Origin of the sequence: Sporolactobacillus sp. STSJ-5 (assembly GCF_024385605.1) — a bacterium.
In the GTDB taxonomy this organism is placed as follows: domain Bacteria; phylum Bacillota; class Bacilli; order Bacillales; family Sporolactobacillaceae; genus Sporolactobacillus.
The window spans coordinates 1-97,485 of record NZ_JANFOJ010000012.1; the positions used below are offsets into that span (position 1 = coordinate 1).

Here is a 97,485-nt window from a genome sequence, read left to right on the forward strand (position 1 = left end):
TCGTTGCATCGTTCCTAACAGCAACTTTTAAATAATAACACGTTTCTATCAGGAAGTCAACATCTTTTTTTAATTCATTTTCATCGCGTTTCAGCGACAAGAAATATCTTAACATAGATTCAATATCTCGTCAACAACTTTTTTTGTCCTCCGAAACACGGCAAGAAACATCATATCATTCGATGTATAGTAAGTCAATACCCCTTTATCAAAAACAATAAACATTAAAAAAATAACTTCTCCTCTGGCAAAGTCTCTGTCGTGACGGCAATGAACAGCTACATGAGCGTGCATATACATTAGAAGAAACTTTTTTAGAATCGTTTATAACCAACTTGCTACAATCTATAGATTATAAATAAAAAGCCCCCGCTTATCCGCCCAGCGAGAACTTAATAATAACTAATGCAGCGATACCAGGTAGCCCAAGGAGTCCGCTGACTGCCGACGTCGCTAAATTAATTGGAATATGCATGCTGAATGATTCGCCGATAACATTCAGCAGAAAGAGCAGCAATGCACCGACCACAAGACGAACTGCCAACTTGCCTATCCATTTTACAGGATGGAACGAAGCACCTGCGGCCATGACCACAAGAAACAAAATAATAATGCCGACAATTATATAGATATAATTGGTCAAAAGACACGCCTCCTCACCTAATATAATAGAAAAGCCATAGGTTGTCCCCAATGATTCCCGTTTATAAAAGGTATGAACGCATGTCCCTTTTAGAACCTTATTTATTTATGAAGTGTTTTTGCGCGCGAATTTCCTTTAGTAAGTAGAAATATTTAGCTTCCGCGAGTTTCAGCTGATGCATGACCTCATCGGATGGATCAATACTGGCATCAATCACTCTTTTCTTTGTCATCCACTCGGTTTTGCATTGTTCGAGCAGTCCAAGGAGTGATTCATTCATTTCCTTACGCAATACACCTTTTTTTCGGCCAAACATCGCTAACATCTCCAATAATTCCGTTTAACCTTCCTGATAAACATCAAAGCCGCGAACGATACCCTTAATCAGAGTTCTCTTCGCCCTTCTAATGCTTTAGAAAGTGTCACTTCATCCGCGTATTCCAAATCACCGCCTACCGGCAGTCCATGAGCAATACGTGACGTTTTGACGCCGATCGGCTTTACAAGACGCGAGATATACATCGCCGTCGCTTCGCCTTCAACCGTTGGATTGGTTGCAAGGATAATTTCTTTCACTTTTTCATCTTCAAGTCGGCGAATCAGTTCGGCGACCTTAATATCTTCCGGACCAATGCCGTCCATTGGTGAGATAACACCATGCAGCACATGATATAAGCCATGGTAATCACGCATCTTCTCAAGGGCTACCACGTCCTTTGGATCCTGTACAACACAAATGGTAGAATGGTCTCGCGAAGAATCATCGCAGATCGGGCACGGGTCATGATCACTAATGTTCTGACATACCGAACAATAGACTAATTTTCGTTTCACATCGACAAGCGCGCGCGCAAAGCCCATGACATCCTCTTCGTTCATATCAACTGTATAGAACGCAAGGCGCACCGCTGTTTTTGGGCCGATTCCCGGAAGCTTCATAAAGCTGTCGATCAATTTCGCAATCGGTTCAGGATACTGCATCACCGATCTCCTTCCGCTTGTTGTCAAGAAAGCTCATAATGAACGGACAGCGAACTCCGTTTTATCTAGTCACGGAATTCGCCGCCCGATCGATTGACTCAATTACATTCCAGGAAGATTCAACCCCTGAGTAAACTTGCCAAGCCGCTTTTGCGCCAGTTCATCCGCATGCGCAAGTGCATCGTTTACTGCAGCCACAATGAGATCTTGCAACATTTCCACGTCGTCCGGATCTACAGCCTCCGGATTGATTGCCACGTCAACAATCTGCTTTTGTCCGCTTGCCTTGACCGTAACAACGCCGCCTCCGGCTGTTCCTTCTACAATCTCTTCTTTTAATTTATCCTGAGCCTCAGCCATTTGTTTTTGCATTTTCTGTACCTGACGCATCATGTTGTTCATATTTCCTCGCATCATGTCAATCGCCTCCACTATTGATTAATCTTTAATATCGAGCAAATCGGGACCGACCAGCTTTTTTGCTTCTGCAATAAGAGGATCCTCCTCCTCTTTCTTGCCGTCATTGTCCGGATTTGATTTCGAACGTTCAATAAAATCTTTCTTCAGGGTTTTCCATGTATCCTCAGGAATAGGATACATGGTTTTCTGTTTCTTTGTCACGTCCTGAACAATGGATTGGACTAACCCCATGATATTACTTTTGTTTTCCATGACCATCTGACAATGAAAATCATATTTAAAAGCTTGCACAAAACCTTCCGCGGAGCTTGCTACGGGCTGACTCTCCAGCATCCAAGCATGTGCCGCCACATTTTCCGAACGAATCTTCGCCATCACCTTTGCCCATACCGATCGCAGCTCAATTAAATCCTCTTTTGTCGCATCCTCAAGGACACGATTGATATGCGCGGTCGGAATGCGCAGACTGCTGTTTCTGCGCGGCGCGCGCGCATGATTTGATTCCGGTTGAGGATCTTGACGAGACGCAGCAGGAGATGCAACGGACAATTGATGAACCTGTTGTTCCAGCGCGTTGAGCCGTTTCTGCAGGGCAGAAGAGTCGGAAGAACCCGCTGCCGCCCCACTCATTGTCTCTGAATGCTCGCACAATCGAACAACAGCCATCTCAAGCAAAATTCTCGGATGGTTGGTCCTTTTCATGTCAAGAAGTGCACTGTTCAACTGATTGATGACTTGAAAAAGCCTGTCGGACGGAACATTTTCCGCTTGCTTGCGGAAATCATCGTCAACTCGTGGACGACTCAACAAGTCTTCAAGCTGTGGAGACGTTTTATAAAGCAGAAGATCTCGATAATAGAAGATCATTTGCTCCATCAACCGCAGCGGATCCTTGCCCTGTTCCAAAAGTTCGCCGATTTTCCCAATCGCTCCTGCTGCATTGCTATCCTCAAGGAATTCAATTAATTCACGAACCATCTGGTCGGCAACCATGCCCGTCACATCAAGAACATCTTGAACGGTAACCGTTGCTTCGCTGTAAGCGGCAGTTTGGTCCAATACACTTAGTGCGTCACGCATTCCGCCTTCACTTGCCTTAGCAATCAGTTGAAGTGCTTCGTCTTCCGCATCAATTTTCTGATCTTGGACGACAAAACGCAGCCGCTCAAAAATTTCAGATGAAGGGATGCGGCGGAAATCAAATTGCTGGCAGCGAGAAATGATCGTGAGCGGTATTTTCTGAGGCTCAGTTGTCGCAAGGATAAAAACAGCATGTTCCGGCGGTTCTTCCAGCGTTTTAAGCAGCGCGTTAAAGGCACCTGTTGACAGCATATGCACTTCGTCAATGATATAAACTTTGTAACGGACTTCACTCGGCGCATATTTTACCTTGTCGCGAATATCACGTATCTCATCCACGCCATTGTTCGACGCGGCATCAATTTCAATGACATCGGCAATGCTCCCGCTCGTGATGCCCCGGCAGGCCGCGCACTCATTGCACGGTTCGGCAGCCGGCGCATGTTCGCAGTTAATCGCCTTCGCAAAAATCTTAGCGGCGCTTGTCTTCCCTGTCCCGCGCGGTCCGGTGAATAGATAAGCGTGAGAAAATTGCTGTTTTGTCAGCGCGTTCTGGAGAGTCTGGGCAATGTGCTGCTGCCCGGCCAAATCATGAAAAGTTTGAGGCCGGTAGACTCTGTAAAGCGCCTGATAAGCCATCTTCTTCCCCCTTTTACCGAATACGCTCGGCGTTAATGATATACGTTCATTATAACGGTTACTGTGATTGAAAGAAACTGCGGCACAAATCTTTCTGCACGAAAAAGCAAGAGCCGCCGAAGATCAGCTTCGACAGCTCTTGCAAAATTATTTTTAACGCCGTGCACCTTTCGTCGATCAAGACATCATGAGCGCTTCTCAAGCCGCCGGCTCAGCCCAGGCAGCCCCGCGGCACACGAAAGGTCTCACTTACTGCTGCTTCCTTCCGGACCTGACAGGGTTCATGAGTTTCCGTTGCGCGGGACCCAAGCGTCAACACCACGTACTTGAGGCTGCCCCACAATGCCGAGACCTCGTGAAAGGAATTCAACCTCGCTACAGCGGATTGCGAGTTACAGGGCACCGCTACCTCCCCATCTAGCACGGCTAATTTTCTAACAAATTAATGGCGGAGGCGAGAGGATTTGAACCCCCGCGGCGCCGAACGACGCCCTAACTGATTTCGAGTCAGTCCCCTTCAGCCACTTGGGTACGCCTCCACAGCCAAATACCGTAACTGCTTCAATTCAGATTCATGCTTGCTTCATAAATCGTTACGACGATGGTTAGTTTAACATAAAAATTAAGAGAGAGCAAGAAGGCACAACAACTGTATATCCCCATTATAAAATCACTTTTACAACACAATCCGTCTCTTTTATTAAAAGATTTGCCACCCAAGAAATTGATGATGCCTGATTTCGCGAAGATTCATTTAAATAATTCGTTAAATTGCTGTTTTCCCCGTTTCGTTAAGGCCACAGCTCGAGTTTGATTAGGGCGATAGAGCCATTCTTGATCAAACATGGCTTCTAACAAACGCCTGCCCATTAAGCCTTTTAAATGAAATTTACGTTCGCTCCAATCGATGCATGGCAGAATTAAATCATTTTGCCGGCATTCATGATCAGTAAAAACAATCTCAAAGTGTTTTTCTAGCAAAGCAAAGCCCTTAGAGGTTATGGTTAGTCCAGCTCGCTCTTGAGTAATCCAGTTCTTTTCCACTAGTTGCTGCATGAGCACGACACCCAGTTTTCCAGCAAGGTGGCTGTAACACGTTCGAGCATTCTGCAAAGCGGCTTGCTGTTGGTTTTCCCTAAAAGAATGTACGTTTTTTTGTGGGGAAACCACTAAAATCTGCTCAATTAAATCTGCAATTTGTCGATCGGCTAGTCGAAAATAATGCCAGCGTCCTTGAACATAACTTTCTAACCAATTTTGAGCTGTTAATTTAGCCAAATGGAAGGAAATAGTATTTGCCTTTAAGGTTGTTGCTCTAGTAATTTCATTGACCGTATGAAAACGGTTATCCATCAAAAAAACCAAAATTTTTGTACGATGGGTATTTCCTAATAGATTGGTAACTACTGAACTATCTGGTGTCTGCATTGATCATTTCCTCATCTCGAACGCATTCGATATGTTTCCTTTATAAAATAAAGCATACCATGTTAAATGAAGAGGAGCATACCGATGGCGCATATCAAAACACAATTAAATAGTCTTTACTATGGATTTCCTGTAGCTTTATTGACGAGTTGGGACCAGAAAACAGGCACGACCAACATCACACCCGTTTCTTCCGTTTGGTCATTAAGTGATCAAGTCGTTTTGGGAATCAGCCAAAACAGTAAATGTTTTGATAATCTGCAAAATACACCGGAACTGGTCTTAAATGTACCTGACCGACAATTGTGGACCCAGGTCGAAGCTATTGCGAAAACGACTGGTAAAAAAAGTCTTCCCGAGTATAAGAAAAAACGCGGCTATCACTACTGCTCGAATAAATTTGAATTGGGCGGTTTCACGGCAGACCACAGTTTGTTCGTCAAGCCAGAAAAAATTAAAGAATGCGGCATTCAAGTTGAATTGGCAGTCAATAAAATTAATTCAAGAACAGACTTTGCCATTATTGAAGCACAAGTTTTAACCAGCTATGTCGATTCCTGCTTGCTGGATGGTCAGCACATCGCTCATGCAAAATGGAATCCCATCTTTTACAAATTTAGAGAGTATTGTACGGATAATCAATCGTTAGGATTCAATTTCAGGTTCAATGAACATTAAAGACGCCGATCGTCAAAAAACGTAGCACATCAAGCTTGGTTCTACCAAAAAACCTCTCTATTTTTTTCTAGAGGGGTTTCAATCAACACATATATTATTTTTCCGTCCATCATTAAGAGGAGCTACCGTTTTGGGACTCACTACTTGTTTTCTTCCTTTTCTCTCTCAGCTTTCGAAAGAAATCTGTGAGCATCCGGCCACACCGATCACTAAGCACTCCGGCGACGACTTCGGTACGATGGTTGAAGCGGGGCTCCTGGACCAGATTCATCAGAGTGCCTGCGCATCCCGCCTTGGGATCTGCCGCGCCAAAGACCAAGCGGTCGATGCGTGATAAGACAATGGCGCCGGCACACATCGGGCACGGTTCCAGAGTGACATAGAGTGTGCATCCTGATAGGCGCCATGTTCCGAGTTCTCGGCTTGCTTCTTCAATTGCCATCAGTTCGGCATGTGCTGTCGGCTCCTGCAGCGTCTCGCGTTTGTTATAGCACCGTGCAATCACTTCACCGTTCTGAATAATTACCGCGCCGATCGGTACTTCGCCGATCGCTTCCGCCTTACCGGCTTCATTAATTGCGAGCTCCATAAAACGTTCGTCATCCGTGCACACAGATATCCCTCCTGTCTGAACAGCAGTATACCCAATGATGCGGCATAATTCAAATATGGAAAAAGAGACGCCTCATTAAAGAGCACGCCTCTTCATTAAAAATCGGAAACCAATTATTCTTCTTCATTAGAAAGATGCAACTTGTTAATCAGTGCAAAGAACAAGCTGAGCAGCACGCCGACGATCGTCGCAAGACCCATGCCGTTCAGAGGAACCTTGCCAACATTGATCGTCACACCACTAAGCCCGGTCGCAAAGATTACCGTTGCGAGAATGATGTTTTGCGCTTTGGCAAAATCAACCTTCGATTCGACAAAAATACGGAAGCCGTTGGATGCAATGACACCGTAAAGGATCAGCGAAATGCCGCCGATAACAGCCGAAGGAATGGATGAAATCAGTGCCGAAAGCTTACCGACAAAGGAAAGAACAACGGCAATAACCGCCGCTCCGCCAATGATCCATGTGGAATAAACGCGCGTAATTGCGAGTACACCAATGTTTTCGCCGTAAGTCGTATTCGGGGTCGCCCCGACAAATCCGGAAATGACCGTTGAAATACCGTTACCGAACATCGAACGATCAAGTCCCGGATCCTTAATCAGATCCTTGCCGACAATATTACCGGTAACAATCAAGTGGCCGATGTGTTCGGCAATGACGACTAGTGCTGCCGGAAGAATAATGGAAATGCTTGCCATATCCCAAGTCGGTGTATAGAAGTGAGGCAGAGAAAGCCAGCTTGCCGACGCAACCGGTTTAAAATCCAGAATACCGACACCCCAAGCAATAAAATATCCGGCAACAATACCGATCAGAATCGGAATAATTTTCATGAATCCGCGGAACAGTACCCATCCGAGAATGGTAATTAAAATCGTCAGGAGCGAGACAAGAACCGTTTTCGGATCCATTGCCCACTTGGCGACTCCTGCCGGGGCAATTAATCCGGCACTCGTTGCTGCTGTCGGAATCAGTTGCAGTCCGATGATCGCAACAATTGATCCCATCGTGACCGGAGGAAAAACAATATCAATCCACTTTGTACCAACGAGATGAATAATAAATGAAACAATAATGAAGACCAAGCCGACGGCGATAAATCCGCCGAGCGCAGCTTGATAGCCGCTCGTTCCGATTACCGCAAGCACCGGCGAGATAAACGCGAAGCTTGAGCCTAGATAAGCCGGAATTTTCCCACGACAGATTGCCAAATAAAGCAGCGTGCCAATTCCGTTCATCAGTAAAATGGTTGCCGGGTCAACCTTGAAAATAAGCGGTACAAGAACCGTAGACCCGAACATCGCAAATAAGTGCTGAAAACTTAAAGGAATACTTTCAATTAATGGAAGCTTCTCGTCTGTTTGAACGATGCGTCCTGCCACGTGCAACTCCTCCAACTATGTATAATTTGTCCAACTTGTTAAGTATAACGGATGTTCCATGACATGCAAAAGAATAAAATGAGCAAATATCCGAAAATTTTTTCCAAAAAAAGAAGACGCCGCAACGTCTTCTTTATATACTCACATTTAGTTTTTGGATCCGATACCGATGAATTGCAGAATATAAAGGAACAAGTTGATAAAGTCGAGATAGATCGACACAACAATCATCGGGATATCTTCATCCGTAAATCCATGCACGGTCAATCGGCTGAAATCAAACAATGTATACCCGACGAAAATAAGAATGCCAAGTCCTGAATAAATCTGCGCCGTCATCGTAGACACAGGGATAAAAACACTGAAAAGTGATAAAACAATCAGCGCAATTAGGCCAATGAATAAGAATCCGCCGAGAAAGGAAAAATCGCGTTTACTTACCATGGCATAAATCGCAATAGCGGCAAACGAAACCGTTGTTACCGTGAATGCCTGCATCACGAGCGACGCGCCGAGCAAGCTTACGTAGTGATTAATTGCCGTATATAAGGTCACACCGGAGATAAACATGAACCCATACATCAATGAGTAGCCGACCGCTTTACGCTTTCTTACACCCATCATCATAAAGAGCATCACAAATTCTACAATAAACAGCGGCAAGCGCAGTGCATCAGAGACGTATTGTCCCAAATAGAGTCCGACTGTTGTCACCAGCAACCCGGAAAAAAACGCTGCGAACAATTTCGAGTACGGTTTGCGAACCGCGTTCGATGCAAATTCAACCATAAGCTGTCATCCTCCTTAAAGCTTGTAATATACATACGTCTGATTTTCATCAAAAGTTTCCGTTGTCCACTACATATCTTTATGCTTTTATTAACCATTTTAAAAGGCTTACATCCATTATACAAAGAAAATTTGAAAAATCAAAAATAAGGAAAAGGCGGTTTCCTTTTCGGAGAACCGCCTTCCTCACCTTTTGACCCGGTTTTACTTTTGGTGTCGCCTTGCATTGACTTCAAGAATTTTTCCTGATTGTGTCTGCTGCGTTTCGCCGTTCACTTGATTGGGCGAATGCTTGGCATGTGACATGCCAAAACGTTTGATCAATTCATCGGTACTGCCCGGCTCTTTCACCTGTCATCCCTCCGTATGATCGCTATTCCGCTGCTTTTCATGTGCAGAAAACATCCGCTGCCCGGGGCGGGTATTTATGCTCCCGTCCGTACGCTTCGATACGTGCGAAGGATCCGCCGCCGGCCAAAGTTCCTCTTCATTCTGCACGCTGTATCGTGTTCCCGGCTTATCCACCAAGGTCAAAACCTCCTTTTCAAAAGGTGGTTTTATTATGTGCGGCATCACTTTTTCTATTCACTAAAAAAGGATTATTTTTTGCTCTGCTCCTCTATGTACTGTTTTTCCTCTGACGCAGATAATAATCCTGTTGCCTTGCCAATCGTCCCGCCTTGAAGCTTCCAAATTGTATTATGATCTTGGACTGCCTTGGAAAAATCGCCGTTTTTCCAGCGGGTCAAAATGGTGCGGTACGTCTTTTCATGGGTAAATTTATTCTTATCCAGTGCACGGTTCAGCCAATCAATACGATTTTTCGAAATTAAAATAAAGCCCCATTTTTGATCTGCCTTGACCTTCTGATGTGCCATTTCATGTATGAACAGCTGCATGTCATCATCGGTTAAGTCATTTATCTTTTTATCCTTGCCAAAGGGATTTTTCTTGTCACTAGGATCCGCTTGGTTGATTTTTTCAATCATTTTCTCTGCTGTCTGCTGACGTACTTCGTTATGCTGCTGTTTCTGATAATAAAGGTAACCCGCTCCGCCAATTACAGCAAAGATAATCAAACAGCCTAAGATCGTAAAAAGAACCTTTTTCATTGTCGCGCCTCCCCCATGTTTAGGGTACTGGAGATCGGCACAATGCACAAGAACAAAACAGAAAATACTGGTAAATAAAAAGCCTGGCGCTAAAATGTGCCAGGCTGAATCATTTACTTATAATTTTTCGATGATTTTATCGACAAAGCCATATTCCTTCGCTTGTTCAGCAGTTAAGAAGTTGTCACGATCCGTGTCCTTCAAAATCTGTTCATAGCTCCGGTTCGATGTCTCCGATAGAATCTTATTCAGCTTTTCTTTCGTCTTCAAAATATGACGTGCGCTAATTTCGATATCACTTGCCTGACCTTGCGCACCACCAAGCGGCTGATGAATCATCACTTCGCCGTTTGGAAGCGAAAGACGTTTGCCTTTGGTTCCCGATGTCAGGATGATTGAAGCCATTGATGCAGCCATGCCGACACAAATCGTCTGAATGTCTGGCTTAATAAAATTCATCGTATCCAGAATTGCAAAGCCGGCAGACACAGAGCCGCCTGGGCTGTTGACATAAATGGAGATATCCTTCTCCGAATCCTCCGAGGCTAAGAAAAGCAGCTGAGCAACAATGCTGTTTGCAACCTCATCGTTGATCTCCGAACCAAGGAAAATAACGCGATCCTTCAGCAAACGTGAGTAAATGTCATAGGAGCGCTCCCCACGGCTTGATTGTTCAATGACATATGGAATAAAAAATGATGACACAGTAATTCCTCCCTGTAATTCGATTCAATTATTTTATTATTAAGCAGCCAGTCGGCAGGTAATGCCAGAGCCGCCGAAACCGGATTTACGCGCATGGTGCAGGCGTGTTTCCTCATGATAGAGGGCAAGCAGCCGATCAGGATCGCCGCTTTGAAATGCATTGATATAGCGGACCAAACGCCGTTCATCAGGATGCGCATCCGGTCCAGGCTGATTAGATGCAACGCGCCTTTTCGCTCGATGATAAATCACACGCACATTGCCTTCGGTTTCTCCCAATCGCTTGGCGACCACAGGTGCAGTCAGTCCCAAACCTGCCTGCATTAAGTATACCAGTCTTTGCCTTGCATTTAACTTCTCAAGCACGATTTTCATCGCTGAAGCGAAATGTTCACTTGTGTTCTTTTCTTCACTGCGCGCAGCGATATCATCAAAGGATTCTTGACTATGTTCCGTCACACGTACTTTCCGATGCTCATCAATCCATGTGTTTGAAATGATGCGATAGAGATATGCCTTTGTGATCGAACGAGTCGCTCGTTCCTGCCATGCTTTGAAACATTTCATCATCGAACGCTGAAAAAGATCATCGCCGTCCCACACATTTCCCGCCAGTCTCACGCATTGCCTGTGCATCATCGTCATATATGGGCGGATGCGCTGCGCAAATGCATCATCCCGAGCCTGATTTTCCAATTGGCTGTTCATCGTCTGCCTCCTCCTTTGCCCTTATATCTATACAAACGAAATAATATCTCGAATTGTTACACGTTGATTCATTTAATGGACAACCGTCCATTATTCTTTAATAATGTATTTCGTGAAGCCTTCAGAGAATTCCTCCAGCCAATCGCCTGCTGCACCCCAATCCCAGGAGGTAAATAACGAACCTGATCCTCCTGTGACAACAGCCGTTACCTTTGTCGTCCCTAAAAGGTTATCAATGACCGCAGTTAATGCAGCATAATTGCTATTGCGAAAGAAATACTTTTGGTAAACAAGGATGCATTGCTCAACGCCATTTTCGTTTGAATGCGATTCAAACACTTGATCGGCATTCTCCTGCTTTTTTTTAACCAGTCGCTGCCTCTTGAGCCGATAAAGAAACAAAAAATGTACGATCAGCCATTTTCACGCCCCCTCGTTGAAACAAACCAGTAAATTACTTTTGACTTTATCAAAGTTACAATCGACATTCAAGAAAAGCGCAGACAGCTTTATAATAAAGAAAGACTTAATCTGCTGCGAACGGAGGGATTATAATGTTTCTCGTCATTGTCGAAGCTGCAATTTATCAAGGAGGGCGCTGGCTGATTATTAAGCGCAGCGAGAAGGAAGAACACGCTGCCGGACTGCTTGCGCTCGTCGGCGGAAAAGTTGACCTGAGCGATCAGCCGAATGATGTTTTGGAGCACGCGCTGCGCCGCGAAATTAAAGAAGAAATTGCGATTGAAGTAAGCGAGCTCACATACGTAAAAAGTGCATCCTTTGTTCTGCACGATGGACGATGCGCACTTGAAACAATCTTCTTGTGCATCCCAAAATCCGGCACCCCGCACGCAGTCAGTGCCGATGAAGTCGCCGAATTCTATTGGATGACAACTGAAGAAATACTGGCTCATCCGCAAACACCGTCCTATCTAAAAGATCAAATCGTACAAGCAGAGCGCGTGCTTCGAAGCATTCAGGCTTTAAAATAATAGTTAATTTTATCATCACAAATAACTCATGAAAAAAACTTATAAGTATCATCAATAAAATTGTGTACATTTTGTGTAGATTTTTTGTCATTTCTGTGATAATGTTTGTGACATTGAAATCCATCAGAGTGAGGCATTCATCGAACATGAAAAGTACATTTTTTAGCAAGCGTATAGGTATTGCACTATTAGTGGCAGCTGCTTTTGTCATCGCGATTTTGGCTGTTTACGGAGAAGTGATCGACTATAAAGCAGCGCAGAGTATTAAATCGGAGCAGGCGGTTGATTCATACTCCTTTCGAAGCAATCGAACAGTTTTGGTGCACTTGAAAAATAGTTATGTTATTCGATTAGATCTCACATCTACGCCGCTTAATGTTACTGTCGGAACGAAAAATGCATTCCGTCGTATTCCAGGCAGCATCTCTAGATACAGCTCCTCTGGGAAAACTTCAGGATATATACTTACATTGACACCAAGTGAATATCAACGTTTTAATAAAGACATGATGAATTATTATGGTTCAATAAACACCTTCCAGCAAAAAAATAATCATTCTGAGTTAGTTTCTGTATCCATCTAACATGAATAGCAGTATGTTTTTTTGCCCACTTGTCCAATCGTATTAAAAAAGTGATCCAGTCTATACCGGATCACTTTTTTAATAGAAAATCTGTAATTTACTCAATTAAAATTTGCGCACGGTCTTAATAACACGACCAATGTTTTCACTGGTTCTGGTAACCGCTTCAGACCCAGATTTTAGTGCTTCTTCTAAACACATGCTACCGGAAACAATGCCGAAAATCGCGGTAAATCCTTTCTCGTACAGTGTGTCAATTTTTTCACCTACATGACCGGCAAGTGCAATGACCGGTTTGTCATGTCTGACTGCCACCTGTGCAACACCAAACGGCGTTTTGCCATATTGCGTTTGATCATCAATACTTCCCTCACCAGTAAACACATAATCAGCATCTGATACATAGTGTTCCAGATGCGTATACTTTATAACCAATTCAATACCCGAAGCGATCGATGCACTGGTAAATGCCAGCATTCCCGCACCTAGCCCACCTGCTGCGCCGCTGCCTGGAACATCAACGATATCTCGATGCACATCACGCTTAATGATCGTCGAATAATGAGCGAGGTTGGCATCGAGCTTTTTTAAGACATCCGGCGTTCCGCCTTTTTGTTTGCCGAAAACATGGGAGGCACCTTGCGGCCCGCAAAGTGGATTCTTCACATCGGATGCAATATCAATTTTCAAATGCTCTATGCGCGGGTCAACTCCTGATTGATCTATTCGAGCCAATCGTGCCAGTGCTCCTCCTCCATAAGGCAATTCTCTTCCTTTATCATCAAGCAACTTCACCCCAAGTGCCTGAGCCATACCCGCACCGCCGTCATTGGTGGCGCTGCCGCCAAGTCCGATAATAATATGACGGATGCCTCTATCCAAGCATGCAAGAATCAGTTCTCCTGTTCCATACGTTGTCGTTACTTCAGGATCCCTTTCTTCCTGCTGAACAAGTTGAATACCGCTTGCGCTCGACATTTCAATGACTGCCGTATCCGGCTGATCTCCTAAAATGCCGATCGAAGCCGTTACAGGCCTGCCCAAGGGACCTGTAACTACCTGATGAATGATTTGCCCACCCGTCGCATCAACAAGCGATTGTGTTGTTCCTTCTCCGCCATCAGCCATCGGAACATGTATATAGCGGGCATTCGGATAAACCTTGCGTAATCCTTTTTCCATAGCCTTGCAAACTTCTTTTGCCGTCATACTTTCTTTGAATGAATCTGGTGCTAGCACAAATGTTGATTTCATCGTTTCCACCTCTTTACAGAATGACACCGTATATAATCGTTGATACAACAACCATCGTTAACCCGACGAGCGCTTCATAAGGAACAAGTGTCAGTCTTTCTTTAATGCTCATCCCCATCGAAGCACGTGTTACGTGGAAATAATTACCTTGAGGAAGCTGATCAATTGTCACAGCTCCGGTCTGCATCATCACAGCGGCTCCCACTGGCGATACACCGAAACTCAGAATTGAGTGTGCAAACGATTGCGTTGCAATAATGACACCTGTAGATGTCGAGGCAACAGCGGCTCCCATCATAATCCCTGAAATGGGGGAAAGCAGAATGCCGGGAATTCCGAAATAGTTCACGCCATTCACAATAACCGTGCTGAGATCCGAAGAGGCGATCAGTCCGGCCAGTGCTCCGGCACCAATTAAGATCATGACTACACCCGTCATTTTCTCGACACCCGAAGAAATATAAGTCATCATGCGGCCTGTTTTTCTCATAGCAATTAAACCGATAATACCCGCAATCGGAAGAATATACATTGCATCAATCTGAAAGCTCTTTAATAGAGCAATGTGAAAAATATCACCAATTGGATTCAGCATTAAAACAATGATGGCCACTGCCGGAGCTACAATGGCTTGTCCAAAACTTGGCAGATGATCATTCGAATCATCTGATTTTTTCTGGGCAGGAGCAACTGCTTTTACACCGCGATGCTTAATGATTGAGGCGATCATGACGGTTGCAATCAAGCCAAAAATGGCAGGAATCAAGCCATGAAGCATGACTTGCGATAAATCAACATGAAATCCTTTAGCGGCCATAATCGTGTTTGCATTAGGAGAAATAATATTGCCCGCCTTGCCCCCGCCGCTGAGCGCCAAAAGCAGACTCAATCTGGTAAAACCTAATTTTTCGCCAACCGCAAGTGCAATCGGAGCAACGATAATTACTGCGACAGGAATAAACACACCGACCGCCGTAATAATCATTGTCGCTAGAGCGAGTGAAAATAAAGCCATACGGTCACTAAAACGATCAACAATCGTCCGTGCGATCCGTTCGGCAGCGCCTGTATCCATCATCACACCGGCTAAAACACCGGCAGCGAGAACACGCACAATCGTACCGGTCACACTAGCCGTACCATTGACAACAAGATTAACCGTTTCTGTAAAATTCGCACCGCCAATCAGGGCACCAATAATGGCCCCTGTAAATAAAGCATAAACCGGATTCAAATGCTTTAATATTAGTAGAATAGCCAAAATTAATCCGATAATAGCTCCTAACCAACTAACTGTCATGAATAAACCCAGCTCTCCAATATAAAATAAAAACAAACATCAATACTATATCACAGATAAGCTCTGTATTATAACAGAAAATTAAATATTACTATTTTCTTAAAACCTTACTATTTTTCGGTGCACGGTTTAGGCAGAGAATTCTTGCCAGCTTTTATCTATGCCTTTCGCTGTGATGAATAAACCTTCAACTGACATTTTTAAGTTTTTTAATTTCTATCTATAAATTCTTTGAGTTCCACTAAAGCTAACTTACCTTTTCTGAAATGTTCCAAAATAATCCCCAATCCTGACATCTAAAATGCCCATGCCCGAATGCACTATACGTTCTTATTGCACAAAAAAAGAACCCTTCATTATCAAGGGTTCTCACGATTTTCTATAATGGCCCTGGCAGGAATCGAACCTGCGACGCACGGTTTAGGAAACCGACGCTCTATCCACTGAGCTACAGAGCCGCAGCTCGCTATTTTTGCGACATAGACTATTATATGAAGAAAACGGATCGATGGCAAGCCCTAAGGCAGGGTAGGAGAGGTTAGCTGCTACACATCAAGACTGTCTCGTGTTCAAATTAATTGCAGATATGACGTTTTTCTAGATTGCTCATACTTATTTAAAGAGACTTGAATCGAGCGCAGCCTTTGGGGCACAAATAAAAGCAGCCCTTTTTTAGAGAGGACTGCTTCCGCATCATCGGTTATGGCCGAAGATCACAGTTTTGTAACGTTTGCTGCCTGAGGTCCGCGGTTGCCTTCAACAATGTCGAAGCTAACTTCTTGACCTTCTTCAAGCGTTTTGAAACCGTCGCCTTCGATTGCAGAATAGTGTACGAATACATCATTTCCGCCATCAACTTCAATGAAACCGTAGCCTTTTTCTGCGTTGAACCATTTTACCTTACCGTTTTGCATGTGTAACTGCCTCCCTAAAACGTTGCGCTGCCCGCGCGTGAACTAAAACCATCCACCAGTTAACAAAAAGCTTGCATATAAAAACAGACCTTTCCAGAAGTAAAAACTACTACACTTCGAGGAAGGGTCTTCATTCTTACATCCAGATCTTATATTAAGTAGTAAAATGGTTTATTACAATATAGCACAATCACCATTATGTGTCAATGAAATCACATTTTTGTAAGCGGATACTACCTTGATGTATCAACATTTTGCTGTCAAGTGCTTCGATCATTAATTTGGTTCTTGCGCTATTCTCATAATCGACCAAATTCGCATTTTTTATACATCGTCAATCGACATTATTCAACTTTTTTCACTTTTTTTTGCACTTTTTAGGTGATACACTTAATAAATCGTATAAGAGAGGACGTCATGAATGATCAACTCCGAAACATCATCGAATAAATTAATATCGGTCGCCGGGATGGTCGGGATCGGTAAAACAACTTTCGCCACTGCTATAGCAAGTCGTTTGGGATATCGTACCTCTTTTGAGAAAGTTGACGGAAACCCCTATCTTGACCTATTTTATAAGGATTTCAAACGTTGGGCATTTCATCTGCAAATCTTCTTTCTCGGGGAACGCTTCAAGGAAACGCAGAAGATCATGACGAGCGCCGACAATTATATTCAAGATCGCTCTATTTATGAAGACACCGGTATTTTTGCGAAAATGCATCATGATAAAGGAACAATGTCTGAAGCAGATTATCAGACTTATACCAGCCTTTTTCAAGCCATGGTGATGACGCCTTATTTCCGCCATCCAGATTTATTAATCTATCTCCACGGTTCATTGGACGCGACCATCGATCGAATTGGCCGACGCGGACGCGGAATGGAAAAAGAAACGCCGCGCAGTTACTGGAAGGAAATGTTTCATCGCTATGAGCAATGGATCAGCCATTTTTCAATCTGCCCGGTACTGAAAATTGATATCGAAGACTACGACATCGTCAATGATCCTAAATCTGCGGATGCAATTGCAGCACATATCCAGGATTTGTTGAAAGATAAAGCAGAGTGCAATGTTTAAAGAAAAACCAAGGTTCGGACGTCTCGTCCAACCCTTAGTTTTTCTTTCCTAGATATCGCTAATTTCTGTTTGTAAAAAAAAAATGAAACGCGCAAGTACGGGTTAAAACCGTATTTGCACGTTTTTTATTTTGTATCTTCGTCTGTGGTATTCTTTTTTTCATCCTGGCTTTTCTTATCTTTGGAAGCCTTTGGTTCGTTGGGATTAAGGGTAATACCAAGATCATCAATCATCTTCGTTAATCTGGCGTCCGTGTTCACTTTCTGATGAAGAGCCATGGCGCACCTCCTGCGATTTTGAGCAAATTAAAATTAGTCTTTTGGCGTGATTTTCTCCACATTTCTCATGTATGGGCGCAACGCTTCCGGTATAATAACACTGCCGTCCTCTTGCTGGTAATTCTCCAGAATTGCAGCAACCGTACGTCCAACTGCCAGACCAGAGCCGTTCAGTGTGTGTACGAATTCAGGCTTTGCTTTCGGCGTACGTCTAAAGCGAATATTCGCACGGCGTGCCTGGAAATCTTCGAAGTTGCTGCAAGAAGAAATTTCACGATATGTGTTCTGACTCGGAATCCATACTTCAAGATCGTATTTCTTCGCCGCCGTGAAACCAAGGTCTCCGGTACAAATTGCGACAACGCGGTAAGGGAGATTGAGCAGACGCAGAACTTCTTCCGCGTGACCTGTCAGCTTCTCCAGTTCATTGTAAGAATCCTCAGGCTTTACAAACCGAACGAGCTCAACCTTGTTAAATTGGTGCTGGCGGATGATTCCGCGTGTATCGCGTCCCGCCGATCCTGCCTCAGAACGGAAGCAGGCGCTGTAGGCAGCAAAGGCAGCCGGAAGCTGATCACCGTTTAAGATCTCATCACGATAATAATTCGTTACAGGTACCTCGGCTGTCGGGATCAAGAAGTAGTCTCGATCATCCGCGATCTTGAACGCATCTTCTTCAAATTTCGGCAGTTGACCGGTACCGGTCATGCTCGTGCGATTGACCATATAAGGCGGCATGATTACTTCATAGCCATGCTGATCCTCGTGCAGATCAAGCATGAAGCTGATCAGTGCGCGTTCCAATCGAACGCCGAGTCCCTTATAAAAGACGAAACGGCTGCCCGTTACTTTTGCGGCACGCTCAAAATCGAGAATACCTAAATTAGTCGCCAGATCCCAGTGCGCCTTTGGTTCATAAGCAAATTTTACAGGATCTCCCCAAAAACGAATGGGTTTGTTGTCATTCTCATCCTCACCTACTGGCACTGTTTCATGTGGAACATTCGGAATCGACAGCATCACTTGTTTCAAATCTTCTTCAACCTGGCTTAGCTTTCCGTCTAGTTCCTTGATGCTGGCACTGACTTCGCGCATCGATACAATCAGTTCCTGTGCGTCTTCCTTCGCCCTTTTTTTTGCAGCAACCTGCGCAGATACTTCATTGCGCTTTGCTTTCAAAACTTCCGTTTGACTGATTAGTTCACGGCGCTTGTCGTCCAATTCAGGAAAACGCTGAAAGTCGGAGAGATCTTCACCCCGCTTATTTAATTTTTCCTTGATTTCATCATAATGATCTCGCAATCGTTTCATATCGAGCATCGTTTTCTGCCTCCTAAAGAAAACCTTGGACCTTGCCAGCCCTTAGTTTTTCTTTTCCTAGATAAAAATAGAAAATCTCGTCCCTTGTAATAAAAGGGACGAGACTTAACCCGCGTTGCCACCCAAATTGCCGACATGCCACATTGCGGTTTGTCGGCCGCTTTAGTCATTGATAACGGTAATGATCCGTGTGATCGGTGCCTTCTCCGATCCAACTCTCAGGGATGGATTCGCATCTGCTCCTTCACCGCTTTCCACCGACTGCGGCTCTCTATTCAAGGAGACAAATGTTACTTTTTCCCGTCATCAAGCGAATAAATTCGACTTACATAAAATCTACACTACTGTTAAAAAAAAAGCAAGCGGTTAATGGTATTCCTCCACCATTCGAACGAAGTAACGATGCATTGCGGGATCATCAGTCAATTCAGGATGAAAGGCACAGGCAAGAAATCTGCCTTGTCGGCATGCCACAATATGGCCTTCACACGTAGCGAGCACGTCCACATTTTCAGCGGCACTTTTGATATAAGGTGCTCGAATAAACACGCCGATATACGTTTCACTAATCCCCTTTATTTCTAAATCCGCTTCAAAGCTGTCGACTTGGCGGCCAAAAGCATTTCGCTTAACATCAATATCCAGTAAAGCCAAATGGGGACCGCGTCTGCCCTCAATTTGCTTCGCCATTAAGATCAAGCCTGCACATGTGCCGAATACAGGTTTCTGTTCAGCAAAATTTTTGACTGCTTCAAATAGATCATAGCGGTCCATGATTCTGCGCATCATTGTACTTTCGCCGCCGGGAAGCACAAGTCCATCCAGGCCGTCCAGGTCGCGGGCATTTTTAACTAGAGCTGTTTCTGCACCTGATACCTCAAGCGAGTGAACATGCTCGCTGACGGCGCCTTGAAGCGCAAGCACGCCAATTTTAACAGACATTGTTCCTCACCTCTCAGATTCCGCGATCCTGCATGCGTTCCGCAGGTTCAAGCTTGCTCATGTCAATGCCCTTCATCGGCGTTCCGAGTCCCTTGGACAGTTCAACAATTCGTTCATAATCCTGGTAGTATGTGGTTGCCTCTACAATTGAACGTGCAAATTTAGCCGGATTTTCCGATTTGAATATACCTGAGCCGACAAACACTCCGTCCGCGCCGAGCTCCATCATCAATGCAGCATCGGCAGGAGTTGCAACACCGCCGGCAGCAAAATTAACAACCGGCAGCCGTCCTGCCTCACGAATTTGCAGAAGTATTTCATAAGGAGCGCCAAGTTCTTTTGCAAACACCATCAATTCGTCCGGAGCCATCGCTACAACTTTACGTACTTGACTGTTCACGAGACGCATATGGCGCACGGCTTCAACAATGTTTCCGGTTCCTGGTTCGCCCTTTGTCCGCAACATAGCCGCACCTTCACCAATTCTGCGTGCTGCTTCGCCCAAATCGCGGCATCCGCAAACAAACGGGACGGTAAATGCCTTTTTATCTATATGAAAAACATCATCTGCCGGAGTAAGCACTTCACTTTCATCGATATAATCGACTTTCATTGCTTCAAGAACACGTGCTTCCACGATATGACCGATTCTTGCTTTCGCCATAACCGGAATGGAAACTGCATTCTGAACCTGTTCTACAATTGTGGGATCAGCCATCCGGGCAACGCCACCCGCCTTGCGGATATCAGAAGGAACCCGCTCCAATGCCATTACCGCTGTTGCACCGGCTTCCTCCGCAATTTTCGCTTGCTCAGCATTGACCACGTCCATGATCACGCCGCCTTTTTGCATTTCAGCCATTCCGCGCTTTACGCGCTCCGTACCTTTCTGTACCACCATAATCCCTCCAGTTGTTTCTTTGTAAAAGTTATGTTTCTTCAATTATTTATAGTGTACAATAAAACCCAGTAAATAAATATGTATAAAAGGTAATTGGTTCATTTTTCTTTTTTTATTATATACATGTGCGAGGAAAGAGAGTAATTTTTTTCGCTGTATCAACCAAATTATATCGCGACTCACTAGTCGTTTCTTAGAAAATTTTCATTTATGATTAGCAAAAAAAAGCCGGGACTTTCTCCCGACTTTTTTACGACTACCTATAATTCTATTTTAATTTAATCAGCTCTCTCAAAAGAGTCCTGCAATCCATGAAAAAATGGATGAAAAGAAGCTGCCAATTCCTTTTAACATACGAACAAACCAGTTGTTTCGATCAACTTGTTCCGCCGCAATGACCGGAACCTTGCTGTTTGTATTGTAGAGATAACCATAGTGTGTATCTCCTTTATGAGAAAGTGTTACATAACCGACTTTCTCGCCTTTCTTCACCGGAGCCTCCAAGGAACCGTCCTTGTTCAGCTTTGATTTATCCAATACGACTTTGAAGTTAGTGGCAACCTTTTCGCCACTTGCAACAGCTGTTTTATAGGAATCACCAAACGCAACATTCACTTCGCCTTTTTTACCGTTGTGAACAGGCACTGTCTTACTGCCTTTAATGAGTTGGCCCTTCTTAGCAATTGTTTTATCAGTAAATTGCTGGTAGCCGTAGTCAAAGAGTGCACGCGTCTGTTCAAAACGCTGAGCATCTGAATTCGTACCCATCACAACACTGATCAGGCGATGGCCGTTGCGGTTAACTGTTCCGGTGAAACAATAGCCGGCAAGATCGGTATGCCCCGTCTTCAGGCCGTCAACACCGTCATATTTAAATTTACTCATATTCGCGCCGAATCCCGGAAGCATATAATTCCAGTTCACCATTTGAATTGGAGCATCCACTCCGGCAGTAAAATTCTTTAGTGGAATCTTGGATATTTCAAGCGCATCAGGATAATCTTTAATCACATGATAGGCCAGTTTGGCAAGATCCAAAGCAGAGAGTTGATTGCTTGCTTTGCTGTCGCCATACGGAGCAAACTTGCCTAAATCCTCATTTTCAAGACCAGAACTATTAATATAGTGGGCACTGGTCATGCCGAATTTCTTCGCCGTTTTATTCATGAGATCTACGAAATTTTTTTCTGTTCCGCCGACTTTTTCCGCAAGAGCAATTGTCGCTCCGTTTGCTGAATAGATTGCCATCGCTTCGTATAATTCTCTAACCGTATACTCATAGTCTTTTTTAAGCGGCACATTGGAGTAAGCACGGTTCTGAGAAATCTGGTAGACATAATCGCTGATCGATACTTTCGTATTCCAGGTCAGTTTCTTCGAATGAAGTGCCTGCATGACCAAGTATTCGGTCATCATTTTCGTCATACTGGCTGGTGGATAAACTTTGCTTGCATCCTTCTCATAAAGAATCTGACCGCTGTTATAATCCACGAGAATCGCTGACTTGGCTTTTAACCCAAGCGGATCTGATGCCGCCTCGGCCTTTGAAGCAAACTGCCCTTGAAAGGTCAGCGTCAAAGCAAGTACAAATGCTAGGCTTGCCGCCGCAAAGCGACCTAGCTTTTTTCTGAAATTCAACCCCTACACCCCCGAAAGTATTCATGCGAAATCAATCAGCGCAAGCATAGAAAACCGAGGCGATACATGCCGTCTCGACTTTTCTTTACTACGTATCTCTTTTTCTAAATAATTGATAATAGACGGTTATGCAGTCCGCCCGTCTGCAAAGCAATGGTCGTTAACATATCAGTACGGAAGCACAATCTATAATTATTTAATAGAATAGTTCGGTGCTTCTTTGGTTATCTGAACGTCATGCGGATGACTTTCAAGTAATCCTGCATTAGTAATTCTTGTAAAACGCGCATTTTCTCTCAATGCTTGTAAATTCGCTGCGCCACAATACCCCATTCCTGAACGCAAACCGCCGATCAACTGATAAATCGAGTCGGCCAGCCGGCCTTTGTAAGGAACACGTCCTTCAATACCTTCCGGAACTAATTTCTTTGCATTCTCCTGGAAATAGCGATCCTTGCTGCCGTGTTCCATCGCACTTACCGAACCCATGCCGCGATAAACCTTGAACTGTCTTCCTTGATAAATTTCTTTTTCTCCCGGAGTTTCGTCTACACCGGCAAGAAGTCCGCCAAGCATAACGGCACTGCCGCCCGCTGCCAAGGCTTTAACAATATCTCCTGAATATTTAATTCCACCGTCAGCGATAATCGCCACACCGTGTTTATCTGCTTCGTTTGCACAGTCATAAACTGCTGTGATTTGCGGAACACCAACGCCTGCTACGACACGGGTCGTACAAATGGATCCCGGTCCAATCCCCACTTTAACAACATCTACACCAGCATCAATCAATGCTTTTGTGCCTTCTGCCGTTGCCACGTTTCCTGCGATCAGGCTGACCTTTGGAAATTTAGTACGAATGCCGGCAACCTTTTGCAGTACGCCTTTAGAATGCCCGTGCGCCGTGTCAATCACGATGGCATCAGCACCGGCATCAACGAGTTTTTCAACGCGCAGCAATGCATCAGCCGTCACTCCGACTGCGGCAGCCACAAGTAACCTTCCGTGTTCGTCTTTTGCCGAACTTGGAAATTCAACAACTTTTTCAATATCCTTCGTTGTGATTAATCCTTTAAGCACGCCGTTATTATCCACAAGCGGTAATTTTTCAATCCTGTTCTTGTTCAGAATTTCTTCGGCTTCTTTTAAGCTCGTGCCGACCGGCGCCGTAACCAAGTTGTCCTTAGTCATCATATCGCCGATCTTCGCTGAGTAGTCCTTGACAAAGCGCATATCACGGTTCGTCAAAATACCTACAAGATGCTGATCTGCTGTATTGTCAACAATCGGAACACCGGAGATCCGGTATTTATTCATCAAATGCTCCGCATCAAAAATCTGGTTTTCCGGAGTTAAGAAAAACGGATTGGTAATGACGCCACTTTCAGAGCGTTTCACCTTGTCGACTTGTTCTGCTTGTTCTTCAATCGACATATTTTTATGAATAACACCCATGCCGCCTTGCCTAGCCATTGCAATAGCCATTGCTGCTTCAGTGACTGTGTCCATACCTGCGCTGATAATCGGTATGTTCAGATTCAGTGTACGAGTCAGTGCCGTTTGAACGGAAACATCTCTTGGCAAAACCTCAGAAGCTGCCGGAACAAGCAATACATCATCAAAGGTCAATGACTCTTTTACAAACTTATCTTCTCTCATCAATGTTAGATTACCCCCATAGTATGGTTGTCTTACTATCCGAAAAATTTATTGATAGCGTATCAAGTGCGCCTGCACCTGTCAAGAATACGAGATAAAGTTGAATTTTTCTAATAACAATCTTATAAAATAATGGTTTTAATTCTATTTATTGCCACTCATAGCAACTCACGTTCACACAAAATCCCGCAAAAATTTTTAATTAATGGAATGTACCCATTCATTATAAACCGAATGAGAGCCATGCGCAGGTAGTTTCTTTTTCCAATCATTTTTCGACGAACGGCATCTCTAGTGGTTAAAAAGAATCGTCACCATAATCACAGAAAGCGATCAATGGTGACGTTGTTGAATTCAGTCAAAGCATACACACGATTATCAGCGAGATGAATCATCGGCCGTGTTGGTTCTTTCGCTGGTATAAAAGTTATCTCTCCGGTCTGACCGTCCGAGAGCTGGACATTCATGCCAACAAACAAGGTCATTAATTCATAACAAAATTTATCCAAAAGATAGCGAGACAATTTTCCATAAGATGAGATTCTTAAATGGTCAAGAACAGTAAGCAGGCTGCCGGTGCGTTCAGTTGTCATTTGAGTTAATAAACTGTCGCAAATGGCCAGAATCTTTCCATTCATACTCAGCTGAGAGCCGTCGATATTGAGCGGAAAACCGCTCTTATCTTCACGTTCATGGTGCTGAATGACGGCAACCAATGTCTCATCCTTAAGTGTCGGAATCCCTTTAAGCATCTTGTAACTGTCGATTACATGCCTTTCAAAAGCACTTTTTTCACTGCCGATGCGTTCTTTTTTCACAAGCAGCGATGGAGAAAGTTTGGCAAGCCCGCAATCGGCAAGCATGCCTGCAAGTCCAAGCTGAATACTTTCGCCGGAACCAAAATTTGATTTTTTGGCAAAAAAAGCAGCCAATAATCCAAAAAGAACACTGCGTTCAGCAATATTGCGAATTCGCCTATGCTTAATAAAATGGGAAGCGAGCCACATCGGATCATCAAACACGCCAGTGATCAATGGCATCATGGCAGCTCTAAAATCACCGATGGACACTCCTGCACCTGACTGCCACTGATGAAAGAAATGCTGATAGTCGCTAACCGACTGCTGATATTTCTTGTCCAATGGGCTGAGCGCAGCTTCAGGCTCTGGAACAGTCAAAGGACTGGTCTCAGGGTCATGATTTGACTCTTTCTCGATCGAACGCTTTACGGAAGACCGCACAAAATGATCAACATCAACATGTGTAATTAAAAAGGCTCTTAGAAACGCAATATGTGTTTCGTTAAGCACCGTTCCTGCTTTCATCAGCGGTTTAACCGATTTGGAATAGACATCCTTCCTCAGGATGCACCCAGCTTTAAGTTCATCGGTATTTACTATCATGCCGGCTCACCTCGCCATTCAGGTCTGTGTGTCGTTACTCTTCACTATCCTCGGGTGCTTCCGATTCTTCATCATCATTATTTTGAATGCGGGCGATTGTTGCAATGCTGTCTCCTTCATCAACTCGGATCAAGGTTACACCCATCGTATTTCTTCCGAGCTTGGAAATCCCGGATACAGGCATACGAATGATGACACCGTTCGCCGTAATAATCATGAGATCTTCCGTTTCCTCAACAGTACGCAGGGCAACCAATTCACCGTTTTTCTCCGTAATATTGCATGTCTTAAGCCCTTTGCCGCCGCGCGTCTGCAGCCGGTATTCGTCACTTGCCGTGCGTTTGCCGAATCCATTTTCCGTAACAATTAATACGTCCATACCGACATCGGCAATACCCATGCCGACAACTTCATCGCCTGCGTCTAAGGTAATTGCTTTGACACCTGCCGCTGTGCGTCCCATTGCGCGCACATCGGTTTCATGATAGCGGATGGCCATTCCTTTCTTCGTTCCGACAATTAGGTCATGACTTCCGTCTGTAAGGCGAACGGCGATGAGTTCATCCTCATCACGAACTGTAATCGCGAACAAGCCGGTCTTTCGGATATTTGAGAAATCGGAAAGAGGTGAGCGCTTTGTGATACCATTCTTTGTCAGGAAAACAAGGTAATGTTCCTCATCAAATCCTTCGACTGGGAAGAAGGCTGTAATTTTTTCGCCTTTTTCGATTTGAATTAAATTAATAATTGGAATACCCTTTGCCGTTCTGCCTAGTTCAGGGATTTGATACCCCTTCAGTTGGTAGACGCGCCCTTTATTCGTAAAGAACAGGATATGATGATGCGTGTTGGTCTGGAACAGATGCTCCACAAAGTCGTTCTCATTCGTTCCCATCGCCTGAATCCCGCGTCCGCCTCTATTCTGACTCTTGTACGTATTTACCGGCATACGTTTTACGTATCCATTATGCGAGACGGTAATGACAATGTCTTCACGCTCGATCAGATCTTCATCCTCAATTAAATCATCGCCGACTGTGATTTCTGTTCGGCGCTCGTCATTGTATTTTTCTTTGATTTCACGTAATTCTTTGCGGATGATATGCAGTACTTTTTGCTCGTCAGCAAGAATTTCCTTAAGCTCGGCAATTTTCTTGACAAGCTCTGCATATTCCTGCTCGATTTTCTCGCGTTCCAGTCCGGTCAAACGCTGCAGGCGCATATCCAAAATTGCTTGAGCCTGAATCTCGCTGAGTGAGAAGTTCTCCATTAATCCCTGACGCGCAATGTCTGCCGTTTTCGAACCGCGGATCAAGGCAATGACTTCATCCAAATGATCCAAAGCAATACGCAATCCTTCAAGTATATGCGCACGTGCCTCAGCCTTTTTCAGTTCGAATGCTGTGCGGCGGCGGATAACCGTTTCCTGATGCTCAAGGTAGTAGTGCAAGCATTCCTTCAATGTCAGAACACGCGGTCTGCCGTCTACAAGCGCCAGCATGTTAATTCCGAAGCTTGTTTGCAACCCAGTATGCTTGTACAAATTGTTAAGAAGTACATTCGCGTTCGTATCGCGGCGAACTTCAATCACCATACGCATGCCTTGGCGATCCGATTCGTCGCGCAGATCGGTAATACCTTCAATTTTCTTATCGCGAACCATTTCGGCAATTCGTTCGATCAGTTTCGCTTTATTTACCTGATATGGAAGTTCAGTCACAATAATGCTCTGTTTTCCATTCGCGTTTTCTTCAATTTCAACCTTCGCACGAACGATAATTGATCCCCGACCAGTACGGTACGCGCGGCGAATACCTTCGCGTCCTAAGATCAATCCTCCGGTCGGAAAATCAGGTCCCGGTATACATTGCATTAATTCTTCAACCGGAATTTCCGAATTCTTGCTGAGTGCCAGAACGGCATCAATGACCTCACCCAACTGGTGAGGAGGAATATTGGTCGCCATACCGACGGCAATTCCTGAAGCGCCATTGACCAGCAAGTTAGGGAAACGTGAAGGAAGCACAACCGGTTCTTCTTCGTTCTCGTCATAGTTCGGAACAAAATCAATGGTATCTTTGCGAATATCGCGTACCATTTCCATGGATATTTTCGACATGCGTGCTTCCGTATAACGCATCGCAGCTGCCGGATCACCATCGACTGAACCGAAGTTACCATGACCGTCTACTAATTCATAGCGATAGCTGAAATCCTGAGCCATACGCACCATCGTATCATAAACAGCCGAATCACCGTGCGGATGATACTTACCGATGACTTCGCCGACAATTCTCGCTGATTTCTTATAGCCCTTATCCGACGTAATGCCGAGTTCATTCATGGCGAAAAGAATTCGCCTGTGCACCGGCTTCAGGCCATCGCGCACATCAGGCAATGCGCGGCTGACGATAACGCTCATCGCGTAACTCAAGAACGAATCACGCATCTGTTTGCCTATATTGACCGGCTTGACTCGCCGTTCATCTTGCTCTGCCATTTTGTTTCCTCCTTGCTTTACTCAAAAAATTAACTCTGCAGATACTGCTGCTGATCAAACATCCAGATTTTCTGCATAACGGGCATTTTGCTGGATAAAATCACGACGCGGTTCAACCCGATCGCCCATCAGCATTTCAAACGTCTGATCCGCTTCAATCGCATCCTCAAGATTTACCTGCAGGACAAGACGATTTTCCGGATCCATGGTCGTTTCCCACAGCTGTTCCGGGTTCATTTCACCGAGACCTTTGTAGCGCTGCAATGCCGGCTTTACAGTTGGCGGCAGCTCGCTCTGAATCCTTTTTAATTCCAGATCATCATATGCATACAGAAGTGTTTTCCCGTATTGGACGCGGAAGAGAGGTGGCTGAGCAATATAAACATAGCCATTCTCAAGCAGCGGCCGCATAAAGCGATAGAAGAACGTTAACAACAGTGTACGGATATGCGCACCATCGACGTCCGCATCGGTCATAATAATAATTTTATGATATCTTGCCTTTTCCAAATTGAATTCATCGCCAATGCCGGTACCGAGCGCTGTGATCATGGCTCGGATTTCCGCATTGGACAAGATTTTGTCAAGACGGGCCTTCTCAACATTAAGAATTTTACCGCGCAGCGGGAGAATCGCTTGAAACAGGCGGTCTCTGCCTTGCTTTGCCGAACCTCCGGCTGAATCTCCTTCGACAATATATAATTCCGAGATGCTTGCGTCTTTCGATGAGCAGTCCGCAAGCTTGCCCGGAAGCGAAGATACTTCCAGGCTGCTCTTTCGCCGTGTCAACTCACGCGCTTTTTTTGCCGCCGATCTTGCTCGTGAAGCTACAATACCTTTTTCAACGATGATTCGTGCAACATCGGGATTTTCAAGTAAAAACCGCGAAAATGCTTCTGAGAAAAGTGTATCCGTGATCGTTCGTACTTCAGAGTTGCCAAGCTTGGTTTTGGTCTGTCCCTCGAATTGCGGATCCGGGTGCTTGACCGACACAATCGCGGTCAGGCCTTCGCGCACGTCGTCCCCGGTCAAATTGGAATCGCTGCCCTTTATAAATTGATTTTTGCGTCCATAATCATTAATGACACGGGTCAGGGCGACCTTAAAGCCGTATTCATGTGTGCCGCCTTCATGTGTATGGATGTTGTTGGCAAAGGAATAGAGCTGGCTTGAAAAACCGCTGTTGTATTGCATCGCGATTTCAACCTTAATGCCGTCTTTCTCACCTTCCAGATCAATCGGCTGGTGAATGACTTCCTTCGAACGATTCAAAAATTCCACGTAAGAACGGATACCGCCTTCATAGTGGAATGTTTCTTTTTTGTCCTCCGCACGCCTGTCTTCAATCGAGATCCGTATGTTCTTGTTCAGGAAGGCGAGTTCGCGTACACGTACACGAAGTGTGTCATAATCAAAAGTCGTTGTGTCCGTAAAAATTTCCGGATCCGGTTCAAAATGAGTCGTCGTTCCGGTTTTGTCAGAATCACCGATGATTTTCAGATCAGCTGCCGGCTTCCCGCGATGATATTCTTGATAATAGACATGTCCGTTCCGATAAACCTTGACCCACATTGTCGTTGAAAGGGCATTAACTACTGATGCCCCCACGCCGTGCAGTCCCCCAGAAACCTTATATCCGCCACCGCCGAATTTTCCTCCGGCATGAAGAACGGTCATAATAACTTCAACTGCGGGACGGCCCACTTTCTTTTGAATGTCAACCGGAATACCGCGGCCGTCATCCATAACGGTGATGCCGCCTTCTTTTTCAATGATTACTTGAATATGGCTGCAATAACCTGCAAGTGCTTCATCAATCGAGTTGTCCACAATTTCCCAAACCAAATGATGGAGGCCCTTTTCACTGGTCGTTCCTATGTACATGCCCGGACGTTTTCGAACAGCTTCAAGTCCCTCGAGTACTTGAATCTCACTGGCATTATAAGATTGTTTTTGTTCCTGATTCTCGCTCATCTTAACCCACCTAACTTGGTGTTATCTGAGAAACTCATAGTCTCATGGCACAGAGCCTTGATTTTGAGTTCTTTCAAACAGCCGCTTCTGCTGCCTGCGTCATTCAGATACATTCCGCCGAAGAGGGCGGAAATCCAATTACTGTTTTGTACATTCTACGTTTCCTTGATGTATTTCAAAAAGCGTTGCCCGATCAAGCAAACTATGATCCAATCCGTCGACCGATGTAGTCGTGACAAAGGTTTGAACCTTTTCCTGAAATACGCCGAGCAAATGCGTCTTTCTAATATCGTCCAGTTCACTCAATACATCATCAAGCAGGAGGATCGGATATTCACCTACTTCATGTTTGATCAATTCAATTTCCGCTAGCTTTACAGACAAGGCTGCCGTTCTCTGCTGCCCCTGAGATCCAAATGCCTGCACATCCTTCTCATTCACTAAAAAGCACAGATCATCACGATGCGGTCCGATTAAGGTTGTTCCCCTGTCCATTTCCCTTTTCTTCAAGCGCTGATAGCTGCTCTGATAGGCTTCTTCTATTTTTGACGAATCACCGCTATCTAATACCTCAGGGACTGAAGATTGATAGACAATAGATAAGTGTTCCCTGCCGTTACTGATCTCCTGCTGGATCGGTGCCGCCCACTCATTAAGCTGTCGGACAAAAACCAGTCTGCGATTAATGATTTCCGCTGCAAGCGAGATCAACCGGTCAGTCAAAATATCGAGAAAACTGCTGTCGCCTTGGGAATTGCCGAACGCCTTGCGGAGCAGTGCATTCCTCTGCTGAAGCACTTTTTGGTACTCAGCTAAATGATGCATGTAAACAGGAGCAATCTGTCCGATTTCCATGTCCATAAACCGTCTGCGCACAGCAGGGCTCCCCTTGACCAGGTTTAAATCCTCCGGAGCAAACATCACCACATTGCACAGACCGACATAATCGCTTAATCTGCGCTTCTCAAGATGATTAGCTTTTGCCTTTTTCCCTTTACCGGAAATAATTAGTTCGAGCGGTACTGATTGACCATGTTTGCCTATTCTACCCTTTATTTTACCATAATCCTGGTCCCATTGGATTAAATCTTTATCATGAGAGGTCCTCGGCGATTTTGCGATCGCCAGGACATAGATCGCTTCAAGCAAATTCGTTTTCCCCTGTGCATTCTCACCTAGAAAAACATTCACAGAGCTAGAAAAAGACAGCTGTAAGCTGTCATAATTTCGATAATGTGCCAGTTCAATCGATTCAAGATTCACAGTGGGGCGTCTCCCCTCTAATCGCGGCTGATGATGAATTCGGCCGAATCCGCAATTTTAATCCGGTCTCCCTCATGTAATTTCTTTCCCCGCCTGTTTTCGTGTTCATCATTGACAAAAATTTCTGTTTCAGCTAAAAAATGTTTGGCTTCTCCGCCTGTTTGGATTAATCCTTCAAATTTCAGCAATTGTCCGAGTGTAATGAACGTTTCTCCAGCATTTAATTTAACGTTCTTCAACGTTTTGCCTCTTTTCTTATTCAAATCAGAAATATCTAAGGCTAAACAACAAAGATTTTGCTTTGCCAACCTAGTCTTTAATTCTGTCCACGCATAAGCATCGTTTTTTTTTATTGAACATAGAATGCAGACATGGCATGAAACTGACCGCCATCCGATGTTCTCATTCACTTTAGAAGGTTCGGATCGGCAAAATCAGCATCAATATATTTTCATCACCGATTGGACGGATAATAATCGGTCTCATTGGTCCGGCAAAATGAATGCGAACGGTTTGAGCGTCGACCTTGCTCAGCGCGTCCATCATGAATTTGGCACTGAAAGAAATACGCAGCGGATCACCTTCAAATTTTTCTGTAACGAGTGTTTCATAGACACGCCCCAGTTCAAGAGATTGGGATGAAATTTCTACCTGATTACCTTCTGCACGCAGTTTAACCACATTGTTCCGCTCTTCTTTTGCGAGAAGAGATGCACGTTCGATTGCGTGATACAGTGCCTTGGTTCCCAAATCAATGGTCGTCTTGCTGTCATTCGGAATCAATCTGCTTGTATCCGGATAATTTCCATCAAGCAGACGCGAATAGAATTGTACGTTATGGCTTTTAAATAGAATTTGATTGTTCGTCATGACAATGTCCACCATTTGTTCATCGTCATCATCAAGGATTTTAGAAAGCTCATTCAAGCTTGGACCCGGAATGACAAGGGTATGAGTACCGGATTCTTCAGCATCTTCGATCGTTACCGAGCGCTGAGCGAGCCGATGACTGTCGGTTGCGACACAGCTCAATCGACCGTCCTGAATGATCCATTTCACTCCGGTTAGGACAGGACGTGTTTCTGTAACTGCTACGGCATAAACGGTTTGCTTGACCAAATCTTTCAGCAGATCTTTTCGAATTCTGAACACATCGTTTTCGTTAATAATCGGCAGATTCGGATATTCTTCCGGATCAAGTCCGTTCAGGCTGAATTCCGTTGCTCCTGAAATAATTTTCGTGATCAGTCTGCTGTCTACTTCAATATGAACTTCGTCATCAGGAAGCTTACGTACAAGTTCGGAAAAAAGTCGAGATGGCAAGACAATTTGTCCCGGAGTATTGATCGTCGCATTTTCATTACCATCTTCTTCAAGAGGAATGAATGATTTAATTGATATATCCGAGTTGCTGCCAGTCAAGGTAATGCCGTCTGATCCGGATGTAATTTTTACACCGGTAAGTATTGGCATTGTTGTTTTCGACGATATAGCTTTCATGACGCGATTTACTGCATCGACAAGTTTTTCCTTCTGTACGGTACATTCCATAGCGAGCGCTGCATTTGGATTTGTGTCTTGCATTTCTTGCATCCTTGTTGCCTCCAAATCTTATATTAAGAAATTAAAAAATAGTAATCATAATAGTAGGGCTTGTGAATATGTTAGTAAGTCCGATAAACTGTGATGATTCTTTTTATCCACATGTTGATAAGCTGTGGATAAAATTGGGGGTGTGCCGGATAATTATACACACCCCTGTCAGTAAAAAAATGCATTTCATTGTTTAAATTTTAAATCAGTTATGCCTTAATCGGAGCTTTTAACTGATCGATGAGCGCGTTCACTTTTTTCTGAAGGTCACGATCAACCGAGAGCTGTTTTGTAATTTTTTCATGAGCATGGATAACGGTCGTATGATCGCGGCCGCCAAATTCTTCGCCGATTTTGGGCAGTGAACAGTCGGTCAGCTCCCGTGACAAATACATAGCGATCTGCCGTGGAAAAGCAATCGATTTCGTCCGTTTTTTCGCAGCAAAATCCTCTAATTTCAAATGATACTCCTCGCCTACAGCAACCTGGATATCTTGAATGGTTATTGTTTTGGGACGAGCAGACGGAATGATATCTTTTAGAGCTTCCGCTGCTAAATCGACATTTATATCCTGGTTGTTCAAAGAAGAGAATGCGATCACACGGATCAGCGCGCCTTCAAGTTCACGAATGTTCGTATCAATTTGGTTAGCAATGTAGATCATGACTTCATTCGGAATATCAAGGCCTTCCGCTTTCGCCTTTTTGCGCAGAATCGCAATTCGAGTCTCTAAATCAGGCGGCGTAATATCTGTAATCAGACCCCACTCAAATCGGGAACGAAGCCGATCTTCAAGCGTTGGAATCTCTTTTGGCGGCCGATCGCTGGAAATGACAATTTGCTTGTATTCTTCGTGAAGCGCATTAAACGTATGAAAAAATTCTTCCTGAGTTTGTTCTTTTCCCGCAAGAAATTGAATATCATCAATCAGGAGCACGTCAACACTTCGATATTTATTGCGAAATTCGACGGTTTTATTGTCACGAATCGAGTTAATAAATTCATTCGTGAATTTCTCGGAAGAAAGATAGACAACGCGTGCCGATGGGTTGTGCTCGATCACGTAGTGACCGATCGCATGCATCAAATGCGTTTTTCCAAGACCAACGCCTCCATAAATAAACAGAGGGTTATAAGCTTTGGCTGGAGCCTCGGCCACGGCTAAAGAAGCGGCATGGGCGAATCGGTTACCTGAGCCGATGACAAAGGTTTCGAACGTATTCTTTGAATTGAGCATACTATTGCCCAAATCTTCCATACGATGCTGATTCCTTTGACTCATACCCCCGAAAGGATTGCCATGGCCATTTGGGCTGAAATTCATTTCATCACTCTTTCCTTTATTCTGTGTGGCAGGCGAGGCGTCACTGTTGTTGTGCCGACTTGGGATGACAAATTGGACATTGTAGCGTGAGCCTGTGATCTCATAAAGAATGTCGGAAATGAGTTTGGCATAATGCTCTTCAAGCCAATCGCGTGAAAATTCATTTGGAACGCTGACAATCATGATCTGCCCCTTAATTGATTGTGCGCGCGTTTCCTTAAGCCAAGTTTCAAAACTGGGCTTGCTCAGCTTCTTTTTAATGATATCCAGTGTTTGAACCCATAGTTCTTGAAGGTTGTTCAAGGTATAGCTGCCCTCCCTAAAATTGCATCAACACATTGAAAATCCAACCTGCTTGAGAGCAGCCCAGCCGAAGTCTTGCGGCAAGTTACGGCTCTGCAACCGAAAAAAAGGAATAAAAAATTTGCCGAGCAGCCCAGTTGGCGTCTTGCGGCTAGTTCACTATTCGGGCAGAAAACATACAGGGATTTCCATGCAGGCAATCGTATCATAAAAATTTTCTCATTCATTTAGTTCCCAATTTATCCACAAGCGCCCAAGTGGGAAGAAAGTTCGAAGCAACTTGAAAGTTTGAAAGTTATCAACATGGTGCATATGCTGTGGATAACTGTGAATCACAGGTGTTAGCATCTGTCCACAAAATTATCCACAGCTGGTGGAAAACTTTATTTGAATTCCTTGTTTTGCCTAAATAAATGCACTATGATCATATCAAAAATTTGCTTTTAAAGCAATGATCGACAAATGTTATCCACAGTGGATATCTTTACGCACAATAAGGTTATGCACAGGGGGCTGATATGTGAAAAAAATGTCGATAAATGGTGTGGAAAAAATAATTTGTCAAAAAATAATCCACAGATTGCGATGGATAAATCAGAAACGGCTATTTATTGACTTTTTGGCATGAACTATTTATAATGAGTCAGACTGGTTTTACAAATAAGCCGATGAACGATTGAGGCTGAAGAATGAGAGAAAAGAGACATGGCGAATCCAGTCGAAGATGCATGGGCGGCGGAAAAACCACAACCTACTGGATCTCATTCTCGTCATGGTGACTTTTGACAGGTCGGCTGAATGGATAAAATGAGCGAGTGATTAATTCGCGATCAAACATTTGATTTGTCGGCAATCTAAAATTAATACAGGAGGTGTATCCATTGAAACGTACTTTTCAACCGAATAACCGTAAGAGGAAAAAAGTTCACGGCTTCCGTGCGCGTATGGCAACAGCTAACGGCCGCAAGGTTTTAGCAGCTCGCCGCCGCAAGGGAAGAAAAGTTCTGTCTGCATAAAGCCACTGTGTGAAGAGCAGTGGTTTTTTTACACGAAGAAAGGGAAAAGATGGACTGATCTCGTGTATAGGACAGAGGGCATTATGCTTGTTAAAAAAAGCTTGCTATTTAATAGATGATTAAACGTCGGCAGAATTGAGTATCATGGGTCGGGTGGGGGATTAAAGAGGATTGTGTTCGCGCTGTGATTCGATCAATCAATTTGCGTCTGCATTTTCCTTTAAACAGCCTTGTCATTCCGATCTTTCTTTATACTGAAGGTAGTATAAAAGGATAAGAACGGTTTTTGAATAGACCAAATGCAATGTTCATGGCCGCTCTCATAACATTTGCGATTAACTCATAAGTTGAGGCGTCCCACATGGAGGGACAACATGAAAACATTAAAACGATTAAAAAAGAATCAAGATTTTCAAGTGGTATTTAAAGAGGGCAAATCTTTTGCAAACCGGCAGTTTGTCGTCTATGTGCTTAAACATAACGGCAAGCCTTATTCAAGACTGGGTCTGTCGGTGAGTAAAAAGATGGGCAATGCCGTTATGAGAAACCATATTAAACGCTATATAAAAGCAATTTTTCGCGAATTTGCGGACAGGCTTGAGGTAGAAAATGATTATATTATTATCTCACGAAAACCTGTCAGTACCATGTCTCACGATGAAATGCAGAAAAGCTTGGAACATGTGCTGAAGAAAGCACGTGTCCTTTCAAATTCTGGCAAGGTGTCGCAAGTATGAAACACGTATTTATTTTTATTATTCGTTTGTATCAACGGTTTATTTCTCCTTATACACCGCCAACCTGTCGTTTTTACCCCACCTGCTCAAACTATGCAGTTGAGGCATTAACGAGGTTTGGAGTATTTAAAGGGGGATGGCTGTCGATCAAACGTTTATTAAAATGTCAGCCTTTTCATCCGGGAGGGATTGATCCTGTCCCCGAAAAGTGCTCCCATAAACAGACGGGCATGTTGAGACATCGTTCGGATCGATCGAGGAGGTAGTGTTTTGAAAAAAAAGGTTTTTGCTGTCAGTTCATTGATTTTTATGGCATTACTGCTTGCAGGATGTACCGATCTTAACAAACCAATTAATGATGAAAGTACAGGTTTTTGGAGTCAGTGGTTTGTTTTGCCGCTTTCAAAATTTATCATTGAAGTTGCACACCTTTTATGGAACAGTTACGGACTTGCCATTATTGTAACAACGCTTATCGTCCGTCTGGTTTTGATGCCGTTGATGGCCAAGCAGGTTAAAAGTTCGCGTGCGATGCAAGAATTGCAACCTAAAATTAAAGAATTGCAGAAAAAGTATAGTTCGAAAGACCAGAATACACAGAAGAAGCTTCAAGAAGAGCAGATGAAGCTTTTCCAACAAAATCATGTGAATCCACTTGCAGGCTGTTTGCCAATCTTGATTCAGATGCCGATTTTGTTTGCTTTTTACCAGGCAATCATGAGAACGTCGGAAATCAAGACACAATCGTTCCTGTGGTTCCAGCTCGGTTCTGCAGATCCGTTCTACATTTTGCCGGTCATTGCTGCGGCGACGACATTCCTGCAGCAGAAGATTATGATGGGCAGAATGGGGAATACGAATCCTCAGATGGCGATGATGATGTATGTGTTCCCAATTATGATTGCCGTTCCGGCGTTCTATTTTCCATCGGCACTGGCACTTTACTGGGTTGTCGGTAATATTTTCATGATTTTCCAGACTTACATTATCTATGAAAAGAAAGACGATGACCAAAAGGATCAAAAGCCTGCAGGAGGCGCCAAGCAGAAGTGAGGGAAGTAACCAAGTATGGAAAGACGGTTGCAGAAGCGGTTTCCAGCGCCCTTAATGAATTAAACGCGACTTCAGATCAAACAGATGTTCAAATTCTTGAGAAACCGAGACCTGGTTTTTTCGGAATTGGTGCGCGGAAAGCGCTTGTCAAGGTTACTATGACTAAGACACCTTTTGATTACGGTATTGACTATTTAAACGAGATCATTAAGAAAAGCGGTTTGACAGTTCATGTTCAGGTTGAGGAACGCAGCAGACGTGTTTGCCGTTGTACACTTTCTGGGAAAGATGCGGCTCAATTCATTGGTAAGCACGGTAAGACATTGAACGCACTCCAATTTTTAGTTGATCGTGTTGTGAACAGCGATGCTGAGCACCGAATGAACATTATACTTGATGCTGAAAATTATCGAGACACGCGCAAAAAAGCACTCATTACGCTTGCCAAGCGTATTGCGGAAAAGACAGTGAAAACAGGTCTTCCACATCGTTTGGAACCGATGCCTGCGTTTGAACGAAAGATCGTGCACAATGCTTTGGCTAAGTGCAACAAGGTACGGACCTTTTCAAACGGTGAGGAACCAAGACGTTACTTAACAGTTGCTCCGCGTTCATAAATGACAAATCAATTGAAAAAGCGCGCAAATTGTGCGCTTTTTTTGCAAGCAAAGAAAGTATATGATTTTCGCCAAAGCCAAAGGTTGTGAGCCAAACGCGCAGGTGCGAGACTCCTGCGGAGCGGCTCTGTTGATCGCAGGCCAGGGGAGACCCCGCAGGTATTAGTTTGCTTGAGGAGGCTCCCGGACTGCCCGCGGTCGCGCTCAGTTGATGCGAGCAACCGGAGCGTAATCAAAATCCGGCATGATTTAAGGACCGGGCGCTTTTTGCCCGGTTTTTCTTATACAAGAGGAAGTAACTAATAGATAAGAGATTAGTGGTGCTTCGTATTAAGGAGTTTTAGTTGAAAATAAACAAGAATTCTCTAAGATTTTTCATTTATTGGGTAAATAATGTATGATAGTCTTTGAAAAAGTTTCCCTTGTAATAAATCGTTCCTCGACTCGGATCAGGGGAACGTTAATAATATAAAAATGGTTTGTTTCATGATTCACGGATGAATTATAGGAAGCGATTAATGAAAGACGGAATGAGAAAGGAGTGATAAAATTGGATTATGATACGATTGCCGCTATTTCGACTCCGACTGGCGAGGGAGCGATTAGCATTGTGAGACTGAGCGGTTCTGAAGCCGTTGCCGCAGCCGATCGGCTTTTTCAAGGTGGGAAAGCGTTACGCGATGTAGGCAGTCACACAATTCATTATGGCAAGATTGTGGATCCGGAGACGAAGAAGACGGTTGAGGAAGTTATGGTTTCAGTGATGAGAAAACCGAAAACCTTTACTCGTGAAGACGTGGTCGAAATTAATTGCCATGGAGGTCTGACAAGTGTCAACCGTGTTCTTGAACTCGTGTTGGACCAGAACGTCCGTCTTGCGGAGCCGGGAGAGTTTACAAAACGCGCATTTTTAAATGGGCGTATTGATCTGTCACAGGCTGAGGCAGTTATGGATCTGATTCGTGCAAAGACCGATCAAGCCATGAATGTTGCGTTGAATCAGATGGAAGGAAAGCTGTCGATCTTGATTCGAAAGCTTAGGCAGCAATTGCTTGATATATTAGCTGCTGTAGAAGTGAATATTGACTATCCGGAATATGATGATGCAGAAGTGATGACGAATAATATTCTTTTTGAAAAAGCATCTGCAGTTCGCCATCAGCTTGATCGTGTGCTTTCAACAGCAAGACAGGGCAAGATTTTACGCGAAGGATTATCTACGGTAATCATCGGAAGACCGAATGTCGGCAAGTCTTCTTTGCTGAATCAGTTGGTCCATGAGTCTAAAGCCATTGTCACTAATGTGCCGGGGACAACACGTGATGTGATTGAGGAGTATGTCAATGTCCGCGGTGTTCCGTTAAAGCTGGTGGATACTGCGGGAATCCGCGATACCGAAGATTTGGTTGAGAAAATCGGTGTGTCACGTTCAAAGGAACTATTGAAAACCGCAGAACTTGTTCTGTTATTGATTAATAGTCATGAAGCACTTACAGATGAGGACCGCATGCTGTTTCAACTGATCGGGACAACGCCTGCAATTATTTTGTTAAATAAGGCTGACTTGACAATGAATGTTTCCATTGATGAGGTCAGGGAACTCGCCGGGAGCAACCCGGTACTCCGAACGTCAATGATCGATGATAAAGGACTGGAAGAGTTGGAACAAGCGATCGCTTCCTTGTTCTTCAGTAATAGTGTAACGTCAAACGGTGAGGCATATGTTTCGAATACACGTCATATTGCATTATTGAAACAAGCACGTTCAGCGATTACGGACGCGATTGATGCGGCCCAACAAGGTATACCAGTTGATATGACTCAAATTGATATTAAGCGGACATGGGATCTGCTTGGCGAAATTGTTGGCGACACGGTGTCGGACAGTCTGATCAATGAGTTGTTCTCGAAATTTTGCTTAGGGAAATAAACTGCTCTGCAGTTTTAAATAGAACGATACTATTGTGTATGAAAGAGAATGGAGGATCAGAAATGAAATCATATGAGGCCGGTACTTATGATGTGATTGTTGTCGGTGCCGGACATGCCGGAGTTGAAGCTGGACTTGCGTCGGCACGAATCGGTGCGAAAACGCTGATGTTGACGATCAGTTTGGAAGGTGTGGCTTTTATGCCATGCAATCCGTCAGTCGGAGGCCCGGCAAAGGGTGTTGTTGTTCGCGAGATTGATGCGCTCGGCGGTGAGATGGGGCACAATATTGATAAGACCTATATTCAGATGAGAATGCTGAATACAAGAAAGGGCCCTGCAGTTCGTGCACTCAGAGCACAGGCAGATAAACAACTTTATCAACGCGCCATGAAAGAAACGATCGAAGAAACAGAGAATCTTACCTTGAGGCAAGGTATGGTCGATCATCTGCTTGTTGAAGACGGCGTCTGCAAAGGTGTGGTTGTTGCAACGGGAGCAGCCTATCGCGCGAAGGCTGTTGTCCTAACAACAGGCGTCTATCTAAAAGGAAAAATTATAATCGGCGAGCTGCAGTATGAGAGCGGACCGAATAATATGCAGGCTTCCGTTAAATTGTCCGATCACCTAAAGGAGCTTGGTTTTGATCTTGTACGCTTTAAAACTGGGACGCCGCCTCGGGTGAATGGGCGTACAGTAGATTATTCCAAGACGGAAATTCAGCCGGGTGACGAAGCACCGCTCGCTTTTTCCTTTGACACGAAGGAATTTATTAAAGAACAAATTCCTTGCTGGCTGACGTACACGAATTTGGAGACACATAGAATTATACAAGAGAACCTAGATCGTTCACCGATTTTCTCCGGAGCAATTGTTGGAACGGGTCCCCGGTACTGCCCGTCAATCGAAACCAAAATTGTTCGATTTAATGATAAAAACCGGCATCAGCTGTTTCTTGAACCAGAAGGAAAAGCAACAAAAGAGGTTTATGTGGACGGCTTATCGACAAGCATGCCGGAAGAAATTCAGCGAAAAATGCTTGCAACCATTCCAGGACTTGAAAAAGCCGAAATGATGCGGCCAGGCTATGCAATTGAATATGATGCAATTGTGCCGACCCAGCTTTGGCCATCGCTGGAAACGAAGAAAATCAGCGGTCTGTTTACTGCCGGACAGATTAACGGTACTTCCGGATATGAGGAAGCGGCCGGACAAGGCCTGATGGGCGGAATTAATGCAGCAAGAAAAGCACTCGGCAAAGAGCCTTTGATTCTTGATCGCTCTGAGGCTTATATTGGTGTACTGATTGATGACTTGGTAACAAAGGGAACAAAAGAACCTTATCGTTTGCTCACTTCACGTGCTGAATATCGTTTACTGCTCCGACATGATAATGCAGATCTGCGTTTGACGGAAATTGGACATGATATTGGCTTAATCCCTGAAGAACGCTATGAACGTTTTACTGTCAAGAGGAAGTTGATCGAGCAGGAGCGGCATTATTTTTCTGCAACAACCATTAAGCCATCAGAGCAAGTGGACGAACTGCTTAAGGATAAGGGAGCTGCTTCACTAAGAGAACCGATGAAAGCCGATCGATTGCTGAAACGGCCTGAGTTATCTTATCAAGATGTGGCTTCACTCCTTCCCGAACATGGTGAAATTCCTGCAGATGTTGGCGAACAGGTTGAAATTCAAGTGAAGTATGAAGGGTACATCAGTAAGCAATTGCAGCAGGTTGAAAAGATGAAACGAATGGAAAAGAAGAAAATTCCTCAGAATCTGGATTACGAGAAGATTGACGGTATTGCTACAGAAGCTCGGCAGAAATTAGCGAAAGTGCGGCCGATATCTGTGGGACAGGCATCACGTGTGTCCGGTGTCAATCCGAGTGATGTTGCCATTTTGCTTGTTTATCTGGAAGAGGGCAAATTAGCGAGAAGAACAGGCTGATCGTTTGCAGGAGGATGCTATGGACGGTTTAGAAAAACTGTTGAGTGAAAAAAACATTCAATTATCTGAGTTGCAAATTGATCAATTTCAACTCTATTATGAAATGCTGATTGAATGGAATAAGAAAATGAATTTAACAGCAATAACGGATCCGAATGAAGTTATGATTAAACATTTTTTCGACTCACTGACCCCTTGTTTTTACTTTTCGATTCAAGAGGTGCAAACGCTCTGCGATGTTGGATCCGGTGCCGGTTTTCCCGGAATTCCTATGAAAATCCTGTTTCCTAGGCTTAAGCTGACCATTGTTGATTCGCTGCAAAAAAGATTAACCTTTCTGCAGGCAGTAGTTGACAAACTTGGATTGGACTATGTAACACTTTGCCATGATCGCGCTGAGGATTTTGCGCGGAAGCCGGGCATACGTGAAAGTTTTGACCTCGTGACTGCGCGGGCGGTTGCTAAATTGTCCGTACTTTCAGAGTACTGCTTGCCGCTGGTTTGCCTTGGCGGGAGTTTTATTGCGCTTAAAGGAAGCAGTGCGGAGGATGAGGTTCAACAGGCGGAGAATGCAATGAAGCAACTAGGTGGAAAATTAATTCGTGTCGTAACACTTGATCTTCCAGAAAATAATGGAAAAAGATCACTGGTGCGCATTGATAAAATTTCACCAACTGCAAAAAAATACCCTAGAAAACCGGGTATTCCAATGAAAAGTCCACTTTAATTGTTCCACGTGGAACATTCACAGCAGGAATTGTTGTTTGCGAGAAGAATAGTAAAGTCAGAGAGCTAAGGTGGTGGTGCGAGCATGAAAAATCATTTTTCAAAGATTTTCAATCATAACGAACAGGAAGAAACAGCAGCTGCTTTAGATGCGGAGCAGGAACTTGAGCAAGCAAGGGTCCAGGAGATCAAGGTTGCATTAATAACACCGAATCAGTATCAGCCGCGCTCTGTCTTTGATCCAGAAAAAATTCATGAACTAGCGGCTACAATTGAAGAACATGGAGTGATTCAACCGATTGTGCTTCGACCAACCGGAGATAAATATGAAATTATTGCCGGCGAGCGTCGTTGGAGGGCTGTTTCATCTCTCGGTTGGGAAACAATACCCGCAATTATTAAACCTTTAAATGATGATCAATCGGCTTCAATTGCGTTAATTGAAAACTTGCAGAGAGAAGAATTAACGGCGATTGAAGAGGCAATGGCTTATGCACGGCTCATTGATATACACGGACTGACTCAAGAAAGCCTAGCGACTAAACTGGGCAGGGGACAGTCAACAATTGCAAACAAACTGCGATTGTTGAAATTACCATCATCTGTTCAAAGTGCCATACTCGAAAAGAAGATTTCTGAACGTCATGCACGTGCGTTAATTATTCTTAAGGATCCAGGTATGCAGGAAAAAATGCTTAATGAGATCATATCAAAGCAGCTAAACGTGAAGCAGACCGAAGCGAAAGTGAAGCACTACCTGGAGAAAAGTGCTGTTAATAAAGCGGACGATGAAAAAAAGAATAGACGATTTTCACTGAGCAGAGACTCGAGAATTGCAGTCAATACAATTAGACAATCCGTTCATATGGTCACTGACTCCGGACTGGATATTGACACACAAGAACAAGATATGGGCGATTATTATCAATTTACCATACGTATTCCAAAGAAAAAATAAAGATGATTTAAGGAGGGCCATCAATGATGATGGTTCTTTTTTTACAAATTAAGAAAGTATAAGATTTTGCCCCATATTTAAACGAATAAACCAGTGTCTTGACCGAGAATCAAAGCGGAGGTGCGAGACGCCTGCGGGATCAGGTGCCAGCGAAACCTCGCTAATTTCTGCTTGTCTGAGGAGGCTCGTGGTGCGCCCGCGGTCGCGCTCAGTTGATGCGAGCAACCGAAGTGATGATTCAGCACCATAAAGACACAAATCAATGCTAAAAAAAGGGAACTTTCGCAAGTGTAAAGGAGCTTTCGCTAACTACGCATACGTCCTGTATGCAACGCGAAAGCCATCACGTCCTGTGAAAGTAAGGACCGAGCGTTTTTTGCCCGGTTTTTCTTACAAGTAAAGAAAGTATAAGATTTTACCCCATATTTAAACGAATAAACCAGTGTCTTGACCGAGAATCAAAGCGGAGGTGCGAGACGCCTGCGGGATCAGCGTGCCAGCGAGACCCCGCAGATTTCTGCTTGTCTGAGGAGGCTCGCGGTGCGCCCGCGGTCGTGCTCAGTTGATGCGAGCAACCGAAGCGATGATTCAACACTGTAAAGACACAAACCAATCACACATGGCTGGAGATTAAAGACCGGGCGTTTTTTGCCCGGTTTTTCTTAGTAAGTGTAAATGATTTAAAATTATTCATTGTTAGGTGCTGAAAATTCAAGTATAGATGACTAAATATGCACTGAGCTTTAGCACAATTTAGCACTGTTTTTAGAAAAAACGCCGCTGCTGCATAAATTTCCCCCTTTCTTTCGTCAAAATCTTGCTCAAACCGAGGTTTCTTATGGTTAAATTCGTGTAACACTGCCCTGATTGAATCAATTCATGATAAAATGAAGTGTAGCGATTGAAGATTGAGAGTAGGTGGAAGTGTGAGTAAAACATTGGCAATTGCCAACCAAAAAGGCGGTGTCGGCAAAACAACGACAGCGGTTAATCTCAGTGCCTGCATGGCTACATTAGGCTGCAAGGTATTAATGATTGATATTGATCCTCAAGGAAATGCAACAAGCGGCTCAGGTGTAGACAAAGGCGATGTCGATGAATGTATATACGATGTTCTCGTAGATGAGGTTGAAATTTCAAAAGTGATCCATAGTTCCGCAATTGAAAATCTTGACGTTGTTCCTTCGGCTATTCAACTGGCAGGTGCGGAGATTGAATTGGTATCAACAATATCAAGAGAGATTCGCCTAAAGCATGCCATAGAAAAGGTGAAGGACTCATATGACTACATAGTCATTGATTGTCCGCCGTCGCTTGGACTGCTAACCATTAATGCATTGACAGCTGCTGATGCCGTAATTATTCCGGTACAATGCGAGTATTATGCACTGGAGGGACTGAGTCAGCTATTGAACACGGTCCGCCTTGTCCAGAAGCATTTGAATCATCATCTTGCGATTGAAGGCGTTTTGCTGACAATGCTTGATGCGCGAACAAATCTTGGACTGCAAGTCATTCAAGAAGTAAAAAAATACTTCCAAGATCGAGTGTTTAAAACAATTATTCCACGTAATGTACGATTGAGTGAAGCGCCAAGCCACGGACAGCCAATTATTATGTATGACTCCAGGTCAAAAGGGGCCGAAGTGTATTTAGACTTCGCTAAGGAAGTGATCACGAATGCCTAAAGCATTAGGAAAAGGCTTAGATGCTTTCTTTCCCACGGCGTTTAATGAAGAATTAGATAATGCGGTGGAGCATGTTAAGCTAAACGAACTGCGTCCGAATCCATATCAGCCACGGAAAAAGTTTGATCAACAGGCATTGGATGAACTTGCAAGCTCGATCAAAGAACATGGGATTATTCAGCCTCTCGTTGTTCGAAAAAGTATAAAAGGCTATGATATTGTCGTCGGCGAACGGCGCTTTCGAGCTGCAAAACAAGCCCAAATGACGACTGTACCCGTTGTGGTCAAGGAACTGTCCGATGAAGCAATGATGCAGATCGCGTTGATTGAAAATCTGCAGCGTGAGAATCTTAATCCGATTGAGGAAGCAGAGGCCTACAGAAAATTGATGGATGGTCTGCACTTGACTCAAGACGAATTGGCAAAAAAACTTGGGAAAAGCAGACCTCATATTACGAACCATTTACGACTGTTGCAACTGGATTCGGCAGTTGCAGCATTGATTGAACAGGGAAAACTTTCAATGGGTCATGGCCGTGCGCTTGCTGGTTTGAAGGATAAAAAACAAATGGCGCCGGTTGTTGACAAAGTCATCAAGGAGCAGATGAATGTCCGTCAGCTCGAAGCACTTATCCAGCAGCTCAACCATCATGTTCCACGTGAAACATCGAAAAAGAAACAATGGGCAATGCCCGCTGAGTTAAAGGATCGGGTCTATGGATTAAGAGAAAAATACGGTACTGCAGTAAAAGTAAAACCTAGTTTGAAAAAGGGAAAGGGTAAAATTGAACTGGATTACTATTCTGCAGAGGATTTATATCGTTTAATTGATATTATGGAAGGACGACTCTGAGCAGTCGCTTCTTCTTTTTTTATTTATCGTGGACTTCCATTCTCATTTCAGTAAGCGGTGCATCTTTAGTAAGCTAAAAGTACGGAGGTACGGGATTTTTACAAATAAGCCCATTATAAGGAATGACATGAGCTGCCTATAACTGTAACAAAACACTATTTTAAATATGGTAATCTGTAAAATTGAGATGGTCCCCAGTTATCTACTATAATCTGATGACATTATGTTCCCACAACCGATTTGCAAGTATACGTATTCTTCAACGTTCTCATCGTTTTAATCCATTAAAAGTAGCTTTGATAATAGTCGTCCCTTCCTATTTGAAAGGAGAGCGACACTAAGGCATTGTCCGATTACTTGAGATAAACTCATAACGATATGAAGACGTGTATTTTGAAGAACTGAGTATTCCATGAAGCCGCTGATGTTGACAACACCGGTGATGTTCATGTCACCGACAGGCACAAGCTCTTTTTTAACCCCCGCGCCAGGAAGAACCGGGCCCTCTGCTATGTTAATTTTACCAATGTTCTTTTGCTTTCCAAGACAAGCGTCAATACCAATAATAAATGGATTTTTATGGGTGGCTGTGATCAGGGCAAGTGTTTCCTGCAGATTCATAGCGTGTACCGGTTTTTCCAAGGTTCCGTAAATAGAGGCATCTGGCAGATGACGTCGTTCAAGATAAGAGCCGACAAGAGGACCGAGCGCATCGCCTGTTGAACGGTCCGTGCCGATGCAAACAATAACGATTGACGACGTTCCGATTGCCGGCAACAAATGACGTATGGCTTGGATAAGCGCATGGTGATTGCCTAGATCCTGATAATGAACTTGCGCTGTGAGCTTTTGCCCTGATCCTTGATCGAATTTCAGATTCATAGATTCGCCTCCCAAGTATCAACAGTATATGAAAAAGGGAAGACATTTATACATCTGAAAACAGGATGAAAAGGCAGATAGTTTTTACGTTAAGTTGCATTTCAATTCCATTCGCCTGATCAGTTGTTCGGAAATGCAAAATACTCAGAAAAAAAGTGATATGCTGGACCACATAATAAGATAAATTTTACTGTTGAGTATGCTAAAAATCTGTCTTTTTCATAAGAAATAGGATATACTATGTATCAGAAAAGCAAGCTTTACAATGTAATAAGAAGGCGATGAAGGAAAGAAGTACTCATTGCAGCCGTATTAAGCGATTCAGGAAAAGTGCAAGCCTGATTGCGGCAGATGAGGAAGGCGTTCTTGAGCCATTGCATGATCGAGCGGGTGCGAAGTATTCGCACCAATTAGGGTGGAACCGCGTGAGCAAACAAAAGCTTTCGTCCCTAGGCAGGAGCCTAGTGGATGGAAGCTTATTTTATTTTGTCAAAGGAGCAAAAGACATGAGTAAAACAATGGAACAGGTTGTGAACTTGGCTAAGCAAAGGGGCATTATCTTCCCAGGATCGGAAATATACGGCGGATTGGCTAATACGTGGGATTATGGTCCAATCGGTGTTGAATTGAAAAACAATGTCAAAAAAGCATGGTGGAAAAAATTTGTGCAGGAATCGCCTTATAATGTAGGACTCGATGCTGCCATCCTGATGAATCCGAAAACATGGGAAGCATCCGGACATATCACGAATTTCAACGATCCAATGATCGACTGCAAAAAGTGCAAATCACGTTTCCGTGCAGATAAGCTTATTGAAAGCAATATTCCACAGGCAGAGCTTCCTGGACCGGTAGATGGTCTGACTTTCGAAACGATGCAACAGCTTATCGAGGAGCATCATATTCCTTGCCCGGAATGTGGCGAGCATGATTTCACGTCAATTCGCCAGTTCAATCTCATGTTCAAAACGTATCAGGGCGTGACAGAAACAGCGAAAGATGAAATTTTTCTTCGTCCCGAAACAGCACAGGGGATTTTCGTCAATTTCAAAAATGTGCAGCGGACGATGCGTAAAAAAATACCATTCGGTATCGGCCAGGTAGGAAAATCATTTAGAAATGAAATAACGCCAGGAAACTTTACATTCAGAACAAGAGAATTCGAACAGCTTGAACTAGAATTCTTCTGCAAACCGGGAGAAGATGGAAAATGGTTTCAATACTGGCGAACTTTTGGCTATGAATGGTTGAAATCATTAAATGTAAAGGCAGAAAATCTGCGTCTGCGTGATCACGAAAAAGAAGAATTACCGCACTACAGCAACGCGACAACGGATATTGAATACTTGTTCCCATTCGGATGGGGCGAATTATCCAGTCTTTCCTCACGTACTGATTATGATCTTCGCCGTCATATGGAGGTTTCGGGTCAGGATCTCCAGTATATTGATCAAAACAATAATGAACGGTACATTCCTTATGTCATTGAGCCGTCACTCGGCGCCGACCGCGTGACACTAGCATTTCTGGCCGAAGCTTATGAAGAAGAGAAGATTAGTGAAAAGGATACGCGAACTGTGCTTCACTTCCATCCGGCTTTGGCACCATATAAAGCAGCAATTTTGCCGCTTTCTAAGAAACTAGGCGAAGAAGCGATGGCTGTTTATCAGGAACTGGCAAAAGATTATATGGTTGATTATGATGAAACCGGCTCGATCGGCAAACGTTACCGTCGCCAGGACGAAATCGGTACGCCGTTCTGTATCACTTATGACTTTGATTCAAAAGAAGACGGCAAGGTAACCGTACGTGACCGCGATACGATGGAGCAAGTTCGGTTGCCAATCGACGAATTATCAGCCTTTCTTAAAGAAAAGATTGCATTTTAACGACACAGATCGTGCTCTTTGATTTATGGTAAACCAGTAACCTTTTTTATAGCATTGAAGAAATTTCCCAATATTGGAGGAAGGACTATGCCGAATCCTCGTATCAGTTTCGATCTGAATGATGTTGTAGAGATGAAAAAGTCTCATCCATGCGGTGAAAATCAATGGAAAGTTATACGCATGGGTGCGGATATTCGTATCAAGTGTCTCGGCTGCGGACACAGCGTCATGATGCCGAGAAGTGAATTTCAACGTAAGGTTAAGAAGATTCTTGAGCATGGTTCCGAAGCCTAAAGGGCGCCTATAAAGGGATAAGGCTGCGGTAAGCGGCATCTTTGTTGAAGTGGTAAGAAAAACCCAGGGGGTTGAAGGTAAATGAGCTTGACTACAGGTATTGTCGGTTTGCCGAATGTCGGCAAATCAACGTTGTTTAACGCAATTACACAGGCTGGAGCAGAAATGGCTAACTATCCATTCTGCACGATTGAGCCCAATGTCGGGATCGTTAGTGTACCCGATGAACGACTTGATCAATTAACTGAGATGTACCATCCGAAGAAAACCATCTCGACGACATTTGAATTCACTGATATCGCCGGATTGGTTAAAGGTGCAAGTAAAGGAGAAGGACTTGGTAATCAATTTTTGGCAAATATTCGCCAAGTTGATGCGATTTCTCATGTTGTACGCTGCTTCGAAGACAAGAACATCACTCATGTATCCGGAAAAATTGATCCAATCGATGATATTGAAACGATTAATCTCGAACTGGTTCTATCAGATATGGAACAGGTGAATAAACGGATTGACCGTGTAGAAAAATTGGCAAAGCAGAAAGATAAGGCATCAATCGTTGAGTATGCTGCCTTGAAAAAGTTAAAAGATGCGTTTGAAGCGGGCATACCGGCAAGGCATGTCGCACTAACCGAGGATGAGGAAGCAGCAATCAAGGCTTTTAACTTTCTGACGAAGAAGCCTGTCCTTTATGTGGCCAATACTTCAGAAGACGATGTATCTGCCCCTGATGAAAACCCATATGTACAGGCGGTTAAAGCATTTGCTGAAAAAGATGGGGCAGAGGTTGTCGTCATTTCAGCCCGCATTGAATCTGAAATTGCCGAACTTGATGGAGAAGAAAAGAAAGTATTTCTTGAGGAATTAGGTTTGGATTCCTCCGGTCTTGATCGCTTAATTGCCAAAGCCTATGATCTGCTTGGCCTCGCAACGTACTTTACAGCAGGAGAAAAGGAAGTACGGGCTTGGACGTTCCGAAAAGGAACGAAGGCACCGCAGGCAGCGGGTATTATTCATTCAGATTTCGAACGCGGTTTTATCCGTGCTGAAATTGTTTCTTATGAAGATCTTATTGCGGCCGGTTCGGAATCTGCAGCAAAAGAAATGGGACGTCTGCGTCTTGAAGGAAAAGATTATGTGATGCAGGATGGGGACATCGTTAACTTCCGTTTCAACGTATAACGAAATTTTGAAAATAACTTGAATCGACGGGCGAACTATGCTATCATATTGATCTATGAGTGAGTAAACTTGCTCTCTGCTCCTTTAATGGAGCCGCTTAGTCCAAGGGGAGGTGAATGATTGTGCGCAAATACGAAATTATGTACATTCTCCGTCCGGATCTGGAAGAAGAACAGGAAAAAGCCGTTAAGGAAAAACTGGCTTCCATTCTGACGGATAACGGCGCCGAAATCAACGAAGTTAAGGAAATGGGCAAACGACGTTTAGCCTATGAAATTAATGACGTGAATACCGGTGCCTATGTTGTTCTGTATGTAACCGCCGGCAGCGAAGCCATCAATGAATTTGATCGTCTGGTCAAAATCAATGAAGATGTACTCCGCTTCATGACGATTAAAGACGAACGCAAACCTGAAGAAGCGAAATAATTGATTTAAAAAAGAAAGGGGTTAGATCCTGATGATCAATCGTGTTGTTCTGGTTGGCCGGCTGACGAAAAATCCGGAACTGCGGTATACGCCGAATGGTGTTGCTGTGACTAGCTTCACGATCGCTGTGAATCGCCCGTTCTCGAATCAGCAAGGAGAACGAGAGGCTGATTTTATACCGGTCGTTGTCTGGAGAAGACAAGCTGAGAACGCAGCCAATTTCCTGCAAAAAGGAAGTTTGGCAGGCGTAGACGGTCGCATTCAGACACGCAGTTATGAGAATAACGAAGGTCGACGGGTTTATGTGACGGAAGTGGTAGCTGATAGTGTGCAGTTCCTTGAACCGAAAAGCACTAGACATGCAGACGGCGGCAATTATGCCCCGAGCGGTGCATCGGCAGCATCTTCAAGTCAGCAGCGAGGCGGCTATGCGCCTTCACCGTCCAGTAACCAAAATAACAGCTCAGGTCAGAACCAGGGCGCTCCTTCTTTTGAAGATCCTTTCGCAGGCGACAGTAAGCCGATTGATATATCGGATGACGATCTGCCGTTCTAATTGCTGAATTCAATTGAAAACTAAGGAGGTGCCGAATATGGCAGAACGCCGCTCACGTGGTAAGCGCCGTAAGGTATGTTTCTTTACCGTTAATCACATTACTTACATTGATTATAAGGATGTTGATTTGCTCAGACGATTCATTTCTGAACGAGGAAAAATTTTGCCTCGTCGTGTAACCGGAACAAGCGCGAAATACCAACGTCAACTGACAAGAGCGATCAAACGCGCACGTCAAATGGCTTTACTTCCGTACACTACGGAATGATGATATAAACTAAAGAGGCTGTCTCAAGAGCTTGATGAAGTTCTGAGACGGCCTCTTTTTTGCGTTCCGCAATTTGTACCTATGAATATGAAGAGGGAAAGCTGGAAAGTCGCCTATCTGTTCATTATTTATAGGCATGTTTGTAGAAAATGAGTAATTAGTGGATGCGGTTGCTCTTTGCTTGTATTCATTGCAGGTTGAAATAATGTTAAGAAATAAAAATCATGATCAGGCAGCTCAAGAATTCTGGCTTCTCCATCCTCATTGACACCCGCGACAATGAATCCACTATCGTTTAGAATTTTTTGATAGTTAAGGTTCAATCCATAATTACAATTGTAGGTCTCAGTAATTTTATTCTTTTGAAAGAGTTTATAAGCCTCGGTGCCTTCATTTATAAATACAGATTGTCTAATATTTCCATGGAGTGAACAGGATAATTGAGACACAACTTTATTTTCTGCGTGGGCATCAACTTCTTCAGTGTTTACATCGATTAATCCTATTACATTTTTCATGAATTCAATAATCCCATATTGAAAACCACTGCAATTTCCGAGGAAGGGCACGTTTTTTGATTCCCTAATCCATTTCAGAGCAGCTAACACATTTCCATCTGATTGATAAGGTCCGCCGGGTGCTAACCAAAGCCCATTATATAGACTTAGTTCACTGTTATGTAGATTTTTAGTGGATAACCATTCAAACTCCAAATTTGGATATAGTTCTTGTCTACTGGCCGTCAGAGCTTCATTAATTGCAGTGTGATTTTTTAAGTTTTCATTGAAATCTCCAATGATTCCAATTCTTTCAGACATATAAAATCCCCCCTCGTTAATATAAAAAGTTATTATAAACAAACGTATCCCTGTTGTATAGCAATTTTTCACTACCTTATAGCTAAGATGCGTGATATTCGTTGACCTTTGCCCCCTTTTTTTAATAAAAAAAGAGGATGTCTCAAAAGTCCGGTTTTGACTTTGAGACATCCTCATCTTGATGATTAATAGTATGGTGCCATCATCACATAGACAATGACTCCTGTTAAGCTTACATAAAGCCAGATTGGCATCGTCCAACGGACAATTCGCTTATGCTTCCCGATCTGCATGGTCCAACCCCACACGAGTGAGAGCAAGGCGAGCGGTACAACAAATGCAGCCAGCGCGCTATGTGTAATCAGTATGAAAAAATAGATGGGACGAATGATACCCGAAGCGCCGTAGTGAGGAGGCGGCGCAAGATAGTGAAAAGATAAATAGGATACTAAGAAGAGCAATGTTGAAGTAAAGGCCGCGAGAATGAACCCACGATGCACGTTGATCTTCTTATTCTTAATTGCTACAAGTGCAGCGATGAGAAAAATAAAAGTAAAACTGTTAAAAATCGCGTTAAATCGTGGAAGCAGATAGACATCAAATCCGATGTGCCCCTTGTATCCGATAAACGGTGCAAAGAAAAGCAAGAGGATTAATACGTCAGCGACCACGGAAAAAGCAAGAATTGATACGACATAGCGTCTGTTGCTCTTCGCCTTGTCTTTGCTATTCTGCGATTCCATTGATTTCTGCATAGCTAGGCAACTCCTTTTGTCATAAAACAGACACATTTACTTAATCATAGGAGAGAAGCAAAGAGGAATCAAGGAAAAAGTTCAGATGAAGCAAAACCTTAATCTTCCGATGGTGATGCATTTTTGTCAGCACGTAGCAAATGTTCTGTGATTGATTTAATTCGCGTGTGCGAGGTGATTTCTTCTTCAATCATTTCTTTAAGAATTACATGGATGAAATAACGAACCGATGCCATATCGCTGAACTGAATGATTGAAGTGAGTGCTTCTTTGTAAATTTGGAAAAATAAGGGCTCAGGATTTCCTTTTTGAATTTCTCCATAAGCTTCATACAGCAAATCTATTTTATCTGCTACTGCAAGGATTCGTCCTTCCAAAGACCGGTCCTTGCCTTCCTTAAATCGTGCCTCGTAAACTTGGCGGAATTGCTTGGGAAATTCTTTATCCAGATATTCCTGTGTCATGGACCCTTCAACTTGAGAGAAGAGCTCTCGAAGTTTGGGCAATGCATACTTTACCGGTGTTTTAATATCGCCAGTAAACAATTCAGAATAATCATGGTTGATTGCCTTTTCATAGACCGTTTTCCAATCCACATCTTGTCCGTCCTCGGCTTCAACTGTTGCTAGGAACTGCACAATGGTGGCTACTTTAAATGAGTGACTGGCAACGGAGTGTTCTTGGTATTTAAAAACGCCTGGACAGCGGTAAATGCCTTCCAGGTCAGATAAGCTTTGAAAGTATTTATGAATGCCCATAAATGTCTCCTCCCGCTTAGTAACTATTTGATTTGTAAGCTCTGGTTAACTGCTTAGTATCCGACAACTTCCCGTTCTTTTGCATTCAAACCGGTGGTAAACCGTATCAATTCCTTGATGCTGAGCAGCGGCATTTCTTTATCCTGAAATGCAACAGTCTTCGTGATCAGACCGTAGGGATTTGTCGCATCTTTTGTCGCATCGGCCAATTGTCCGGGTTCGAAAGTAAACGTATCGCCGACCGCATCGATGCTCAGCGCTGCGGTCTCCGATCCTGAAACGCAGACAACGTATTTTTTATCTTTATTCGAGAACGGATTCTCTGATGCATGAAAAGCGAGGTTTAATGAAAGAACGGGAATAATTGATCCTCGCACGGAAATGAGTCCTGCAAAAAAAGAATGGGTAACCGGGACGGGCAGGATCTGGACTGGCTCAAGGATTTCCTGAATGTCTTTAATTAAAACACCAATTTCTTGAGCGCCAACAAATAATGAAATACCTATACAGTCTTCTGAACTCATCACCATATTGATCACCTCACTAAATTATTCTGTCTAGGCAAGGTCAATGATTATAACCTTCTAGTATCTATTTCGAACAGGATCAGAAATTACTTAATACTATAAACGAAAAGTTCGTGCGCGTCATTTTTTTCCTAAATGAGGCACGGAATCCGGTTCGACTAATATTTGATCCTTATACCAGGGATTGATGTGGATCAGGACTTCTTCCACATCGGGATAAGTACGAATCATTTTTGAACGAATAGCTTCGGTAAGGTCGTCGCCTTCTTGAATGGTATAAGAACCTGGGATTCGAATTTGTGCATCAATGAGCACTGCATTTCCATGTTCGCGTGCGCGTAAAATATCAATGACTTTGACCTCTGGAAATGAAAGGAAAACTTGACGATATTTCTCCTGTGCTTTTTCATCAACACTGCTTTCCATAAGCACATTGGTGGCTTGAATAATCATCACAATAGCAATTCTTAAAATCAGAATAGATACAACGATACCTGCTACCGGATCGCCGTAATGTGTGTAGGGAAGATCAAAAACAGTCCCGATCCAGCCGATCCCGAGCCCAAGTGCTGCAGCAATTGATGCATAGATATCGGCCAAGTGATCGGCAGCGGTTGCATGCAGACTCTTGCTGTGATAGCGATCAGCTCCCTTTTTTGTGTAAATATACAGCATCCACTTTGCCAAAGCAGAGAAAAGCGCAGCAGCAAATGCCCAGATGCTTACGGATGATATCGGTCCGAACAACGCTTTGACGGCCTCATACGTTAGAAATAATGCGGCAACGATCAGGACAATAGAAATGAATGCGGTTGAAATGTCTTCTGCTTTTCCGTGTCCGTAAGGATGCTCCCGGTCGGCCGGGTGATTAGACAACTTCATAGAACCGATGGTGGCAATGGATGCAATAACGTCGCCTCCATTGTGCACGCCGTCAGCCACAAGAGCTGTACTATGGAAGATCAATCCGAAGATGATTTTTATTAGCGTTAGAAGCAGGTTGCTTACGAGACTGACCCATGCGGTTAGCAGGGCTTTTGGTCCTTCATAGGTCATAATGATTCACACTCCTTAAATTGTTTGCCCGAGGCAAGTCGGGAAACAGAAAAGGCAATCCGCAAGCGGACCGCCTTTTTAAAAAAATTTATGTTCACTGTTAATGTATTCATGATGGTACCAACTCTCGTTGATAAAATTGGTCACTAATTATAGCAAGGAAAGCGAGGTTGAGCTTTTAAATAAAACGCTTTCTTTTTGTTTTAAGATAACATTATCAATTATAGAAGGTCTAATGTAAATTGCAAGGAAAAGATCGCTCTTTCATTAAAAAGTGCTTTTGTATTATAATAAAAATTATGGTGTTGCCAAGTTGTGTTGGTGATAAAGAGGCAAATTAACGCCTCCTTAAGCGGACTAGTAAAATCTTGATTAGCGAAAATTCCACTTAATCTTAGGCAAATGGCTCATCATGTTTGTAATACGGAATGCAGGTTAGATAATTCTGCACAGCCCAAGCTGAGAGGTGTCACTATGAGTGATCGGAACGCTTTGCTTCGCGGAGCGCTTGCAACGATTTCATTATATTTGTTAATTGTTTTAACTTTTTTCTTGCCCTATGTGTCATTACTGACCATATGGCTTATTCCTCTGCCGCTCATGTTTCTAGCGGCTAAGGACGGCTGGAAACCTGCCTTGGGTGTTTTTGGGCTTGGACTTTTGTTTCTGGTCATCTTGGATCACTCGTTTTATTTGTTACTCCCACTCTTTTTCATGGTACTCGGAGTTGTAATTGGTTATATGGTTTATTTGAAAAAATCCGCTTTCGCACTTCTGTTGGCTGGAAGTTTGACCAACATTGCGGTATTAATTATCTGTCTGGCAGTGTCCGTGCTGGCTTTTCGCTTTAATCCGGCAACAGCGGTACAATCCGCTCTTAATGATTCATTTCAGCAAACCGTAACGCAAATGAAGCCGATGCTGAATCAGAGTACAGATGAATTGATGACACAATACAAGCTGCTGAGCGGTACGCTTGTACATCTTACACCACTGGTCATTATCATTGCAGGAGTTTTTTACGCCTTGGTTGTTGAATTAATCAGTCTGCCGATTTTGCGCAAACTGAAGGTTGAGGCGCCGCATTGGGTGCCGTTCCGCATGTGGCAGGTGCCGAGAAGCATTATCTGGCTCTATTTAGCCGTATTGTTTATCGGATGGTTCGGAGGTGCAGATCAGACGGCACCGATTTATACAGCTGTACTTAATGTCGACTTTATCCTGCGTATTTTGCTTGCTGTTCAGGGATTCAGTCTTATTTTTTACTACACATATATGCGGAAATTCCCGCTGATAATTCCAATTACAGTGACTTTGTTGACGCTTATTTTTGGATTCTTGTTACTGCAATTGGTATGTATATTGGGTATAATTGATCTAGGTTTCAATCTTCGGAAAAGAATTGGCCAGAAGAAGCTGTAAGTAGTTTAATCACGAACAGATACAGCCTTTTTTCTCAATAATAAAATGGTCAGGCTTATCTTTCAAAGCTGATTGATTCGTGTTGGGAATTGAAGTTACTCGCACGATGAGTACGGAAAATGCGGCCTGTGGGAGCTGGAATAATCTTGGCAAACCAATTTAAACATCGTTGGCGCAGCGATTTGCTAATCGTAATCGGTCTGCTGTTTCTTCTGTTCCTCGTATTCATTGCCTTTTTAAATTGGCTGTTGGCTATTGCCGGACTTGTGCTTCTTGCCTTGTCCGTTTTGTGGTTTTTAATTAATGAGCGTCAATTTGACAAGGAATTGATTCAGTATGCAGCGGGTTTGTCATACCGGTTGAAGAAGGTAGGCAATGAAGCTTTGCTTCATATGCCGATTGGTATTCTGCTGTATGATGGGGGAGAACGTGTGCAGTGGTGCAACCCGTACTTGAATCAAATTACTGAAGAGGATGGAAATACGGCCATTGGTCGGCCATTAAATGAAATTGCCGAACCGCTAAGCAAATTAATCGCGTCTGATAAGGAATCAATGATCATTGCGTTAAATGAACGGCAATACCGCGTGCGTTTAAAACGGCAGGAGAAACTGCTTTACTTTACCGATATTACGGACATTCTGGAAATTAAGAAACACTATTACAATGAAAAAACGGTTCTCGCACTCATCTTCCTGGATAACTATGATGAAGTAACACAGGGCCTTGAAGATCAGGTGCGCAGCACGATTAATAATGAAACAACGACGATCATTAAGAACTGGGCATCAGAACATGGTATCTATCTCCGCCGTACGGCTTCAGATCGATTTCTCGCGGTCATGAATGAACGATTGCTTCACTCTATAGAGGAACAGCATTTTTTAATTTTGGATAAAGTGCGAGAGATTACGGTTCCGCTCAGCCACATTCCTTTGACGTTGAGTATTGGTGTCGGAGCAGGCACGGTGTCGCTTGAGGATTTGGGAAGTTATGCTCAGTCAGCCTTGGACCTGGGGCTTGGACGCGGTGGTGATCAAGCAGTCATTAAACGTCCGGACGGTGATGTACGTTTCTACGGCGGTAAATCGAATCCGGTGGAAAAACGTACAAGAGTGCGCGCGCGTGTGATTTCACATGCATTGTCTGAGCTCATGCTGGAAAGCGATCAAGTCATGATTATGGGTCACCGTGCTCCGGATCTGGATTCAATCGGTTCGTGTATCGGCATCTTAAAGATCGCTCATGCGAATGGGCGGAGTGCCAAAATTATTATGGATCAAGCAAATAATGTTTCCGGTGTTTCGAAACTGCTTGAGGAATTGAAAAAACAAAAGAATCTATGGTCGAATCTCATCAGTGCTGATCAGGCAGCTGACCAAATAACGAAACGAACGCTTATGGTCATTGTTGATACGCATCGTCCGTCGATGGTCGTTAACTCACAGCTGCTCAGCAGCGTTCATCGTGTAGTGGTTATCGACCATCACCGCAGAGCTGAGGAGTTTATCAAGGATCCAGTACTTGTCTACATGGAGCCGTATGCTTCGTCAACATCCGAACTGGTTACTGAGCTTCTTGAATATCAGCCCAATGAGCGTCCTTTGGATCTGATTGAAGCGACAGCCATGCTCGGCGGCATTGCTGTTGATACGAAAAATTTTACACTTCGAACAGGTTTTCGAACATTCGATGCCGCTTCGTATTTGCGTGCGCATGGTGCGGACACAATCTTAGTGCAGAAGTTTCTTTGCGATGATTTGGACCAGTTCAATCAGCGTGCGGAATTAATTCGCAGAACACAGCTCTATAAAACGAATATTGCAATTGCCGTGGGTAAAGATGATCAAGTCTATGATCAGGTACTTCTTGCACAAACGGCCGATACAATGTTGATGCTCGAAGGAATCCGTACCTCGTTTGTCATTGGCAAACGAACCGATGGACAAATCGGCGTCAGTGCACGCTCACTTGGTGATTTGAATGTCCAGGTAATCATGGAGAGTATCGGCGGAGGCGGCCATTTGAACAATGCTGCGACACAGATGGCAGACACAACGATTGAAGAGGCGACCACTCGTGTCACTCACGCAATTGATCTGTATCTTGAAGGAGGTCTATCCTAAATGAAAGTTATTTTTCTGAAAGATGTAAAGGGAAAAGGAAAAGCAGGGGAAATCAAGGATGTATCAGAAGGTTATGCCCGTAACTATCTGTTGCCAAAGAAAGTGGCAGTAGAAGCAAATAAGGGCAGCATGAGTCAATTGGAAGCGCAAAAGAAGAAGCGCCAAGAAGTTGAGGAAAATGAGCGCCTTGAAGCGATCGCGCTGAAAGAAAAAATTGAAAACATGACGATCGAGATGAAAGCAAAATCCGGAGAAGGCGGCCGACTGTTTGGCTCAATTACCAGTAAACAAATCGCGCAATCTCTTAAAAAAGCGAAGATTTCTATTGATAAACGGAAAATTGATTTACCGGAACCGATTCGCAGCTTAGGTTATACAGATGTTCCATTGAAGCTGCATCCGCAGGTTTCAGCAAAGGTTAAAGTACATGTAACAGAAGAATGAAAAATTCTATCCGCCCGGTGCCGGCGCACCTCGGCGGATTTTAACGGTTTGGTCTTATTAAAGGATTATGCAGCTTGTCATTATTTATTGGCTTATCCGTGAAAAGGGATTTTCGCGCCTTTCAAACTGTTGAAAAGTTTGTCGATTTGATGCAGCAAGTTCTTAACCGTTGTTATCAAAAAAGCGGTAAGCGGAGCGGCCAATAAAATATCAATGTTTTAGAAGGAGGGGCGATATGAGCGATTTATTTGCTGACCGGATTCCCCCGCACAATATGGAAGCGGAGCAAGCGGTGCTCGGTGCAATTTTTCTTGAGCCTTCAACGGTGATTACTGCTTCTGAGCTACTTGTTCCGGACGACTTTTACCGGACAAGCCACCAGCTTATTTTCTCGGTGATGCTGGATCTTTCAGAACGGAACGAACCGGTCGATGTGGTCACAGTAACGAATGCACTTCAGAATTCAAAGCGGCTTGAGGAGATCGGCGGGGTATCTTATTTGGCGGAGCTGGCAGGATCTGCACCGACAGCTGCCAACATTGAGTATTACTGCTCCATTGTTTCTGAAAAAGCAACACTTCGCCGTTTGATACGAACAGCAACACAAATTGTTTCCGATGGCTATACGCGTGATGATGGTGTCGAGGGCATTCTAGATGATGCAGAACGGAAAATACTTGAAGTAGCTGAGCGAAAGCGGAATGGTGAATTTCAATCGATCAAGGATGTGCTGATTGAAACCTATGACAATATTGAAATGCTGCAAAAACGCAAGGATGATGTCACCGGCACACCAACCGGCTTTCTTGAACTTGACCGGATGACCGCAGGCTTCCAAAAAAGCGATCTTGTTATTGTCGCCGCTCGTCCCTCTGTAGGTAAGACAGCCTTTGCTCTTAATATTGCGCAGAATGTTGCCATTAAAAACGAGGCAAATGTCGCGATTTTCAGTTTGGAAATGGGAGCAAAACAACTGGCAATGCGTATGTTGTGCGCAGAAGGGAATATTAATGCTCAGAAGCTGCGAACAGGCAGCTTGGAGGATGAAGATTGGCAAAAGCTGACGTATGCAATGGGCAGCCTGTCACGTGCGGGTATTTACATTGACGATTCTCCGGGTATTCGTGTCAACGATATCCGTTCCAAATGCCGAAGACTGAAGCAGGAAAAAGGTCTGGATATGGTGATGATTGACTACCTGCAGCTGATCATGGGTTCCGGCGGCGGTCAAAGACAAGAGAATCGTCAGCAAGAAGTATCCGAAATTTCGCGAACACTAAAAGCAATGGCAAGAGAACTGGATGTACCGGTTATTGCGCTCTCGCAGCTGTCGCGTGGTGTGGAAGCGCGTCAAGATAAACGTCCGATGATGAGCGATATCCGCGAATCCGGAAGTATTGAACAGGATGCTGATGTTGTTGCGTTCCTATATCGTGATGATTACTACAATAAAGAAAGCGAAAAGCAGAACATAATAGAAATCATTATTGCTAAGCAGCGTAATGGTCCGGTAGGTACCGTCGAACTGGCTTTTGTTAAAGAATACAGTAAATTCGTCAATATTGATCGGAAACACAGTGATGATGATATACCAAGAGGCGCATAATGGTTTTCTACATGTTCTAATCCGAACAATTAATAAAACGGAGCTCGAAATGTTCGTCTCCTCATTGACTTTTAAAACTAATTCCTGTTAGACTTAATAGTGGCTTTAGTGAACTAAAATATTATTTTGTAGAAGTTGGGGGCTAAGTGAATGTCTTCTGTTGTTGTTGTTGGCGCACAGTGGGGCGATGAAGGGAAAGGAAAGATTACCGACTACCTTTCTGAGAACTCGGAAGTAGTTTCACGCTATCAAGGCGGAGATAATGCCGGGCATACAATCGTCTGGAACGGCAAGACGTACAAATTACGATTAATGCCATCAGGAATTCTTTATAAAGAAAAGATCTGTGTTCTTGGGAACGGAATGGTTGTCAATCCTAAGTCCCTGTGCAGAGAATTGGACTACATGAAGGAGAGCGGTGTGAGCACGGATAATTTGCGTATCAGCAACCGTGCCCATGTGATCCTCCCTTATCACTTGAAGCTGGATATGCTTGAAGAAGAAAACAAGGGTGCGTCCAAGATCGGTACAACGCAGAAGGGCATTGGTCCTGCTTATATGGATAAAGCGGCGCGTGTCGGCATCCGGATGGCTGATCTTCTGGAGCCGGAGACCTTCCGAGCGAAGTTGGCGAAAAATCTAAGAGAGAAAAATCGACTTCTTGAGAAGTTCTATGATACCGAAGGCTTCAATATTGATGATATTTATGATGAATACATTGGATACGGAGAACGCTTGAGACCTCTCGTGTGCGATACTTCTGTCGTTTTGAACGATGCACTTGATGCCGGTAAACGCGTCCTGTTTGAAGGCGCACAAGGATGCATGCTGGATATTGATCAAGGCACGTATCCATTCGTCACCTCCTCCAATCCGGTAGCCGGTGGCGTCACGATTGGCGCTGGTGTTGGTCCATCAAAAATTAATCACGTTGTCGGTTGTGCGAAAGCATACACAACTCGTGTCGGGGACGGTCCGTTTCCAACAGAACTTACCGATGCAATTGGTGATCAGATTCGTGAAGTCGGTCATGAATATGGAACAGTAACCGGACGTGCACGCCGTGTCGGCTGGTTTGACAGCGTAGTCGTTCGTCATTCGCGCCGTGTCAGCGGTCTGACGGATCTCTCGCTGAATTGTGTGGACGTCCTCACCGGACTCGAAACGGTAAAAATTTGCAAAGCTTATAAATATAAGGGAAAACTGATTGAAGAATTCCCGGCCAGTTTAAATGTTCTTGCTGAATGCGAACCGATTTACGAAGAAATGCCTGGTTGGAAAGAAGATATTACCGGAGCAAAATCGCTTTCTGATCTTCCTCCAAATGCTCGTCACTATATTGAACGGATTGCACAGTTAACTCAGGTTGGTCTGTCACTGTTCTCTGTCGGTCCGGACCGTACGCAAACCATTGAAGTGCGCAATCCCTTCCGCTAATCTAAAAATTAATGGAATAAAAGTTGATGTCATGGCCATCCTTAAAGAGGCTGTGGCATTTTTAATATTATTTTTCAAAGCAGAAAGCTGCTTATCAGGTTCGAGATTCCCGGCCTGTCCTCGAGGTTCAAAGAATCAATTTCAAAAAAAACTTGCGTTAATAAAGCGACCATGGTAAAATATTTCTTGTGCCGCAAAAAGACATGCTTTTCTTTTTAATAATATCGCGGGGTGGAGCAGTCTGGTAGCTCGTCGGGCTCATAACCCGAAGGTCGTAGGTTCAAATCCTGCCCCCGCAACCAAATGGATCCGTGGTGTAGGGGTTAACATGCCTGCCTGTCACGCAGGAGATCGGCGGTTCAAATCCGCTCGGATCCGCCATTATTATGGCTCGGTAGCTCAGTCGGTAGAGCAGAGGACTGAAAATCCTCGTGTCGGTGGTTCGATTCCGCCTCGAGCCATGTTTTGCCAAACATAAGCGATAAAACGCTCTTAATAGAAATGGTACTTAAGTGGGAAAAGTCTCTGAGATCAATCAGAGGCTTTTTCCTGTTTCTGTCATTATGACATCGAGATCATGATTATGTTAAAATAAACAGGAAACAATCTGATCGATAAACGAGGGTTAATTCGGAACAAAGTGGTTCCATTCAGAGAGTAGAGTATGGATCATAAATTGCAAACGCAGCTCGCCATTACTCTGATACTGATCGAACGATTAGATAGTGGGACAAAGAAAATATTGCATGGGAAATAAATCACAAGAATTCAACAAGGGGGCTGCACGAATTGGAAAATAAAATTCTAGTTGTCGATGATGAACAGCCGATTGCGGATATAGTACAGTTTAATTTGGAAAAAGAGGGCTATGAAGTTATATGCGCTTATGACGGTGAGGAAGCACTTCAAAAGGTTGAAGAAGAAAATCCGGATATGATTCTGCTTGATGTGATGCTGCCAATCAAAGACGGTATGGAAGTATGCCGTGAAGTACGAAAAACGCATAATATGCCGATTATCATGTTGACAGCTAAAGATTCGGAAATTGATAAGGTACTTGGTCTTGAAATGGGCGCTGATGACTATGTCACAAAACCGTTCAGCAACCGTGAATTGATCGCAAGAGTTAAGGCCAATTTGAGGCGACACAGGCAAGAAGGTGCGGAAGAAGAGAAAAAACAAGAGAATAATATCGAAATCGGTGACCTCGTGATCCATCTCGATGCTTATGTGGTTACAAAACGAGGGAAAATGGTTGAATTGACGCATCGTGAATTTGAGCTCCTTCATTATCTTGCCGATCATATCGGACAAGTAATGACTCGAGAGAATTTGCTGCAGACGGTGTGGGGCTATGACTATTTTGGCGATGTGCGTACCGTGGACGTTACGGTGCGACGGCTGCGCGAGAAAATTGAGGACAATCCAAGTAGGCCGGCATGGATTATAACACGGCGCGGTGTCGGTTACTATTTGAAAGAACCAAATCAGGAGTCTAGTGATGAATAAGGTCGGTTTCTTTAAATCGATTCAATTTAAAGTCGTTTTAATCTATGTACTTCTTATTCTGCTTGCCATGCAACTGATCGGTGTGTATTTTACAGATCGCGTCAAAACGATAACTCTTGACAGCTTTGAGAAGTCGCTTGAAAGTCAGAGCCAGTTAATTGCATGGAATGTCGGCGAAGCCATACGTGAAGCAAAGGAAACGAATGCCGATGATTCGAATCATGTGACGGATCAGATTCAGAACCAATTGCTGGAGCTTGATAGTAATATTAGAGAGATTCAAGTCATCGATCCAAACATGGTTATTATTGCTGCAGATGAGAAGCATCAGAGTACCGTAGGAAAACGAACAACCAACAGGCTGGTCATTCAGAATCTGTCATCAAAGGTAACCAATAAATACCGAACTACTGACAATAAGAATGGTGAACGCGTCGATGTTGTGACCACACCGATTCAAGTAGACAGCATGCATTATGGTACGCTTTATGTCGAGAAAAGCTTTGAAAGTGTCTATAGTCAGCTGCAGCAAGTCAATCAGATTCTTGCATCGGCGACCATCTTCGCATTATTGGTCACAGCGATTTTAGGCTTTTTTCTCGCACGCACCATAACACGTCCGCTTGTACAAATGCAGCGTCAAGTACTTGCCGTGTCACAAGGGAATTTTACGAGAAAGGTGAAAATGAGTGAGCCGGATGAGATTGGTCAGCTCGCCACTTCGTTTAATAACATGACAATGAAGTTGCGTGAAGCGAATGCGACAACAGAATCAGAGCGGCGCAAATTGAAGTCGGTCCTTACCTATATGACCGACGGGGTCATTGCGACTGATCGCAAAGGGAACGTTATCTTGATGAACAACCGCGCTGAGCAGCTGCTCAATGTTTATCGCCACGATGTGACCGGCAATTCGATTTTAGATTTGCTCAAGATTCGCAAAGAGCACAAAATCATGGATCTCTATGAGTTAAATGATTCCATTGTGCTTGATTTCAGCACAGACGATGAAACAATCCTGTTGCGTGCGAACTTCTCAGTTGTTAAAAAGGACAACGGGCTTGCCAATGGGTTAATCGCGGTGATTCATGACGTAACGGAACAAGAGCAAGTAGATATGGAACGGCGCGAATTTGTGGCCAATGTCTCGCATGAACTGCGTACACCGCTGACCACAATGAAAAGTTACTTGGAAGCGCTGCAGGACGGAGCGGTTGAAGACGCAGCACTCGCAACGAAGTTCCTTGGCGTGACCCAGCGTGAAACGGAGCGTATGATCCGCTTGGTCAACGACCTGCTCCAACTTTCCAGACTGGATTCCAAAAACCATAATCTTCGTCTTGAACGAACGAACTATATAGAATTCTGTGGCAGTATTGTTGATCGATTTGAAATGTCCAAAAAACAAAATATTGAGTTTGTCCGCCATTTTCCGAAAGGGTCGTTCTTTGTTCAGGTCGATCGCGACAAACTGACGCAGGTGATCGATAATATTATTTCCAACGCGATTAAATATTCTCCTGAGGGCGGTATTATTACGATCCGCATCACACGCAGAGGACGAAATATCCGAACAATGATTAGTGATCAGGGGGTCGGTATTCCGAAGGAAAATCTGCCGAAGATTTTTAACCGATTCTATCGTGTTGATCGTGCGCGTTCACGTAAATTAGGCGGTACAGGACTGGGACTCGCCATCGCCAAGGAAATGATTGAGGCGCTGGGCGGAGAAATCTGGGCGGAAAGTGACTGGAACCGAGGCACAACCATTCATTTTGTACTCCCGCTGGATAGAAGGGAACTCTAAGATGCATCGTGAAGTATTCAAATCCGTATTGTTGGGTGTGCTCGTACTTGCGAGCGTCGCAATGACCTTCAATATACTTTTCTATAAATCTGATTTCCGGAATTATAATCCGAATTCAACGAAACAGGTCGCCATCGCAAAGGCGCAAAAAATACCTGAAGTGATTCGCCCTAATTTGATGCTGGAACGCAATAAGAATGGTGAGTTTGGTCAAACCAGCAGCAGTCAGATACAAAAGGTGTACACGCTGCTTCGCCAGTGCGTTTTTAGTGACCTATCAAGTGATGACTCCGACAATGACAACGGTAGTGATAGCACTCATTATAAGCTTGTTTTTCCGGCGCCGCTTACATTTGATGCGTTGAGCAAAGTGTTTCAATTTGACAATGATAAGTCACAGAGTACAAATCATGTGCTTGTAGATCGTGTTGACGTATTCAGTTCCTCGAACGGACAAAATGTTACGGCAATTTTCTCTTCTCAAGATGAAAAAAGTAAATTCTATACAACGGTTGATCATTTGAATATTAACAGTTTGAAAGCTTTATTTGCTGATGTGGATCTTCGCCCTTATGAGCGTACGGCTTTGAAAGGAAAGGTCGTCTATTTACCCCAGGAAAAGACAGCAGTAGATTCAGAAGTCAGCTATTATGAACGACTTTCCTTAGAAAAATTCATACCGATTTTTTTTACCGATCCCGATAACGTATTTGCTGCAAAAGGAAAAACAGAATACACGGACAGCGAGCGGCAAATAGAACGCACGAATAATATTATCCAGTTTGTGAATCCGGGAATTACGAGTACATCGGAACAAAAACAGGATCCGATTATCGGCAGCTTTGACTGGGTGAACAGCGTTAAATTATGGACTGATGATTATATTTACCAAGGTGTTACATTGAAAAATTTTCGCGGGGATGGAACAGTCAGCTTTCGTATGACCATAGGCGACTATATGGTATTCAATACGGAGTACCCCAATTGGTATTTGAGTATGATTGAGCTTACTTGGCGAAGCGGTGAATTAAGCAACTATAAAGGCACGCTTCTTGATTTGAATCCTGTTGACAGTCAGGGAAGCATGACACTTGACTCAGGTAAAGATATACTTAATCAATTGAGCCAAGCCAATGTACATGTAAAGTCTATTGAAGATCTGGCTATTGGCTATGAATTGAAAAATCCGGACACAGGTTCAGACCAATCCATAGTGGCAACGCCGGATTGGTTTTATAAAATCGGCGGCCGCTGGTATTCAGTGACCGATGCGCTTCTGCCTGCCCATGGTATTAACGGGAAGGAGGATCCGTCATGAATTGGAGCAGAACAAAATCAATTTTCATTATTTGTTTTCTTCTTCTCGACGTCTTTCTCGTCTTTGAGATGTACATGAGACAGCAGGATGAGAGTGTTGAAGACGTCTCAGACAGCGGTTCGAAATACAATAATTACAAAGCAGAAACCGTGATTCCATCACTGCCTAAAGATGTCACGTTCCTTCGTGGAACAAGAATTGATTTTAATCAACAGAAAGATGCGCTTGTTCAGTTAACGGATCGTAAAGAGGATGCCGAAAAGCAAAAAATCACTTTGGAAGAGGATGGTCGGCAATTGACGGGGCTCTTTTCGACTCCTAAAGTGCTTGGCAATGTTAAGAAGAATGAAGATATACAAAACACGCTGCTCAGCATGGTTTATCAGGGGCAGGATTATAAATTCTGGGAGCTTGGGGCCGATAAAAGCACTGTGAAATTTGTCCAGACTTACCGTAACCGGCCAGTGTATGTCAGCACTCGAAATCGAGTGCAGATGCTTGATTTTACCGTTCAAGGTGATCAGGTGACAGGCTTTCATCAAAACTATTTTAAACTAAGCTCGAATCAGAATAACCAAGTGGATCTGATTAATGCTGAACAAGCTATTAAGTATTTGGCAGATCGAACCGATCTAGTGGGCTATAGTACCTTGCACATTAAAGCAATTGAACTATGCTACCTAAATACGGTAGGTGATGGCAGCGCTGACCCGCTCATCTTCGTTCCGGCATGGCATATTACGATTCGTACGAACGGTCATACAAGTGATTACTTTGTTAACGCGGTCTCTGGCAACGTACAATCAGTCAATTAAAGGTCGATTTTTTCACCCTTGGGAGGGGTAGAAGTGACGTTACATTTTAGTGTACTGGCAAGCGGCAGTACGGGGAACTCGCTCTATATCGAAACGGAGCAGCAACATTTATTAATTGATTGCGGATTAAGCGGCAAGAAAATGATTGAATTACTAGGGCAAATCGGACGCCGACCAGAAGATATCGATGGGATTCTGGTCACCCATGAACACAGTGATCATATCAAAGGGCTTGGCATTTTCGCGCGCCGTTTTCATACGCCGGTTTATGCAAATAAGAAGACATGGCAGGCGATGTCGGCCGGAATTGGCGAGATTCCAGTCGAGCAGAAGTTTGAGTTTGCGCCGAATACAACGAAGGAATTCGGAGGCTTGGTTCTTGAGTCGTTCTCTGTTTCCCATGATGCTGCTGATCCGATGTTTTATGTTGTTCATGATCACGAGAAGCAGCTGACACTGCTGACTGATCTCGGTTATGTTTCCGAGCATATTAAGGGGTTAATTAATAACTCAGATGCATATATTATGGAAGCAAATCATGATACAGAGATGCTCATGATGGGGCGCTATCCATGGAGTGTGAAACGGCGTATTTTGGGCGATACCGGTCATATTTCAAATGAAGAATCAGGGCTCGCACTGACTGATGTATTTGGAGACCGGACAAAGAAAATTTATCTTGCCCATTTGAGCAAGGATAATAATATGAAAGAATTGGCACGGATGAGTGTCGGTCAGCGTTTGGAAAGCATTGGGCTTAAATTAGGAAGGGAAGTAGCTCTTCATGATACCGATCCTGATCACGCAACGGAATTAACCGCGATTTAGGTTTAGTTGATGGTGACTTTGGCTATTCTTTACATAGAACAACGGCAATTTTGCGATGCATATAGAAATAGTCACATAATTTTTATTAGCAAGATATTCAGTGGTAAATTATTGATAAAGAAGTTATGTGATTACTGGGACTTCAGATCGTTTTGAAGATCGTGCGCGTTTCTTTGGTTCCGGGTATCATTGTAAATGTTGTGAGGGGGAAATGTGTATGGGGTATTATGATGACAACCACATAGGGAGCGATTCGGAATCCGAAGGCAATTCCCGCCAAAAACGAGAAACCCGCATGCGTGGCGGTTGGTTTTTCTCGGGTTTCATCGGGGCTGTCGTCGGTATGGTTTGTCTTTTGATCTTTGCTCCTATACTTTCGGATCTAGGCGTCTTTCCCTATCAGGTGTCGACAGGCGCACAGAATTCCAATAATGTGAGCAATCCGACATTCAATCGGCAAATGAATGTTAATGTTACCTCATCGGTTACTGAGGCGGTAGACAAGGTATCACCTGCAGTTGTAGCCGTCATTAATCTGCAAAAGGCAAATTTCTTTGATAATAAGTATACTGAATCAGGAATCGGTTCAGGTATTATCTATAAAAAGGATAATCAGTATGCTTATGTGGTAACGAACAACCATGTGGTTTCTGGTGCGGAAAAAGTGGAAGTTCGCTTGAATGATGAATTAAAAACAAATGCTACAGTTCTGGGTAAAGATGCACTTTATGATTTGGCAGTGCTGCGAATCCCGGCGAAGAACGTTAAAAGCGTTGCAGAGTTCGGCAATTCGTCCAAACTAAAGCGAGGCGAGCCGGCGATTGCAATTGGCAACCCGCTCGGATTTTCCGGTTCGGTAACTGAAGGAATTATCAGTTCGACGAGCCGAACGATTCCGGTTGAAAGCAACAACGCTTCAATCGAGGCACAGGTTCTCCAAACAGATGCGGCCATTAACCCTGGGAACAGCGGTGGTGCTCTTGTGAATATTGCAGGTCAGGTCATCGGTATTAACTCATCAAAAATTGCGTCGACAGGAAGCGGTACTGATGAGGGCGTTGAAGGTATCGGATTTGCAATTCCAATTAATGTTGCGAAACCGGTCATCAACAAACTTGAATCCGGGGGCAAAATTGAACGGCCGATGCTGGGCGTCAGTATCGTCGACCTTTCCATGGTACCGAATGAAGAAGCAAAGCAACTACAGCTGCCGTCCGATGTAAAGACCGGACTGGTTGTTACCGATGTTCAAAGCTCAAGTCCTGCTGCCAAGAGCGGGCTCGAAGCAGGCGACGTCATTACGGAGATCAATGGACATAAAATCAAAAGCTATATTGAATTTTCAACGTACATGTACACGGAGCTTCATGCCGGACAGACAGTGAATATTAAATATTATCGGATGGGCAAAGTGCACACATCCAAGTTAACATTAGGAAGCAAGACATTTTCGTAATAGGTAAATATCAGCGGGTTCAATGACCGAAATTAAGGTTATTGAGCCCGTTTTTTTACAGGTAAAGAAGGTATATGATTTTCGAATTAACAAAAAGTAAGAAACTAGACACGAAAGGTGAGATGCCTGCGGGTGCGGCTCTGTTGATCGCGTGCCGGCGAGACCCTGCAGATTTCTGCTTGTCTGAGGAGGCTCGCGGTGCGCCCGCGGTCGTGCTCTGTTGATGCGAGCAACCGAAGCGATGATTCAACACTGTAAAGACACAAATCAATGCTAAAAAAAGAGAACTTTCGCAAGTGTAAAGGAGCTTTCGCTAAATACGCATACGTCCTGTATGCAACGCGAAAGCCATCACATCCTGTGAAAGTAAGGACCGGGCGGTTTTTGCCCGGTTTTTCTTACAAGGAAAGAAAGTATATCGTTCTGCCTTGCTGGTATAATGATCAGCGTTATAAGATTCGGGTGGGCGATCAGGCAAGCGCCCAATCTGAGAAATAGACGGAAAAATTCCGCTTAAATTGAAAATGAATGGTAAAATCGCTTAAATAGACGGAGAAATTACCCTTATTGAATCGAAAAACGTAAAAATAGAGGCTTTTTCTCTGAATAAGCGGAAAAATTACCCTTATTTACAGGTAAAACTAGCGCCATGGTGCATATAACCGGAAAATCTCCGCTTATTTTACTCGTTACTTAATGAAGGACCGGGCGCTTTTTGCCCGGTTTTTCTTATGCGCAATGTGCGTAACCTTGTGGACAGATGTTGTGAACAAATGCAAGCAAGGCTGTGGACAATTTGTGTGCATCATCGAATAAATATCCACAACTTATCCACATCTGAGGAAAAACTGTTCATAACTCTGAAAATTCATCACATTCAACTATGATAAAATAAAAAGAAAACATAGTTGTAAAAAGAGTAAAAACAGGGAAAAGCCCGGTAGCACGGGAGTTATTCGTATATGCAGAACACAATGGCACATGAAAAAGGCAATGAATGAATAAATAGTGAATTGTGACAAATTCTGAGTATTTATGATGAAAATAGTTATCCACATTCGTCAAAATACAACATTTTTCGATGCGCATATCTTGTGGCAAACGAATGATTCCATACAGAATATAGAAACGACCTGTGGATATGTGCATAACTTCTGTGTATAACTCTTAATAAGGTTGGGATAAGTTGTGAATATCAGTATTTTAACGGTTGGAAAACTAAAAGAAAAATATTTTAAACAAGGAATTGATGAGTATGCAAAACGGCTGGGTCCCTATGCAAAAGTAACTATTATGGAAGTCCCCGACGAGAAAGCACCGGAAAATCTTTCCGAAGCGGAAATCGAACAGGTGAAACGTTCCGAAGGTGAACGCTTGCTGAAGAAACTGCCCGATCATGCCTACGCAATTGCACTGGCTATCAAGGGAAAACAGATGCCCTCCGAAGACTTCGCAGCAAAAATTCAAGAACTGGCAACGTATGGTCACAGTGACATTGCCTTCATCATCGGCGGATCAAACGGCCTGAGCGATGAAGTTCTGAGCAGAGCAGATTTCCAGCTCTCTTTCTCTAAATTCACATTTCCGCATCAGCTCATGCGCTTGATCTTGATCGAGCAAATTTATCGAGCGTTTAAGATTATGCGAAACGAACCGTATCATAAGTAGATGAAGGAAGTTAATTTCTTCACCCAAATACAGGAACGTGAGCTGATATAACAGTTTGTAAGTAACAATTTTGTATAATACGTGTGCTTTTTTCACGAATAAAGAAAGACGGAAGTCGGAGATGGAGATAAGTAACATGGTAAAAAAACATCATCAGCAAACAGGATTCATCTTGCTATTAGTAATTTTATTAATATCTGCATGCCTTCGCGCTCCCTTTACCGCTGTCGGTGCTCTTATTCATTTGATTCAGAGGGATACAGGCATTAATGGAACGCTGAGCGGGTTGCTAACGTCACTTCCTATGCTCGCCTTTGCTTTTATTGCACCGATAACGCCTCGTTTCGTTCGCCGATGGGGCATGGTCCGCATGCTGTTTTTCAGTATGGCCTGGCTGACTGCAGGCATTCTGGTTCGCTCTCTTGTACCGGGTATATTTGGTCTGTTCGTCGGTACGGCAGTTGTGGGAGTCGCTATTGCGGCCGGAAACGTGATTCTGCCCAGTTTTATTCAATCTCAGTTCCGGCAGGACATCGGTTTAATGACCGGAGTTTATTTAGTATCTATGTCGCTTTGGGCAGGTATCAGTTCGGGTTTTGGTCTGCCGCTTGCCGTGAACGGGCATCTGGGCTGGAAGGGGAGTCTGCTTATATGGTGTTTGCTGTCCCTGGCTGCACTCATTGCCCTCTGGCCCCTCCTACGTAGGAAAGAATCAAAGGTATCTTCATCAGAAGAAGAAAACAGGGAACCTACTGGCTCAATCTGGCGCTCCGGGCTGGCCTGGTTCGTGACTCTCTACATGGGCATTCAATCTATTCTTTTTTATACCGTGCTCGCCTGGCTTCCTTCGATGTTGAACGCGCAAGGACTGTCGATGAGTCAGGGCGGTTTTCTGCTTCTGGTCATCCAGATTGTTTCCCTGCCCACTTCTTTTCTTGCACCTGTCCTTGCGAGTCGATTCAAAAACCAGACGAAGCTTGTTGTATCAGCTTGCGCCATTTATGTGATTGCATTCGGCGGTCTGCTTAGCGGACACTGGATCTATCTTTGGTCGGTTCTGATCGGCATCGGCAGTGGTGCTTCGTTCAGTTTTGCTATTTCACTTTTCAGCCTGCGGACAAATACGGCAGAGGAAAGCATAAAGCTTTCCGGCATGGCACAATCTGTTGGTTATCTGATGGCTGCTGTTGCCCCGGTCATCACAGGCTATATTCATGATCTTTCCGGCAGCTGGGAAGCGGCTAAAATCTTTCTTCTTATCTGTGCTGTCCTCCTGACTGTGTTGGCTTTTGGCGTCGGTCAGGATCGTAAGGTTCACCTGGTCGTGCACAGAAAATCCTGAATATGCTTCTGAATAGAATGTTTTTTCAAGTTATCTAAGAAAGACTAAGAGGGCAAGGAATTTGGGCGTAAGTAAAAAGAGGGACGGCAGGACATTGCTAGCCAATCACGCTCGGATGAGTGAACAAAAGCACGATAACCCTTAGATATAAATAATTTGGATGTTCTAGTGGATCATTTGGTTCTTTTATACGATCGCTTCGCATCGCTAAAAGAACGAGATAAAAATAGCCATTCACGCAAAAAAAGTTTTACTAAACCAGAAAATGGGAATAGGCAGTAAAGTTTTTTTAACAAAGGGCAAGCTGGTAAAGAGGGATGCGTGATGGAAAATGGAATGATGATGCAATATTTTGAATGGCATTTGGCCAATGATGGAAAACATTGGGAGCGCTTAAAGGCAGATGCTGAGCATTTGGCAGCGATAGGGATCTCGGCCGTTTGGTTGCCGCCCGTGTTCAAATGTAGCAAGCAGGAAGATGTTGGCTACAGCATCTATGATCTCTATGATCTGGGAGAATTCGATCAGAAGGGGACCGTCCGAACCAAGTACGGAACAAAAGCAGATTATCTGGCTGCAATCGCGGAGTTGCACGATCACGGTCTATCGGTCTATGCCGATATCGTGCTGAATCACAAAGCGGGTGCCGATGCATGCGAACGTTTTCAAGCCTACGAGGTGAATCCGACTAACCGCCAAGAAAAGCTCAGCGAGGCCCACGAAATTGAAGGATGGACAAGGTTCAACTTTCCTGGGCGTAAAGGAAAGTATTCCGATTTTATATGGACGTGGGAGCACTTTTCTGGGGTTGATTATGATCAGCTGACCAGCAAAAAGGCCATTTATATGATTGAAGGACTTAATAAGGGATGGGCCGATGACGATTTGGTGGATAATGAAAACGGCAATTATGATTATTTGATGTATGCAGATATTGACTATCGTCATCCCGACGTTATCCGGGAGATTAAAGAGTGGGCAAACTGGTTTTTGAAAACGACTGGAATTGATGGTTTCCGGCTTGACGCGGTGAAGCATATTAACCGCGCGTTCATTGCTCAATTGGCTGAGCATATTCGCAGGACCTACCGCGATTCCTTTTATTTGGTTGGCGAGTTTTGGAAGGATGAGACGCAGGGGGTGGAGAATTATCTTGAAGATACCGACTTTAAACTTGATTTATTCGATGTGACGCTGCATAACAATTTTTATCAGGCAGCGCAGCAGGGGAGGGACTATGATTTGCGGCAAATCTTGGAGGGGACTTTGATGAAGGAGCACCCATCTCTTGCCGTCACCTTTGTCGATAACCACGATACCCAGCCGGGACAATCACTCGAGTCCAGTGTCGCGCCTTGGTTCAAATTGCAGGCGTACAGTCTGATTCTGCTTCGTGCGGAAGGATTTCCGGTTATCTTTTATGGTGACTATTACGGCCTTAAAGGACCGAAGCCATCAAAAGGATTTCAGAAGGATCTGGATAGCTTGATGAATCTGCGCAGAAAGTTTGCCTATGGCGATCAAATGGATTATTTTCAGGATGAACATTGTATTGGCTGGACCCGTTCCGGCACGGACCAGCATCCAGGAGGACTCGTCGTTATTCTTTCGACAGGCGATGAGAATCAGATTCCAATGAATGTCGGTCCAGAAAACAAGGGAAAAAATTATGCCGATCAAATGGGTCATCAGCAGGCTCAAGTAAAAATTGATGAAGATGGACAGGGAATCTTTCCGGTTAATGGCGGTTCATTCTCTGTATGGACTTGTACCTAACCTATGTGACCAAATAAACCACCAAGCTTACCAAACAGTAAAGTTGTTATGTCACTCGTGATCGGATAAGACGTAGTCACCCAGGGTATTTTATTTATCCCCCCAGTCGTTAACTAACCTCTTGGACATGGGGAAAGTAAGTGGTCAAATAGACCAACAAATGGATTCGAAAAAATGGACATTTCTTTTACTAAATTGACACCATGCGTGGGCTACTATTTAGTGACATATATGATCAGCAAGGTTTTAAAAAGCAGTTAACCAAAATATTTAGGCTGGCCGAATCAAAGGAAAGACACTATTTCGATAGCGATATCATTGCTTAGAGAAAAAGATGAATAAATTATCTGCACCTGCTATGTTTCCACCTTATAAGATCTAAAAGAAAAGTATTAGATGTCTCAAGATTTATACTTTCAAAAAATCATTTTTATTGTCCATTGCAAATGATTCAAAGCTTCTGGGCTGTTTACCAGTAATTTGATAAAAATCGTCCGTTACGTTTTTAGCAGTTCCCATTCGGGTCATAAAATATAAAGCCACAGTAACGTTTACATACGTTTTGTTGAGCTTTCTTTTTTTAATGTACACGCTTCGATAGTTAAGAAAGGAGGGCTTTGCATAGGTAATTTTTCTGCCTAATACATTTGAAAGAATTTCTGCAACTTGGTAATAATCTAATGCTTCCGGTCCTGTAATTGTATGTGCTGTGTTTACATAGTTCTGGTAGTTATGCAGGATGAACGCTGTAGCCTCTCCAATGTCCTTTGCATCAATAAAACTTGTCTTACTTTTTCCTGCGGGTACAAAAATAGTGTCTTGTTCACGAATTTCTACAGCATGAACACCTGAAATGTTTTGCATAAAAAATCCTGGTCGAATATGGGCAAAAGGAATTTCTAGTTTTTCAATATATTTTTCTATTTTGTAATGGGGAGGAATGCTATTTTTTTCGATCCCCATTAAAGACAGAAAACATACAAGTTTAATTCCATGATTCTTCATGCATTCTATGAACGGAAAAAGATCTTCGGGCTTTCCTAAATGAGGAGGTCTCATTAAAAAGACTCGATCTACACCCTTTAACGCATTTTCAAAGGTTGAAGGGTCAGTGAAATCAAATTTAACATCTGTTGAATGTTCTAAGGCAGGTAATCGATTATTTGTTGTGTAGGAACGGACAACAATTTCTCCTAATTCCACTAATGTGTGCGAAACAAATGTACCACAGTTCCCGGATGCTCCAGTGACTAAAATTTTACCCAATTTCATTTCTCCTCTGCTAATATCTGATTTGCTTTACTGATTAAGTGGACCAATTGTCTAAAATCATCTTGCCCCATCTTCGTTTCTAAGGTATATAGCATTTTTAAGTATTCTTTATAAGATTCATTGACGAGCTCTTTGGCTAGTGAAGTTGGAGTTATTTTATAACTTCTCCCATCTGTTTGATCAGAGTGTTTTATTAAGTATTTTTTTCTATTCAAGGAATTAATCATTTCAGTAACCATTGGTTTTGATACTGCGAAGAATTGAGCAATTTGTAAAGGGGTTACCGCTTCTTTACTTCTGACTAAATAGATTAAAACCCCCATTTCACTATTGCGAATCGGAATATTTTTCTTTACATTAATTTGTGTTCGGCAAAATTGTGCAATAATTTCTGCACTTTGGTACATTTCGTCCATGACGTCACCTCAATATAGTTAATCTACTGAACTAATTTTAGTTCATCTGCTTAACTATTTCAATAGATTTAACACGCAACAATCATCCAGGATTTTTAAAGTGTGTTTGATTCATTTTTTTTGGTGCAAGATAATGAGAGCTTGGAAGAGACCAACCATACTTGGACACTAAAAAACCTCACTTATATCAGTACGGTAGCAGTAATGAAAAATTTTTCAGTCATTTTTTTGTCAGTTTATGTTCTGTTCATTTATTATAAAAGTAGAGCAAAATCATGAGAGGAGGGTGTTGTTTTATGCGGCTGCTGAGTGATCCAAGTGATCAAAAAGATAAGGCAAAGATTAAGCGCGGGAAATTGAAAACAAAGATCCTTGTGGTGTCGGGAATTTTGACGGCCGCAGCTGCTGTTTTCAAGGTGACGGAAAGTATGGTCGGTCGTTACTTTTATCGTCTGGCCATTGCACGGGAGCAATCGCCTCATCGGAAAAATCTTGATCCGGCAGTATCGAAGGAGCACTTTTCATCGGTCATAAAAGCACGGATTGGCGAGCGCAAGGCTGTGAACGAACGCTTTCTCCAGGAGTGTCCGCCGACTGACGTTTTTTTAAATGCATCCGATGGTTTGAAGCTGCATGCTTGCCGGTTTGATGCTCATCCGGAAGGCCATCGTTGGGTGGTACTTTTGCATGGATATATGAATGAAGGTTCCTATATGTTCTACTATGCATCGGTTTTTGCTGACCATGGTTTTAATGCTCTCGTTCCGGATTTGCGTGGAGCGGGGCAGAGCGAAGGAGATTATATTGGCATGGGTTGGAACGATCGGCTGGATGTGGTCGGCTGGATTCATGAGATCATCAAATCGGATCCGCAGGCACAGATTGTCATTTTCGGCATTTCAATGGGTGCCGCAACCGCGATGATGACGGCGGGGGAGGAGCTTCCTGAACATGTTGTCTGCGTTGTGGAGGATTGCGGTTATACGTCGGTGGCCGATGAATTCGCATATGAATTACGCAATCTTTTTCGTCTGCCTGCGTTCCCTATCCTTCGATTTGCTGACCGAGTCACACGGTCTCGTGCTGGTTACGGCATTTTTGAAGCATCGGCCGTTGAACAATTGAAAAAAGCAAAAGTACCAATTTTGTTTATTCATGGCGAACAGGATACATTTGTTCCAACGAGCATGGTGCATCGCGTGTACGAAGCCGCAGCCGGAGAAAAGGAGCTTTTGCTCGTAAAGAATGCTACGCATGCCGCCTCGTCACTTGTCGACCCCGACTTGTATTTTTCAACACTCTTCCGTTTTATTGAGAAACATATGAGTATCCGTAATTGAATGAAGACGCTTAGGGAGAACAGAGTATGACTCCAATTGTTCAATCATATGAGTGAGACGATTTAATTTTTCCGAATATGTTTTCTACTCGCAAACACATAGAATAGGTAAAGCTTGAAAACGATGGAGGCACCATGTGGCTAAAAGATCTCTTCTTTCATATTCATTATTGCAACAGCAGAGAAGGTCGTGAATCTGGAAATGAAACGAGAAGCATCACCAGAACGCTTCAACATCATGAATTGATCTGCTTTTCCTCGGGAAAAGGTCATATTGCTATTGGGAAGAAAAAGTACCTTCTAGAGAAGGACATGCTTTTCTATATTTGTCCTGCTGTTATGCATTCCATTGAGATCGATGGTAGTGAACCCCTTTGTTTTCAATCTGTACATTTTAGTTATGGACATGTGTACCTTGCCGATAATCATTGGGAAATAAAAAATGAAACACGACTACTGCCGCTGCATGAGGCGCAGGTATTAAAGGATCATTATCAAGTGAATGATCTGTTTCATAAGCTGGTAAGTCGCTGGTATGCGAAACAACCTGGGTACGAATTTGCAGCCAAGATCTTGCTTCAGCAATTGATCGCAGTCATTTTTGAAACCATGAAAAAGCAGAATCAAAAGGCCACAGCGTTCTTAAAAATTGAACAGGTTATCGAATGTATGCAGCAACATATTGATTGTCGCATAACTTTAAGAGGTTTATCAGATCTGGTGAAATTGTCACCAGCTTACTTATCCAGAATTTTCAAGGATACAACTGGCTATACCGTCATTGCTTTTTTCAACAGGATGAAAATTGATAAGGCAAAAGCATTGTTGGTAGAGAGCGATAAAAAGATAAAAGAAATCGCAGAAGAATTGGGATTCACCGATGAATTTTATTTCAGCAGGGTATTTAAAAAAATTGAAGGCATGAGTCCTTCAGAATTTTATAGCAAAAATGTCCATGGAATCTAATATTGTTCATGTAATAAAGGCCATTCTTCAGCTAGTATGAGGATGTTATTGTTCATTATGTGGGACGATCAATGAATCATCAGCAGAAGGGTGGCTTTTTTTTGCCGATTTGGAAAAGAAATTTAATTTTTTGCTGGTTTGGCATGTTTGCCACGGGTATCGGCATGAGTCAAATCGCTCCGGTGTTGCCGCTTTATATTCGGCATCTTGGTGTCCACAATGCAGCTGCAATCGCCCAATTATCCGGGATTGCCTTTGGCATTACGTTTATTCTTTCGGCAATTTTCTCACCCATTTGGGGCGCGGCGGCTGACCGGTTTGGGAGAAAACCAATGCTTTTGCGTGCAAGCCTCGGTATGGCACTTGTGATTGGCTGCATGGGTTTTGCGCCTAACGTCTATGTGCTCATCGGATTGAGGCTGCTGCAAGGAGTGATCACCGGTTATAGCACGGCTTGCACAACATTAATTGCCACTCAGACAGATAATGAGCATGCCGGATGGGCGCTGGGTACGTTATCAACAGCAAACATTGCCGGTTCTTTACTGGGTCCAATGATCGGGGGATTCATATCGGAATTCGCCGGTAGTCAAAATGTGTTTTTTATTACCGGTGCACTGATGCTTGTTGCCTTTTTAACCACGATTTTCTTTGTGAAAGAGGAATTTCATCGTGAGGATCATAAGGTACTGCGCAGCGGGGAAGTGTGGGCAAGAATTCCGGAAAAAAGCTTAACCGTTACCTTGTTTGTCACTGCTTTTATTTTAACGGTTGCGCTCTATTCAGCGGAGCCGATTATTACTGTGTACGTGGCACACATTGCTCATAGTACCAGTCATATTGCTCTTTTTGCGGGCATGGCTTTCTCTGCTTCCGGACTGGCAAACATTCTGGCGGCGCCTAGACTAGGGAAACTTTCGGATCGAATCGGTGCTCAAAAAGTGATACTCGCAGCGCTTATTCTTGCCGGAATTCTTTTTATTCCCATGGCATTCGTGAACAATCCATGGCAATTAATTGGTCTTAGATTCTTATTTGGCTTAACCGCGGCGGGTCTGATGCCCTCCATTAACATTCTGGTGAAAAAGATCACCCCTGATGCACTCACAGGCAGAATTTTCGGATTCAGCATGTCTGCAATGTATTTGGGTGTATTCAGCGGGTCCGTATTTGGCGGACAGGCTGCTGCCTGGTTTGGCATCCGATCTGTATTTTATATGACTGCTGCGTTGCTGCTCATTAATGCATTATGGGTTTATTTTAGAATTTATCGAAAAATAAGCATCAATGATCGTCATCGTGTATCACACAAGGCCATTTGAAATAGGAAAGGAAATGATTATGGATAAGAAACAAGCAGGAACGGAACGTTTAACAGCGGCTAAAACGGCTCTTATAGTTATTGATCTGCAGAATGGTATTGTCAACAGTCCGCGTGCGCCTTATACAGGTGTGCAGGTTGTTCAAAAGGCGAGCAGCATGGTTCGTAAATTTCTGGAAAAAGGTGCCTTTGTCGTTCTTGTCCGTGTTGCCACATTTGATGGAAAAGATATGCTGAGGCCTAATACTGATCAAAGCAGCCGTTCCAACCGGTTCAGTGAGGGCTGGGATCAATGGGTACCTGAGTTAGCAGACTTTACGAACGCTTAAACGATGACTAAAAGGCAATGGGGCGCATTCTATGGCACAGATCTTGACGCGCAATTGCGCCGTCGCGGTATTCAAACTGTTGTGCTTTGCGGCATTTCTACAGGAATTGGTGTCGACACGACCGCACGTGAAGCTTATCAGCATGGCTACTCGCAAATTTTTGTTGAGGATGCAATGACCGCTTCAACCAAAGAAGAACATGATTATGTGTGTCACTATATTTTCCCGCGGATTGGGAGAATTCGGACATGCGATGAAGTACTACGTTTGTTAAGCGATGAGTAATACAGGGAAGGTTAAAGTTGTTTATTTGACCTAAAAAATAGTCTGCATCGGTCAATGAACGGGTATAGCTAAATAAAACGATCCGATTCATGCCATTATGAGGCAAGAACCGGATCGTTTTTTAATTCATAACCCTTTTTACCAAGCGGGAACTACAGAACCATGAAATGTTTTACTAATGTATGCTTTGATTTGAGGCGAATGATAGTAATTCTTTATTTGCTTAACGACCTTATCATTTTTATTCTTTGTTCGAACGACGAAATAGTTTGGATAACTATTGTGAGTGAGCGACTCATGGTAGATGGAGTCGTTCAGAATGGTCAGGTTAGCACCCATAGCAAAATTCGAATTAATTGCTGCGGCGGTCACTTCATCGAGATGAGAAGTAATCTGAGCGGGATCCATAGCTATAAATTCGAGATGCTTCGGATTGCTGACGATATCACGGGTTGAGCCGGTTCTTTGTGTCCCCTTCTTCATCTTAATTACGCCTGCTTTTTCCAACAAGGTCAGACTGCGCGGTTGGCTGGACGGATCATTCGGTATTGCGATTTTATCCCCTTTTTTCAAATCCTTTAAGTTTTTGATCTTATTTGAGTATATCCCCATCGGCAACGCGACGGTTTTAAAAACATCGGTAATTTTATAGCCTCTGTCTTTAATCTGTGCCTTCAGGAAGGGTAAGGTTTCATAACTGCTGGCATCTAGGTCACCGGTATCCAGTGCGGTATTCGGCTGATTATAATCATTAAAAACTTTCAGGTGGATGGTCAATCCATCTTTCTTAGCAATCTTGGCAACCTGTTCCATAATTTGTTGATGCGGTCCGCCGGTTACGCCGACAGTAATCTCTTTTTCACTTAATGTAGCAGAGTTGCTACCGCAAGCAGTCAATGTAAAAATGATCGTCATAATTAGTCCTAAAAAGAACACCTTTTTCATTAAAAATTCCCCCGTTGCAAGCAAAGTCATTTTATCTTAGCCGATAAACAGCTAATAAATATAATTAATATTATGAGTTAACTCCGAATTAAAAACAAGTAAGTGGCTGAATCTTATAAGAGTGCACGCCAACAATTTGATGGGGATTGCAGTCTCCAGAAAATCGTTTATTCACTTTGCATGTGCCAGTAAATAAAGAAAATAGGGCGCACCAATTACGGATACAATAATTCCGGCCGGAAGCTCTGCCGGCTGGAGCATCCACCGGCCAAGAGTATCAGCCGCAAGCAGCAAAAGTGCGCCGGTTAGTGCTGAAACAGGGAGCAGCTTCAGGTGCTGAGCTCCTACGAGTCGGCGTGCGAGATGTGGTGCAATCAGTCCGATGAATCCGATTCCGCCGCTTACTGCTACACAGGCAGCAGCAAGTGCGACTGCAGCAAGGAGGAGTCTCCGTCGATTTTTTTCGATGGGTACGCCAAGTCCGATGGCTATTGATTCACCAAGCTTCAAAATATCCAGTGTTCGCGTGTGATACAGGACATAGGAAAAGATAACAAGGATCCAAGGCAGAAGCGCAAGCACAAAGTGCCAATTCGAGCCCCAAATGGTTCCTGCAAGCCATGTTGACACAAATTGATACTGATTCGGATCGAATTTAAGCGTCAGGATAACCATGAGCGCACTAATACCCGATGCGACGGCAATACCGGTCAGCAAGAGACGGGTGGATGAAAAACCTTGTTGCCGTTTAAGTGTAAGCACATAGATAAGTACAGCTGCAGCGGCTGCCCCTATGAGTGCAACAATTGGGAGCGTGAAGACCGGAACGGCTTGCTGACTTTGAAAGAAAGAGATAAACAGGACAATCGAAAGGCCGGCACCGGCATTTATGCCTAGGATTCCCGGATCGGCGAGCGGGCTGCGCGTGACGCTTTGAATAATACATCCTGATACGGCCAGACCTGCGCCAGCGAGTATGGAAATGAGGATGCGCGGCATTCGGAATTCAAACAAAATAAGTGACTGGGCTTTTGTACCACTGCCAAGCAGTGTACGAATCACATCAAGAGGGGCCAGTTTCGTAAACCCGGTATTCATGCTGATTATAAAGACCGCAACAATAAGTCCGCTGATGAAGATCATTATTTGGAGGCATTTGTTTCTTTTGCTTCGTTCTGCTGTCGTTAGTTGAGTCATTCAGTGATCACTCCTTTCCGATCCGGCTAAATAGAGAAAGAATGGGATGCCGATGAGTGCAATTAAAACACCAATGGGCGTCTCATAAGGCGGATTAATGCTGCGCGCACCAAGGTCAGCCAAAATTAGCAATAGGCTGCCGAGAATCGCTGTGCAGGGAAGGACTCTGCGGTAGTCCGTACCAACAAGATAGCGCGTCAGATGCGGGACGATTAATCCTACAAAGCCAATGGCCCCGACGACAGACACAGCTGAACCGGCAAGAATAAGCACAATGACGACACTTGCAGCTTTAATGATGCCTGTGTGCATGCCGAGTCCGGATGCCACGCTGTCTCCAAGGCTGAGAATGGTGATGGAAGGTGACAGGATCAGTGAGGCGATTAATGCACAGACGACCCAAGGGGTGATCATCATGAGCTCAGGCCAGCGGATGCCGGACATTCCCCCTGCGTACCAAAAGGCAAGATCCTGGCCGATTTGAAAATAAATAGCTAAGCCCTGGCTCAGTGCGGTGAGCAAAGCACTGACTGCAGCTCCTGCCAGGACGAGACGGACCGGCGACATTCCATCCCTTGACAGCGAACTCATCCCATAGACGATGCCTGCACCAATACCTGCGCCAATAAAAGAGCAGATGATCAGATAGAAAAATGGGAGTGCGGGGAAAAATGCATAGCACAGAGCAAGAACAAATGCTGCCCCCGCGTTGATTCCTAGAATTCCTGAATCGGCGAGCGGATTTCGGGTTACGCCTTGCATCAATGCCCCGGAAACGGCAAAACAGGCACCAATGATGGCACTGCCAAGTACACGGGGCATGCGCAGGTCCCAAATAACTTTATGCGACACAAGATGAGGGTCATAGTGAAAGACCGCATCCCATACCGTTTTCAAATCAATGTTTGTCGCACCAAAAGAGATGGACAATCCCATAGTCAGAACCAGTAAAACCGGTCCGATCATTAAAATGATTGGGAAGGCCCACTTTTTCATGAGGCTATTTTTCATTGGTCGATTCATGTGTTTGGACGCTGATACTGCCAGTTTTGCCACCGTTCTTTCTAAAGATCATATAGGGTCGAAACATTGATCAGGAACCAGATAAGTGCGTCCGGTTTTATTTGCTTAACTTCTCAGTGACAATTTTGGCCGTATTAAGCTGTGACATTGGTGTATTGTTAAAGAAGCTGGAGTCGACAACAAAAACATGATGATTTTTAAATGCATTAAGTGATTGCCAAATCGCTCCGCTTGTAATTTGTTTCAGACGTTTTTCTGATACTGCCGGTTTCTCATCCTGTTTACCGGTTTGCACAAAGATGTAGTCAGGATTCATTTCAAGCAGTTTTTCTAAGGATATCGCAGCAAAGAGATCCTTAGATTCAATACCTGCAACAGGAGTCAGACCGAGGTCATGGTAGAGCACACCTCCGACACTTGTCGGTAAATTATTATAGATACGGACCTGCTTGTCCAGAAGCCTAATGAAAACCACTTTTTTATTTCCGACAGACTTTTTCAGTTGAGCTTTATACGCATCAACCTTTTTTTGATATTTGGCTAAATAGTCCTTTGCCGCTTGCTCTTTATTCATGATCTTTGCATATGCCTTGAAATCGGTGCGCCAGTTCTGTGTTTCTTTAATCATAATTGATGGTGCAATTTGAGACATTTTGTCATAGGATTGAGTATCTTCTCTGACGAAAATCAAATCCGGCTTTTGGGCTAAAAAGCCTTCGAAGTTCAGAGGTGCGGAATCACCAACCACATGAATTCCTTTCTGCTTGTCTTTTGGAAAGTAGGGGTAGAATTTTTCGGTAATGGTGGCCTTAGGTGCTGCTTTGACAGGAATGCCGAGAGGAATCAAATATTCCATGAGTTGTTGGCTGGTGGCAGCTACCCTTTTGGGATGTGCGGGAATAGTTTTTTTGCCCGTTGCATCTGTAATTGTTCTTTGCTTAGAAGATTGGCTGTTGGCATTGTTGGTATCTTGCTGTCCGGCACAGGCAGACAGCAAGGCTAGAATCAGCGCCAAGCTGCCCATTACAGTAAATAATCTTCTTTTATGTGAAAAAAGATTCATTTTATTGGCTCCTTTTAATGAAAATGATTATCATTTTCATTAAATGTTACCAAAACGTGACAATATCGTCAATATCAAAAAAATTTTGGTAGTGGTTGAGCAAATATTAGTTCAGCGCTGTCATTCCAAGGTAATCGGCTGATTCAAATTTATCGTCTTATAAAGAGGAAATACAGCCGTTTAAAAATCTCCTTGAGTAAGCAAATGCATTATGTTCTGCTGCAAGGAAGTCAGAAGATGGTTCGAGCGATAAACAAGCTGAATTAAAAATTCAGGCTGCGGCTGATCCTTTAGGGTGAGTACGGCAACAGGATCTTGCGGCAGAAGCGCGGTTTCGCTAAGCAGGCTGATACCGACTCCGCTGGAAACCATGCCTTTAATGATTGGTACGTCATTTGTTTGATAGATGATGGCCGGCTTAATTTGCGCCTGCTCACTGAACTGACGGAAGGCAATGGAATGCACAAAGCGTTCATTGAGCTGAATGAAAGACTCGTTCTTAAGATCTTGAAATGCAACTGAACCTGCGTGTGCTAAGGGATGATTGGGACTGACAATGACTTTAAATTTTTTTCTTGCGAGCAAATGGACGGTAAACTTTGAGTCCTTAATGGGCTTGGTAGAGCTTAAAAGGGCTAAATCCAGCTTGCCGTTTTTCAATTGGTTTAAAAGCGATTTCGACCCGTCTTCGCGTGTATCCAAATGAGAAAGCCAATTCTTTTCTAAAAGTTTGGCTGAAAGAGCGGGGAAAAGTGAACTGCCAATTATAGGGGGAAGTCCAAAGCGAACGCGTTCTTGCTTGATTGCTGTAAGTTCCAACTTGGCAGCATCAAGTTCCTGCAAAATTTGGGTGACATGCTTTTCGAATTGTCTGCCGCTTTCTGTAAAAATCAGCTCTTTATGCGATTGATCACGAATGACCAGCTGCACATCCAGCTCTTTTTCGAGCCGTTGAACAGCTGCCGTGATGGTAGGCTGACTGACATTGAAATACTGTGCGACTTTTGTGAAATTCTTTTCTCGAAAGAGCTGTATAAAATAATTGAGATCTCGTATATTCATCAGTATTGCCGCCTCGCTTGCTCTCAGCTTGTCCCGTTTTCTATAGTTTACCATCTCGTGAATTGGTTTGTCGCCGCTGCTTTGTTAGATCTGAGCATCAGCTCTATGAAGTGACCTAAAAAAAAGTAGACAAATACGAACATATGGTCTATTATAAATTGTGAGAATAATGAATACTTTCGGATGAAAGAACCTTGTTGCTGTTTCCAACTCGATTTTACCGCTTTAATTTACCTTCTATGCGGCCATCCTTTTTTTAACCTCTTTTTCTTAGATGCCCATTTTTTCGCAGTCCATTTCATTTCTAATTGAATAAACAAAGGAGAGAGTTTATAGTGGCCTCGATGATTTATGCAATAAAATGCCCCTGCTGCGGACGTTCCGCAATTAAAGATGATTATTACAAAACGGATGAGTATTATATCTATTGCTTGCGCTGTGGTTATAATCACACCAAATTAATTGTAAGCGAAACTGCGCAAAGTGTTGAATACAAGGAAGAAAAGTATGATGGGAATGGTATCTTTATTTTGGTCAATAAAGACGGAAGCCGTAAAAGTATGTTGTTGAATAAGGTTACAGAAGAGCATTTAGAAGAGCATAAGGCTTTATTCGAGGATGATACTGTTGATCAGGGAAAAAGCTACTTAGTCTCTTTTAAAGATGGAGTATTTTCCATTCTGGGCGGCAATCCCCCTGAAAATTTTCATCTGTCATTTGAAGACTACAAGGAAAAGATGTTTGCGAAGTATGGGGAATCTGAATGTGATTTCATGGTTCCTATTGAGGAATAGGAAAAATGTTAAAAAAACAGCCCGCACCTGATCCAAGGTACGAGCTGAATGGAAGAAAATGATTTATTTAACAAGCCGATCCCAAAGGACGACTTGTCCATTTTTCAATGATTTTTGAACATCAATGATGCGCTGGTTGGCGCTGCCGCGGAACTGCAAGGTCAAGTCTTTCTGAGTGAGCTCGAAGCGGCCGTCTACCAAAATATTAATTTTTGACAGAAGTTCGCGCTTGTCTTCAGAGTCTTGCTGCAACTCCTCCCAAGTATAGCCTGTCCATGACCAAACATCTTTAGTATGCTTGTATTCGCTGCGGAGTCGATCTACGAGGGACAGGCAAACCTCCGTGTTTAAGAAAGGTTCTCCACCGAGCAGGGTCAGTCCCTGAACATAAGGCTGACTTATATCTTCAATAATTTGATCTTCTAAATCCTTGGTGTACGGCTGTCCATAGCGAAAGTTCTGAGCCGCTTTATTGTAGCATCCGGGGCAGTCAAAAGGACACCCGCTGACATAGAGACTGCAGCGCACGCCTTCGCCATCGACAAAATTAAATGGTTTATAGCTGGCAATATAGTTCTGACTTAATTTTTCTGCCAGCCATGTCTTTGGGTTCGGATTTCGTGGCCCTGTTCTTTCTATGTTTTTGACCATCAGGTGCTCCCCCTTTTTATTGTCGAGCAATCGTGTTGCTGTCATTACCAAGCGTTATATGTTTTACGCGTGATGCGATTTCAACGTGGCGGCCGTGAATCATCGGACGCTGCTGCGGATTTCCTAAATAGCCGCAGGTGCGTTTCACTACGTCGCATGTTTGTGGGTCGTTGTTGCCGCATTCCGGGCATTCAAAGCCGCGATCCGTCGGCTTGAATTCACCTTTGAATCCGCATTTGAAGCATTGGTCAATCGGCGTATTGGTCCCTAAATAACCGACACGATCATAGGCATAGTCCCAGACAGCTTCCAAAGCTTTTGGGTTTTGTTTCAGATTTGGATACTCGCAGTAGTGAATGAATCCGCCGGCACAATATGGCGGGAAATCTTTTTCAAAATCCAATTTTTCAAATGGTGTCGGCGCTTTTCGAACATCATAGTGAAAACTGTTGGTATAGTACTCTTTGTCGGTAATATCCTTTACTTTACCAAATTTCTCGGTGTCTTTGCGGCAGAATTTGTCCGTCAGACTTTCACTTGGCGTGCTGTATACGCTGAAATGATAGCCGTATTCATTTTCCCAATCCCGGCAATGTTCCCAAAGCTTTTTCACGACGTTGATTGCGAAATCCTTCGCTTCTTGATTGGTTTCCCATGCGCTGCCGTAAAAAACAGTACCGACTTCATAAAGGCCGATGTAGCCAAGTGACACGGTCGCACGAGAATTCTTAAAGAGTTCATCGACAGAGTCCGTTCGTTTTAATCGTTTACCGAAAGCTCCGTATTGGTAAAGAATCGGTGCGTTTTCCGGTGTTGCCTGCTTTGCGCGTTCCACTTTAAAGACCAGCGCTTCTTTGCAGATTTGAAGCCGTTCTTCGAGAATTTTCCAGAAGCTTTCCTTGTCTCCCTTTGATTCCATGGCAATGCGGGGCAGATTAACGGTAACGACACCGAGATTCATTCGCCCGGAGTTCACCTCTTGGCCGTTCTCATCACGCCAGCCTTGCAGGAAAGATCGACAGCCCATCGGCGCTTTAAAGCTCCCCGTCAGTTCAATGAGCTTGTCATACATCAGCACGTCAGGATACATCCGCTTGGTTGCGCATTCTACAGCCAGTTGCTTAATATCATAATTCGGATCACTTGGATTAAGGTTGAGCCCACGTTTCAAGCTGAATACCAGCTTAGGAAAAATTGCCGTGCGGTGCTCCTTCCCTAATCCATCAATACGTATATGCAGAATTGCTTTTTGAATGGCTCGTTCGATCCAATTCGTTCCAAGGCCGAAGCCTAAAGTCGTAAATGGAGTCTGCCCCTGAGAGGAGTACAAAGTATTAATTTCATACTCTAATGCCTGCATTGCGTCATAGATGTCTTTTTTAGTTTTTTTGCGAGCAAATGCTTGCTGACGTTCGTCGCCATCGACCCATTCTTTGGCATCGACTAAATGCTTGTCATAGTTCTTTTTCGCAAATGGAGCGAGAAGCTCGTCCACGCGGTCGGCTGAACATCCGCCGTATTGACTGGAAGCAACGTTGGCTATAATTTGCGCCATTTGAGCTGTGGCTGTTTGTATGGAGTGCGGCGGCTCGACATCAGCGTTGCCAATTTTAAAGCCATGATTGAGCATTTCATTAAAGTCGATCAGACAGCAGTTGGTCATCGGGCTGTATGGCTGGTAGTCTAAGTCATGCCAATGAATTTCGCCTTTTAGTTGAGCATTGGCTACCTGTGGCGGAAGCATTTTCAGTCCGATTGCCTTGGCAACGGTTCCTGCGGTCAAATCTCTTTGCGTATTAAATACATGGCTGTCCTTGTTCGCATTTTCGTTCACAATGGTTTTATCTTTATGTAGTAATTTGCGAATCGTGAAGTTGATATCGGTTGCCTGGTTGCGCGAGAAATCGCGTTGGGTCCGATAATTAATGTATTCTTGAGCGATGTCATACTGGTGATGGGTCAGAAGTGTCTGCTCAACGATATTTTGAATCTCGTAAATCTTAACGTCATTGTGAAAACGCGATTCGATTTCAGCGATAACATCATTAGTAATTTCATTGATTAATTGGTAAGTCAGCGGGTCTAATTCACCGAGTACATGCTTCGCTGCTTTTAGCAGCGCGGTTGTGATCTTCTCGGTGTTGAAATCTATAATACGACCATCACGTTTCAGAACGTTGATCGTCAGCTGTTTGGTTAGTGTTTTTTGTTTTGTATCTAGCACTATGAATACCCCCTTTTGAACAATTACTCAATCTATAATAGGAGAATATTGGACATCTTTCAATCAATATATAGAAAATAAAAGTCTGAAAAACTCATAAAAAGCACTATATATTGTATGGCAATGGGGAATTTTTAATATGTGACAACCCTGTGAAAAATAGAGATACTTTTCGTTTACTGTCGTTGGTGTTCGAATTTGGTTCTTTATTTAGATGATGAGCCGATCAACGAATTTCAAATACTTTTTGGACACTGCCTGATGATAACTCTGTAGCGGATGTTCATTGCCTATCCGTTCGCCCATTTCGAACGCAATAGAAAAACCGGTCATTGACCGGTTAATCTTCTGTTGCATAATAATGGTTATTTGTGCTCGCTTTTCGGAAAACCGTTGTTTTGTCTCGTACCGATTTATCCGATTAAGCGAGGTTAAATTTCCCTGCAAGCTATGACCGGGAATCTTTAGTACAAGGAGTTTGCTGATTGGGATGCTTGCTTTGTCCGCTTCTCCAAAGGATTTTTCCAGAAGCCGATCATCAGGCCGGAGATTATGGCACCGATCAGAATGGCGGCAATAAACAAAAATGGCTGATTGCTCAAGGCAACCACGAAGATACCACCATGGGGTGCCGGAATGTTGACTTTCCATAATTGCGTCAGAGCACCCGCGGTCGCCGAACCGACAATGCTTGATGCAATAATCCGCAGAGGATCGGACGCCGCAAACGGAATAGCGCCTTCCGTAATAAAAGATAACCCGAGAACATAGTTCGTGATACCTGCTTTACGCTCTTCTTCATTAAATTTCGCTTTGAAGAAGGTTGTCGCTAGAGCGATTGCAAGCGGGGAAACCATGCCGCCGGCCATTACTGCGGCCATCATCAATCCACCGTTTGACGCGCCACTGGCGAATACGCCGATGGCAAAAGTATAAGCTGCCTTGTTTATAGGACCGCCCATATCAACAGCTTGCATTCCACCAAGGACAAGACCAAGCAATATGGCATTTCCTGTGCCAAGATGACTCAGCGCGCCGATCATGCCCGTATTGATCCATGTAAAGATTGGATCGAGAATGTAATACATGAGACCGCCTGTAATAAGTAAACCGAACACTGGAAAAATTAGAATTGCTTTCAAACCGTTTAGCGTTTTGGGAAGACCGGTAAATATTTTTTTCAGGAAGATAATGACCCATCCGGCCGAGAATCCGGCAGCAAGACCGCCAAGAAATCCGGCGTTCGATGAGTACGCCATAAATCCTCCGACAACACCGGGCATTAGAGCGGGACGGTCGCCGACGCTGACGGCGATATAGCCGGCCAAAATCGCAATCAGAAAGTGAAAGGCACCGGTTTGTCCGCCGGCAACTGCACTCAGCATTTGATACACTGTATTGTCCTTGCCTAAATGTTCAAACATGAAGGAGATGGCGAGTAAAATACCACCACCGACAACAAAGGGAAGCATATGAGAAATACCGTTCATCAGGTCTTTATATATTCTGTTCCAAACGCTGTTTGCACTATCTGTATCAGTAAAGCTCGCACCGCTTTCTGCATGGTACACCGGTGCCTGACCGTTCACTACTTTTGAAATCAATTCTTCCGGTTTACGGATACCGTCGCTGACCGGCGTCTGCAGTACTTTCTTGTTGTCAAAGCGGGCCATTTCCACTGTTTTGTCTGCCGCTACAATGACTCCGGCCGCGCGCGTGATTTCATCATGGGTGAGCACATGCTTCGCACCGTCAGCACCATTTGTTTCGACTCGGATTGAAACGCCCATCTCCTCAGCTTTTTTCTTCAGTGCATCTTCTGCCATATAGGTATGAGCGATCCCTGTCGGGCATGCGGTGACTGCAACGACAAACTTCTCATTGTCTGTTACTCTAGCAGTTGTCCGTGACGATTCTTTTTTTTCATTTTCTTCTTTTTCAGCCTGCTTGTCGTCAAATAATTGAGCAATTTCTGCAGGTGTTTCAGCTTTTTTCACTTTGGCAACAAATTCCTCATCGATCAGTAATCGAGAAAGCGCTGCCAGTGTTTGCAAATGCACATCGGCTGCGCCAGAGGGAGCAGCAATCATAAAAAAGAGATAAGAAGGCTTGCCATCGAGCGCTTTGTAATCAATGCCCTTCTTGCTGCGTCCGAACACAACGGTTGCTTCGTTAACCGCTTTGGTTTTCGCATGCGGCATGGCAATACCGGAACCGATCCCTGTACTTGATTCAGCTTCTCTCTTCAGAATCATTTCTTTGAAGAACTTCGTATCATTAATCCTCCCGTTCTTTTCCATACTGGCAACGAGTTCGTCAATGGCTTCTTCTTTTGTTGTTGCCTGCATATCCATCACCATTGCACGTTGAATCATCAGATCAGTTATCTTCATTTTATACTCACCTTTCGTATTCTTGTATGAAATCATCAGACCCGACCGTTCATAGCAATTATTTAATTGCTGTATCGATTCTGTTTGTGTCAATCAACGTTCATTCAAAAGAATGTGAGACTTCCAATTTTTATTATTTCGGCAAAATTTGAAAACGATTACAATTCATTCTAAAATGAACAGCCTATCTAGTGGATCTTTTTCAGGATTTTCTTTGACAGAACATCCGTGCGAAGCGCTTACATTTGCTCGTATTTCAAAATTTATAGTCCGTATAATTAATTGAGTACTTCATGCCCAAAGGTTTCGAACGTTCGACTAACGCCTCAGCCATTCCATCCATCCTCCAATCATTAATTAGTTTTTCCCGAGGCTTGCGATGTTTCGTGTGTAAAGAGTGAATGATCGAGAGTCCACCTCTCTACGGCTCAAAAATGAAATTAATTTTAAATTTTATATATTTATTTGAACTATTTTCAATATAATTATCTTATTTCTTTTTGTCAATAGAAATCTAACGCTGGAAAAAGTTTGATCCACGGGAATGGGTTTATTTGGGGCGGAAACCATCGCAAATCCCGATTCCTGCGAATGCACAAGGGAAGCAATGCTTCTGAATGGAGGCTGTTCAAAGAAAATTAAAACCTCTGAATCAAAAACGATTCAGAGGTTTTAAGCAAAAATTCGATTAATAAAGACCGATGAGTTTCATCCAAAGCGACCCTAATCCGAGCCATATAATGAAATAAACAATGGCCAAGATTGCGTTCAATTTCCACCAGGTTTTTTGCGGGACGTAACCGGATGAGAATAGGATCGGAGCAGGCCCGTCACTGTAGTGTGTCGTTGATGCAAACAGGTTCCCGAAGAATCCGAGCATCAGTGCAGCGAGTAATGCCGGGACACCCGATGCCAAAGCAACACCTAACAAAGCACTGTACATAGCGCTGACGTGTGCGGTTGCACTTGCGAATAGATAATGGCTGTAGAAATAGGCAAGGATGAGCACGATTAACACGATTGCCCAATTCATTCCGTTCAAACCGCCTGAAATAAAATGGCTCAACCACGGAATAAAGCCGAGTGTATTTAGCTGACCGGCCATCATCACTAATATGGAGAATCATACGAGCGTATTCCATGCGCCTTTCTCTTGCAGTATGTCACTCCAGGACAGAACACCGGTAATTAATAGTAATGTCAGTGCGATAAAGGCGGTTAATGTAGCATCAATGTTCAGAGTGCCGCCAAGGACCCATAAAATCAGTGAGATTAGGAAGATACCGCACATGAATTTTTCGGAACGTGCCATTTTGCCTAATTCGCCCAATTGATTTTCTGCCCATTCCTTGGCGTTAGGTGTTTCTTGATTTCGGGCGGATACAATTTATAGATGATATAAGGGACAATGATCAGAGACAGAATGCCGGGAATAAATGCGGCAGTAAACCAGTTCATCCAGGTAATCGAGACATGGGCACTTTTGGCCAGGGATTGCGCCAGGGGTTGCCTGCCATGGCTGTTAGAAACATGGCCGATGTAATGGTATTGCCGTGGAATTCCGAAAAGATCAAAAAGGAACCCATTTTCCGTTCGGTATGGGATTCGGGGCTGGATCCGAATGAACGCGACAAAGAGTTAATAATCGGATACATAATTCCGCCTGCTCGAGCTGTATTGCTCGGCGTGGCAGGTGACAAAACCAAATCAACGCCAATCAATGAATAAGCAAGTCCCAGCGTTTTCTTGCCGAAAAGCCTCACAAAGTTCAGCGCAATACGTGTGCCGAGGCCGGTTTTGATAAATCCGCGCGAGATGAAGAAAGCCATTGCAATGAGCCAGATGCTGTTGTTTCCAAATCCGGCAATGGCCGTGTCCATCGGTACCTCGCCGGTAATGACCGTCATCGTAAACCCGATAACAGCGACTGCTCCAATGGGGAGCGGTTGGGTAATACAGCCGATAATGGTTGCGACAAAGATCGCAAACATGTGCCAGGCAGTAAGAGAAATGCCTGCCGGCTTAACTGGCGACAACAGCCAGATAATGATTCCCACGATCACAGGGATAAGAAATTTCTTGTAATTAATTTTTTCCAGGCTCATAATAGGTCGCCTAGTTCTCGGTATTCAGGTGCCCATTTTTCATCCTCAATTGCCCGGGCCGCATCAGAAATCGGTTCTGTATTAAGATTCTGATCCACGGCGCTCTGTGCCACAGCCAAGGCGACCGTTTGTGAAAAGGCATCCAGCTTAGAAACGGGTGGGAGCACGGCTGCACCCGGCTGTTCCGGATTAACGATGCCACCGAGCGAATGAGCGGCTTTGGAAATCATTTCATCATTCAATACCTTGGCTGTAGAGGCAATCACGCCAAGGCCCAGTCCCGGATAGACCAGCGCATTGTTTGCCTGTCCGATTTGGTACGTAACGCCATTATAGGTAACATCCGGTGCAGGAATACCGGTCGCAACAAGTGCCTTTCCGTCCGTCCACTTAATTAGGTCCTCAGCCCTGGCTTCGGCGAGTTTCGTAGGATTGGAAAGCGGGAAAATGATCGGACGTTCCGTGTGTGCCGCCATTTCGTTCACAATTTGTTCGGTAAAAGTTCCGGGCTGTGTGGACGTACCGACCAGAATACTTGGGTGTACAGCTTGAACGGCAGCCTTTAAATTGGTCAGCATTTCAGGATGATTAAATTCAGTGCGTTTACGAGCAAACGGTTTTTGTTCCGGTGTGAGCGTCGGATCATCATCGAAAAGCAAGCCTTGCTTATCGACAAGATAGAAGTGCTTTTTCGCTTCTTCCTCAGACAATCCCTGCTGCAGAAATTCGTCATAAATGCGTTTTGTAATACCCGCACCAGCTGTACCTGCGCCAAAGGACATGTATACTTGGTCGGTCATTTTCTGTTTTGAAATGTTTAATGCTCCTAAAATACCTGCGAGAACAATAATGCCTGTTCCTTGAATATCGTCATTAAATGTCGTGATCTTATCCTTATATTTGTTTAAAATGCTGGCTGCGTGGTCGCGGCCGAAGTCTTCGAAGTGCAGGTACAGCTTTGGAAATAATCGTTCTGCAGTGTCAACGAATTGATCGACAAATGCGTAATAACGCTCACCTTTTATCCGCTCGTGACGATTTCCAAGATACAGTGGATCGTCTAATAATTTCTTATTATTGGTGCCGGCATCTAAAACAACGGGCAGTACCTGACTCGGATCAATTCCGGCGGCCGCCGTATAGACCATTAATTTACCTACCGCAATATCCACGCCGTTGGTGCCCCAGTCGCCAATACCGAGAATTCCCTCTGCATCGGTGACAACAATGAGGCGGATATTCCGATGATTCGCGGCATTTTTTAATGCTGCTTCCATAGAATCAGGATCATCAATAGATAAAAATGCTGCGTTTTGCGTTTGTACAAACAGTTCACTGTAGTTCTCTATGGTGTCGGCAATGGTCGGGTCATAAACAATGGGCATGAACTCGACAACATGCTGGCTGAATAATTTAAAGAACAAGACACGATTTTCATTAAATATCTGCATGAGAAAGAGTCTTTTTTCTAAATGAGATGATTTCGTCAGATAGTGGGCATAGGTCTGTTTGGTTTGCTCCTCTAAACTCTGAACTTTAGGAGGAAGCAATCCTTCCAAACCGTATTTTTTGCGTTCCTCATTTGTAAAGGCTGTTCCTTTGTTCAAAAAGGGATCATTCAAAAGAGTCATTGGGCTCATAAAAAGGCCTCCTGGTTTGTTTTAATTTCACAGATCAATCATAGAAAGTATAGCTGTTTATAGTCAAACCTTGCTGCTGTTATAAATTTATTTAATATGAGAAAGCTGTTTGGATGCAACTTGTAGTGTGTCCATTATATGATTTCTATAGAACAACATCAGGAATAATAGGGACAAATCACTTTAGCAAATAAACGCGTTGCATTGAGAAAACAAACGTGTTAGAATAACATCACTCACAATTTTGGAGAGAAAACAGAGATAGAAAAAACGGAGAGGGTGTTGGCGTTTGAAAACAGAAAAGATGACGGTGAAAGCATTCGTAAACCATGTCCTTGTCGGTCACGCCATTGGAATTGTCGCGGCATTGATTCCATCCGCACTGCTTGGTGAATTAAGCAAAGCGCTGATGGGAAGGTTCCCGGTTTTTGGAAGCATCTATCAATTGGTCACCATTTTCATGCTGGCCGTTCCATTACTGATCGGTGCGGCGGTAGCCCATCAATTCAAATTGAAGCCGATTCCGATGGTCTGTGTAGCCGCGGCGGCTTGGGCCGGATCAGGTGCCTTGCAATTCACACCAAACGGCATTGTGATCGGAGGCATGGGTGACTTAGTCAATATATTGGTGACGATCAGTTTAACATGCGGGCTCGTCTTGCTTATTGGAGGTCGTCTGAAGTCATTTGAACCGCTTGTTATGCCGCCGATTATCTGTATCGTCGGAGGCGGTATGGGACTGATTGTTTATCCTCTCGTACACACGGTAACAACCGGACTTGGCGGGATGATCAACAGTTTCACAGCGCTGCAGCCGGTCCTGATGGGCGTCTTGATTGCGGCAGCATTCTCGGTAATTATGATCTCTCCTGTATCAACGGTGGCCATCGCATCGGCAATCGGTATGAGCGGTATTGCCTCGGGTGCAGGCAATCTGGGCTGCGTTGCTGCGGCTGTCGGTATGTTTGTCGGCGGACTGCGTGTCAATAAAATCGGTCTTTCGCTCTCTATTGTTCTCGGAACACCTAAGATCATGATCGCAGCAATGGTCAGGCAGCCGAAAATTTTGGTGCCGATCATACTTAACGGTGCTCTTTTGGGCGCACTTGGTGCTGTTTTTCAAATCAAGGGTACACCGATCAGTGCCGGATTCGGATTTTCAGGTATGGTTGGTCCAATCAATGCTATCCATTTTATGCCCGGCGGAGCGACGATTGTTAATCTGCTAATCATCGGTCTCGTATTCATTGCGGTACCTTTCGCAGGCGGATTTTTCTTTGAATGGGTCTGTCGAAAGCTGCTCCATCTATATGAATCTGAAGATTACGGGACAGAAATGGCTGAATTTAAAAAAGAAAAACCGGAACCGCAGCCGAAGCTCGTTCTGGAAAAGGCTTAATACAGGTATACAAAACCCTCATGCAGCGCGTGAGGGTTTTTACAAGTAAAGAAAGTATATGATTCTGCCCCGTATTTAAACGAATAAACCAGTGTCTTGGCCGAGAATCAAAGTGGAGGTGCGAGACTCCTGCGGGATCAGGTGCCAGCGAGATCCCGC

At 43.8% G+C, this 97,485-nt stretch carries 89 protein-coding genes, 5 tRNA genes, 1 other RNA gene, 2 pseudogenes and 1 other annotated feature; of the genes and pseudogenes, 44 read left to right on the top strand and 53 right to left on the bottom strand.

Annotated elements, in window-relative coordinates:
- Positions 1 to 373: 373 nt before the first annotated feature.
- The 8 genes from NOM01_RS11625 to NOM01_RS11660 form a co-directional block, all read right to left on the bottom strand.
- Complete coding sequence (locus tag NOM01_RS11625) at positions 374 to 643, bottom strand: pro-sigmaK processing inhibitor BofA family protein (RefSeq protein ID WP_255748651.1); 270 nt, start codon at positions 641 to 643, stop codon at positions 374 to 376.
- Positions 644 to 740: 97 nt separating this feature from the next.
- A complete protein-coding gene (locus tag NOM01_RS11630) occupies positions 741 to 959 on the bottom strand; it encodes a YaaL family protein (protein WP_255748652.1) in 219 nt (72 codons plus the stop codon).
- A gap of 68 nt (positions 960 to 1,027) precedes the next feature.
- Positions 1,028 to 1,624 carry a recombination mediator RecR gene (gene recR, locus NOM01_RS11635; protein ID WP_255748653.1) on the bottom strand — a complete coding sequence of 199 codons (597 nt, stop codon included), beginning with the start codon at positions 1,622 to 1,624 and terminating at the stop codon, positions 1,028 to 1,030.
- A gap of 102 nt (positions 1,625 to 1,726) precedes the next feature.
- A complete protein-coding gene (locus NOM01_RS11640) occupies positions 1,727 to 2,041 on the bottom strand; it encodes a YbaB/EbfC family nucleoid-associated protein (RefSeq protein WP_370646080.1) in 315 nt (104 codons plus the stop codon).
- A 21-nt stretch (positions 2,042 to 2,062) separates the two neighbouring features.
- Positions 2,063 to 3,763 carry a DNA polymerase III subunit gamma/tau gene (gene dnaX, locus NOM01_RS11645; protein WP_255748654.1) on the bottom strand — a complete coding sequence of 567 codons (1,701 nt, stop codon included), beginning with the start codon at positions 3,761 to 3,763 and terminating at the stop codon, positions 2,063 to 2,065.
- Between the two features lie 159 nt (positions 3,764 to 3,922).
- Positions 3,923 to 4,189, bottom strand: an RNA gene (gene ffs / locus NOM01_RS11650) — signal recognition particle sRNA large type.
- A 20-nt stretch (positions 4,190 to 4,209) separates the two neighbouring features.
- Positions 4,210 to 4,302, bottom strand: a tRNA-Ser gene (locus NOM01_RS11655).
- A gap of 211 nt (positions 4,303 to 4,513) precedes the next feature.
- Positions 4,514 to 5,191: an ArsR/SmtB family transcription factor gene (locus tag NOM01_RS11660; protein WP_255748655.1), complete on the bottom strand. Its 678-nt coding sequence runs from the start codon at positions 5,189 to 5,191 to the stop codon at positions 4,514 to 4,516.
- Positions 5,192 to 5,275: 84 nt separating this feature from the next.
- Between NOM01_RS11660 and NOM01_RS11665 the strand changes: the two genes are divergently transcribed.
- Positions 5,276 to 5,869 carry a flavin reductase family protein gene (locus NOM01_RS11665; protein ID WP_255748656.1) on the top strand — a complete coding sequence of 198 codons (594 nt, stop codon included), beginning with the start codon at positions 5,276 to 5,278 and terminating at the stop codon, positions 5,867 to 5,869.
- Positions 5,870 to 5,981: 112 nt separating this feature from the next.
- Here NOM01_RS11665 and tadA read toward each other — a convergent pair whose 3' ends face one another.
- The 9 genes from tadA to NOM01_RS11710 form a co-directional block, all read right to left on the bottom strand.
- Positions 5,982 to 6,482 (bottom strand): tRNA adenosine(34) deaminase TadA, encoded by a 501-nt coding sequence (gene tadA, locus NOM01_RS11670; RefSeq protein ID WP_255748657.1) that lies wholly within the window; start codon positions 6,480 to 6,482, stop codon positions 5,982 to 5,984.
- Positions 6,483 to 6,595: 113 nt separating this feature from the next.
- The gene (gene uraA / locus NOM01_RS11675) at positions 6,596 to 7,867 is read right to left on the bottom strand and encodes a uracil permease (protein ID WP_255748658.1); all 1,272 of its coding nucleotides are present in this window, start codon (positions 7,865 to 7,867) and stop codon (positions 6,596 to 6,598) included.
- A gap of 147 nt (positions 7,868 to 8,014) precedes the next feature.
- A complete protein-coding gene (locus NOM01_RS11680) occupies positions 8,015 to 8,656 on the bottom strand; it encodes a Bax inhibitor-1/YccA family protein (RefSeq protein WP_255748659.1) in 642 nt (213 codons plus the stop codon).
- 204 nt (positions 8,657 to 8,860) lie between these two features.
- Entirely contained in the window at positions 8,861 to 9,007 is a 147-nt protein-coding gene (locus NOM01_RS11685) for a YpzG family protein (RefSeq protein ID WP_255748660.1), read from the bottom strand.
- 3 nt (positions 9,008 to 9,010) lie between these two features.
- Positions 9,011 to 9,181 carry a small, acid-soluble spore protein K gene (gene sspK / locus NOM01_RS11690; RefSeq protein ID WP_255748661.1) on the bottom strand — a complete coding sequence of 57 codons (171 nt, stop codon included), beginning with the start codon at positions 9,179 to 9,181 and terminating at the stop codon, positions 9,011 to 9,013.
- Positions 9,182 to 9,255: 74 nt separating this feature from the next.
- Positions 9,256 to 9,768: a DUF6241 domain-containing protein gene (locus NOM01_RS11695; RefSeq protein ID WP_255748662.1), complete on the bottom strand. Its 513-nt coding sequence runs from the start codon at positions 9,766 to 9,768 to the stop codon at positions 9,256 to 9,258.
- Between the two features lie 117 nt (positions 9,769 to 9,885).
- Positions 9,886 to 10,473, bottom strand: coding sequence for an ATP-dependent Clp endopeptidase proteolytic subunit ClpP (gene clpP / locus NOM01_RS11700; protein WP_370646081.1), 588 nt, complete (start codon positions 10,471 to 10,473; stop codon positions 9,886 to 9,888).
- A 39-nt stretch (positions 10,474 to 10,512) separates the two neighbouring features.
- Positions 10,513 to 11,181 carry an RNA polymerase sigma factor gene (locus tag NOM01_RS11705; RefSeq protein ID WP_255748663.1) on the bottom strand — a complete coding sequence of 223 codons (669 nt, stop codon included), beginning with the start codon at positions 11,179 to 11,181 and terminating at the stop codon, positions 10,513 to 10,515.
- Between the two features lie 90 nt (positions 11,182 to 11,271).
- On the bottom strand, positions 11,272 to 11,583 hold the full coding sequence (locus tag NOM01_RS11710) for a DUF6054 family protein (RefSeq protein ID WP_255748664.1): 312 nt from the start codon (positions 11,581 to 11,583) through the stop codon (positions 11,272 to 11,274).
- A 152-nt stretch (positions 11,584 to 11,735) separates the two neighbouring features.
- On the opposite strand from NOM01_RS11710, the gene NOM01_RS11715 reads away from it, so the two are divergent.
- Complete coding sequence (locus NOM01_RS11715; protein ID WP_255748665.1) at positions 11,736 to 12,173, top strand: NUDIX hydrolase; 438 nt, start codon at positions 11,736 to 11,738, stop codon at positions 12,171 to 12,173.
- 146 nt (positions 12,174 to 12,319) lie between these two features.
- On the top strand, positions 12,320 to 12,757 hold the full coding sequence (locus tag NOM01_RS11720) for a hypothetical protein (protein ID WP_255748666.1): 438 nt from the start codon (positions 12,320 to 12,322) through the stop codon (positions 12,755 to 12,757).
- Positions 12,758 to 12,862: 105 nt separating this feature from the next.
- On the opposite strand, the gene NOM01_RS11725 is transcribed toward NOM01_RS11720, so the two are convergent.
- From NOM01_RS11725 to cspD, 4 genes are all read right to left on the bottom strand, one after another.
- On the bottom strand, positions 12,863 to 14,011 hold the full coding sequence (locus tag NOM01_RS11725) for a glycerate kinase (protein WP_255748667.1): 1,149 nt from the start codon (positions 14,009 to 14,011) through the stop codon (positions 12,863 to 12,865).
- 13 nt (positions 14,012 to 14,024) lie between these two features.
- On the bottom strand, positions 14,025 to 15,311 hold the full coding sequence (locus NOM01_RS11730) for a GntP family permease (protein ID WP_255748668.1): 1,287 nt from the start codon (positions 15,309 to 15,311) through the stop codon (positions 14,025 to 14,027).
- Positions 15,312 to 15,696: 385 nt separating this feature from the next.
- Positions 15,697 to 15,769, bottom strand: a tRNA-Arg gene (locus NOM01_RS11735).
- A 255-nt stretch (positions 15,770 to 16,024) separates the two neighbouring features.
- Positions 16,025 to 16,225 carry a cold-shock protein CspD gene (cspD, locus tag NOM01_RS11740; RefSeq protein WP_253061756.1) on the bottom strand — a complete coding sequence of 67 codons (201 nt, stop codon included), beginning with the start codon at positions 16,223 to 16,225 and terminating at the stop codon, positions 16,025 to 16,027.
- A gap of 421 nt (positions 16,226 to 16,646) precedes the next feature.
- Here cspD and NOM01_RS11745 point away from each other — a divergent pair, with 421 nt between their 5' ends.
- Complete coding sequence (locus NOM01_RS11745; RefSeq protein WP_255748669.1) at positions 16,647 to 17,306, top strand: deoxynucleoside kinase; 660 nt, start codon at positions 16,647 to 16,649, stop codon at positions 17,304 to 17,306.
- A gap of 125 nt (positions 17,307 to 17,431) precedes the next feature.
- On the opposite strand, the gene NOM01_RS11750 is transcribed toward NOM01_RS11745, so the two are convergent.
- The 13 genes from NOM01_RS11750 to dnaA form a co-directional block, all read right to left on the bottom strand.
- Positions 17,432 to 17,584, bottom strand: a complete 153-nt coding sequence (locus NOM01_RS11750; RefSeq protein WP_255748670.1) for a hypothetical protein — start codon at positions 17,582 to 17,584, stop codon at positions 17,432 to 17,434.
- Between the two features lie 33 nt (positions 17,585 to 17,617).
- On the bottom strand, positions 17,618 to 18,904 hold the full coding sequence (serS, locus tag NOM01_RS11755) for a serine--tRNA ligase (RefSeq protein WP_255748671.1): 1,287 nt from the start codon (positions 18,902 to 18,904) through the stop codon (positions 17,618 to 17,620).
- Positions 18,905 to 18,995: 91 nt separating this feature from the next.
- Positions 18,996 to 19,220, bottom strand: a binding site (T-box leader).
- Between the two features lie 50 nt (positions 19,221 to 19,270).
- Positions 19,271 to 19,846 (bottom strand): pyridoxal 5'-phosphate synthase glutaminase subunit PdxT, encoded by a 576-nt coding sequence (gene pdxT, locus NOM01_RS11760; protein ID WP_255748673.1) that lies wholly within the window; start codon positions 19,844 to 19,846, stop codon positions 19,271 to 19,273.
- A gap of 13 nt (positions 19,847 to 19,859) precedes the next feature.
- Entirely contained in the window at positions 19,860 to 20,744 is an 885-nt protein-coding gene (gene pdxS / locus NOM01_RS11765; protein WP_255748674.1) for a pyridoxal 5'-phosphate synthase lyase subunit PdxS, read from the bottom strand.
- Positions 20,745 to 21,038: 294 nt separating this feature from the next.
- The gene (locus NOM01_RS11770) at positions 21,039 to 22,385 is read right to left on the bottom strand and encodes a serine hydrolase (protein ID WP_255748675.1); all 1,347 of its coding nucleotides are present in this window, start codon (positions 22,383 to 22,385) and stop codon (positions 21,039 to 21,041) included.
- Positions 22,386 to 22,577: 192 nt separating this feature from the next.
- Positions 22,578 to 24,044, bottom strand: a complete 1,467-nt coding sequence (gene guaB / locus NOM01_RS11775) for an IMP dehydrogenase (RefSeq protein ID WP_255748676.1) — start codon at positions 24,042 to 24,044, stop codon at positions 22,578 to 22,580.
- Between the two features lie 320 nt (positions 24,045 to 24,364).
- Positions 24,365 to 25,447, bottom strand: coding sequence for an HD-GYP domain-containing protein (locus NOM01_RS11780; RefSeq protein ID WP_255748678.1), 1,083 nt, complete (start codon positions 25,445 to 25,447; stop codon positions 24,365 to 24,367).
- 34 nt (positions 25,448 to 25,481) lie between these two features.
- Positions 25,482 to 27,947, bottom strand: a complete 2,466-nt coding sequence (gene gyrA, locus NOM01_RS11785; protein ID WP_255748679.1) for a DNA gyrase subunit A — start codon at positions 27,945 to 27,947, stop codon at positions 25,482 to 25,484.
- A gap of 54 nt (positions 27,948 to 28,001) precedes the next feature.
- Complete coding sequence (gene gyrB, locus NOM01_RS11790; protein WP_255748680.1) at positions 28,002 to 29,921, bottom strand: DNA topoisomerase (ATP-hydrolyzing) subunit B; 1,920 nt, start codon at positions 29,919 to 29,921, stop codon at positions 28,002 to 28,004.
- 138 nt (positions 29,922 to 30,059) lie between these two features.
- The gene (gene recF, locus NOM01_RS11795) at positions 30,060 to 31,184 is read right to left on the bottom strand and encodes a DNA replication/repair protein RecF (protein WP_255748681.1); all 1,125 of its coding nucleotides are present in this window, start codon (positions 31,182 to 31,184) and stop codon (positions 30,060 to 30,062) included.
- Between the two features lie 17 nt (positions 31,185 to 31,201).
- Complete coding sequence (gene yaaA / locus NOM01_RS11800) at positions 31,202 to 31,423, bottom strand: S4 domain-containing protein YaaA (protein WP_255748682.1); 222 nt, start codon at positions 31,421 to 31,423, stop codon at positions 31,202 to 31,204.
- A gap of 172 nt (positions 31,424 to 31,595) precedes the next feature.
- Entirely contained in the window at positions 31,596 to 32,777 is a 1,182-nt protein-coding gene (gene dnaN, locus NOM01_RS11805; protein WP_370646084.1) for a DNA polymerase III subunit beta, read from the bottom strand.
- 209 nt (positions 32,778 to 32,986) lie between these two features.
- Entirely contained in the window at positions 32,987 to 34,405 is a 1,419-nt protein-coding gene (dnaA, locus tag NOM01_RS11810) for a chromosomal replication initiator protein DnaA (RefSeq protein WP_255748683.1), read from the bottom strand.
- An 881-nt stretch (positions 34,406 to 35,286) separates the two neighbouring features.
- Here dnaA and rpmH point away from each other — a divergent pair.
- From rpmH to NOM01_RS11865, 11 genes are all read left to right on the top strand, one after another.
- Complete coding sequence (gene rpmH, locus NOM01_RS11815; RefSeq protein WP_010025605.1) at positions 35,287 to 35,421, top strand: 50S ribosomal protein L34; 135 nt, start codon at positions 35,287 to 35,289, stop codon at positions 35,419 to 35,421.
- Between the two features lie 374 nt (positions 35,422 to 35,795).
- Positions 35,796 to 36,158: a ribonuclease P protein component gene (gene rnpA / locus NOM01_RS11820; RefSeq protein ID WP_255748684.1), complete on the top strand. Its 363-nt coding sequence runs from the start codon at positions 35,796 to 35,798 to the stop codon at positions 36,156 to 36,158.
- The gene (gene yidD / locus NOM01_RS11825) at positions 36,155 to 36,424 is read left to right on the top strand and encodes a membrane protein insertion efficiency factor YidD (RefSeq protein WP_255748685.1); all 270 of its coding nucleotides are present in this window, start codon (positions 36,155 to 36,157) and stop codon (positions 36,422 to 36,424) included. The genes rnpA and yidD overlap by 4 nt, the downstream gene beginning before the upstream one ends.
- A 4-nt stretch (positions 36,425 to 36,428) precedes the next feature.
- Complete coding sequence (gene yidC, locus NOM01_RS11830) at positions 36,429 to 37,211, top strand: membrane protein insertase YidC (RefSeq protein ID WP_255748686.1); 783 nt, start codon at positions 36,429 to 36,431, stop codon at positions 37,209 to 37,211.
- Positions 37,208 to 37,828, top strand: coding sequence for an RNA-binding cell elongation regulator Jag/EloR (jag, locus tag NOM01_RS11835; protein WP_255748687.1), 621 nt, complete (start codon positions 37,208 to 37,210; stop codon positions 37,826 to 37,828). The genes yidC and jag overlap by 4 nt, the downstream gene beginning before the upstream one ends.
- Before the next feature lie 550 nt (positions 37,829 to 38,378).
- Entirely contained in the window at positions 38,379 to 39,758 is a 1,380-nt protein-coding gene (mnmE, locus tag NOM01_RS11840) for a tRNA uridine-5-carboxymethylaminomethyl(34) synthesis GTPase MnmE (RefSeq protein ID WP_255748688.1), read from the top strand.
- A gap of 62 nt (positions 39,759 to 39,820) precedes the next feature.
- The gene (gene mnmG, locus NOM01_RS11845; protein ID WP_255748689.1) at positions 39,821 to 41,710 is read left to right on the top strand and encodes a tRNA uridine-5-carboxymethylaminomethyl(34) synthesis enzyme MnmG; all 1,890 of its coding nucleotides are present in this window, start codon (positions 39,821 to 39,823) and stop codon (positions 41,708 to 41,710) included.
- A gap of 19 nt (positions 41,711 to 41,729) precedes the next feature.
- A complete protein-coding gene (gene rsmG, locus NOM01_RS11850) occupies positions 41,730 to 42,437 on the top strand; it encodes a 16S rRNA (guanine(527)-N(7))-methyltransferase RsmG (RefSeq protein WP_255748690.1) in 708 nt (235 codons plus the stop codon).
- 84 nt (positions 42,438 to 42,521) lie between these two features.
- The gene (noc, locus tag NOM01_RS11855; RefSeq protein WP_255748691.1) at positions 42,522 to 43,394 is read left to right on the top strand and encodes a nucleoid occlusion protein; all 873 of its coding nucleotides are present in this window, start codon (positions 42,522 to 42,524) and stop codon (positions 43,392 to 43,394) included.
- A gap of 926 nt (positions 43,395 to 44,320) precedes the next feature.
- Positions 44,321 to 45,082, top strand: coding sequence for a ParA family protein (locus tag NOM01_RS11860; protein WP_255748692.1), 762 nt, complete (start codon positions 44,321 to 44,323; stop codon positions 45,080 to 45,082).
- Positions 45,075 to 45,935, top strand: coding sequence for a ParB/RepB/Spo0J family partition protein (locus NOM01_RS11865; protein ID WP_255748694.1), 861 nt, complete (start codon positions 45,075 to 45,077; stop codon positions 45,933 to 45,935). The genes NOM01_RS11860 and NOM01_RS11865 overlap by 8 nt, the downstream gene beginning before the upstream one ends.
- A 276-nt stretch (positions 45,936 to 46,211) precedes the next feature.
- Here the strand turns inward: NOM01_RS11865 and yyaC are convergent, their stop codons facing one another.
- The gene (yyaC, locus tag NOM01_RS11870) at positions 46,212 to 46,817 is read right to left on the bottom strand and encodes a spore protease YyaC (RefSeq protein WP_255748695.1); all 606 of its coding nucleotides are present in this window, start codon (positions 46,815 to 46,817) and stop codon (positions 46,212 to 46,214) included.
- A 506-nt stretch (positions 46,818 to 47,323) separates the two neighbouring features.
- Between yyaC and NOM01_RS11875 the strand changes: the two genes are divergently transcribed.
- From NOM01_RS11875 to rpsR, 6 genes are all read left to right on the top strand, one after another.
- Positions 47,324 to 48,706 carry a glycine--tRNA ligase gene (locus NOM01_RS11875; protein WP_255748739.1) on the top strand — a complete coding sequence of 461 codons (1,383 nt, stop codon included), beginning with the start codon at positions 47,324 to 47,326 and terminating at the stop codon, positions 48,704 to 48,706.
- An 87-nt stretch (positions 48,707 to 48,793) separates the two neighbouring features.
- On the top strand, positions 48,794 to 49,000 hold the full coding sequence (locus NOM01_RS11880; RefSeq protein WP_255748696.1) for a DUF951 domain-containing protein: 207 nt from the start codon (positions 48,794 to 48,796) through the stop codon (positions 48,998 to 49,000).
- An 81-nt stretch (positions 49,001 to 49,081) separates the two neighbouring features.
- On the top strand, positions 49,082 to 50,182 hold the full coding sequence (gene ychF, locus NOM01_RS11885; protein ID WP_255748697.1) for a redox-regulated ATPase YchF: 1,101 nt from the start codon (positions 49,082 to 49,084) through the stop codon (positions 50,180 to 50,182).
- Between the two features lie 122 nt (positions 50,183 to 50,304).
- The gene (gene rpsF / locus NOM01_RS11890) at positions 50,305 to 50,610 is read left to right on the top strand and encodes a 30S ribosomal protein S6 (protein WP_255748698.1); all 306 of its coding nucleotides are present in this window, start codon (positions 50,305 to 50,307) and stop codon (positions 50,608 to 50,610) included.
- A gap of 31 nt (positions 50,611 to 50,641) precedes the next feature.
- Positions 50,642 to 51,166, top strand: a complete 525-nt coding sequence (gene ssb / locus NOM01_RS11895) for a single-stranded DNA-binding protein (RefSeq protein WP_255748699.1) — start codon at positions 50,642 to 50,644, stop codon at positions 51,164 to 51,166.
- A gap of 37 nt (positions 51,167 to 51,203) precedes the next feature.
- The gene (gene rpsR / locus NOM01_RS11900) at positions 51,204 to 51,434 is read left to right on the top strand and encodes a 30S ribosomal protein S18 (RefSeq protein WP_255748700.1); all 231 of its coding nucleotides are present in this window, start codon (positions 51,204 to 51,206) and stop codon (positions 51,432 to 51,434) included.
- 128 nt (positions 51,435 to 51,562) lie between these two features.
- Here the strand turns inward: rpsR and NOM01_RS11905 are convergent, their stop codons facing one another.
- The 5 genes from NOM01_RS11905 to NOM01_RS11925 all read right to left on the bottom strand — a co-directional run bounded on the left by NOM01_RS11905 (position 51,563) and on the right by NOM01_RS11925 (position 55,348).
- Positions 51,563 to 52,252, bottom strand: a complete 690-nt coding sequence (locus tag NOM01_RS11905) for a glutamine amidotransferase-related protein (RefSeq protein WP_255748701.1) — start codon at positions 52,250 to 52,252, stop codon at positions 51,563 to 51,565.
- A gap of 185 nt (positions 52,253 to 52,437) precedes the next feature.
- On the bottom strand, positions 52,438 to 52,995 hold the full coding sequence (locus tag NOM01_RS11910) for a DUF420 domain-containing protein (protein ID WP_255748740.1): 558 nt from the start codon (positions 52,993 to 52,995) through the stop codon (positions 52,438 to 52,440).
- 110 nt (positions 52,996 to 53,105) lie between these two features.
- Positions 53,106 to 53,765, bottom strand: coding sequence for an HD domain-containing protein (locus tag NOM01_RS11915; RefSeq protein ID WP_255748702.1), 660 nt, complete (start codon positions 53,763 to 53,765; stop codon positions 53,106 to 53,108).
- Positions 53,766 to 53,818: 53 nt separating this feature from the next.
- A complete protein-coding gene (locus tag NOM01_RS11920; protein ID WP_255748703.1) occupies positions 53,819 to 54,295 on the bottom strand; it encodes a chemotaxis protein CheW in 477 nt (158 codons plus the stop codon).
- A gap of 117 nt (positions 54,296 to 54,412) precedes the next feature.
- Positions 54,413 to 55,348, bottom strand: a complete 936-nt coding sequence (locus tag NOM01_RS11925) for a cation diffusion facilitator family transporter (RefSeq protein WP_255748704.1) — start codon at positions 55,346 to 55,348, stop codon at positions 54,413 to 54,415.
- Between the two features lie 474 nt (positions 55,349 to 55,822).
- On the opposite strand from NOM01_RS11925, the gene NOM01_RS11930 reads away from it, so the two are divergent.
- From NOM01_RS11930 to NOM01_RS12010, 17 genes are all read left to right on the top strand, one after another.
- Complete coding sequence (locus NOM01_RS11930) at positions 55,823 to 56,770, top strand: YybS family protein (RefSeq protein WP_255748705.1); 948 nt, start codon at positions 55,823 to 55,825, stop codon at positions 56,768 to 56,770.
- A gap of 146 nt (positions 56,771 to 56,916) precedes the next feature.
- Positions 56,917 to 58,896, top strand: a complete 1,980-nt coding sequence (locus NOM01_RS11935; protein ID WP_255748706.1) for a DHH family phosphoesterase — start codon at positions 56,917 to 56,919, stop codon at positions 58,894 to 58,896.
- On the top strand, positions 58,897 to 59,340 hold the full coding sequence (rplI, locus tag NOM01_RS11940) for a 50S ribosomal protein L9 (RefSeq protein WP_255748707.1): 444 nt from the start codon (positions 58,897 to 58,899) through the stop codon (positions 59,338 to 59,340).
- 235 nt (positions 59,341 to 59,575) lie between these two features.
- Complete coding sequence (dnaB, locus tag NOM01_RS11945; protein ID WP_255748708.1) at positions 59,576 to 60,946, top strand: replicative DNA helicase; 1,371 nt, start codon at positions 59,576 to 59,578, stop codon at positions 60,944 to 60,946.
- Positions 60,947 to 61,096: 150 nt separating this feature from the next.
- A complete protein-coding gene (locus NOM01_RS11950; RefSeq protein WP_255748709.1) occupies positions 61,097 to 62,383 on the top strand; it encodes an adenylosuccinate synthase in 1,287 nt (428 codons plus the stop codon).
- Positions 62,384 to 62,608: 225 nt separating this feature from the next.
- Positions 62,609 to 62,685, top strand: a tRNA-Met gene (locus NOM01_RS11955).
- Positions 62,686 to 62,688: 3 nt separating this feature from the next.
- A tRNA-Asp gene (locus NOM01_RS11960) sits at positions 62,689 to 62,764 on the top strand.
- Positions 62,765 to 62,771: 7 nt separating this feature from the next.
- Positions 62,772 to 62,844, top strand: a tRNA-Phe gene (locus NOM01_RS11965).
- Positions 62,845 to 63,172: 328 nt separating this feature from the next.
- Positions 63,173 to 63,892 carry a response regulator YycF gene (yycF, locus tag NOM01_RS11970; protein ID WP_255748710.1) on the top strand — a complete coding sequence of 240 codons (720 nt, stop codon included), beginning with the start codon at positions 63,173 to 63,175 and terminating at the stop codon, positions 63,890 to 63,892.
- Positions 63,885 to 65,699: a cell wall metabolism sensor histidine kinase WalK gene (gene walK, locus NOM01_RS11975; RefSeq protein WP_255748711.1), complete on the top strand. Its 1,815-nt coding sequence runs from the start codon at positions 63,885 to 63,887 to the stop codon at positions 65,697 to 65,699. The genes yycF and walK overlap by 8 nt, the downstream gene beginning before the upstream one ends.
- A 1-nt stretch (position 65,700) precedes the next feature.
- Positions 65,701 to 67,017 (top strand): YycH family regulatory protein, encoded by a 1,317-nt coding sequence (locus tag NOM01_RS11980; protein ID WP_255748712.1) that lies wholly within the window; start codon positions 65,701 to 65,703, stop codon positions 67,015 to 67,017.
- Entirely contained in the window at positions 67,014 to 67,832 is an 819-nt protein-coding gene (locus NOM01_RS11985; protein WP_255748713.1) for a two-component system regulatory protein YycI, read from the top strand. The genes NOM01_RS11980 and NOM01_RS11985 overlap by 4 nt, the downstream gene beginning before the upstream one ends.
- Before the next feature lie 33 nt (positions 67,833 to 67,865).
- The gene (locus NOM01_RS11990) at positions 67,866 to 68,660 is read left to right on the top strand and encodes an MBL fold metallo-hydrolase (protein ID WP_255748714.1); all 795 of its coding nucleotides are present in this window, start codon (positions 67,866 to 67,868) and stop codon (positions 68,658 to 68,660) included.
- 217 nt (positions 68,661 to 68,877) lie between these two features.
- Entirely contained in the window at positions 68,878 to 70,116 is a 1,239-nt protein-coding gene (locus tag NOM01_RS11995) for a S1C family serine protease (RefSeq protein ID WP_255748715.1), read from the top strand.
- A gap of 1,188 nt (positions 70,117 to 71,304) precedes the next feature.
- Complete coding sequence (rlmH, locus tag NOM01_RS12000) at positions 71,305 to 71,784, top strand: 23S rRNA (pseudouridine(1915)-N(3))-methyltransferase RlmH (RefSeq protein ID WP_255748716.1); 480 nt, start codon at positions 71,305 to 71,307, stop codon at positions 71,782 to 71,784.
- Positions 71,785 to 71,920: 136 nt separating this feature from the next.
- Complete coding sequence (locus tag NOM01_RS12005) at positions 71,921 to 73,126, top strand: CynX/NimT family MFS transporter (RefSeq protein ID WP_255748718.1); 1,206 nt, start codon at positions 71,921 to 71,923, stop codon at positions 73,124 to 73,126.
- Between the two features lie 321 nt (positions 73,127 to 73,447).
- Entirely contained in the window at positions 73,448 to 74,902 is a 1,455-nt protein-coding gene (locus tag NOM01_RS12010; RefSeq protein ID WP_370646088.1) for an alpha-amylase, read from the top strand.
- 408 nt (positions 74,903 to 75,310) lie between these two features.
- On the opposite strand, the gene NOM01_RS12015 is transcribed toward NOM01_RS12010, so the two are convergent.
- Both NOM01_RS12015 and NOM01_RS12020 read right to left on the bottom strand, forming a co-directional pair.
- Positions 75,311 to 76,174, bottom strand: a complete 864-nt coding sequence (locus NOM01_RS12015) for an SDR family oxidoreductase (protein WP_370646089.1) — start codon at positions 76,172 to 76,174, stop codon at positions 75,311 to 75,313.
- Positions 76,171 to 76,590 (bottom strand): MarR family winged helix-turn-helix transcriptional regulator, encoded by a 420-nt coding sequence (locus tag NOM01_RS12020; RefSeq protein WP_255748721.1) that lies wholly within the window; start codon positions 76,588 to 76,590, stop codon positions 76,171 to 76,173. The genes NOM01_RS12015 and NOM01_RS12020 overlap by 4 nt, the downstream gene beginning before the upstream one ends.
- A 296-nt stretch (positions 76,591 to 76,886) precedes the next feature.
- Here NOM01_RS12020 and NOM01_RS12025 point away from each other — a divergent pair, with 296 nt between their 5' ends.
- From NOM01_RS12025 to NOM01_RS12040, 4 genes and pseudogenes are all read left to right on the top strand, one after another.
- A complete protein-coding gene (locus tag NOM01_RS12025; RefSeq protein WP_255748722.1) occupies positions 76,887 to 77,930 on the top strand; it encodes an alpha/beta hydrolase in 1,044 nt (347 codons plus the stop codon).
- Positions 77,931 to 78,064: 134 nt separating this feature from the next.
- On the top strand, positions 78,065 to 78,895 hold the full coding sequence (locus tag NOM01_RS12030) for an AraC family transcriptional regulator (protein ID WP_255748723.1): 831 nt from the start codon (positions 78,065 to 78,067) through the stop codon (positions 78,893 to 78,895).
- A 101-nt stretch (positions 78,896 to 78,996) separates the two neighbouring features.
- Positions 78,997 to 80,217: a multidrug efflux MFS transporter gene (locus NOM01_RS12035; protein WP_255748741.1), complete on the top strand. Its 1,221-nt coding sequence runs from the start codon at positions 78,997 to 78,999 to the stop codon at positions 80,215 to 80,217.
- 19 nt (positions 80,218 to 80,236) lie between these two features.
- Positions 80,237 to 80,830: pseudogene (locus tag NOM01_RS12040) on the top strand (hydrolase).
- A gap of 138 nt (positions 80,831 to 80,968) precedes the next feature.
- On the opposite strand, the gene NOM01_RS12045 reads toward NOM01_RS12040, so the two are convergent.
- From NOM01_RS12045 to NOM01_RS12065, 5 genes are all read right to left on the bottom strand, one after another.
- Positions 80,969 to 81,775 carry a MetQ/NlpA family ABC transporter substrate-binding protein gene (locus tag NOM01_RS12045; protein WP_255748724.1) on the bottom strand — a complete coding sequence of 269 codons (807 nt, stop codon included), beginning with the start codon at positions 81,773 to 81,775 and terminating at the stop codon, positions 80,969 to 80,971.
- 171 nt (positions 81,776 to 81,946) lie between these two features.
- Positions 81,947 to 82,972 (bottom strand): FecCD family ABC transporter permease, encoded by a 1,026-nt coding sequence (locus tag NOM01_RS12050; protein WP_255748725.1) that lies wholly within the window; start codon positions 82,970 to 82,972, stop codon positions 81,947 to 81,949.
- Positions 82,973 to 83,995, bottom strand: a complete 1,023-nt coding sequence (locus NOM01_RS12055) for a FecCD family ABC transporter permease (protein WP_370646092.1) — start codon at positions 83,993 to 83,995, stop codon at positions 82,973 to 82,975.
- 97 nt (positions 83,996 to 84,092) lie between these two features.
- Positions 84,093 to 85,058 carry an ABC transporter substrate-binding protein gene (locus NOM01_RS12060; RefSeq protein WP_255748727.1) on the bottom strand — a complete coding sequence of 322 codons (966 nt, stop codon included), beginning with the start codon at positions 85,056 to 85,058 and terminating at the stop codon, positions 84,093 to 84,095.
- A 180-nt stretch (positions 85,059 to 85,238) separates the two neighbouring features.
- Entirely contained in the window at positions 85,239 to 86,120 is an 882-nt protein-coding gene (locus NOM01_RS12065) for a LysR family transcriptional regulator (protein WP_255748728.1), read from the bottom strand.
- 335 nt (positions 86,121 to 86,455) lie between these two features.
- Between NOM01_RS12065 and NOM01_RS12070 the strand changes: the two genes are divergently transcribed.
- Positions 86,456 to 86,914, top strand: coding sequence for a hypothetical protein (locus tag NOM01_RS12070; RefSeq protein WP_255748729.1), 459 nt, complete (start codon positions 86,456 to 86,458; stop codon positions 86,912 to 86,914).
- 63 nt (positions 86,915 to 86,977) lie between these two features.
- Here NOM01_RS12070 and nrdG read toward each other — a convergent pair whose 3' ends face one another.
- The 6 genes and pseudogenes from nrdG to NOM01_RS12100 form a co-directional block, all read right to left on the bottom strand.
- A complete protein-coding gene (nrdG, locus tag NOM01_RS12075; protein ID WP_255748730.1) occupies positions 86,978 to 87,565 on the bottom strand; it encodes an anaerobic ribonucleoside-triphosphate reductase activating protein in 588 nt (195 codons plus the stop codon).
- Positions 87,566 to 87,581: 16 nt separating this feature from the next.
- Positions 87,582 to 89,789, bottom strand: a complete 2,208-nt coding sequence (gene nrdD, locus NOM01_RS12080) for an anaerobic ribonucleoside-triphosphate reductase (protein ID WP_255748731.1) — start codon at positions 89,787 to 89,789, stop codon at positions 87,582 to 87,584.
- Between the two features lie 210 nt (positions 89,790 to 89,999).
- A complete protein-coding gene (locus NOM01_RS12085; RefSeq protein ID WP_255748732.1) occupies positions 90,000 to 90,122 on the bottom strand; it encodes a hypothetical protein in 123 nt (40 codons plus the stop codon).
- Between the two features lie 131 nt (positions 90,123 to 90,253).
- Positions 90,254 to 92,182: a PTS fructose transporter subunit IIABC gene (locus NOM01_RS12090; RefSeq protein WP_255748733.1), complete on the bottom strand. Its 1,929-nt coding sequence runs from the start codon at positions 92,180 to 92,182 to the stop codon at positions 90,254 to 90,256.
- 688 nt (positions 92,183 to 92,870) lie between these two features.
- Positions 92,871 to 94,287 (bottom strand): annotated as a pseudogene (locus NOM01_RS12095) (anion permease).
- Positions 94,284 to 95,927 carry a malolactic enzyme gene (locus NOM01_RS12100; protein ID WP_255748734.1) on the bottom strand — a complete coding sequence of 548 codons (1,644 nt, stop codon included), beginning with the start codon at positions 95,925 to 95,927 and terminating at the stop codon, positions 94,284 to 94,286. Before NOM01_RS12100 ends, NOM01_RS12095 begins: the two are co-directional and overlap by 4 nt.
- Before the next feature lie 289 nt (positions 95,928 to 96,216).
- Here NOM01_RS12100 and NOM01_RS12105 point away from each other — a divergent pair, with 289 nt between their 5' ends.
- On the top strand, positions 96,217 to 97,326 hold the full coding sequence (locus NOM01_RS12105) for a PTS sugar transporter subunit IIC (protein WP_255748735.1): 1,110 nt from the start codon (positions 96,217 to 96,219) through the stop codon (positions 97,324 to 97,326).
- Positions 97,327 to 97,485: the final 159 nt, after the last annotated feature.

What these genes read in the sequence shown, in the direction of transcription:
- mnmG (WP_255748689.1), top strand. Translation starts at nt 39,821, where the DNA reads ATGAAATCATATGAGGCCGGTACTTATGATGTGATTGTTGTCGGTGCC.
- NOM01_RS11680 (WP_255748659.1), bottom strand. Translation starts at nt 8,656, where the DNA reads ATGGTTGAATTTGCATCGAACGCGGTTCGCAAACCGTACTCGAAATTG.
- yyaC (WP_255748695.1), bottom strand. Translation starts at nt 46,817, where the DNA reads ATGAATCTGAAATTCGATCAAGGATCAGGGCAAAAGCTCACAGCGCAA.
- gyrA (WP_255748679.1), bottom strand. Translation starts at nt 27,947, where the DNA reads ATGGCAGAGCAAGATGAACGGCGAGTCAAGCCGGTCAATATAGGCAAA.
- recR (WP_255748653.1), bottom strand. Translation starts at nt 1,624, where the DNA reads ATGCAGTATCCTGAACCGATTGCGAAATTGATCGACAGCTTTATGAAG.
- NOM01_RS11665 (WP_255748656.1), top strand. Translation starts at nt 5,276, where the DNA reads ATGGCGCATATCAAAACACAATTAAATAGTCTTTACTATGGATTTCCT.
- NOM01_RS11720 (WP_255748666.1), top strand. Translation starts at nt 12,320, where the DNA reads ATGAAAAGTACATTTTTTAGCAAGCGTATAGGTATTGCACTATTAGTG.
- dnaB (WP_255748708.1), top strand. Translation starts at nt 59,576, where the DNA reads ATGAGCGATTTATTTGCTGACCGGATTCCCCCGCACAATATGGAAGCG.
- NOM01_RS12005 (WP_255748718.1), top strand. Translation starts at nt 71,921, where the DNA reads ATGGTAAAAAAACATCATCAGCAAACAGGATTCATCTTGCTATTAGTA.
- NOM01_RS12100 (WP_255748734.1), bottom strand. Translation starts at nt 95,927, where the DNA reads ATGAGCCCAATGACTCTTTTGAATGATCCCTTTTTGAACAAAGGAACA.
- NOM01_RS11715 (WP_255748665.1), top strand. Translation starts at nt 11,736, where the DNA reads ATGTTTCTCGTCATTGTCGAAGCTGCAATTTATCAAGGAGGGCGCTGG.
- cspD (WP_253061756.1), bottom strand. Translation starts at nt 16,225, where the DNA reads ATGCAAAACGGTAAGGTAAAATGGTTCAACGCAGAAAAAGGCTACGGT.
- NOM01_RS12030 (WP_255748723.1), top strand. Translation starts at nt 78,065, where the DNA reads ATGTGGCTAAAAGATCTCTTCTTTCATATTCATTATTGCAACAGCAGA.
- NOM01_RS11730 (WP_255748668.1), bottom strand. Translation starts at nt 15,311, where the DNA reads ATGACAGTTAGTTGGTTAGGAGCTATTATCGGATTAATTTTGGCTATT.
- NOM01_RS11985 (WP_255748713.1), top strand. Translation starts at nt 67,014, where the DNA reads ATGAATTGGAGCAGAACAAAATCAATTTTCATTATTTGTTTTCTTCTT.
- NOM01_RS11725 (WP_255748667.1), bottom strand. Translation starts at nt 14,011, where the DNA reads ATGAAATCAACATTTGTGCTAGCACCAGATTCATTCAAAGAAAGTATG.
- NOM01_RS12065 (WP_255748728.1), bottom strand. Translation starts at nt 86,120, where the DNA reads ATGAATATACGAGATCTCAATTATTTTATACAGCTCTTTCGAGAAAAG.
- NOM01_RS12055 (WP_370646092.1), bottom strand. Translation starts at nt 83,995, where the DNA reads ATGAATCGACCAATGAAAAATAGCCTCATGAAAAAGTGGGCCTTCCCA.
- NOM01_RS11950 (WP_255748709.1), top strand. Translation starts at nt 61,097, where the DNA reads ATGTCTTCTGTTGTTGTTGTTGGCGCACAGTGGGGCGATGAAGGGAAA.
- nrdG (WP_255748730.1), bottom strand. Translation starts at nt 87,565, where the DNA reads ATGGTCAAAAACATAGAAAGAACAGGGCCACGAAATCCGAACCCAAAG.
- NOM01_RS11865 (WP_255748694.1), top strand. Translation starts at nt 45,075, where the DNA reads ATGCCTAAAGCATTAGGAAAAGGCTTAGATGCTTTCTTTCCCACGGCG.
- NOM01_RS11750 (WP_255748670.1), bottom strand. Translation starts at nt 17,584, where the DNA reads ATGGCTCTTCATCAGAAAGTGAACACGGACGCCAGATTAACGAAGATG.
- NOM01_RS11875 (WP_255748739.1), top strand. Translation starts at nt 47,324, where the DNA reads ATGAGTAAAACAATGGAACAGGTTGTGAACTTGGCTAAGCAAAGGGGC.
- yidD (WP_255748685.1), top strand. Translation starts at nt 36,155, where the DNA reads ATGAAACACGTATTTATTTTTATTATTCGTTTGTATCAACGGTTTATT.
- gyrB (WP_255748680.1), bottom strand. Translation starts at nt 29,921, where the DNA reads ATGAGCGAGAATCAGGAACAAAAACAATCTTATAATGCCAGTGAGATT.
- NOM01_RS11920 (WP_255748703.1), bottom strand. Translation starts at nt 54,295, where the DNA reads ATGGTGATGAGTTCAGAAGACTGTATAGGTATTTCATTATTTGTTGGC.
- NOM01_RS11925 (WP_255748704.1), bottom strand. Translation starts at nt 55,348, where the DNA reads ATGACCTATGAAGGACCAAAAGCCCTGCTAACCGCATGGGTCAGTCTC.
- rplI (WP_255748707.1), top strand. Translation starts at nt 58,897, where the DNA reads ATGAAAGTTATTTTTCTGAAAGATGTAAAGGGAAAAGGAAAAGCAGGG.
- NOM01_RS11640 (WP_370646080.1), bottom strand. Translation starts at nt 2,041, where the DNA reads ATGATGCGAGGAAATATGAACAACATGATGCGTCAGGTACAGAAAATG.
- noc (WP_255748691.1), top strand. Translation starts at nt 42,522, where the DNA reads ATGAAAAATCATTTTTCAAAGATTTTCAATCATAACGAACAGGAAGAA.
- NOM01_RS11995 (WP_255748715.1), top strand. Translation starts at nt 68,878, where the DNA reads ATGGGGTATTATGATGACAACCACATAGGGAGCGATTCGGAATCCGAA.
- NOM01_RS11910 (WP_255748740.1), bottom strand. Translation starts at nt 52,995, where the DNA reads ATGGAATCGCAGAATAGCAAAGACAAGGCGAAGAGCAACAGACGCTAT.
- NOM01_RS11630 (WP_255748652.1), bottom strand. Translation starts at nt 959, where the DNA reads ATGTTTGGCCGAAAAAAAGGTGTATTGCGTAAGGAAATGAATGAATCA.
- ychF (WP_255748697.1), top strand. Translation starts at nt 49,082, where the DNA reads ATGAGCTTGACTACAGGTATTGTCGGTTTGCCGAATGTCGGCAAATCA.
- NOM01_RS11705 (WP_255748663.1), bottom strand. Translation starts at nt 11,181, where the DNA reads ATGAACAGCCAATTGGAAAATCAGGCTCGGGATGATGCATTTGCGCAG.
- NOM01_RS11930 (WP_255748705.1), top strand. Translation starts at nt 55,823, where the DNA reads ATGAGTGATCGGAACGCTTTGCTTCGCGGAGCGCTTGCAACGATTTCA.
- serS (WP_255748671.1), bottom strand. Translation starts at nt 18,904, where the DNA reads ATGCTCGATATGAAACGATTGCGAGATCATTATGATGAAATCAAGGAA.
- pdxT (WP_255748673.1), bottom strand. Translation starts at nt 19,846, where the DNA reads ATGTCTGTTAAAATTGGCGTGCTTGCGCTTCAAGGCGCCGTCAGCGAG.
- NOM01_RS11880 (WP_255748696.1), top strand. Translation starts at nt 48,794, where the DNA reads ATGCCGAATCCTCGTATCAGTTTCGATCTGAATGATGTTGTAGAGATG.
- rnpA (WP_255748684.1), top strand. Translation starts at nt 35,796, where the DNA reads ATGAAAACATTAAAACGATTAAAAAAGAATCAAGATTTTCAAGTGGTA.
- NOM01_RS11980 (WP_255748712.1), top strand. Translation starts at nt 65,701, where the DNA reads ATGCATCGTGAAGTATTCAAATCCGTATTGTTGGGTGTGCTCGTACTT.
- NOM01_RS12025 (WP_255748722.1), top strand. Translation starts at nt 76,887, where the DNA reads ATGCGGCTGCTGAGTGATCCAAGTGATCAAAAAGATAAGGCAAAGATT.
- NOM01_RS11660 (WP_255748655.1), bottom strand. Translation starts at nt 5,191, where the DNA reads ATGCAGACACCAGATAGTTCAGTAGTTACCAATCTATTAGGAAATACC.
- NOM01_RS11780 (WP_255748678.1), bottom strand. Translation starts at nt 25,447, where the DNA reads ATGATAGTAAATACCGATGAACTTAAAGCTGGGTGCATCCTGAGGAAG.
- NOM01_RS12020 (WP_255748721.1), bottom strand. Translation starts at nt 76,590, where the DNA reads ATGGACGAAATGTACCAAAGTGCAGAAATTATTGCACAATTTTGCCGA.
- NOM01_RS11915 (WP_255748702.1), bottom strand. Translation starts at nt 53,765, where the DNA reads ATGGGCATTCATAAATACTTTCAAAGCTTATCTGACCTGGAAGGCATT.
- NOM01_RS12045 (WP_255748724.1), bottom strand. Translation starts at nt 81,775, where the DNA reads ATGAAAAAGGTGTTCTTTTTAGGACTAATTATGACGATCATTTTTACA.
- dnaX (WP_255748654.1), bottom strand. Translation starts at nt 3,763, where the DNA reads ATGGCTTATCAGGCGCTTTACAGAGTCTACCGGCCTCAAACTTTTCAT.
- NOM01_RS11905 (WP_255748701.1), bottom strand. Translation starts at nt 52,252, where the DNA reads ATGTCTGAAAGAATTGGAATCATTGGAGATTTCAATGAAAACTTAAAA.
- rpsR (WP_255748700.1), top strand. Translation starts at nt 51,204, where the DNA reads ATGGCAGAACGCCGCTCACGTGGTAAGCGCCGTAAGGTATGTTTCTTT.
- NOM01_RS11745 (WP_255748669.1), top strand. Translation starts at nt 16,647, where the DNA reads ATGATCAACTCCGAAACATCATCGAATAAATTAATATCGGTCGCCGGG.
- NOM01_RS12050 (WP_255748725.1), bottom strand. Translation starts at nt 82,972, where the DNA reads ATGACTCAACTAACGACAGCAGAACGAAGCAAAAGAAACAAATGCCTC.
- walK (WP_255748711.1), top strand. Translation starts at nt 63,885, where the DNA reads ATGAATAAGGTCGGTTTCTTTAAATCGATTCAATTTAAAGTCGTTTTA.
- NOM01_RS12060 (WP_255748727.1), bottom strand. Translation starts at nt 85,058, where the DNA reads ATGAATCTTTTTTCACATAAAAGAAGATTATTTACTGTAATGGGCAGC.
- dnaN (WP_370646084.1), bottom strand. Translation starts at nt 32,777, where the DNA reads ATGCAAGAAATGCAAGACACAAATCCAAATGCAGCGCTCGCTATGGAA.
- NOM01_RS12090 (WP_255748733.1), bottom strand. Translation starts at nt 92,182, where the DNA reads ATGAAGATAACTGATCTGATGATTCAACGTGCAATGGTGATGGATATG.
- NOM01_RS12015 (WP_370646089.1), bottom strand. Translation starts at nt 76,174, where the DNA reads ATGAAATTGGGTAAAATTTTAGTCACTGGAGCATCCGGGAACTGTGGT.
- NOM01_RS12085 (WP_255748732.1), bottom strand. Translation starts at nt 90,122, where the DNA reads ATGACCGGTTTTTCTATTGCGTTCGAAATGGGCGAACGGATAGGCAAT.
- ssb (WP_255748699.1), top strand. Translation starts at nt 50,642, where the DNA reads ATGATCAATCGTGTTGTTCTGGTTGGCCGGCTGACGAAAAATCCGGAA.
- rsmG (WP_255748690.1), top strand. Translation starts at nt 41,730, where the DNA reads ATGGACGGTTTAGAAAAACTGTTGAGTGAAAAAAACATTCAATTATCT.
- guaB (WP_255748676.1), bottom strand. Translation starts at nt 24,044, where the DNA reads ATGAGAGAAGATAAGTTTGTAAAAGAGTCATTGACCTTTGATGATGTA.
- NOM01_RS11695 (WP_255748662.1), bottom strand. Translation starts at nt 9,768, where the DNA reads ATGAAAAAGGTTCTTTTTACGATCTTAGGCTGTTTGATTATCTTTGCT.